General features: G+C 44.2%; 82 protein-coding genes, 1 other RNA gene and 4 pseudogenes. 28 read left to right on the top strand and 59 right to left on the bottom strand.

Annotation, left to right across the window (positions count from 1 at the left end):
• A partial coding sequence (locus IQ209_RS10480) for a type VI secretion system baseplate subunit TssF (protein WP_228005825.1) occupies positions 1-1359 on the bottom strand: 1359 nt, incomplete at its 3' end.
• Positions 1360-1577: 218 nt separating this feature from the next.
• The gene (gene yjgA, locus IQ209_RS10485) at positions 1578-2114 is read right to left on the bottom strand and encodes a ribosome biogenesis factor YjgA (protein ID WP_193851259.1); all 537 of its coding nucleotides are present in this window, start codon (positions 2112-2114) and stop codon (positions 1578-1580) included.
• A 197-nt stretch (positions 2115-2311) separates the two neighbouring features.
• Between yjgA and pmbA the strand changes: the two genes are divergently transcribed.
• Complete coding sequence (gene pmbA, locus IQ209_RS10490) at positions 2312-3655, top strand: metalloprotease PmbA (RefSeq protein ID WP_193851260.1); 1344 nt, start codon at positions 2312-2314, stop codon at positions 3653-3655.
• Positions 3656-3705: 50 nt separating this feature from the next.
• Here the strand turns inward: pmbA and rnk are convergent, their stop codons facing one another.
• The 14 genes from rnk to IQ209_RS10560 form a co-directional block, all read right to left on the bottom strand.
• Complete coding sequence (rnk, locus tag IQ209_RS10495) at positions 3706-4116, bottom strand: nucleoside diphosphate kinase regulator (RefSeq protein ID WP_193851261.1); 411 nt, start codon at positions 4114-4116, stop codon at positions 3706-3708.
• 205 nt (positions 4117-4321) lie between these two features.
• Positions 4322-5554, bottom strand: coding sequence for an alanine racemase (gene alr / locus IQ209_RS10500; protein WP_193851262.1), 1233 nt, complete (start codon positions 5552-5554; stop codon positions 4322-4324).
• Positions 5555-5801: 247 nt separating this feature from the next.
• On the bottom strand, positions 5802-5963 hold the full coding sequence (locus tag IQ209_RS10505) for a hypothetical protein (RefSeq protein WP_193851263.1): 162 nt from the start codon (positions 5961-5963) through the stop codon (positions 5802-5804).
• Positions 5964-6059: 96 nt separating this feature from the next.
• The gene (gene npr / locus IQ209_RS10510; protein WP_047768742.1) at positions 6060-6332 is read right to left on the bottom strand and encodes a PTS phosphocarrier protein NPr; all 273 of its coding nucleotides are present in this window, start codon (positions 6330-6332) and stop codon (positions 6060-6062) included.
• 17 nt (positions 6333-6349) lie between these two features.
• Positions 6350-7201, bottom strand: a complete 852-nt coding sequence (rapZ, locus tag IQ209_RS10515; RefSeq protein WP_047768744.1) for an RNase adapter RapZ — start codon at positions 7199-7201, stop codon at positions 6350-6352.
• Positions 7202-7241: 40 nt separating this feature from the next.
• Positions 7242-7709, bottom strand: coding sequence for a PTS IIA-like nitrogen regulatory protein PtsN (gene ptsN / locus IQ209_RS10520; RefSeq protein WP_193851264.1), 468 nt, complete (start codon positions 7707-7709; stop codon positions 7242-7244).
• 168 nt (positions 7710-7877) lie between these two features.
• Positions 7878-8165 (bottom strand): ribosome hibernation promoting factor, encoded by a 288-nt coding sequence (gene hpf / locus IQ209_RS10525; RefSeq protein WP_099130964.1) that lies wholly within the window; start codon positions 8163-8165, stop codon positions 7878-7880.
• A 38-nt stretch (positions 8166-8203) separates the two neighbouring features.
• Positions 8204-9643 (bottom strand): RNA polymerase factor sigma-54, encoded by a 1440-nt coding sequence (gene rpoN, locus IQ209_RS10530; protein WP_193851265.1) that lies wholly within the window; start codon positions 9641-9643, stop codon positions 8204-8206.
• A gap of 69 nt (positions 9644-9712) precedes the next feature.
• On the bottom strand, positions 9713-10438 hold the full coding sequence (gene lptB / locus IQ209_RS10535) for an LPS export ABC transporter ATP-binding protein (protein WP_193851266.1): 726 nt from the start codon (positions 10436-10438) through the stop codon (positions 9713-9715).
• Positions 10439-10444: 6 nt separating this feature from the next.
• Entirely contained in the window at positions 10445-10993 is a 549-nt protein-coding gene (lptA, locus tag IQ209_RS10540; protein WP_193851267.1) for a lipopolysaccharide ABC transporter substrate-binding protein LptA, read from the bottom strand.
• A complete protein-coding gene (gene lptC, locus IQ209_RS10545) occupies positions 10974-11567 on the bottom strand; it encodes an LPS export ABC transporter periplasmic protein LptC (RefSeq protein WP_193851268.1) in 594 nt (197 codons plus the stop codon). Before lptC ends, lptA begins: the two co-directional genes overlap by 20 nt.
• 18 nt (positions 11568-11585) lie before the next feature.
• Positions 11586-12149, bottom strand: coding sequence for a 3-deoxy-manno-octulosonate-8-phosphatase KdsC (gene kdsC / locus IQ209_RS10550; protein ID WP_193851269.1), 564 nt, complete (start codon positions 12147-12149; stop codon positions 11586-11588).
• Between the two features lie 66 nt (positions 12150-12215).
• Positions 12216-13184, bottom strand: a complete 969-nt coding sequence (kdsD, locus tag IQ209_RS10555) for an arabinose-5-phosphate isomerase KdsD (protein WP_193851270.1) — start codon at positions 13182-13184, stop codon at positions 12216-12218.
• Positions 13185-13219: 35 nt separating this feature from the next.
• A complete protein-coding gene (locus tag IQ209_RS10560) occupies positions 13220-14197 on the bottom strand; it encodes a calcium/sodium antiporter (RefSeq protein ID WP_193851271.1) in 978 nt (325 codons plus the stop codon).
• A gap of 231 nt (positions 14198-14428) precedes the next feature.
• Between IQ209_RS10560 and mlaF the strand changes: the two genes are divergently transcribed.
• The 7 genes from mlaF to murA all read left to right on the top strand — a co-directional run bounded on the left by mlaF (position 14429) and on the right by murA (position 19281).
• Complete coding sequence (gene mlaF / locus IQ209_RS10565; RefSeq protein WP_099130829.1) at positions 14429-15232, top strand: phospholipid ABC transporter ATP-binding protein MlaF; 804 nt, start codon at positions 14429-14431, stop codon at positions 15230-15232.
• Positions 15233-15242: 10 nt separating this feature from the next.
• Positions 15243-16025 (top strand): lipid asymmetry maintenance ABC transporter permease subunit MlaE, encoded by a 783-nt coding sequence (gene mlaE, locus IQ209_RS10570; RefSeq protein ID WP_193851325.1) that lies wholly within the window; start codon positions 15243-15245, stop codon positions 16023-16025.
• A 4-nt stretch (positions 16026-16029) separates the two neighbouring features.
• Positions 16030-16542, top strand: coding sequence for an outer membrane lipid asymmetry maintenance protein MlaD (gene mlaD, locus IQ209_RS10575; protein ID WP_193851272.1), 513 nt, complete (start codon positions 16030-16032; stop codon positions 16540-16542).
• A gap of 34 nt (positions 16543-16576) precedes the next feature.
• Positions 16577-17206 carry a phospholipid-binding protein MlaC gene (mlaC, locus tag IQ209_RS10580; RefSeq protein ID WP_193851273.1) on the top strand — a complete coding sequence of 210 codons (630 nt, stop codon included), beginning with the start codon at positions 16577-16579 and terminating at the stop codon, positions 17204-17206.
• A gap of 1 nt (position 17207) precedes the next feature.
• Positions 17208-17561, top strand: coding sequence for a lipid asymmetry maintenance protein MlaB (gene mlaB, locus IQ209_RS10585; RefSeq protein WP_228005826.1), 354 nt, complete (start codon positions 17208-17210; stop codon positions 17559-17561).
• Between the two features lie 145 nt (positions 17562-17706).
• Entirely contained in the window at positions 17707-17961 is a 255-nt protein-coding gene (gene ibaG / locus IQ209_RS10590) for a BolA family iron metabolism protein IbaG (RefSeq protein WP_193851274.1), read from the top strand.
• A gap of 57 nt (positions 17962-18018) precedes the next feature.
• The gene (gene murA / locus IQ209_RS10595; RefSeq protein ID WP_193851275.1) at positions 18019-19281 is read left to right on the top strand and encodes a UDP-N-acetylglucosamine 1-carboxyvinyltransferase; all 1263 of its coding nucleotides are present in this window, start codon (positions 18019-18021) and stop codon (positions 19279-19281) included.
• Positions 19282-19357: 76 nt separating this feature from the next.
• On the opposite strand, the gene degS is transcribed toward murA, so the two are convergent.
• From degS to zapG, 3 genes are all read right to left on the bottom strand, one after another.
• Positions 19358-20422 carry an outer membrane-stress sensor serine endopeptidase DegS gene (degS, locus tag IQ209_RS10600; protein ID WP_193851327.1) on the bottom strand — a complete coding sequence of 355 codons (1065 nt, stop codon included), beginning with the start codon at positions 20420-20422 and terminating at the stop codon, positions 19358-19360.
• A gap of 89 nt (positions 20423-20511) precedes the next feature.
• Positions 20512-21888, bottom strand: a complete 1377-nt coding sequence (locus IQ209_RS10605; RefSeq protein ID WP_193851276.1) for a Do family serine endopeptidase — start codon at positions 21886-21888, stop codon at positions 20512-20514.
• 301 nt (positions 21889-22189) lie between these two features.
• A complete protein-coding gene (zapG, locus tag IQ209_RS10610; RefSeq protein ID WP_193851277.1) occupies positions 22190-22588 on the bottom strand; it encodes a Z-ring associated protein ZapG in 399 nt (132 codons plus the stop codon).
• Between the two features lie 438 nt (positions 22589-23026).
• Between zapG and zapE the strand changes: the two genes are divergently transcribed.
• The 5 genes from zapE to sspB all read left to right on the top strand — a co-directional run bounded on the left by zapE (position 23027) and on the right by sspB (position 26798).
• The gene (gene zapE, locus IQ209_RS10615) at positions 23027-24154 is read left to right on the top strand and encodes a cell division protein ZapE (protein ID WP_193851278.1); all 1128 of its coding nucleotides are present in this window, start codon (positions 23027-23029) and stop codon (positions 24152-24154) included.
• Between the two features lie 238 nt (positions 24155-24392).
• Entirely contained in the window at positions 24393-24821 is a 429-nt protein-coding gene (rplM, locus tag IQ209_RS10620) for a 50S ribosomal protein L13 (protein WP_189758737.1), read from the top strand.
• Between the two features lie 15 nt (positions 24822-24836).
• Positions 24837-25229 (top strand): 30S ribosomal protein S9, encoded by a 393-nt coding sequence (rpsI, locus tag IQ209_RS10625; protein WP_045959780.1) that lies wholly within the window; start codon positions 24837-24839, stop codon positions 25227-25229.
• Between the two features lie 426 nt (positions 25230-25655).
• A complete protein-coding gene (gene sspA, locus IQ209_RS10630; RefSeq protein ID WP_193851279.1) occupies positions 25656-26297 on the top strand; it encodes a stringent starvation protein SspA in 642 nt (213 codons plus the stop codon).
• A gap of 3 nt (positions 26298-26300) precedes the next feature.
• Positions 26301-26798, top strand: a complete 498-nt coding sequence (gene sspB / locus IQ209_RS10635; protein ID WP_193851280.1) for a ClpXP protease specificity-enhancing factor — start codon at positions 26301-26303, stop codon at positions 26796-26798.
• A 123-nt stretch (positions 26799-26921) separates the two neighbouring features.
• Here the strand turns inward: sspB and IQ209_RS10640 are convergent, their stop codons facing one another.
• The 3 genes from IQ209_RS10640 to gltB all read right to left on the bottom strand — a co-directional run bounded on the left by IQ209_RS10640 (position 26922) and on the right by gltB (position 33626).
• A complete protein-coding gene (locus IQ209_RS10640; protein WP_228005827.1) occupies positions 26922-27338 on the bottom strand; it encodes a hypothetical protein in 417 nt (138 codons plus the stop codon).
• Between the two features lie 401 nt (positions 27339-27739).
• Positions 27740-29158 (bottom strand): FAD-dependent oxidoreductase, encoded by a 1419-nt coding sequence (locus tag IQ209_RS10645; protein ID WP_193851282.1) that lies wholly within the window; start codon positions 29156-29158, stop codon positions 27740-27742.
• A 10-nt stretch (positions 29159-29168) separates the two neighbouring features.
• Positions 29169-33626, bottom strand: coding sequence for a glutamate synthase large subunit (gene gltB / locus IQ209_RS10650; RefSeq protein ID WP_193851283.1), 4458 nt, complete (start codon positions 33624-33626; stop codon positions 29169-29171).
• 669 nt (positions 33627-34295) lie between these two features.
• On the opposite strand from gltB, the pseudogene arcB reads away from it, so the two are divergent.
• The 3 genes and pseudogenes from arcB (at position 34296) to mtgA (ending at position 38285) form a co-directional block, all read left to right on the top strand.
• Positions 34296-36729 (top strand): annotated as a pseudogene (arcB, locus tag IQ209_RS10655) (aerobic respiration two-component sensor histidine kinase ArcB).
• A 145-nt stretch (positions 36730-36874) separates the two neighbouring features.
• Positions 36875-37528: an isoprenoid biosynthesis glyoxalase ElbB gene (gene elbB, locus IQ209_RS10660; RefSeq protein WP_193851285.1), complete on the top strand. Its 654-nt coding sequence runs from the start codon at positions 36875-36877 to the stop codon at positions 37526-37528.
• Between the two features lie 4 nt (positions 37529-37532).
• Positions 37533-38285, top strand: a complete 753-nt coding sequence (gene mtgA, locus IQ209_RS10665; RefSeq protein WP_193851286.1) for a monofunctional biosynthetic peptidoglycan transglycosylase — start codon at positions 37533-37535, stop codon at positions 38283-38285.
• A 19-nt stretch (positions 38286-38304) separates the two neighbouring features.
• On the opposite strand, the gene dolP is transcribed toward mtgA, so the two are convergent.
• From dolP to IQ209_RS10685, 4 genes are read right to left on the bottom strand one after another with little or no spacing between them, the layout of a single operon-like run.
• Positions 38305-38880, bottom strand: a complete 576-nt coding sequence (dolP, locus tag IQ209_RS10670) for a division/outer membrane stress-associated lipid-binding lipoprotein (protein WP_193851287.1) — start codon at positions 38878-38880, stop codon at positions 38305-38307.
• Positions 38881-38891: 11 nt separating this feature from the next.
• Positions 38892-39482: a DnaA initiator-associating protein DiaA gene (gene diaA / locus IQ209_RS10675; protein WP_074023390.1), complete on the bottom strand. Its 591-nt coding sequence runs from the start codon at positions 39480-39482 to the stop codon at positions 38892-38894.
• 51 nt (positions 39483-39533) lie between these two features.
• Entirely contained in the window at positions 39534-39917 is a 384-nt protein-coding gene (locus IQ209_RS10680) for a YraN family protein (RefSeq protein ID WP_193851288.1), read from the bottom strand.
• 35 nt (positions 39918-39952) lie between these two features.
• The gene (locus IQ209_RS10685; protein WP_193851289.1) at positions 39953-41710 is read right to left on the bottom strand and encodes a penicillin-binding protein activator; all 1758 of its coding nucleotides are present in this window, start codon (positions 41708-41710) and stop codon (positions 39953-39955) included.
• Between the two features lie 63 nt (positions 41711-41773).
• On the opposite strand from IQ209_RS10685, the gene rsmI reads away from it, so the two are divergent.
• Positions 41774-42664 (top strand): 16S rRNA (cytidine(1402)-2'-O)-methyltransferase, encoded by an 891-nt coding sequence (rsmI, locus tag IQ209_RS10690; RefSeq protein ID WP_193851290.1) that lies wholly within the window; start codon positions 41774-41776, stop codon positions 42662-42664.
• 42 nt (positions 42665-42706) lie between these two features.
• Positions 42707-43079, top strand: an RNA gene (gene rnpB / locus IQ209_RS10695) — RNase P RNA component class A.
• 57 nt (positions 43080-43136) lie between these two features.
• On the opposite strand, the gene IQ209_RS10700 is transcribed toward rnpB, so the two are convergent.
• The gene (locus IQ209_RS10700) at positions 43137-43838 is read right to left on the bottom strand and encodes a pirin family protein (protein ID WP_193851291.1); all 702 of its coding nucleotides are present in this window, start codon (positions 43836-43838) and stop codon (positions 43137-43139) included.
• A 112-nt stretch (positions 43839-43950) separates the two neighbouring features.
• Between IQ209_RS10700 and IQ209_RS10705 the strand changes: the two genes are divergently transcribed.
• On the top strand, positions 43951-44856 hold the full coding sequence (locus tag IQ209_RS10705) for a LysR family transcriptional regulator (RefSeq protein WP_193851292.1): 906 nt from the start codon (positions 43951-43953) through the stop codon (positions 44854-44856).
• 122 nt (positions 44857-44978) lie between these two features.
• Here IQ209_RS10705 and IQ209_RS10710 read toward each other — a convergent pair whose 3' ends face one another.
• From IQ209_RS10710 to IQ209_RS10730, 5 genes are all read right to left on the bottom strand, one after another.
• The gene (locus IQ209_RS10710; protein ID WP_193851293.1) at positions 44979-45374 is read right to left on the bottom strand and encodes a DoxX family protein; all 396 of its coding nucleotides are present in this window, start codon (positions 45372-45374) and stop codon (positions 44979-44981) included.
• Between the two features lie 199 nt (positions 45375-45573).
• Positions 45574-45873 carry a YqjK-like family protein gene (locus IQ209_RS10715; protein WP_193851294.1) on the bottom strand — a complete coding sequence of 100 codons (300 nt, stop codon included), beginning with the start codon at positions 45871-45873 and terminating at the stop codon, positions 45574-45576.
• Positions 45866-46267 (bottom strand): phage holin family protein, encoded by a 402-nt coding sequence (locus tag IQ209_RS10720; protein ID WP_193851295.1) that lies wholly within the window; start codon positions 46265-46267, stop codon positions 45866-45868. Before IQ209_RS10720 ends, IQ209_RS10715 begins: the two co-directional genes overlap by 8 nt.
• Before the next feature lies 1 nt (position 46268).
• Positions 46269-46574 (bottom strand): YqjD family protein, encoded by a 306-nt coding sequence (locus IQ209_RS10725; protein ID WP_099130803.1) that lies wholly within the window; start codon positions 46572-46574, stop codon positions 46269-46271.
• A gap of 180 nt (positions 46575-46754) precedes the next feature.
• Entirely contained in the window at positions 46755-47423 is a 669-nt protein-coding gene (locus IQ209_RS10730) for a DedA family protein (protein WP_193851296.1), read from the bottom strand.
• Between the two features lie 628 nt (positions 47424-48051).
• Between IQ209_RS10730 and sstT the strand changes: the two genes are divergently transcribed.
• A complete protein-coding gene (sstT, locus tag IQ209_RS10735) occupies positions 48052-49296 on the top strand; it encodes a serine/threonine transporter SstT (RefSeq protein WP_193851297.1) in 1245 nt (414 codons plus the stop codon).
• Between the two features lie 77 nt (positions 49297-49373).
• Here the strand turns inward: sstT and IQ209_RS10740 are convergent, their stop codons facing one another.
• Positions 49374-51395, bottom strand: coding sequence for an NADPH-dependent 2,4-dienoyl-CoA reductase (locus IQ209_RS10740; protein ID WP_193851298.1), 2022 nt, complete (start codon positions 51393-51395; stop codon positions 49374-49376).
• 330 nt (positions 51396-51725) lie between these two features.
• Here IQ209_RS10740 and IQ209_RS10745 point away from each other — a divergent pair, with 330 nt between their 5' ends.
• Entirely contained in the window at positions 51726-52322 is a 597-nt protein-coding gene (locus IQ209_RS10745; RefSeq protein ID WP_193851299.1) for a GNAT family N-acetyltransferase, read from the top strand.
• Positions 52323-52354: 32 nt separating this feature from the next.
• Here the strand turns inward: IQ209_RS10745 and IQ209_RS10750 are convergent, their stop codons facing one another.
• From IQ209_RS10750 to IQ209_RS10765, 4 genes are all read right to left on the bottom strand, one after another.
• On the bottom strand, positions 52355-53293 hold the full coding sequence (locus IQ209_RS10750) for a VirK/YbjX family protein (protein WP_193851300.1): 939 nt from the start codon (positions 53291-53293) through the stop codon (positions 52355-52357).
• A 402-nt stretch (positions 53294-53695) separates the two neighbouring features.
• Positions 53696-54130 carry an acetyltransferase gene (locus IQ209_RS10755; protein ID WP_193851301.1) on the bottom strand — a complete coding sequence of 145 codons (435 nt, stop codon included), beginning with the start codon at positions 54128-54130 and terminating at the stop codon, positions 53696-53698.
• A 417-nt stretch (positions 54131-54547) separates the two neighbouring features.
• Complete coding sequence (locus tag IQ209_RS10760) at positions 54548-55228, bottom strand: DJ-1/PfpI family protein (RefSeq protein ID WP_193851302.1); 681 nt, start codon at positions 55226-55228, stop codon at positions 54548-54550.
• Between the two features lie 399 nt (positions 55229-55627).
• Positions 55628-56797, bottom strand: a complete 1170-nt coding sequence (locus IQ209_RS10765; protein WP_193851303.1) for an MFS transporter — start codon at positions 56795-56797, stop codon at positions 55628-55630.
• Positions 56798-57445: 648 nt separating this feature from the next.
• Here IQ209_RS10765 and IQ209_RS10770 point away from each other — a divergent pair.
• Entirely contained in the window at positions 57446-57916 is a 471-nt protein-coding gene (locus tag IQ209_RS10770; RefSeq protein WP_193851304.1) for a VapA/VapB family virulence-associated protein, read from the top strand.
• Positions 57917-58399: 483 nt separating this feature from the next.
• On the opposite strand, the gene IQ209_RS10775 is transcribed toward IQ209_RS10770, so the two are convergent.
• From IQ209_RS10775 to IQ209_RS10865, 19 genes and pseudogenes are all read right to left on the bottom strand, one after another.
• Positions 58400-59650, bottom strand: a complete 1251-nt coding sequence (locus IQ209_RS10775; RefSeq protein WP_193851305.1) for a beta-ketoacyl-ACP synthase — start codon at positions 59648-59650, stop codon at positions 58400-58402.
• Positions 59647-60378, bottom strand: coding sequence for a 3-ketoacyl-ACP reductase FabG2 (locus IQ209_RS10780; RefSeq protein WP_193851328.1), 732 nt, complete (start codon positions 60376-60378; stop codon positions 59647-59649). The genes IQ209_RS10775 and IQ209_RS10780 overlap by 4 nt, the downstream gene beginning before the upstream one ends.
• Positions 60375-60854, bottom strand: coding sequence for a hotdog family protein (locus IQ209_RS10785; protein ID WP_193851306.1), 480 nt, complete (start codon positions 60852-60854; stop codon positions 60375-60377). The genes IQ209_RS10780 and IQ209_RS10785 overlap by 4 nt, the downstream gene beginning before the upstream one ends.
• The gene (locus IQ209_RS10790) at positions 60854-62035 is read right to left on the bottom strand and encodes a beta-ketoacyl-[acyl-carrier-protein] synthase family protein (RefSeq protein WP_193851307.1); all 1182 of its coding nucleotides are present in this window, start codon (positions 62033-62035) and stop codon (positions 60854-60856) included. The genes IQ209_RS10785 and IQ209_RS10790 overlap by 1 nt, the downstream gene beginning before the upstream one ends.
• Positions 62036-62038: 3 nt before the next feature.
• On the bottom strand, positions 62039-62602 hold the full coding sequence (locus tag IQ209_RS10795) for a DUF3261 domain-containing protein (protein ID WP_193851308.1): 564 nt from the start codon (positions 62600-62602) through the stop codon (positions 62039-62041).
• Positions 62599-64923: an MMPL family transporter gene (locus IQ209_RS10800; protein ID WP_193851309.1), complete on the bottom strand. Its 2325-nt coding sequence runs from the start codon at positions 64921-64923 to the stop codon at positions 62599-62601. Before IQ209_RS10800 ends, IQ209_RS10795 begins: the two co-directional genes overlap by 4 nt.
• Positions 64895-65473 carry an outer membrane lipoprotein carrier protein LolA gene (locus IQ209_RS10805; RefSeq protein ID WP_193851329.1) on the bottom strand — a complete coding sequence of 193 codons (579 nt, stop codon included), beginning with the start codon at positions 65471-65473 and terminating at the stop codon, positions 64895-64897. The genes IQ209_RS10800 and IQ209_RS10805 overlap by 29 nt, the downstream gene beginning before the upstream one ends.
• Positions 65474-65514: 41 nt before the next feature.
• Positions 65515-65937, bottom strand: a complete 423-nt coding sequence (locus IQ209_RS10810; RefSeq protein WP_193851310.1) for a thioesterase family protein — start codon at positions 65935-65937, stop codon at positions 65515-65517.
• Between the two features lie 3 nt (positions 65938-65940).
• Entirely contained in the window at positions 65941-67656 is a 1716-nt protein-coding gene (locus IQ209_RS10815; protein ID WP_193851311.1) for a glycosyltransferase, read from the bottom strand.
• Positions 67647-68006 (bottom strand): hydroxymyristoyl-ACP dehydratase, encoded by a 360-nt coding sequence (locus tag IQ209_RS10820; RefSeq protein WP_193851312.1) that lies wholly within the window; start codon positions 68004-68006, stop codon positions 67647-67649. The genes IQ209_RS10815 and IQ209_RS10820 overlap by 10 nt, the downstream gene beginning before the upstream one ends.
• Complete coding sequence (locus IQ209_RS10825; RefSeq protein ID WP_193851313.1) at positions 67993-69384, bottom strand: AMP-binding protein; 1392 nt, start codon at positions 69382-69384, stop codon at positions 67993-67995. The genes IQ209_RS10820 and IQ209_RS10825 overlap by 14 nt, the downstream gene beginning before the upstream one ends.
• Entirely contained in the window at positions 69381-69944 is a 564-nt protein-coding gene (locus tag IQ209_RS10830) for a hypothetical protein (RefSeq protein WP_228005829.1), read from the bottom strand. Before IQ209_RS10830 ends, IQ209_RS10825 begins: the two co-directional genes overlap by 4 nt.
• A 23-nt stretch (positions 69945-69967) precedes the next feature.
• Entirely contained in the window at positions 69968-70216 is a 249-nt protein-coding gene (locus IQ209_RS10835; RefSeq protein WP_228005830.1) for an acyl carrier protein, read from the bottom strand.
• Between the two features lie 14 nt (positions 70217-70230).
• On the bottom strand, positions 70231-70488 hold the full coding sequence (locus IQ209_RS10840; protein ID WP_193851314.1) for a phosphopantetheine-binding protein: 258 nt from the start codon (positions 70486-70488) through the stop codon (positions 70231-70233).
• A gap of 18 nt (positions 70489-70506) precedes the next feature.
• On the bottom strand, positions 70507-71295 hold the full coding sequence (locus IQ209_RS10845) for a 1-acyl-sn-glycerol-3-phosphate acyltransferase (RefSeq protein WP_193851331.1): 789 nt from the start codon (positions 71293-71295) through the stop codon (positions 70507-70509).
• 4 nt (positions 71296-71299) lie between these two features.
• Positions 71300-72019, bottom strand: a complete 720-nt coding sequence (locus IQ209_RS10850; protein WP_193851315.1) for a beta-ketoacyl synthase chain length factor — start codon at positions 72017-72019, stop codon at positions 71300-71302.
• Between the two features lie 13 nt (positions 72020-72032).
• Positions 72033-72555: pseudogene (locus IQ209_RS10855) on the bottom strand (SAM-dependent methyltransferase); the annotation flags it as partial.
• A 109-nt stretch (positions 72556-72664) separates the two neighbouring features.
• A complete protein-coding gene (locus IQ209_RS10860) occupies positions 72665-73054 on the bottom strand; it encodes a hypothetical protein (RefSeq protein ID WP_193851316.1) in 390 nt (129 codons plus the stop codon).
• A gap of 637 nt (positions 73055-73691) precedes the next feature.
• Positions 73692-74177, bottom strand: a complete 486-nt coding sequence (locus IQ209_RS10865; RefSeq protein ID WP_193851317.1) for a cupin domain-containing protein — start codon at positions 74175-74177, stop codon at positions 73692-73694.
• Positions 74178-74689: 512 nt separating this feature from the next.
• Between IQ209_RS10865 and IQ209_RS10870 the strand changes: the two are divergent.
• A pseudogene (locus IQ209_RS10870) lies at positions 74690-76098 on the top strand (tyrosine-type recombinase/integrase).
• Positions 76099-76277: 179 nt separating this feature from the next.
• A complete protein-coding gene (locus IQ209_RS10875; RefSeq protein WP_193851318.1) occupies positions 76278-76487 on the top strand; it encodes a helix-turn-helix domain-containing protein in 210 nt (69 codons plus the stop codon).
• 103 nt (positions 76488-76590) lie between these two features.
• Here the strand turns inward: IQ209_RS10875 and IQ209_RS10880 are convergent, their stop codons facing one another.
• A complete protein-coding gene (locus IQ209_RS10880; RefSeq protein ID WP_193851319.1) occupies positions 76591-76782 on the bottom strand; it encodes a hypothetical protein in 192 nt (63 codons plus the stop codon).
• A gap of 49 nt (positions 76783-76831) precedes the next feature.
• Here IQ209_RS10880 and IQ209_RS10885 point away from each other — a divergent pair, with 49 nt between their 5' ends.
• The 4 genes and pseudogenes from IQ209_RS10885 to IQ209_RS10900 all read left to right on the top strand — a co-directional run bounded on the left by IQ209_RS10885 (position 76832) and on the right by IQ209_RS10900 (position 80249).
• Positions 76832-77023 carry a hypothetical protein gene (locus IQ209_RS10885; RefSeq protein ID WP_193851320.1) on the top strand — a complete coding sequence of 64 codons (192 nt, stop codon included), beginning with the start codon at positions 76832-76834 and terminating at the stop codon, positions 77021-77023.
• On the top strand, positions 77016-77198 hold the full coding sequence (locus IQ209_RS10890; protein WP_193851321.1) for a hypothetical protein: 183 nt from the start codon (positions 77016-77018) through the stop codon (positions 77196-77198). The genes IQ209_RS10885 and IQ209_RS10890 overlap by 8 nt, the downstream gene beginning before the upstream one ends.
• A gap of 5 nt (positions 77199-77203) precedes the next feature.
• Positions 77204-79228 (top strand): annotated as a pseudogene (locus IQ209_RS10895) (primase-like DNA-binding domain-containing protein); the annotation flags it as partial.
• Between the two features lie 541 nt (positions 79229-79769).
• Entirely contained in the window at positions 79770-80249 is a 480-nt protein-coding gene (locus IQ209_RS10900) for an Hcp family type VI secretion system effector (RefSeq protein WP_193851322.1), read from the top strand.
• Here the strand turns inward: IQ209_RS10900 and IQ209_RS10905 are convergent.
• Both IQ209_RS10905 and IQ209_RS10910 read right to left on the bottom strand, forming a co-directional pair.
• Positions 80246-80668 (bottom strand): hypothetical protein, encoded by a 423-nt coding sequence (locus tag IQ209_RS10905; RefSeq protein ID WP_193851323.1) that lies wholly within the window; start codon positions 80666-80668, stop codon positions 80246-80248. The two genes, IQ209_RS10900 and IQ209_RS10905, sit on opposite strands and share 4 nt — an antisense overlap.
• A gap of 140 nt (positions 80669-80808) precedes the next feature.
• Positions 80809-81333, bottom strand: coding sequence for a hypothetical protein (locus IQ209_RS10910; protein ID WP_228005831.1), 525 nt, complete (start codon positions 81331-81333; stop codon positions 80809-80811).
• Positions 81334-81668 lie beyond the last annotated feature (335 nt).

Below are 81668 nucleotides of genomic sequence, written 5' to 3' on the forward strand. Positions count from 1 at the left end.
TGCGCCTTGTTCCAGCGTCAGGGCCTGCTCATGGTAGCCGATGAAAGAGCACGAGACAGCAATCTCCGGCAGATTGTTTGCCGGGTTGCCGGTCAAATCAAAAAAGCACAGCCAGTGCCGGGTTCTGCCCAGAAAATCAGACGCAGTCTGGATCTGGTAGTAAAACGTGTCGGGCGGCTCATCGTCATCGGAAAAACGCCCGGCGGGCACAAACTGCGCAATCGGCAGCCAGTGATAAGGCGTGCCACGCTGCTCGCTGTCTTCGGGCTGTTGCACCACCTGAACCTCCCGCAGCCGGAATAACCGTACCGACTCCCCCAATGGCAGGGGATAAGCGTGATTACCGGCTTCCAACCGGACAGGCGGGCTGGTCTGGTTTTCCAAATGAATCGCCGGAACACAACCCAACAAAAATGCCCCCCCGACATCATCCAGCGGCAATTCACCCTCGAACCGCAAAATCAGTTCAAACGTGCCATCGTCATTGAGCGGCACTTGCGCACAGCGACGACTGATATCCAGCGTGACGAAGTTATAAAGCGCCGGCAACGCATAGTATTCCACCAGGGGTTGCAGGCCGGAATAGGGACTTTTGGCGGTGGGCAGCAACGGTTCGTCAAGCAGGCCATGCCAGCCAGAAGGAAAACTTTTCATGGTTCGCCGCTCGTCCTGTGTGTTCAGGCTGATATCACAGATATGGTGATCCAGCCACAGGCTGAGCTGAGCGGCGCGCGCTGTGTCAGTGCCAAGGAAGAACGTCAGCGGGCCACTTTGCCAGAAAGAAGACGCCGAACCGGTCTGGCATAGTGTCAGGACAATTTCACTGTGAGTGCCCGTTTTCCTGACGGCGCGCTCCTGCACAATCAAGGGTTCAATATGCAAAGGACGGCAGGTTTTAAAGTCGAGCAATTGCCCGTTAAGGCTGGCAGTCACTGACGTTCCCTGTGGGATATCAGCCGTGCCCTGATGTTCATCATCCGTGGGCGTAAACTGCACTAGCGTTGTCGGTGGGATTGGAGACAGGGCTAACGGCCAGATACGGGAGAGAAGACCGTGAACAATTTCGGGAAAATCATCCGCCAGCTTATCCCGCAGATTGGCAATTAAGAAGGCAAAGGCTTCGAAAACCCGTTGAATATCGGGATCATGAGAGGAAACCAGAAATTCAGCCAGATGCGGCGACTCTTTCGCAATGTACCCAGCCAGCTCTCGCAGGTAAGCGCGCTCTTTTAGGTAGAGCGATTCCTTGTCGTTTTTCATTGAATTTAACTTATGTTTTATCAATAGGGTTTCGGTGTCATGCTGAATATCAGTGAGATAAAATGCGAGATCGATCAGCAAAGCACGTTTATTGTACATGCTTATAGGTCAAATTAATTAACCAATTAGATTCAATTTTCGTCTGATTTTGGCGGGATATGGGGATGTCGGCCGTTTTTGATAAGACATTCAGATAAAAATAGGGGCAACATTCCAGCGCTGTGCTGTATTGAATTTCGATTCCGATCTTTCCCATTTGGGACTGAAAAAAGCAGGAAATGACCGCCAGTTCTTAATGAAATGGCGGTGAAGATGGACTAAGCGGATTCCGATAACTCTTTCAAATATTGGAAAATTTGACGGTAGGATTTAGGTGGCTTGTTAGCTGCCTTTTCCTTTTTCGCATTACGAACCAATGTGCGAAGTTGCTGGCGATCAGTATGTGGATACAGTGTGATGACTTCTTCAAAAGCATCATCATCTTCAAGCAATTTGTCACGCAGTTCTTCCAGCTTATGTAAAACAACGACTTGCTGGTTGTGACGGTTTTTCAGTTTATCCAGCGCAGTGGTGATTGGCTCAGGATCGCGGGCACGCAACAGTTTGCCAATGAGCTGCAATTGACGGCGACGTCCTTCACGTTTTATTTTCTGTGCCAACTCAATCGCTGCCCGCAAATCTTCATCCAGTGGAATTCGCTCCAGTTGGTTTTTACTCAGTTCAACCAGTTCCGTTCCCAACTTTTTCAGGATCTCAGCATCCCGCTTGATTTCACTTTTACTGACCCAGATTATCTCTTCTTCTTCCTCTTCAGCAGGATAATTGTCGAGCCAATCTTCAGGCTGCTTTGCCATAATTGTTTTCCTTCTAAAAAGGCCGGATAAGGCACGTTTTGGAGCATGACCTATCGTCCGGTGGGTGTTAACATCCTAATATTGTGTATTGTAACTGGGAAAAATGCCTGATTACCACTCGACATTCGTGTCATGAACCGGAAGCAGGCATTTTTTCTGACGAATTCTCTCTTTAATTCATTGGATTATGTTAATTAATGATAGTCACCAATCAACAAATCGCAGAGCAGCGTAAGCTGCTGGAAGAGGCGGTTACCCATGCGCTAGAGTTGGCTAAATCCGGTTGTGATGCTGCGGAAGTCGCGGTCAATAAAACAACGGGGATTAGCGTTAGTACCCGTTTTAGTGAAGTCGAAAATGTTGAGTTTAACAGTGACGGCGCATTGGGGATCACGGTTTATCACCAGCAGCGCAAAGGTAGCGCTTCCTCAACAGATCTCAGTCCAGAAGCGATTGCCCGTACTGTGCAGGCCGCCATTGATATTGCGCGTTATACCTCGCCTGATCCTTATGCTGGCCCGGCCGATAAAGCGTTATTGGCATTTGAAGCGCCTGAGTTGGATCTTTTCCATCCCGCTGATTTGGATGCAGATAAAGCTATTGAGTTGGCAGCCCGAGCTGAACAAGCGTCATTGCAGGCAGATGGGCGCATTACTAATACGGAAGGCGGAAGTTTCAACAGCCATTATGGTATCCGGGTATTTGGTAATAGCCACGGTATGCTGCAAAGCTACTGCTCAAGTCGTCATTCTATGTCAAGCTGTGTGATTGCCGAGCAAGATGGCAAGATGGAACGCGATTATGCTTATACCGTGAGTCGTCATTTTGACGAGTTGAAATCGCCTGAGTGGGTGGGGCAGGAATGTGCTCGCCGGACACTTTCCCGTCTGGGAGCGCGTAAGTTACCAACCATGAAAGCGCCAGTTCTCTTTGTTGCGGAGGTGGCGACGGGGTTGTTCGGTCATTTGGTTGGCGCAATCAGCGGTAGCAGCATTTATCGTAAATCTTCTTTCTTGTTGGATAGCCTGGGCAAACCGATCTTACCTTCATGGCTGACGATTGAAGAACAGCCGCATTTATTGCGTGGGTTAGCTTCAACGCCATTTGACAGTGAAGGCGTGCGTACAATACCACGTGATATTGTTAAAGAGGGTGTTTTACAGACTTGGTTGCTGACTTCCTATTCTGCCCGTAAGTTGGGAATGGTGAACACGGGCCATGCAGGTGGAATTCATAACTGGCGTATTGCAGGTCAAGGTCTGGACTTTGCTGGTTTGTTGCGTGAAATGGGCACTGGCCTGATCGTCACTGAGCTGATGGGACAGGGCGTTAGCGCGGTGACAGGTGATTATTCTCGCGGCGCCTCCGGTTTTTGGGTTGAGAATGGCGAGATTCAGTATCCTGTCAGTGAGATCACCATTGCAGGTAATTTGAAAGATATGTGGGCAAATATGGTGACAATGGGTAATGATATCGAAACACGTAGCAATATTCAGTGTGGTTCGGTGTTGTTGCCGGAAATGAGTATCGCCGGTCAGTAGGGATACTCAATTAACAGCAGCCAGTTCGATGTCACTGAGCTGGCTGGAAATTAGCGGTGATATTCGCCTGCGGCTTCTGGCTGATAAAGTATTTCTAATACTTTTATGCGGGTTGTTTCACCGTTTGGCAACTTCCATGTTATTTCATCATTCACCCGCAATCCCAGAAGAGCTGCACCTAAAGGCGCCATGACGGACAGATGTTTGGTGCTGTCTTGCAGGGAAGCAGGGTAGACCAGTGTACGAATACGCTCTTCATCGCTGCCCTGATCAATAAAGCGAACTTCACTGTTCATGGTGACAACATCGGCTGGGATATCTACTGGTGCCACTATTTCCGCTCTATCCAACTCTTCATTCAAGGCTTCTGCGATGCGGGTATTGGCAAAAGCAGGTTGTTCCAACAGGGAATCTAAACGTTCGGCATCCAATTCATTGATAATGATTTTAGGTTTTTTCATACCACACTCCAAATTAGGCTCAATACAAAATAACACCCCACATCGCAAGGAGGGGGGTGTTATTTTCAAAGTAATTTAAATGATATTAGGCTGTTCTGCCGCGAAAATAAAGAGATCATGATCACGAACTGTTTTGCATTGTTAATGAAACAAGGCTTATCCGTAATGGAAAAAAGAACAGTCTGCCACCATTTTGATCTACAGATTATGATCCTGTGGTTACGATACGTGGGTTGGTTTCTCCCCAAATGGAAGAAAACTCAACGACATGCATTCCGCCCCATTTCTGGATATCAGACTGAGTGATTTCGTCGTTACCTTGTTTACCGAAAATGACTACTTCATCGCCACTCTTCACTTCTGGTAAGTCAGTTACATCGACCATCACGGTGTTCATGGAAACGCTACCGACAACAGGGGCACGGTGACCGTTGATCAGAACGTAAGCTTTGTTTGACATGGCAGAACTAAAGCCATCAGAGAACCCAATCGGCAAGTTAGCGAGCTTGGAATCGCGTTTTAGGATGTAAGTGTTGTCGTAACCGACACCATTACCTTTAGGATATGTTTTAACAGAAGCAATACGGGTTTTCATTTGAATCAATGGCTTGAATTCTGGGTGGCTGGTGGTCAGAATGCCGTATAGCGCACTGCCAACGCGAGCCATGTCGAACTGCGCTTCAGGAATACTAAGTGATGCAAAAGAGCTTGATGCGTGCAGCGTGATTTCGTTTCTGTTCAGATTTGCTGTTTTAATCAGCCAGGAAGTTTGTTCTTTGAAGTTTTTAATGCTGTCACGGATTGCAGCCAGATCGGTGAATGCATGGTGGCTCATCATGCCAACCAGTTTCAGGTTAGATAACTGAGCGATTTTTAAAGCTTCTTGCTTGCCCTGCTCAGTTTTCATTTCCAAACCGTTGCGGCTCATAAGGCCTGTATTCAGCATCAGGTGAACGCGAATGGCTTTACCGTGTTTTTGTGCCAGAGCATCAATAGCTTGAGCATGATCCAGATCGCCGATCATCTCTTCCATGTCATAGCCCAATGTGCTTTCGATTTCAGCGATGTCAGCCGTACGGACACGTATCAGTTGTCCTTTAAAGCCGCTTTCACGCACGATGCGGGCTTCTTCATTACTGGTGATCCCTACACAAGGCACGCCAGTTTTGATGATAGAGGGCATCAGCAGGTCAATACCATGACCGTAAGCATCACCTTTCAAAACCGCACACATTTTGGTGCCTTTATTCAGTTTCTTTTGCAGTGTGTGAATATTATTTTCGAAAGTCGTAGTATTGATTTCAACCCAAGCGTTATTGGTTGCTGCGATGCTTTCTGCATGGGTGTTATCTAAAGAGAGTACAGGCGCTGCTTGGGCAATACCTTGAGACAGACTCAAACCAAGAAGAATTGCCAGTGTGGTTTTATTAAAACGCATGAAGTAAATCTCCATTTTAGGAACTGTATGCATAATGTTCTTCGTGTAATTGCGTTTTAATAATAAGTTTTTTCTAATTTAATTTCACATACTTAACTTATTGAAAGATAACATTTATTATCTATATTACACTATTTATAAATAATTAGATTAATTAACTAAATTAATAATGAAAACGTCTTATTTTTACTCTTTGTGAGAATTTAACAAATGGTTTATATTAATGATTTTTTACCTTTGGTCAGTTTTAATAACTGATTGCGCGTTTACCTTGGCAATCGACCACACCGAAGCGCTCTCTAATGGTTTGCTCTGTATAGTCAGCCCGAAAGAGGTTTCTTTTTTGCAATAGAGGGATAACCTGATCGACCATAACTTGGAGTGCGTCAGGGAATGAATCAAAATTCAAGTTAAATCCGTCTGTCGTACCGTTAGATTTTTGGGAGGGTGGGAGTATTGTCTTGAATAAGAAGCCATTAGAGACAATATATATAGAAGGGACGTGTTACTCTTCGTCAAACCCGGCGTTGAAGAGTTCGATAATGGCCGCCAGTGCTTGTTGTTCATCCGGCCCATTGACTTCAACGTCAATATGGCTGCCTTGTTCAGAATCCAGCATCAGCATGGCAATGACGCTGCGGGCCTCGGCCTGTAAGTTACTGCTGTTACGCAGAATCACTTCTGATTGAAACTGTTGTACCAGATCATGCAGTTTCATCGCAGGCCGAGCATGCATTCCGAGCCGATTTTTAATTTCAAGTCTTTGTTTGACTGTCATGGCTTGTGTTATTTATATTATTTGCGTTTTTCCAGTGTGCGGTGGCGTGATTGCACGTTTTTGCCACGGGAACGAAAATAATCAGCCAACTGTTCTGCCACATAGACTGAGCGGTGTTTACCGCCTGTGCAACCAATAGCGACCGTCAGATAGCTGCGATTATTGGTTTCCAGCATGGGTAGCCAAAGCTCAAGATAGCTACGGGTCTGATAAATAAAATTATGAACTTCCGTATGGCGATCCAAAAATGCAGCCACAGGACGATCCAAACCCGTCATTGGGCGCAGTTTCGGGTCCCAGTGAGGGTTTGGCAGGAAACGCACATCGAAAACATAGTCTGCGTCGATAGGAATACCGTGTTTGAATCCAAAGGATTCAAACACCATCGTTAATTCTCGTTCCCGTTTGCCTAATAGACGTGTCCTGAGCATTTCCGCCAGTTCATGAACGGACATTTCAGAGGTATCAATGATCAAGTCAGCGCGTGAGCGCAGGGGTTCAAGTAAATCGCTTTCTTGGTCAATGGCACTTTCCAGTGACAGGTTCTTGCTGGAGAGTGGGTGCAAACGGCGTGTGTCACTGTAGCGGCGGATCAGAGTATTACGATCCGCATCAAGAAACAGTAACTGTGGTGAAAAACTGTCAGGCAATTGCGTCAGGGCTTCTTCAAAAATTTCTGGCGACTCCGGCATGTTTCTGACATCAATGCTAACCGCAGCCGAGATATCACGTTCGGCCAGTGTGTTTGCCAATTCTGGCAGCAACACAACGGGCAGGTTATCCACGCAATAGAAGCCCATATCTTCCAATGCACGCAAAGCAACGGATTTCCCAGAACCTGAACGACCACTGACTATCATCAGCACCATGAGGTGACTCCCCCTAAATGTTTATAATTATAATCGCTATTTATTCAGTAATAATTTTATACAGTTCTTCATCACTCTGCGCTGAGCGCAGGCGACGGCAGAGATTTTTATCTGCAAGGCGCTTTGCAATCAATGATAGTGAGTGTAAATGGGTTTGACACTGGTCTGATGGCACCAATAAAGCAAACAGCAAGTCAACAGGTTGATTATCGATGGCGTCGAAGGTAATGGGTTGTTCCAGGTGCAAGAATACCCCAACGGCATTATCCGAACACTCTTTATCCAATTTGCCGTGAGGGATCGCAATCCCGTTGCCAATTCCTGTTGTGCCTACTTTTTCGCGCGAAAGAATAGCCTCGAATACGGCATTTTCCGGCACTTCAAGCTGTTTTGATGCCAGCTCACTGATAATCTCTAAGGCGCGCTTTTTACTCGAACAAGGTACGTTGTTGCGTGTACATGCGGGTGAAAGCACAGAGCTTAGTGGTAAATCTGTTTCGTTGTTCATTTCTTTATTCACTTAGGGCTTTGTTATACCAGATGCCTAATGAGGCATCCGGTATTAATGCACTGCGTCTAAAACCGAACTACAGATCGCACTAAGTACAGGGCGTTATAGACGGTGTTATAGATAGAACAGTGATAATTTTATGACAGCCCCGTTGCCTAAAAGCGATTAATGTTGTCTCAATTTACTTTTGTGTTTGGTCAATTGACGCGCTAGCTTATCTACCAGTACATCAATTGCCGCATACATGTCTTCATGTTCTGAGGTTGCGTGCAACTCACCTCCATTAACATACACCGTAGCTTCGGCGATCCGTTGCACCTTTTCTACTCGAAGGATGACCTGAATGAGGTTAATTTTATCGAAATATTGATTCAATTTGCCGCATTTGGTGTTCACAACGTTGCGGAGCGCATCGGTAATTTCAATATTGTGGCCTGTAACATTGAGTTGCATGGATTTGAGTTGCATAGTGTTTTCCTTCTCTGTGTTGTTCAAACCAATTTTTTACGTTGGTTTGAAGGCGGGATGGATAACGACTCTCTATATTTTGCGACAGTTCGGCGAGCCACTTGAATACCTTGTTCAGCGAGTATGCTGGTCAATTTACTGTCACTCAGTGGCTTGACCGGGTTTTCTGCCGCGACCAGTTTTTTCACCAGAGCACGTATCGCGGTAGAAGAGGCTTCACCACCACTGTCAGTGTTGACGTGACTGGAGAAAAAATATTTAAGTTCAAAGATCCCTCGTGGACTATACAGGTATTTCTGGGTGGTCACGCGGGAAATGGTGGACTCATGCATGTCAATCTGATAGGCGATATCAGCCAAAACCAGTGGTTTCATGTGTTCCTCACCATATTCAAAAAAATCTTGTTGCCGTTCAACAATACAGCAGGCGACTTTTAGTAATGTTTCATTACGGCTTTCGAGACTCTTGAGCAGCCATTTAGCCTCTTGCAAGTTGTTGCGTATAAACAGGCTGTCATTCTCATTATTGGCCCGTTGTCCCAGTGCTGCGTAGTGTTGGTTGATGCGCAGACGGGGGATGCTATCGGTATTTAGCCTGACTTGCCAGCTTCCATTTTCTCTCTGTACCAATACATCTGGAATAACATACTCGGATTCACCAGTATTGATTACCAGGCCAGGTTTTGGTTCCAGTGATTGGATGATATCAATTGCCCCCTTCAGGGTACTCTCTTTTAATTTGCTCTGACGTAATAAATTACGGAAGTCTCGGTTACCCAGTAGTGCCAGATAGTTGCTGGCAATAAGTTTGGCGTCATTCAGATAAGGTGTCTTGGGCGGGCGCATTGCAAGCTGGATAAGCAAGCATTCGCGTAAGTCACGGGCAGCAACGCCGATTGGATCAAAATGTTGTATACGTTTGAGAACGGTTTCGACTTCTGACAAAGTCAGCTCATCATCACCAATGCTGGCAAGGATCTCTTCGATAGAAATGGTCAGATATCCGGTGTCATCAATGGCGTCAATGATTGAAGTGGCAATGGCTGCGTCCGTTTCGGTAAATGGCGTTAATCCTGCTTGCCACATGAGATAATCTTGCAGGGTTTGGGTGGTTTCTCCCTGGTATACGGGGAAGTCATCAGCGCTATAGTCACTGTGAGTTCCTGAAGGCGTGCCAGCGGTGTAAATTTCATCCCAACTGGCATCCAACGGTAGTTCTTCAGGCATATCCTTCTGTTCAAGTGCTTCACGGGTATCCATGACTTCAGTGTCAGCATCAGAAAGGGCCTGATTCTCCACTTCCTGATGCAGGTCATCCTGTTCAAGCAGCGGGTTGGTTTCCAACGCTTGCTGAATCTCTTGCTGAAGCTCAAGCGTAGAGAGTTGCAACAAACGGATGGCTTGCTGGAGTTGTGGCGTCATCGTCAATTGCTGACTGAGCCTGAGTTGCAAACTTTGCTTCATAGGGTTACCACTTTCTCCTTAACCTAGCTTGAATAGTTCCTTGAATCGCGCCTGACAGAAGGATAAAAGTTAAAGGCGGAAACCTTCCCCCAAATAGACGCGTTTGACCTGTTCGTTATTCAGGATGTCATTCGGCGTACCGTGGGCAATCAAATGACCCTGGCTGACGATATAGGCACGTTCACAGACATCCAGCGTTTCACGCACATTGTGGTCAGTAATCAGCACTCCCAACCCGTAATCCCGCAGATGTTGAATGATCTTTTTAATATCCAGTACGGAAATGGGATCAACACCGGCAAAAGGTTCATCCAACAGAATGAATTTTGGATTGGCTGCCAGTGCACGGGCAATCTCCACTCTACGGCGTTCACCACCGGAAAGTGATTGGCCAAGGTTATCACGCAGGTGAGAGATGTGGAATTCTTCCATCAATTCTTCTGCACGCGCTTTTCTTTGCTCCTGAGTCAGGTCGTTGTGGATCTCCAGTACTGCCATCAAATTGTCGAATACACTCAAACGACGGAAGATGGACGCTTCCTGAGGTAAGTAACCTATCCCACGGCGTGCACGTTCATGCAGGGGCAGCAGGCTAATATCTTCTTCATCAATGGTGATAGAGCCAGCATCACGTGGAACAATGCCGACTACCATATAGAAAGTCGTGGTTTTGCCTGCCCCATTAGGTCCAAGCAAGCCAACAATCTCCCCCGATTTCACGTTTAGGCTGACGTTCTCAACGACCTTACGGCCTTTATAGGCTTTCGCCAGATTTTCTGCGTTTAATATTGCCATCAGTCGTTATTTACCCTTTTTCTGAGCGTCAGCGCCGTTAGCACCAGGGCCTTTTTCTTGTAGCTGGGCAGGTAACAGGACAGTGGTGACATGTTTACCTTTATCACTAAACGCTTCCATTTGTTGTGTCGGTACCAGATAAGTGATTTTATCGCCTTTGATATTGCTGTCTAGCTGTTCAAGATAGGCGTTCCCTGTCAAGGTGACCAGCTCTTTATCCATCTCATAGCGCATCTTTGATGCATGACCTTTGATGGGCTTACCATCATCTTGCAATTGGTAAAAAGTGGCAGGATTACCGAACGCTTCAATCACTGTCTTGTCGGAATTTCCTTCCGGGCGGGTAACAACGACCTTATCTGCATGAATGTCGATCGAGCCTTGTTTTACGATAACATTATCCGTAAATGTGGCAATGTTTCCCGTTAAATCCAGCGATTGTCTTGCTGAATCGATGGTAATGGGCTTTTTTGTATCATCTTTTAAGGCCAGTACGGGCAGGCTGACGGCAAAAAGTGTACTGGCAATAACGGAATTACGGATTAGGTTGTTCATGTGGAATCTCATATTGAGTGGTCACCTTTTCAATCAGTTCAGCAGTTTTGTTTCGTAGATTGCCACGCATTTTCATGCCAACAGATTTCAGACCGACACCAATAAGCGTGACGCGGTCATCGGATGCGACATCTTGGGTTGTCAGATTGACGATCGCATTGTCTGTTGTGATCCGCTGCAATTGTGACGCATCGTTCAGGCTATCCACTTGGACATCCCCGTACAGATAGAGCATCTTATCTTGGGTCAGTTTGGCCTTGTTGGCGCGTACTGTCCATGTCGCTATCGGGGTGCCAGGGGTGCCATTGGGGTCAAATGTTGTCAATACGGGGTTGGTAAACCAGGTCAACTTGGTTTCCGTATAGTTTTTAACATCGTCAGCGACCAGTTTGTAAGTCAGCTTACCTTCCGGATCATAGACAAAAGTAATGGCCTCTTGTGTTTGATAAGTCGGATAACCATCATCCACAATGGCTGATGAGGCATCATCATTTACATTCGAAAAATTCCAGCCAATCAGCGCAAGCGCGATCAGTGCCAGTATTGCGATCAGCCAGGATTGAATTTTGCTCATTCTTTTTTCAATTTTAATTTATATGGATAACCCTTTGGCATCTTCGAGCTTATTCTGAGCGAAGAGCACCAAATCACAAAGTTCCCTGACTGCACCGCGACCGCCGGCAATCTGAGTCACATAATCTGCTTTTGGCAACAGTAAAGGATGGGCATCAGCAACTGCAACAGATAATCCAACTTGTGCCATGACAGGCCAGTCAATAAGGTCATCACCAATATAGGCGACTTGCTCTGGCTGGAGCGCTAGTTTATCTAACAGTTCCTTATACGCCAAAACCTTATCGTTTTGTCCTTGGTAAAGATGTGTAATACCGAGTGTTTCTGCCCGATTTTCCAGCAGCTTTGCTTTGCGGCCAGTGATAATGGCAACTTCAATACCAGAGGTAATTAAACAACGGATGCCATAACCATCACGAACGTTAAAGGCTTTCAGCTCTTCGCCTTCATTGCCCATGTAGATAAGCCCGTCAGACATCACGCCATCAACATCACAAATCAGCAAACGGATTTGACGGGCTTTTTCGATAATGACTTTATTAACTGGGCCATAACAGGTGTCCAGGTACGCTTTTTGACTCATTAAGAAATTCTCTTAAGATTTATATCATGCTTATTTGTATCAGTTTACGTGCTTTATAGAACCGGCCTACACAACCCCGGCCTGCAAAAGATCGTGCATGTGCAGTACACCCAATAATTTGTCACCTTCTGTGACCAATAGTGAGGTGATATGGCGTGATTGCATCAGGTTTAAAGCATCAACCGCCAGTGCATTGGGTTTAATACGGATGCCGCCGACCGTCATGACATCAGAGATTTTTGCATTGTTTAAATCAATGCCCATATCGAAAACACGGCGTAAATCGCCATCGGTAAAAATACCACTGATCTGCATGTCATTATCACAAATAACCGTCATGCCCAATTTTTTGCGGGTAATTTCCACCAAAGCCTCACGCAGAGTTGCTGTACGGGGAACACGGGGAATGTCATTACCCGTAGTCATTAAGTCACTGGCCAGCAGCAGAAGTTTGCGTCCGAGTGCTCCACCTGGATGGGAAAGCGCGAAATCTTCGGCGGTAAAGCCACGGGCCTGCAAGAGTGCAAGGGCTAATGCATCGCCCATGACGAGAGTGGCGGTGGTGCTGGTGGTGGGGGCCAAGCCCAATGGACAGGCTTCTTGGGGAACTTTGATACACAAGTGGATGTCTGCGGCTTTGCCCATGTTACTGTTGCGATTATTTGTCATACAAATGAGCGGGACTTTTTGTCGCTTGAGTACGGGAATTAACGCCAGAATTTCATTTGATTCACCGGAATTGGAAATCGCCAGCACGATGTCTTTTGTTGTTACCATGCCGAGATCGCCGTGGCTGGCTTCACCAGGATGGACAAAGAACGAAGGTGTCCCGGTGCTGGCAAATGTCGCAGCGATTTTTCGTCCAATATGACCGGATTTGCCCATCCCCATTACAATGACCTTTCCTTCACAACTAAACATGAGTTCACAGGCTTGGCTGAAATCGTCATTAATGTATTGTTCCAGGCCAACCAGCCCTTCAAGTTCAATATGTAATACTTGCTTACCTGCTTGCTGAAAATCGATTTTAGGCATTTTTACTTCCCACTCTTTTCCCATTCAATCGGCAATTACTCAGTACCGTAATAATTAGAAACAAAAAGTACGACAAAATAAGCGATAAAACAGCCCAGTAGCAAGATGCCGTTCAATCGGTTCAATCGATGCTTTCTTCCCAGACAAAATACCGTGAATAGTATACTCGCTGCCATCATGACCCAAAAATCACGGGAAAATGCGTGGGGTGAAAAGGCACTAGGGGAAAGTATGGCAGGGACACCCAGAACAAGGGTGGCATTGAATACGTTTGAGCCAACAATATTGCCCATTGCCATGTCACTCTCACCTTTTATGGCAGCAGCAATAGCGGTGGCAAGCTCAGGCAAACTGGTTCCCACGGCAAGGATTGTCAGGCCAATCACCAGTTCGCTAACACCATAAATACGTGCAATAACGGTGGCATTATCAATCACCATGCGGGTAGAAATGGGAAGAATCATTAACCCCAGAACCACCCAAAGCAGTGCAATTCCTTTGTTGCCTTCGACCGGCAATTCGGCATTTCGTTCCTGGGTATAGCTATCAACCCCATTGTGTTGGGAGAAAGCGGTCATCTTTATCATCAGAGAGATAAAGAAGAGGGCTGAAAGCACTAAAAGAATACCATCCAGCCGACTCAGATATCCATTGGATAGCAAATACCCTGCAAATGCGGTGATCGCCAACATGAGGGGCACTTCTTGTCGCAAGATTTCTGATTTTACCCTGATTGGCCGAATGAAAGCGGCTGCTCCCGTAATGAGCAACAGGTTAGTAATATTGGAACCAATGGCATTGCCTATGGCCATGTCTGGCTGTCCATCTAAAATTGCTGTGACAGAGACCATCAGTTCTGGCAGCGAGGTTCCTATTCCCATAATAACCAGGCCGACAATAAAAGGGGATATTTTCATGGCGCGGGCAAAAACGGCCGCACCATAAACTAATCTATCGGAACCATACACCAGTAAAATCAACCCGGTAATGAGCAGTACAATTGTCAGAAACATGGCGTGTCCCTTAAATAAGTTTTATTCCGAGCATAATGCTAATAATGGTTGATTTTTAAACATGGAATGTTTATTCAGCTAGACTTATACATTCTGACGATCAAGCGATAAAAAGTAAAATTTGTCACAACTTTGCTAACGCAAAATTGGGCAATTTTTTGTAGTATGCATGATTAATTATTTAAATACAGTCATGAAGACAGTTCTATTAACGGTTAGGGGCTATCAACAATGAGTCAACAAACAGCAAATCTTATTGAGATCTGCGGAATGCATTTCACCCGAGGCCAACGCCCGATTTTTGCTGATATTAATCTGACCGTTCCGAAAGGAAAAATTACCGCCATTATGGGGCCTTCTGGTATAGGAAAAACCACGTTGCTGCGTCTGATCGGGGGGCAAATTCGCCCTGAGCGCGGTGAAATTTGGTTTGATGGTGATAATATTCCGGCGTTGTCCCGCCCCCGCTTGTATGCTGCCCGCAAGAAAATGAGCATGTTATTTCAGTCAGGTGCCTTGTTCACCGATCTGAATGTTTTTGACAATGTGGCTTTTCCCTTGCGTGAGCATACCCAACTGCCTGAAGCGTTGATTCACACAACCGTGATGATGAAGCTGGAAGCGGTAGGGTTGCGTGGCGCTGCGCACTTGATGCCATCGGAACTCTCTGGCGGTATGGCAAGGCGAGCGGCATTAGCAAGGGCGATTGCACTCGATCCCGACTTAATCATGTTTGATGAACCTTTTGTCGGTCAAGACCCCATCACGATGGGCGTTTTAGTGAAGCTGATCGATGAGCTGAATCATGCGCTGGGTGTTACGTGTGTCGTGGTTTCCCACGATGTGCCTGAAGTACTGAGTATTGCCGATTATGCTTATATTGTGGCTGAGAAGAAAGTGATCGCAGAAGGTACTCCAGATCAATTGAGAATGAATCAGGATCAACGGGTACGGCAGTTTCTTGATGGTATTGCTGATGGGCCTGTACCTTTCCGTTTCCCGGCCGGGGATTACAAAACTGAGTTATTAGGATGATGGAATGTTAATGTTAACACGGGCATTAGCCGCAATGGGCCGACGTACGATTGAGGTCACGGCTTCATTCGGCCGTGCGGGCTTTATGCTGTTCAATGCAATCATTGGTAAGCCAGAAACTGCCAAACAATGGACACTATTGCGTCAGCAACTGTATAGCGTAGGTGTTCAATCTCTTCTGATCATAGTGGTTTCAGGGCTGTTTATTGGCATGGTGTTGGCCTTGCAGGGCTATTTAGTTTTAACCACATTTAGTGCGGAAGGCAGCCTTGGTATGATGGTAGCGTTGTCACTGTTGCGTGAATTGGGGCCTGTGGTGACGGCATTACTGTTTGCAGGGCGAGCGGGTTCAGCGTTGACCGCAGAAATTGGTTTGATGAAAGCCACTGAACAGATTTCCAGTCTGGAAATGATGGCGGTTGATCCGCTGCGCCGCGTTATTGCGCCGCGTTTTTGGGCTGGTTTTATCAGTATGCCCTTGCTCTCCTTGATCTTTGTCGCTGTGGGGATCTTGGGCGGTGCAATAGTGGGTGTGGATTGGAAAGGCATTGATGGTGGTTTCTTCTGGTCATCAATGCAATCTGCGGTGGAATGGCAAAAAGATTTGCTCAACTGTTTTCTCAAGAGTGTTGTTTTTGCTATTACGGTAACCTGGATTGCACTGTTCAATGGTTATGATGCTATCCCAACATCGGAAGGGATCAGCAGGGCGACGACGCGCACGGTAGTTCATGCGTCGTTGGCGGTATTGGGTTTGGATTTTGTGCTGACAGCACTGATGTTTGGGAACTAAGTCGATGCAAAGCAAGAAAAATGAAATTTGGGTGGGGGCTTTTGTCTTGATTGCGTTGGCTGCAATCATTTTTTTATGCCTCAAAGTTGCAGATATTCGATCTTTCGGCAGCCAGCCAACTTATCGTGTATATGCTGCGTTTGATAATATCGGTGGCCTGAAAGTACGTTCACCGATAAAAGTTGGCGGAGTCGTTGTTGGCCGCGTGGAGAAAATCTGGCTGGATCACAAAACTTATACGCCACAAGTTGAATTGGATATTTTCACGCAATACGACAATATTCCAAATACTAGTTCGCTTTCTATCCGAACTTCAGGATTACTGGGAGAGCAATATATTGCTCTCAATATTGGGTTTGATGACCCTGATTTAGGTACTGCCATGTTGAAAGATGGCGATCGTATTGAAGATACCAAGCCTGCAATGGTACTTGAAGATTTGATTGGTCAGTTCCTGTATAAGAGTAGTAGCGGAAGTCAGGAAAAATCCGCTTCGGCACCGGAACAAGCACACTAAGTTAGCAGCCCACTGCTCAGGAGAAATAACACTTATGTTTAAGCGATTACTTATGATTGCGTTGCTGGTGGTTGCACCCTTGGCCAGCGCTACAGATCAAACCAACCCCTACGCATTGATGAAAGATGCCGCGGCAAAAACGTTTAGCCGTTTGAAGAACGATCAACCGCAAGTTCAGGCTAATCCAGACGTTTTGCGCCAGATTGTGCGTCAAGAATTGCTGCCTTATGTGCAGATAAAATATGCAGGGGCACTGGTTCTGGGGCCTTATTACAAACAAGCGACACCGGAGCAGCGTGATGCTTATTTCAAGGCGTTTGAATCCTATCTGGAGCAGGCATATGGTCAGGCCTTGGCGATGTATCACGGACAAGAGTATCAGATTGCGCCAGAACAGCCGTTGGGTGATAAGACGATAGTAGCCATTCGTGTCACAATCACCGATCCTAATGGACAACCGCCAGTTCGTTTAGATTTCCAATGGCGTAAAAACAGTAAGACCGGTTATTGGCAGGCTTACGACATGATCGCAGAAGGCGTGAGCATGATCACGACCAAGCAGAACGAATGGGTGGATATCCTGCGTCAGAAAGGTATTGATGGCCTGACTGAACAATTAGCCATCAGCGCGAAAGCCCCAATCACTTTAGAAAAGAAAAAGTGATATGGAAAAAGCGACGGTTGATAACGGCATGATGAGTAACGAAAACGTCAATCAGAGAACTGTTAGCTGGGAAAAAGCCGGTAACACTTTGTTTCTGCAAGGCACGTTGGATCGTGATAGTTTGCTACCCCTTTGGCAACAAAAAGAACAAGCTTTGGAGGGCATTGACAATATTGATGTCTCCCAACTAAGTCGTGTGGATTCTACGGGGTTGGCCCTGTTTGTCCAATTAAAGGGTGAATACCAGAAACGTGGCAAGACACTGACTTTTTCAGGTGTAGGGGAACGCCTGAGCACGTTGGTAACGTTATATGGCCTGCAAGCTCTTCTTGATGATAGTCAGCCCAAGGCGTAATTCCTTTTTTTGATCATCAGCGCCCTTGTAAGCCATCAACTTACAGGGGCGTTTTTCTTGGTTTAAGAGTTGCCTGTATTCCATTAGGATAGGCATCTACTACTACTATTATTATTATTTTCTAACGACGAGTGTGAGCAGATCTATGGATACGAATGAAATTAAAAAAGTGCTGATGGAAAAATTGGCACTTGATGAAGTTATCGTCAGCGGTGACGGCAGCCACTTTCAGGTTATTGCCGTTGGCGCACTTTTTGATGGCCTGAGCCGGGTTAAACAACAGCAGGCTGTTTATGCGCCTTTGATGGAATATATCGCTGATAACCGTATTCACGCGTTGTCAATCAAAGCCTATACACCTGCACAGTGGCAGCGTGATCGTAAGCTTCAGGGACTTTAAGGCTGTTTGCCTCGCCGCGAACAGCACACTTTGAATTAAATAAGAGAATCATGATAGATGGATAAATTTCGTGTGAAAGGGCCTACCTGCCTGTCGGGAGAGGTAACCATTTCCGGGGCAAAAAATGCCGCCTTACCAATTATGTTCGCAGCGTTACTGGCAGAAGAGCCGGTTGAATTACAGAATGTTCCTGAATTGAGAGATATTGATACCACGATCAAATTGCTTAATCGTTTAGGAACAAAAGTGGAACGTAATGGTTCTGTTTTTATTGATGCGAGTGGAGTCAATGAATATTGTGCCCCTTATGAACTGGTTAAAACCATGCGAGCGTCCATCTGGGCATTGGGGCCGTTGGTGGCGCGTTTCGGTCAGGGGCAAGTCTCTTTGCCAGGCGGCTGCGCCATTGGGGCGCGTCCTGTTGATCTCCATATTTCTGGCCTGGAGCAACTTGGTGCGAAAATTGTGCTGGATGAAGGGTATGTCAGAGCCACCGTGGATGGCCGTTTGAAAGGTGCCAGCATTGTGATGGATAAAGTCAGTGTTGGGGCAACGGTTACGATCATGACCGCGGCAACCTTGGCAGAAGGCACCACTGTCATTGAAAACGCAGCACGTGAACCTGAAATTGAAGATACGGCTAATTTTCTCAATATGCTGGGAGCCAAAATCAAAGGTGCAGGCACCGATCGCATTGTGATTGAAGGCGTTGAGCGTTTGGGGGGAGGTGTTCACCGTATACTGCCTGATCGTATCGAAACTGGCACCTTCCTGGTCGCTGCGGCAGTTTCGCGTGGTAAGGTAGTGTGTCGTCATGCGAAACCGGATACCTTGGATGCTGTTTTAGCCAAACTGCGTGAAGCAGGGGCGGATATCAACGTGGGAGAGGACTGGGTTAGCCTTGATATGCATGGTCAACGGCCGAAAGCAGTGACATTCCGCACAGCACCGCATCCAGGCTTTCCAACCGATATGCAGGCACAATTCAGCCTGTTGAATATGGTTGCGGATGGTGCAGGCATGATCACCGAAACCATTTTTGAAAATCGCTTCATGCATATCCCAGAGTTGATTCGTATGGGCGCACGGGCTGAAATTGAGAGCAATACGGTGCTGTGTCATGGTGTTGAAAAATTATCTGGTGCTCAGGTAATGGCGACTGATTTGCGTGCTTCTGCGAGCTTAGTATTAGCGGGTTGTATTGCCGAAGGAACGACAGTTGTAGACCGTATTTATCATATTGACCGTGGTTACGAACATATTGAAGATAAGCTGCGTGGCCTTGGGGCAAATATTGAGCGTATAAAGGCTGCTGGCTAAACGGAATCAGGTATTCTTTCTCGCCCACATTGTGGGTGAGAAAATAATGGGTGAGAAAATAATGGACGAGGAAAGATTAGTAGCCATTAAATTCATCGATTGTGACGTTAAGTGTGAGGGAAGTTCCATCGCGTAGCACAGTGACAGGAACAATACTGCCGGGACGAATCTCCGCGACCTTATCCATCGTTTCCATCGGTGAGATAGCTGGCTGGTGATTAACGCTGGTAATGATATCTCCCACCTTGATCCCCGCTTTTTCAGCAGGACCATTGGGTGCAACCTGGAAAATGCGCAACCCCTGAATTTGATTGATATTACTGCCTGATGAGCGAATATAGGGCAATTCTCTGGCGGTGATGCCTATATATCCCCTGATAACCCGGCCATCACGGATCAATTTTTGCATAATGGTCGTAGCCAGTTTTGTTGGAATAGCAAATCCCAGCCCTTCCGGTGTTGAACCAAACTCAGACTTATCGAACGTCAACGTATTAATACCCACTAATTCTCCTAGCGTATTGACCAAAGCGCCACCGGAGTTGCCTTGGTTAATTGACGCATCTGTTTGCAGGAAATTCTGGCGACGCGTTGGACTAAGGCCGACGCGCCCGGTTGCACTGATAATGCCTTGTGTGATGGTTTGTCCCAAATTGTACGGATTGCCGATCGCCAACACGATATCCCCTACGTGGGCCATACGCTTAGGATTAATTGGGATCACAGGCAAGTTTGTGGCGTTGATTTTTAAAACTGCCAGATCGGTTGGGCCATCTGAGCCGACTAACAGTGCTTCATAAAAGTGCCCATCTTGCAAGGCGACAATAATGGAAGCTGCCTTATTGATAACATGCCGATTAGTGAGGATATAGCCTTGTTCACTCATAATGACACCGGAACCTAAAGGAAGAAGTTCCCGGCTTTCATGGGAAAAACTACCCATGCTGCTGCTGTAAATATTGACTACCGCAGGAGCAGCCCGGCGGACTGCTTTGCTGAAACTGGATACGGTATCGCTGCTGTTGTTGTTATCGCTCAGGAAATTTTTTAAGCCGCTGGGACGCAGGGAAGGGATAACGCCCAGCAAAATAGCGGCAATCAATAAGCCTATGAGTATAGAGCGTAATAACTTGATCAGCATGACATTATTCAGAATAGTAAGTGATTGAAAGAAGAATAGCATAGAAGTAGACAGACGCAGCATCATACTGCGTCTGTCGTGGATATAGATTAATTACGCAGTAAGAGATAAACATTATCGTCACCACGTAAGACGTTCAGTGCGATAATGGCTGGCTTCTCCTCAGTAATCTTGCGTAATTCGCTGATATTTCGTACACGCACATTGTTGGCACCAACAATCAAGTCATCCTTTTGCAAACCCGATATTGCAGCAGGTGAGTTCGGAATAATTGAATCCACTTTGATGCCTTGGGTATTTTTTATGGCGGCATTACTCAGGGTTGCGCCTTGCAGGGCAATACTCAAGTTTTCTGCTTTTGTTGGCTCTCCATCACTATTATCCAGTGTAACGGTGACTTCAAGAGGTTTCCCTTTGCGCAGCAGACCAATTGTGACTTCTTTGCCTGGAACTGTTGTACCAACCTTCGCGCGTAGCTCAGCAAAGCTATTAATTTTCTTGCCATCAAAGGAGATTAGGACATCCCCTGGTTTGATACCCGCTTTAGCCGCGGCCGATTTAGGCAGAACTTCGCTGACAAATGTTCCTTGCTGTGCTTCAACATTGAGTGCCTTGGCGATGTCAGCTGTCATCTCGGTTCCTTTGATACCGAGTACGCCGCGTTTGATTTCTCCATGAGAAATAAGCTGAGCGGAAAGGACCTTAGCCATATTACTTGGGATAGCAAAACCGATACCGACGTTACCACCACTTGGTGCGAGGATGGCGGTGTTAATGCCGATCAGTTCTCCTTTCAGGTTAATTAATGCACCACCAGAGTTACCGCGGTTAATAGGGGCATCGGTCTGGATAAAGTTTTCCAAACCTTCCAGATTCAGGCCGCTACGGCCAAGAGCAGAAATGATCCCAGATGTGACAGTTTGCCCCAAGCCAAATGGGTTACCGATGGCAATAGCATAATCTCCGACGCGCAGTTGGTCGGAGTCAGCGAACTTGATGGCAGTCAGATTTTTAGCATCGTTCAATTGTAAAAGAGCAATGTCGGTTTGTGGATCACGTCCAAGAAGTTTTGCTGAGTATTCACGGCCATCATTTAATTGAACGCGTATTTTATTTGCATTATTAATGACATGACTATTGGTCAATACATAACCTTTATTGGCATCAATAATTACCCCAGAACCTAACCCTGTGAATGGACGTTTTCTTGGTTCTTGCGGGGGAAATGCTGGCCCAAAGAAGAATTGGAAATCGTCAGGTAACTGGAGCTGTTGGCTTTGTACTTCTGTACCTGAAACATGAACAGTGACAACAGAAGGCAGCACTTTTTCCAGCATGGGAGCGAGGCTGGGTAATTCTTGAGCGGTCGCAGCAGGTAGGGCTGCATTACTTACCATTGGAACTGAAGCTAAAGATAGTCCGATACTAATAGCGAGTGTGCTGAGCAATGTATTTTTTCTTTTCATGAATACGTTCTCTTAATACCTAAGCTAGAAAAGGAAATTGTGCTTAAGAGACCTGTCCTGTCAAGGCGTTGCTACCTTGGAAATCACTTATTCCAGGGGATTAGATAGGCCTTAAGCATCATTGTTTCAATGCTGTTATGACTCTCAATTATTCAGCAAAGTTCACTAATAAAGTCGTTTCAATGCGTTTCTTTACAGGTATTTACGTGAATCAAAAATAAAAAACAAAAATATTTCCATTGGATGAAGGGCACGAAAGGGGGGCCGTGGTAGCTATTATTACCACGGCAAAGTGTATTAATTATTTATCTTGGATCGGACGGAACAGACCAGATGCACCTTCAGAATAATCCCGTGGAGGCGTGTTAGTCGTCACTTTATTTGTCTCAGTTTCGGATTCGCTTAGACGATAATTGAAAGGATTATCCTGTACTGGCATGTTGGGCATCAGTTCATTGGAACTTTTCGCCATGTGCTGATACAACTGACGGTAATCGTGTGCCATATTGTCAAGTAATTCAGCGCTACGGGCGAAATGGCTGACCAGCTCTTTGCGGTACTCTTCCAATTCAGCCCGATTTTTCTCCAATTCCGTCTGTAGGGCATTTTGTTGGCGTAGCTTTGAGCTGCCAAAGCGGACAGCCAGCGCGCCGACGATAAAACCGATGATTAATCCGATCAGGGCATATTCCCAAGTCATGGCAACTCCTTTAGTAACATCGTTATTCTGCAATATTGTTTCTGCAATGTTCTAGAGCGTTATCCCATTAGGCAGTTCTGTTTACAAGGATATACAACTATTGGGATAGGCTCTTGGTTCATGATGACCACTATAACCGTTAATTTAGTCAGAGTGGAATATTGATTATTAATTAATTCATTTATCTGTAATCTAATAGATTAATTTTATACAGATTTACCAAAGTAGGTAGGCAAAATCATATCCCTCAATTCACAGTAGTGGGCATTGGTATAGTTCTTATTGGTAAATTATTATACTAATCTAACTTCAAGAGGCGTGTGATTTCTCCCCGCAAAGCGGAAAAAATCAGGTTTCATATCGTGTTGTAAATTGCAACTTGAAGTTTAATGCGTATATACGTACTGAGGATAAAAAACTTTAAGGATTGTTATTTTGATGGCACCGATTACACCTTCATCTCTCTATCAATCAGCACTGTCTGATGGTCAGTATCAACCTGACGAAGTACAGCGCAAGACGGTTGAACGCCTTGATCTTATTCATAGCGACCTCATCAATGCTCAACCGCGTCCTACTCCGCAAGCTAATGGACTGAAAGACATATTGGGTAAATTGTTTGGTCGGCAAACGTCTGTGCCATTCCGCCCTGTTCAGGGGCTTTATATGTGGGGCGGGGTCGGGCGTGGCAAAACGTGGCTGATGGATATGTTTTACCAAAGTTTACCCACTGAGCGAAAACTGCGTCTCCATTTCCACCGTTTCATGCTACGAGTACATGAAGAGTTAACAACGTTACAAGGCCATGAAGATCCTTTGGAGATAATCGCTGATGGGTTCAAGGCACAGACGGATATACTCTGTTTTGATGAGTTTTTTGTGTCCGATATTACGGATGCTATGCTCCTCGGCACCTTGCTGGAAGCCTTATTTGCCCGAGGAATTGCCCTGGTGGCGACATCCAATATCCCGCCTGATGAGTTATACCGAAATGGATTGCAGCGCGCACGATTTCTGCCAGCCATTGAACTGATCAAAAAATATTGTGACGTGATGAATGTCGATGCCGGTATCGATTATCGCCTACGGACATTAACACAGGCCCATCTCTATTTGACGCCATTGTCAGAGGAGAATCGACAGGAGATGCGTCATATGTTTCTGCGTTTGGCCGGGCGAGAAGGGGAGCCGAATCCAATATTGGAGATCAATCATCGCAATATGCCTGCAATCAGTAGTGTTGATGGGGTATTGGCAATCCATTTCAAAACATTGTGTGAAGATCCGCGTAGTCAACTCGACTATATTGCTTTGTCAAAACTTTATCATTCGGTTTTGTTGCACGATATGCCGATCATGACGGCATTAAATGAAAATGCCGCCCGGCGTTTCATTGCCTTGGTGGATGAATTCTATGAGCGCCAGGTAAAACTTATCATTAATGCCGACGCGCCGATGGAACTGATTTATCAGGGTGAGTTGTTGACGTTTGAATATCAACGTTGCCTGTCTCGCTTGCAAGAAATGCAAAGTGAGGAATACCTGAAACTTCCACATTTACCCTGATTCTTTCGTCCTTTGGGATAATTATTGAATTTGGGGTCGATTTTTTACGATGAGTTCTCTATAATCTTGCGACCCCACGTTACAGCAGGATTTTTTATTTCCCAAAAAACTTGCATTAGTGCCGGCATAGGCTATTCGAAGGGGTAGGTTTGCTGGACATGAGTCGTGTGAACCTCAAAAAACAGTTTCTGAACATCGAGTGTTCACCAACGTGTAACTTATAATTGGGTAAGCTTTAATGAAAACTTTTACAGCTAAACCAGAAACCGTAAAACGCGACTGGTATGTTGTTGACGCAGATGGCAAAACTTTGGGCCGTCTTGCAACTGAAATAGCTCGTCGCCTGCGCGGCAAGCACAAAGCGGAATACACTCCGCACGTTGATACTGGTGATTACATCATTATTGTTAACGCAGAAAAAGTTGCTGTAACCGGCAACAAACGTTCTGACAAAATTTATTATCACCACACTGGCCACATCGGTGGTATCAAGCAAGCGACCTTTGAAGAGATGATTGCCCGCCGTCCTGAGCGTGTCATTGAAATCGCGGTTAAAGGCATGCTGCCAAAAGGGCCACTGGGTCGTGCAATGTACCGTAAACTGAAAGTTTACGCGGGCAGCGAGCACAACCACGCGGCACAGCAACCACAAGTTCTGGACATTTAATCGGGATTATAGGCAATGGCTGAAAATCAATACTACGGCACTGGTCGCCGCAAAAGCTCTTCCGCTCGTGTCTTCATTAAGCCAGGTAGCGGTAACATCGTAATCAACCAACGCAGCCTCGAAGTTTACTTCGGTCGTGAAACTGCACGCATGGTTGTTCGTCAGCCACTTGAGCTGGTTGATATGCTGAACAAACTGGATCTGTACATCACTGTTAAAGGTGGTGGTATTTCTGGTCAGGCAGGCGCAATCCGTCACGGTATCACCCGTGCACTGATGGCTTATGACGAGACTCTGCGTTCTGAACTTCGCAAAGCTGGCTTCGTTACCCGCGATGCTCGTGAAGTTGAACGTAAAAAAGTGGGTCTGCGCAAAGCACGTCGTCGTCCACAGTTCTCCAAACGTTAATTTATTGCCACAACTGTGGCAGTGGGTTAAAGTTAAAAACCCGTCATTTTTATGGCGGGTTTTTTATTCCTTCAAATTTTCACTCTTCGATAATTCTCTGTTTTTGGCAAAAAAATAGCATTTTTGAGAAATAAATTCCCAGACTCTAATATTTCATCATTAATTCTCAATGTACTTCCCCACAAAATGTGCAAAATCTGGTAGACTAGTAACAATTTTTTGCCTTATCCATGAGTTTGCCCGATTTGGCAGAGGTAAAATATGCCCTAAGATATTTTCTTGTTACAGCCAATAAAGCAGTCACCGGAAGATAAAGGGGGATACCTCGGATAATAAGTGCGGAACAGGATGAGAATATGAGCGAGAATAGCCGCTATTCATTGAAGGGCTGTTCGTTCCTTTTTTTAGATAAACTTGGAGGTTTTCATGGCTGTCGCTGCCAACAAACGTTCGGTAATGACTCTGTTTTCCGGCCCGACCGACATTTTTAGCCATCAAGTGAGAATTGTACTGGCGGAAAAAGGGGTCAGCGTAGAGATTGAACACGTTGAAGCGGGTAATTTGCCTCAGGATTTGATTGATTTGAATCCTTATCAATCTGTTCCTACTCTCGTTGATCGTGAGCTGACCCTGTATGATTCTCGCATCATTATGGAATATCTGGATGAACGTTTTCCGCATCCACCACTCATGCCTGTGTATCCTGTCGCACGAGGCTCCAGCCGTCTGATGATGCATAGAATTGAAAAAGATTGGTATTCCCTGATGTACAAAATTCAGGATGGAAGTGTTCAGGAAGCGAATGCTGCACGTAAACAGCTTGCTGAAGAATTACTGGCGATTGGGCCAATTTTCAGAGAAATGCCGTTCTTCATGAGTGAAGAGTTCAGCTTGGTGGATTGTTATTTATCTCCACTACTGTGGCGTTTGCCTGTCTTGGGTGTTGAGTTGTCAGGACCAGGTGCTAAAGATCTTCAAGTCTATATGCAGCGTGTATTTGAACGTGACGCATTCTTGGCCTCGTTGACGGAAGTCGAACGTGAAATGCGTTTACAATCACGGAGTTAATATATGGAGATGACTCAAATGTCTCCACGCCGCCCCTATCTACTACGGGCACATTATGAATGGCTGTTGGATAATGATATGACCCCGCATATTGTTGTGGATGTTAACTTTTATGGCGTTAACGTTCCGATGGAATATGCACAAAATGGGCAAATTATCTTGAATATCTCACCGCGAGCGGTTGGTAATTTGCAATTGACGAACGATGAAGTGAGATTTAATGCCCGATTTGGTGGTGTTGGACGTCAAGTGACTGTTCCAATGGCGGCTGTGATTGCGGTTTATGCCCGTGAAAATGGCGCAGGAATGATGTTTGAGCCAGAACTTGCCTATGACGCGGATAGTATTGAGTCAGAAAAAACGGATATGCCAGTAGCGGATAATCTGGTGCATATCCACAATAGTAAGCATAGTAGAAAAGCATCTCATGATGATGATTCTCCAGATGACGAACCACCTCAACCGCCAAAAGGCCGCCCAACTTTGCGCGTCGTAAAATAATTGTTCAAAGCTCATATCCAATAGATTTCAAGTTGTAATCAGCAAGACCGCAGCTTGGAGGCCGAAGGGGATTCGTGAAAAATAAAGGAGACATTGATCTCCTTTATTCTTAGCAAATTAGTGCTACATGTAACTAAATACTCTCTCAAATTCCCATATACAGGCTTCAATATTATATTGGTTTTTTCCTCTATTAGACTGTTCCGCTGCTCTTAGGCTATTGATTATTTTCTTAGCAAATGATCTCTGTTGGCTCAGTCCTTTGATCGTTGGCGGCATATTGCAGATATCAGTGAATGAGAGAGTGCGGTGTGCTTTTGTCAGTGATAATACCTCTACAGGATTTTCAATTAAAGCAACTGATAAAGCATTAATAATTTGCCGGGAAAATTCTGGATGGATATTAGGGGATAGCTTAAAGGCAACTTGCAGCCATTGTTTATCACCAGTTGCAATATTCTGGATAATTTTGTCTTTTTTATATTCTGCGTTTATCTCTGCCACAACAGAATTTACTCCTCTTTCTTGTACTTGTTGCATAATTTCGGCGGGAGTAGAGAATCTGGCAAGTGAGGGCAAGCTTGCTAAGGATATAAAAGAGAAGAAGAGTATCCGGGGAAGTAAGCGCATATATTTCTACCTATTATTATCACTTTAATAATTTTTTATTTCATATCTATTTAATCAGTTCTGCTAAGCAATTTTCTCTTCGAAAAAAACAGATCTTATTGCCGTATTACGGTATTGCACTATTGCTGTATTGCTATAATGAGCAGGAGATTAAATCGATATATTTAACTTTAGGATATAAGAGTAGTCGCATAAATCCCAAAAATACAACTAATCTGGAAGTAAAAGAAAATAAAAAAATGGTGAGATTTTTATTTTGTGAGAGCTTCTCCGACTAAAAGGTCGGAGAATTCATTAAAAAAGAATTGAGTTTAGATTTCAAGGTAGTCGAGGATACCGAAAGCGGCTCTTCTGCCTTCATCAATGGCGGTTACTACCAGGTCAGAACCACGTACAGCATCCCCGCCTGCGAATATTTGAGGATTACTGGTCTGGAAAGGCAGGGTACTGGATTCAGGCGCGATAATACGGCCTTTTTGATCGATCTTGACTTGATGTTCATCCAGCCAGCTCATAGTGTGAGGCTTGAAACCAAATGCCATAAGCACGGCATCGGCTTCTATCAAAGATTCGTAACCTTGAATAATCTCAGCCTGACGACGGCCTTTTTCATCTAGGGCACTCAGCTGTGTTTTCACCACGTTGACCCCACAAACCCGTCCTGCACCATTAATCTCAATGCTAATGGGTTGCAGGTTAAAACGAAACTCTGCACCTTCTTCTTTCGCATTTTTTACTTCACGACGGGAGCCGGGCATATTTTCCTCATCTCGCCGATAGGCGCAAATAACACGGGTCGCACCCTGGCGAATCGAAGTACGGACGCAGTCCATTGCTGTATCACCGCCGCCCAGCACCAGCACACATTTACCCTTCATATCAACATAAGGCATCTCAGGCAGAGACGGGTAACCCATCAAATGACGGGTGTTGGCGATTAAAAAGGGTAAGGCGTCATAGACTCCGTCAGCGTTTTCGTTCTCCAGTCCACCGTGGATGGATTGATAGGTACCCACCCCAAGAAATACGGCATCAAATTCTTTGGTGAGTTCAGCCAGAGTGATGTCCTGGCCTATTTCTGTGTTGAGACGGAATTCAATCCCCATTTCGGAAAATATTTCACGGCGGCGAATGAGTACCTCTTTTTCTAGTTTAAAGGCGGGAATGCCAAATGTGAGCAAGCCACCAATTTCAGGATGGCGATCATAAACCACCACTTGTACGCCATTACGTGTCAGGACATCTGCACAGGCTAATCCTGCCGGTCCTGCCCCAACCACGGCGACACGTTTACCTGTTGGGATGACATGCGACATATCCGGTTTCCAGCCCATCGCAATAGCTGTGTCATTAATATAGCGTTCAATGTTGCCGATAGTGACAGCACCGAAGTCGTCGTTCAGGGTACAGGCGCCTTCACACAGGCGATCTTGCGGACAGACCCGGCCACAGACTTCTGGCAAGCTGTTGGTCTGGTGTGATAATTCCGCTGCTTCGATGATGCGTCCTTCATTGGCGAGTTTCAGCCAATTTGGAATGTAGTTATGTACGGGACATTTCCATTCACAATAGGGGTTACCACAAGAGAGACAGCGATCTGCTTGCGCCTGTGCCTGAATTTCAGAAAAGGGTTCATAAATCTCAACAAATTCTATTTTTCTGATTTTCAATAATTTCTTAGGTGGATCGACACGTTGTAAGTCGATAAATTGATAAACATTCTGACTCATTATTCACTCCTTACTGTGCCTGAACCCGCAATTCGGCGGAAGAACGGCTACGGTGCCCCAACAACGCACTGACATCACTGGATTTAGGTTTAACCAAAGCAAACTTATTGACCCATTGGGACCAATTTTCCAATAAACTTTCACCGTGTTGAGAGTTTGTCAGACGGACATGTTCGGTGATTAATCCCCGCAGATGTTCTTTATGAATGGCAAAGGCATCCATTGAGAGAACTTCTACCAATTCTGGATTGACGCGTTTGCGGAAGTCATCAAATTCATCAAGGACGTAAGCAAATCCACCCGTCATACCTGCACCAAAATTTACGCCAGTGCTGCCCAGGACGCAGACGATCCCGCCAGTCATGTATTCACAGCCATTGTCGCCGATCCCCTCAATAACGGTGATGGCACCTGAATTACGTACCGCGAAGCGTTCACCGGCGCGTCCGGCAGCAAAGAGTTTCCCGCCTGTTGCACCATAAAGGCAGGTATTGCCGATAATAGTGGTTTCGTGACTTTTAAATGCTGAGCCAGCAGGAGGAAGGATGGTAATACAGCCGCCAGCCATACCCTTACCGACATAGTCATTGGCATCGCCAATTAACGTCAGTTCGACACCGGCAGCATTCCAGACGCCAAAACTTTGTCCGGCCGTCCCATTGAAATGCAGTTTGACTGGATCGGCAGCTCGCCCTTGATCGCCATACCGAGCCGCAATCTCACCGGAGAGAGAAGCGCCAACAGAGCGATCGGTATTTTGGATATCAAAATAGAACGTCTTGCTTTGCGCGTTTTCTACATAAGGCATAGCCTGGGTGACGATCACTTTATTCAGCGTACCTTGGTCAAAAGGCGGATTTCCCTCTGTGCAATGCCGCGCTTTGCCGGTATGAGGTTCCACCGTTTCCAATAAGGGTTCGAGATTGAGCTTGCTTTGCTTGGCAGAAATTCCCTCAAGTATTTCCAGCAAGTCTGTGCGTCCAATCAAATCGGTCAGTCTTTTCACCCCTAATTGCGCCATCAGTTCACGTGTTTCCTGGGCAATAAAGCGGAAATAGTTAATAACTCTTTCTGGCAAGCCGTGATAATGAGATTGGCGTAGTTTTTCATCTTGTGTAGCGACACCCGTAGCACAGTTATTTAAGTGACAGATACGCAAATATTTACAGCCGAGAGCAACCATTGGGCCAGTGCCAAAACCGAAACTTTCTGCGCCTAAAATAGCCGCTTTGATGATATCCATCCCCGTTTTCAAACCACCATCAACCTGAAGGCGGATTTTATGGCGTAGTCCATTGGCAACCAGCGCTTGTTGGGTTTCCACCAGTCCCAATTCCCACGGGCAACCCGCGTATTTGACCGAAGAGAGCGGGCTGGCACCTGTTCCACCGTCATAACCGGCAATGGTGATCAGGTCGGCATAGGCCTTGGCGACACCGGTGGCAATGGTCCCTACGCCAGGTTCTGAAACCAGTTTGACAGAGATCAGCGCCTGTGGATTCACCTGCTTAAGATCGAAAATCAATTGAGCCAGATCTTCGATTGAATAAATATCGTGATGTGGTGGTGGAGAAATCAGGGTAACGCCCGGAACGGAATAGCGTAATTTGGCAATATAAGGCGTGACCTTATCTCCCGGCAATTGACCGCCTTCCCCTGGTTTTGCGCCTTGGGCGACTTTTATCTGGATCACATCGGCACTGGCTAAATACGCTGGTGTAACGCCAAATCTGCCGGAAGCAACTTGCTTGATGCGGGAAACTTTCTTGGTACGATAACGAGCGGGATCTTCGCCACCTTCTCCAGAATTGGAAAAACCCCCTAACGTATTCATCGCTTCTGCCAGCGCTTCATGGGCCTCCGGGCTGAGTGCACCAATTGACATGGCGGCAGTATCAAATCGTTTGAACAGTGCTTCTGCGGGTTCGACATCTGCAATATCAATGGGATCATCTTTAGGCGCAAGGGCAAGCAGATCCCGCAAGGTGGTGATGGGACGCCCATTGACCAGTTCGGAATATTTCAGGTAATCACTGTAGTTGCCACTGTGAACAGCGGTCTGCAATGTTTTGACAACATCAGGATTATAAGCGTGATACTCCCCATTATGGACATATTTCAGCAGTCCCCCTTGATCGATGGCGTGGCGATGCAACCATGCCCGTTTGGCAAGATTACGCAGATCTTGCTCAAAATCGCTGAAATCGGCTCCCCCAATACGGCTAACAACACCATTGAAGCAGATATCTGTCACATCCTGGTGCAAACCAACGGCTTCGAACAGTTTAGAGCAGCGATAAGAGGAAATGGTGGAGATGCCCATTTTGGACATAATCTTATACAGCCCTTTATTGATGCCATTACGATAATTAAGCATCACACGGGCATATGGCGCATTGATTGTGCCATCATCCACCATTTTCCCCAGTGATTCATAGGCCAGATAAGGGTAAACAGCCGTAGCACCAAAACCCATCAATACCGCAAAATGATGCGGATCACGCGCACCGGCGGTTTCTACAATCAAGTTGGTATCACAGCGCAGGTTTTTCTCAACCAGGCAGTGCTGGATAGCGCCGACGGCCATTGGTGCAGGGATGGGGATTCTTTCTGGTGCAATATTACGATCGGATAGCACCAACAATACTGCGCCATTGCGGGCGAGTTCCTCTGCCCTTTTACATAAAGTTAAGACCGCTTGTTTCAGGGAGATTTCTTGTGGATTGAAGGTCAAATCCAATGTATCAGCGCGATAATAGGGTTCCTGCCGTGTTGTTAGTTGTACGAAATCAGAATAGAGCAAGACGGGCGATTGAAAGCACAACCGATGAGCCTGCCCTTCTGCTTCACAAAAGACATTCATTTCTCGCCCAATGCGGGTAGCCAGAGACATCACATGAGCTTCACGTAATGGATCGATGGGAGGATTGGTAACCTGGGCGAACTGCTGACGAAAATAGTCATAGATAATGCGCGGGCGGCTGGAAAGTACAGCAAATGGTGTATCATCGCCCATTGAACCGGTCGCTTCTTGAGCATTTTCACCGAGGGTACGGATAACTTGATCCAGTTCCTCATTACTGTAGGCAAACTGCTTGTGATAAGTTGCCAACAGGCAGTCATCTAACCCGCGCTGCCCGACCTGTGTTTCTGGCAACTCTTCAAACGGAATCAAAGGCTTGACGTTCTTTTCCAGCCATTCTTTATAAGGGTGGCGGCTTTTTAGATCATTGTCAGTTTCCGCTGAGTGGAGAATACGCCCTTCATAGGTATCGATAACCATTAATTCACCTGGCCCGACACGGCCTTTCTCGATGACTTCATCGGGTTGGTAATCCCAAATACCCACTTCAGAAGCGCAGGTAATCAGCTTATCTTTGGTAATTACATAACGGGCAGGGCGTAAGCCATTGCGATCCAAATTACAGGCGGCATAACGTCCATCAGAAATCACAATGCCGGCTGGTCCATCCCAAGGTTCCATGTGCATGGAGTTAAAATCGAAGAATGCACGCAGATCATCATCCATATCAGGGTTATTCTGCCATGCCGGTGGAACGAGCAAACGCATTGCGCGGATTAAATCCATACCACCATTGAGAAACAGTTCCAGCATGTTGTCCAGTGAACTGGAATCGGAACCCGTTTCATTAACAAAAGGTGCAGCAGTATATAAGTCTGGGATCAGTGGCGTGCGGAACTTATAGGCTCGTGCTTTAGCCCATTCACGGTTTCCCGTAATGGTATTGATTTCCCCATTGTGAGCCAGATAGCGAAAGGGTTGTGCCAGCGGCCAACGGGGAATGGTATTGGTTGAAAAGCGCTGATGGAATAAACAGATGGCAGATTCCATGCGCAGGTCAGCTAAATCGGGATAGAAACGCGGTAGATCCGCAGCCATGCACAATCCTTTATAAATTGTGACTAGATTGGACAGGCTGCAAATATAAAAGTCATTGTCGGTAATCTGTTTTTCTATACGGCGTCGGGAAACGAACAGGCGGCGTTCCAGATCTTGCGCCCGCCATCCGGCGGGTGCGTTGATAAAAACTTGCTCAATACGAGGAAGGCTTGATAAGGCAATATCACCTAAGATATCGCGATTGATAGGAACTTTCCGCCAACCCACAATGGATAGGGTTTCGTGTTGTAATTCCTGTTCAATAATATCACGGCATGATTGGGCAATTTTGGCATCCTGGCTTAGAAACAACATGCCGACAGCATAATTTTTGGCGAGCCGCCATGATTGCTCGCCGGCGATCATTTGAAAGAAACGGTTTGGTTTTTGCATTAACAAACCACAGCCATCACCTGTTTTTCCATCCGCCAGAATTGCCCCCCTGTGCTGCATCCGAGCCAGTGCGTGTATGGCCGTGCGCACCACCTTGTGGCTTGGTTCTCCTTCAATATGCGCGATTAATCCAAAGCCACAGTTATCTTTTTCCTGCAATCTGTCATACAACATGGTAAAGCTCCCCAAGTTCTGTCCGACTCTCACATCACTCGCGAGAGGGTATCGATATCTATTTTTTCTATAGGCGTCTAATTTGCGCCCTCAGTAAAACGCCACTTGTTTTATTGGCATTAACAAGCGGTGAATCAAAATGATGTTATGTTATCTATCACTGCATAAATATGAGCCAGAGGATCATCTGACAGGTGATTTTCAGCGAATTCCCAACTTAACGGTAAAAACAGAGTTGGTCAAATCGCGTTAGATCGCGTTTTTTATTGACGTTTTTTATTTATTTTGTTGATTTTTATGAGTAAATGAAGATTTTTTGTATTTTGTGACTAAGATCATTGCGCTTAAATGATGTGAGTTATATCACTAAAATCACCCCATTATCTATTTTAGATGTGCTTTAAAATGCATCTATCCTGATATTTTTATCTTATTTTTTGGCTTAAGTTGGACTTATATTGCGTATTTTTTAATTTGTAAGAGGAAGTGATGGGTTGTTTTTTTCGCCTAAAGGGGGGCGGGGAAATTTGTTTGCATAATTATTCTCATGATTTTCATTTTTATTCCTTGTGAGAGGTTGAGGGTGATATCCCGTAACGAAGTTGGGACTTTTTTACGTTATGATTCAATCTAGTAACTTTACTGGAAAAGATTTCACTGGGAGTTGTTATGAAGCTGATTCGAGGGCTTGCCCAATATTATGTAGATTTGATGATGAAGCTGGGGCTGGTGCGTTTTTCTATATTACTTGCATCAGCTCTAGTTATTCTTGCGATGGCGATGCAGATGGCGGTGACATTTGTATTGCATGGAGAAGTGCAAGGTATTGATTTAATTCGCTCCATCTTTTTTGGTTTGTTAATTACCCCTTGGGCGGTTTATTTTCTCTCCATCGTAGTAGAACAACTTGAAGAATCCCGCCAGCGCTTATCGAGTCTGGTCGCAAAACTTGAAGAAATGCGTCAGCGTGATGCGAAATTAAACCTGCAACTCAAAGAAAACATCGACCAATTGAACCAGGAGATCAGTGACAGAGAGAAGGCGGAAAAAGCTCATTTGGTTCTATTGGATAAACTTAAATTGGAAATGGAGCAGCGTGAAAAAACCCAGATTGAGCTTGAACAGCAATCGGTACTATTGCGTTCATTTCTGGATGCCTCCCCGGACCTGGTTTATTACCGCAATGAAGATAATGAATTTTCCGGTTGTAATAGGGCGATGGAATTATTGACTGGCAAAAGCGAAAAACAGCTCATCGGCCTGACGCCGACAGATGTTTACGATAAAGAAATTGCCAGCAAGGTGATGGAAACCGATGAAAAAGTATTTCGCCATAATGTATCTCTGACCTATGAGCAATGGTTAGTTTATCCCGATGGACGCAAAGCCTGTTTTGAACTCAGAAAAGTCCCTTTTTATGATCGCGTTGGCAAGCGACATGGATTAATGGGATTTGGACGCGATATAACGGAGCGCAAACGCTATCAGGACGCATTGGAGAACGCCAGCAGGGATAAGACGACTTTTATCTCTACGATTAGCCATGAGCTTCGTACGCCTTTAAATGGCATTGTGGGCTTGAGCCGAATTCTGATGGATACCGACTTAACACCAGAACAATGTAAATACCTGGAAACAATCCATGTCAGCGCCATTACTTTGGGTAATATTTTTAATGATATTATTGAGTTAGATAAAATTGAGCGCCGCAAAGTCCAACTTGATAACCAACCGATTGATTTCACCGGTTTCATGACAGATTTAGAAAATATTTCAGCTTTATTGGCGCAGCCGAAGGGAATTAAATTTGTTCTGGAGCCTGAGCTGCCACTACCCACAAAAGTGCTGACTGATGGAACTCGTTTGCGACAAATTTTGTGGAACCTGATTAGTAATGCCGTGAAATTTACGCCTGAAGGCGAAATTAAGGTTCGTATCTGGCGTGAAGAAGAAGAGGAACGCCTATTCTTTGAAGTGACAGATTCCGGCATTGGTATTCCTCCTGACGAATTGGAAAAAATCTTTGCCATGTATTATCAGGTTAAAGACAGCGCTGGTGGGCGTCCTGCAACCGGGACAGGGATTGGCCTTGCTGTTTCGAAGCGTCTTGCCCTAAGCATGGGCGGGGACATTGTGGTGAAAAGTACGTTGGGCAAAGGTTCTTGCTTTACCTTGTCTGTCGTTGCGCCAGCCATTGATGAACACCCGGAAGGGAAGGTTGAGCAAGATACTCTGCCATTGCCAGCACTTAATATCTTACTGGTAGAAGATATTGAATTGAACGTCATTGTAGCCCGTTCTGTTCTGGAGAAATTGGGGAACAGTGTGGATGTTGCCATGAATGGCCATGATGCACTGGCAATGTTTGATCCTGATGAATATGACTTAGTGTTACTGGATATCCAATTACCAGATATGACGGGGCTGGATATCGCCCGTCAATTACATCAGCGTTACTCCTCCCAATCCTTGCCTCCTTTGATCGCGCTGACGGCTAATGTATTGAAGGATAAAAAAGAATACCTTGATGCGGGCATGGATGATGTGCTCAATAAGCCGTTATCTGTCAAAGCGTTGACTGCCGTGATAGAAAAATATTGGGGCAAGGGATCTGAATCTGACACTGCCTTAGTGGACGTTGATCTTGTGAATCAGGATGAAGAACGGCTGGATACAGAGATGCTTAATCAATATATCGAATTGGTTGGGCCAAAAATGATCACAGACAATCTGGTTATTTTTGAAACCATGATGCCAAATTATCTTGCTTTGCTGGACTCCAATATGACCGCCAGAGATCAAAAAGGCATTACGGAAGAGGCGCATAAAATCAAAGGTGCGGCTGGTTCAGTAGGATTACGCCATTTGCAGCAATTGGCTCAGCAGATTCAGTCACCGGATTTACCTGCGTGGTGGGATAATGTTCAGGAATGGGTGGATGAGTTAAAGTTGGAATGGAAGCAAGATATAGAAATATTAAGAAATTGGTTATCAAGCGTTACAAAAAAATAACCCCAACCGAAGTTGGGGTGCGCTAATACTGCGCCAACACCAGGGAAATCTGTTTACCCGCTTATCTAAGATTTATTTTCGATGCGAGTAATTAAAGAATTCTTTTACACCGAACTCAAGTACCAACATAGCAAAGATAAGATTTTTTGTTACAAGATTCATTAAAATCTGTGATGAAGATTGGTGTTTAACCCTCTAAGGGGTTAAGCATTAATCTACTACAAATGGAGAGAAATATGAAATCTGTTGCCATTATATTAAGTGGATGTGGAGTGTACGATGGAAGTGAAATTCACGAATCAGTTCTTACTATGCTCTCTTTAAGCCGTCTTGGCGCTGAAGTGTCTTTTTTTTCGCCTGATGAGGTACAACGCCATGTTATTAATCATCTTAACGGAGAAGAGAAACAAGAGAGTCGCGACATAATGGAAGAATCCGCCCGTATAACACGGGGAAATATACAACCTTTATCCAAAGTTAATATTGATGAGTTGGATGCGCTAATTATTCCTGGTGGTTTTGGCGCGGCCAAGAATTTATGTAATTTCGCATTCAAAGGATCAGATTGTGAAATAAATAAAGAATTATTAAGTGTAGTACAAAATATGCACCGTCAAGGTAAACCGATGGGGTTCATATGCATCGCTCCTGTCATGGTACCTAAAATATTAGGCAAACCGATAAAAGTAACCATTGGCAATGATCCAGAAACTGCGGCTCAAATCGTGAGAATGGGAGGGGTGCATGTTGAGTGTCCGGTTGATGGAATTGTCGTTGATTTTGAAAACAAAATTGTAACAACACCGGCTTATATGCTCGCAGAATCTTTGGCGCAGGCAGAAAAAGGAATTGATAAATTGGTTAGAAAAATATTGGAAATGATTGAGTAATCGGATGAGAAATCCTTTTTCAATATTGTGGCGCTGGCTGAAAATAATTGTCGTGTCGATCACGGTTTTGTGGTTCATTGCTGTAATTGCCTTTTCATTTTTGCCAGTGCCGTTTTCTATGATGATGATAGAGAGGCAAGTCTCTACCTTAATGTCAATTAATTTGTCTTATGTTTCTCGCTCTTCATGGAGGGATCAGAATCACATTTCACCCTATATGGCGTTAGCCGTCATTGCAGCAGAAGATCAAAAATTCCCAAAACATTGGGGATTTGATTTTGAGGCTATCGAAACTGCTATGGCGTATAACAAAAAATATGAGAAGCGAATTCGGGGGGCATCGACAATTTCCCAGCAAACAACCAAAAATTTATTTCTATGGGAAGGGCGTAGTTGGCTAAGAAAAGGATTAGAAGCGGGAATGACTGCCGTACTGGAATTACTCTGGTCAAAGAAACGTATTTTAACGGTTTATCTCAATATTGCTGAGTTTGGCAATGGTATTTTTGGTGTCGAGGAAGCGGCCCAACATTACTTTGGCAAGCCTGCCTGCCGATTGACAGCGACTGAATCTGCATTGCTTGCTGCTGTATTACCAAACCCTCATCGCTATAAAGTGAATGCTCCTTCCCGGTATGTATTACAACGCCAGCAATGGATTTTGCGACAAATGCAATTAATGGGGGGCGTGAATTACTTAAAGCAAAATAAGTTGGGATGGGCGCTGAATACAGGGTGTGAGGTTGGGCGGCATTGATTAATGCCGCCTTGATGGGTTAGTTGAGGTAGGTAAATGCTGTTGTTACACGTTTTACGCCGCTAGTTTCGCTGGCGATTTTCGCAGCCGCAGCTCCCTCTTGTCGCGTGACAATGCCAAACAAAAAGACTTCACTATCCTCTGTCACCACTTTGATGCTGGATGATCTCACCGCATCACTGGTTAAAATTTGGGAGCGCACTTTGGTTGTCAACCAGGCATCCGCGGAGGCCGTCGCCAATGTCACGGGATTGGCTTGACGGATCTCATTATATACCACGTCAGTGTCTTCAACCTTTGCCGCAATTTGTTTTGCCCGCTCAGCCAGAGCCATATTGGGACTTTGTCCGGTTAAAAGAACCTTGCCTTGATACACAGTCACTGACACACGGGCTTGTGCCTTAATTTGTGGGTCCTTACTGATGGCATTGCTGACACGGGCTTCCAGCGTGGTATCGTCAACTTGTTGCCCAATGGTTCGTGGATCTGACCCCGCTTTTGTGGCAATTGCAGCGGAACCTACGACGGCGGCACCGATACATCCTTGTAATAGCATTGTACTGAAACAGACCAATAATAGAGAAAATAACCGCATGAGTTGGCTCCTTATTCATCCTGATGAGGGAATAACGTGTTGTCGATTAAGTCGCACAGGCAGTTGATTGTCAACATATGTACTTCTTGGATCCTGACGCTGTGATGTGAGGGAATACGTATCTCAACATCCTGAGGACCAAGTAAGCCCGCCAGTTCGCCGCCATCGTAACCTGTCAGCGCAACGATCGTCATATCACGTGTAACAGCAGCTTCCACCGCTTTGATAATATCTCGACTGTTTCCATGTGTAGAAATGGCAAGCAGGACGTCCCCTGCTTGCCCCAGTGCCCTGACTTGTTTGGCATAAATTTCGTCAGGCTGTTTACTGTTGGCGATAGCGGTGATCACCACATTATCAGTATTCAACGACAGGGCTGGCAGACTTGGCCGATCCGTTTCAAAACGATTGATCATGCTGGCAGTAAAACGCTGTGCCGTTGCGGCCGATCCACCATTACCACAGCAAAGGATTTTGTTGCCACTCAGCAGTGATTGAACCATCATCATCGCGGCGCGTGATATTGCGTCGGGTAATGCTTCTGCTGCTGCGATCTGAGTTTGAATACTTTCTGTAAAACAGACTTTAATTCTATCCAGCACGTTATGACCTATGTATATTGGAATTATTTATTTAGCGAGAAAATTGAGACTCTATTGAAATAGAGTCTCATTCAGGGTGAAGGCATTTTTCAGCCATTCAAATTTCTGTCCTGTTATTGCACAAACGTCGAAGCGGCATGATGCCGTTTCCAGACATTCATTGCGTTGGGACAGCCAGACAGCAGCCGTATACAAGAGCTTTCTGCGCTTACTTTGGGTAATTGTAGCAATGGCGCCACCATATTGTGCATTTCGGCGGAAACGAACTTCAACGAATACCCAGGCATGCCCGTCACGCATGATGAGATCGATTTCACCGCCGCGAATTTTTACATTCTCAGCAACAAAGACAAGCCCTTGTTTTTGCAAAAACAGTTTGGCCTGATGTTCATAATGGCGCCCCAGCGCGTAGTGATTGCCTGTTGGTTTTTTCATCCTGAAATGACCACGATACCTTTCATCACAGAAAATTATTCAATTCCGGGATGATCTCCCTGATCAGTACTATCGGTGTTTTCTATGTTATGGGTATTTCCTGCGTTATCGATACCTTCCGTGTTATTGGTATTTTCAAGGATTATGCGACCATTATTGAATTGCATCCAAGGTAATTGACGCAAGATAGTGCAGTTATCCATCACGGAGAGTTCCCCCGAAACACCGCTCAGATGAAATCCCATTTCTTGCTGCATTTGCGTAAATTGATTGGCCAATGACCATGCATCAATGCCCATTGCATAGAGGCGCATCAGGGAATAATCATTGGTGAATTTTTTGGCTGCTTGCTGCATTAACGGCACATTTATGCCTGTCAGTAGTGGGATGTCACTAAATTGCATGCCATCCATTTCCAGGCGGAAATCAGGGCCTGAGCCTGCTTTATTACTGCGCGAGCTGGCATAAAGTGCTGGCTTTTTACGGGAACTGATTGCCATATCGATCATGGGTTTGATCATTGTCAATTCGTTTGCTGTCGCGACAATATAAACGGCATCGACAGGCTCTGTGGTTGAATTTGTGGAAATAACCGGCGTACCCGACAAACGAATACCAATTCCACGATTCATGGATTGCCTCATTTCATCCAGCGTGCCAAAAGATTGTTGTAATACCGTCTGCCCTCCCAGCTTTTGCCACTCTTGCGCAAAGGCTTTTGCAACACGGGTGCCTAAGTCAGAACGAGGTATCAACACCAAAGGGCTGTGCTTTTGCTGTTGCCAGATATGTATGGCGGCATTTTTCGCCTCATCTTCAGGAGAGAGTGAGAAATAACAGATATTCGGCTGTCTTTGTGGCACATCAAGCTCATTGAGCGCCAGAATATTCAATGGAGTTTCAATTTGAGTCAATTGTTCCACATTGAGTTTCAGTAATGGCCCAACCACCAGAGTGACTCCATCTTGTTTAGCTTGTTCCAGCAGTTCGGCAAGAGGCTGGCTGTTGGTGTCATAGACTTTTATAGTCTGATCATTGACAGGAGCATCATTCATCGCACCCATGTCTGGTTCAGTTGTGGCAACATCAGTATTCCCTGAATTTGCAGCGCTGGCAGAGGGCTCAGCGTTAACAGCCCCGTTTGGATCGGGGGTATTTGTTGGCAATGGTGATTCTGGCAACGATGGTTTTGGCAAGCCTTTTTGAGCATCAAGGAAACCCTGACGGATGGCGTCACCAAATATTTTGGCCTGGCCGCTCAAAGGCAGAAATAACCCAATTGTGGCATAGCTGTTTTCAGTTTCTTGCAACATTTGTTGCAGGGCTGTGGGTAAACTGTGGGCAGCGGGGTTGTTGGGATAACGGATTTGCCAATCGTGAATAGCGAGCCGCAGTTTATCGAGATCCTGTTTATTGGTCTGATAAGTATTGAGTAAATCAAGCCAGCCCCGCAACGTATACTCGTTGGCATTAATGACCAATTCACTCATTTGCTGTGGGGAAAGTTGCGTCAATAATTGCCAGGTCTCATCAAGGTTTTTCTGGCGGGCAGCTTCATCTGTTGCGTAGGAGTTCAATGCGATATAAGCACGGATCACATCCAACGATGGTTGATTGTGTGCTGCGTCAATAATGGCCTGGTAGCGGTTAATCTCTGCGCTTATCTTATCCTGAGGCTTAGAAGTTGGTTGCCCTTGCTGTTCGGGCATGGTACACCCTGCAATAATCATAGTTGACAGCAATGCTGTATAGATTAAACCAGTTTTTAAACGCACAAAAATTGAGGGAAGCATACTGTATCCAGTGATGTTTTTTTCAAAGATGCTCAATTTTAAATCGGTCATTCGGATGAAACAATGAATCAAACCAATCGAGCAGTGGTTACGACATCCACGCTATATGTTGTGCCAACCCCTATTGGAAATCTGGGGGATATTACTCAGCGTGCTCTTGAAGTTCTTAAACATGTCGATTTGATTGCAGCCGAAGATACGCGACACACTGGCTTGTTGCTTCAACATTTTGCCATTAATGCGCGCATGTTCGCACTTCACGATCATAATGAACAGCAAAAAGCAGATCAATTGCTTACGAAACTTGAACAAGGCGCGAGCATCGCATTGGTATCTGATGCCGGTACGCCATTGATTAACGATCCGGGTTATCATCTGGTTCGCCGTTGCCGTGAAGCCGGTATCAATGTGGTTCCATTACCTGGCCCTTGTGCGGCCATTACCGCATTGTCTGCTGCTGGTTTGCCTTCAGATCGTTTTTGTTATGAAGGCTTTTTGCCCGCTAAAAGTAAGGGACGTCAGGATACCTTGCGTGAATTAGCGCAAGAGCCGCGTACGCTGATTTTCTACGAATCGACACATCGTCTGTTGGACAGTTTAGAAGATATTGTAAAAGTATGGGGTGCCGATCGCTATATCGTGTTGGCACGAGAATTAACCAAAACGTGGGAATCGATTCAAGGAATGCCCGCGGGTGAGCTTCTGGCATGGGTCAAGGAAGATGAAACTCGTCGCCGCGGAGAAATGGTGCTGATTGTAGAGGGGTATCGTAAGCCCGCTGAGGATAGCTTGCCACCCGAAGCATTGCGAACACTGGCATTGTTGCAAAAAGAGCTGCCATTGAAAAAGGCAGCGGCATTGGCGGCAGAGATCCACGGCGTGAAGAAAAATGCCTTGTATCGTTATTCACTCGATCAAAACCAGGCGTTGGAGCAAATTGAAGAAGACGCGTGAAAACCCTATACATTGGATATTAAACCTCTTATAATCCGCGCCGGAGTTGACCAGACAGTCGCTGCTTTACTGCTCTTCCGGGAGAAGTAAAGGGGAGGAAAGTCCGGGCTCCACAGGGCAGGGTGCCAGATAACGTCTGGGAGGCGAAAGCCTACGACTAGTGCAACAGAGAGCAAACCGCCGATGGCCCAGCTTTGTTTGGGATCAGGTAAGGGTGAAAGGGTGCGGTAAGAGCGCACCGCGCGACTGGCAACAGTTCGTGGCACGGTAAACTCCACCCGGAGCAAGACCAAATAGGGGTTCGCATGGTACGGCCCGTACCGAACCCGGGTAGGTTGCTTGAGCCAGTGCGCAAGTGCTGGCCTAGATGAATGGCTGTCCAAGACAGAACCCGGCTTATCGGTCAACTTCACAGATTTTGCCCTATAAAGCAGATGCTTTATAGGGCTTTTTCTTTATAAATAAGAAATTATCAGTCAGCCAAATCAATCAGCAAGCCCCGAAACGGCGTCTCCGCTAGTAACATCACTTTCTGCTCTTCCTGAATAAAGACACCATCCCCACAGTTAATCTTTACCTCCCTGCTTTGGTTGCCATTAATTATTGCATTACCACTGATGGATTGCAGGTAAGCATGTTTGCTACGTAAAGCCAAAATTTGGCTGTCATGGGGTTTAAGCACAAGATAGCTTATCCATACTTGTTGGCGCAGATGCATACTGTGATTTTCCGACGTAGGAGAGGCCAATAAGGTAAGCGGTTTGTTTGGCAGAGTGACATGCTGTAATGGCCGTGCTTCTTGCTGAGGACAGGCATTGAGCCAGAGTTGCAGCCGTGTCAATGGAAGCGTGTCACTGGTATTGTGCTCACTGTAACGGATCCCTTGACGCGCAGAAAATAGCAAACAGTCTCCCTGGTGTGCATGAAAGTTATTGCCTTCACTGTCTCGATATTGGGCTTCTCCTTGCAGGATAATATTCAGGACATCAACATGTGGGTAAGATTTGGGTTGGAACTCGGCTTTCGGTGCCAAAACTTCCTGATTAAGAACACGCAACGTCTTATAGTTCAAAAATTTTGGGTCAAAATAGTGACCAAATGAAAAAGTATAGCGAGCCTGTAACCAGCCATAATCGGCTTTTCCGCATTGATTTGCTGTTCTCATTATTATCATGCTGTTATCTCTTCAACTATAGATCTATGACTGTCGATCTTAATTATCTGGACGTTGAAATGTTAGCCAGTTAATCTGGTGGCTATATTCAAAATTCCTGATTGAGAAAAATATGGGTAAAGAACGTGCGCTTACTTTGGAATCCCTGCGGGTAATGGATGCGATAGACCGACGGGGAAGTTTTGCTGCGGCAGCGGATGAGTTGGGGCGAGTTCCTTCTGCACTGAGCTATACCATGCAGAAATTGGAAGAGGAATTGGACGTTGTGCTGTTTGATCGCTCTGGTCATCGCACGAAATTTACCAATGTTGGCCGGATGCTATTGGAGCGAGGGCGGTTACTGCTTGAAGCTGCGGATAAATTGACAGCAGATGCAGAAGCACTTGCGCGTGGTTGGGAAACACATCTGACTATTGTGTGTGAAGCGTTGTTTCCAATGGCATCACTGTTTCCTCTTGTGGATAAATTGGCGGCTAAATCGAATACGCAGCTTTCGTTAATGACGGAAGTATTAGCCGGTGCGTGGGAACGCCTGGAAACAGGATATGCTGATATTGTGATTGCACCTGATCTGCATTTCAGGGCTTCAGCCGAAGTGAATTCGCGGGCACTTTATTCTATTAACAATGTCTATGTTGCCAGTGCGGATCACCCTATCCATCATGAACCCGAACCCCTGTCTGATGCCACACGAGTGAAATATCGTGGAATAGCTGTCGCTGATACGGCAAGAGAACGTCCGGTGTTGACGGTTAAATTATTGGATAAACAACCGCGCTTGACCGTAAGTTCACTGGAAGATAAACGTCGGGCACTGTTGGCAGGATTAGGCGTGGCAACCATGCCATACCCTATGGTGGAACAAGATATTGCCGAAGGTCGTTTGCGGGTTATTGGTTCGGAATACAGCCATGAAACCAACATTATCATGGCATGGCGGCGCGATAGTATGGGAGAAGCCAAGTCTTGGTGCTTGCGTGAAATCCCTAAATTATTTGCGAAGCAAAAACATGCGTGAAAAAACAATTAAGGTTCATGCCAAGATAATAAAAAGAATGTAGCGAATATCATAACGCCCCTTGCTGCGAATACACAGGAAGGGGCTATAAAAAGAAAGGGAAATGATCTGTTTTTCTTCGATTACCAATTTTTCTTCATTACATGGTCAATACTGAATCTTCCTGGTCCCATCATAGCCAGTAACAGGTAGCCTGCGCTGATGGAGACGTTTTTCAGGAACATAGTCAGGTTCAGGTCATTTGAAAAATCGCTATGGAACAGAAGCGCGGTCAGAATACAGAAAATAAATGTAAATACCGCCGTGGTGCGGGTCAACAGGCCGAGCATCATAGCAAGCCCGCCCCCTAGTTCAAGTAAGATAGTCAGTGGTAATAGAATGCCTGGCACCTTCATGGCTTCCATAAATTCTTGCGTTCCTGCATAGGCATTACCTAGTTTTCCATATCCTGCGATAATGAAAAGAACGGATATTAAAATACGGGCAACCAACAGGCCACTATCTTCAAATTTTTTCATGATTGTCTCCACAAATACCGCAGGCCGCGATAAATAAACTGTCTGTTTAGCTTTTATTGTCCAAAAAACGGGCTGAACAGCACGATTTGTTAATCATTATCTGATGGGAAGTATTCTACGGAGAGGTATTATTGGTTGATAGTAAGGAATATTAACTATTTCATGCAGTTTTTTTGAAAGATGGGTTGGTATTTAAAAATTAATACCAACAATTTTTATATAGTGTGTTTCGTACAATTTTTATGATACCGAAGATGTTGATTATACGACGTGACCAGCGATAAAACGGCCTGGGGTGACGGAGTCCGTAAAGCAGGGCAAGGCCAGAACCGATAGCAACATAAGGCTTAAAAGCAATAAGGGTTTGCCAGCCTTTATCATAGGGTTGTGTCACTTCAAGCCAGTTCTGGCCATAAGTAGCAAGTAACTGTCGTTGTTGCTGGATCTCTTTTAATAGCTGCTGCTTTCGCAAATTCCGCTGACGATCCGACTTATTCATGCGAATCATCCTCCAGCATTTTGCGGTCAACATGCAATTGTGTTCGAGTGGTGTTAAGAAAGGCCAGCTTTCGCGCCTTTTTTATCGTCCATATTGCACTAAATACGGCGAGGAGGAGCAACATTCCGGCAGTGATAGCGATTGCCATTATTCGATAGGCGGGATCGGTGGCCCAGAATATCAGTGCCAGTAGGCACATCAGGCTAAAGCCCGCAAATAGTAATGTTAATCCTGCCAGTAGTAGCAGTTGTACCAGTGTTGCCGCTCCCTCTTCCAACTCAACAGCAACGAGTTGGATGCGAGTTTCAACCATGTGAACAGCAATTGCCGCGACTCGCCGTACAGTATCAAAGAGTCCTTTTCCTGGGCCTTTCGCGTGAGGAGATTGAGTCATGTCAGCGCCTTGAAAGCAGAACGCCCAATACAACGCCAATAGCCGCACCTATACCGACACCGGCCCACGGATTTTCACGAACGTAACTATCCGCATGACCGGCAATTTCTTTGGTTTGACCAACCAGTTTATCGCTAGCTTCACTGAGCGTAGTTCGTGCATTTTTCAACGTTCTTTCTGCCTTGCTGCGTAGTTTTTCCAGTTCCGCTTTTGAGTTATCACCGGAGCTATTGAGAACTTCTTCTAGCGTATCCGCAAGAGATTGTAATTCAGCACGTAGATCTTCAGAGCTTTTCTTTTGTGGCATTGCCTGTCTCCTTAAATATACGATGGATGAATTTCAAACATAGACGTTTTTATCAAGAGATGAAAGTGAAGTGGGTGAAAAATTGTCACAATATATTGCAGATTAACCTTAAAGGAACGAAAAGGGCGATATCCTGTGGTATTTTCGCGACCATACCACAGGGTCACTAGAGGAAAAAAGTTATGATAGAGATTTATTAGCACGCTTTTTGCGCCAAATGACCGTCAGGCTGCCAATTAAGCCAATGAGCAATAGGCCTACAGGTAACAGTACCAAAAAATTCATCAGATATTCTTCATACTGGCGGAACAGAGGGCTTTTACCAAGGGCATAACCCAAAGTTGTTAGAATAACTACCCACATGAACCCACTAAGCCAATTGAATATTTGAAAACGTCCATTTTTTAGCCCTGCAAGGCCTGCCAGTGTTGGCAATAATGTTCTGATAAAGGCGATAAAACGGCCTATCAGTAAGGCAGATAAGCCATGACGATGGAATAAGTTATGTGCGCGTTGATGATAATGTGCAGGAAGATGTGACAGCCAGCCCTGAACTAATTTTGTATTGCCAAGCCATCTTCCCTGAAGATATCCGATCCAGCAGCCGAGGCTGGCGCCGGTGGTGAGAATGACTAATGTTACAGGAAAACTCATGGTTTCTTTTGCAATTAAAACACCGACTAATATGAGCAGGCTATCGCCCGGTAAAAAGGCCGCAGGTAATATCCCGTTTTCCAGAAACAAGATGGTAAATAGCAGTATGTAGATTGCCCATACCAACGACGGATTAGCCAATGTTTCGTAATCTTGGTGCCAGAGTGCATAAATAAGGTCTGTTACAATTTCCATCAAATGTTCCTAAAACACGGATTAAGGATTACATCTTACTTTTATGGTGCATTTATGGTTAATTTCTATTAAATACTTTGCAGTCAAAAGTAATTAATATCAGTTGTCATAAAATGATCTCGAAATCCCTTCAAAGTGGCATAAAGATCGACTGGCACACTTTAACAAAATCAGCTGTATCGAGACAGAAGATTTTGTTGATCAATTGAACATTTACCTAAATGTAAAAATTAATTCATTTAGATATCTCAATTAATTAATCGATAGATGAAATTTTACAAAATATCATTAATGAGTAATTTGGCGTGTGAAATGGCTAAATTTATATCTCTTGCCAGTTAAATTCATGCTTGCTATTTGATTAATAGTGGAAAGTAATTTCTCAATGCTATTCATTTTCGATAAATAATCTGCGCCTATTGTTGAAAGGGTTTTTTAGTAATTGATTGAATTAATAGATTAATTTTTTGCTTCTTGTGGTGACACCTATTACATCATGAATACCTAAGAATGTATTGGATGAAAAAAGTGCAGTTTTGATCACATAAATGTAAATAAATTGTTATCAATTGTTGGGTTATCTGTATATTGCAATGAATTATTGTTTGTCGCCATTGATGGATAAGCTATGAAAAAACAACAAACAAACTTTGTGCAGTCTATCGCACAAGGAAGCTTGGTAAAACAAATCCTTGTCGGATTAATACTGGGGATACTACTGGCATGGTTGGCTCCTTCTGTGGCTAAATCAGCTGAATTGTTAGGGACACTTTTTATTGGAGCATTAAAAGCGGCAGCACCTGTTTTAGTATGGGTATTGGTTATGTCTTCGATTGCAAATTATAAAGCAGGCCAGAAAAGTAGCATTCGTCCCATACTGTTCCTATATCTGTTAGGAACTTTCCTAGCAGCGATTGTAGCTGTAGTTGGTAGTATGCTATTTCCATCGACGTTGACGTTAGTAACGAATGATATTCAGGTATTACCACCAGAAAACATTATTGAAGTTCTGAAAGGAATATTGCTCAATATAGTAGCTAATCCTATTGATGCGCTTATAAATGCCAACTATATCAGTATATTAGCATGGTCAACAGGAATGGGTATTGCTTTACGTCACGGAAAAGAGTCAACTAAATTTATACTTCATGATATAGCAGAAGCAGTAATGCAAGTTTTGCGTGTGATTATTCGTTTTGCACCTATTGGGATTTTTGGATTGGTATCTGCAACGATTGCAACAACAGGATTTAACGTTTTATTAGATTATGTGCAATTATTGTCTGTATTGCTAGGGTGTATGGTTTTCATGGCCTTAATAATTAATCCATTAATTGTTTTTTGGAAAATTCGTCGTAATCCTTACCCGTTAGTTTTCGCTTGCTTGCGTGAAAGTGGAATAACTGCGTTCTTTACTCGCAGTTCTGCGGCAAATATTCCTGTTAATATGGCAATGTGCCGTCGCATGAATTTAAATGAAGATACTTATTCAATTTCTATTCCTTTGGGGGCCATTATCAATATGGGCGGTGCAGCAGTTACTATAACCGTATTGACATTAGCTGCTGTAAATACGTTGGGTATCAGTGTTGATATACCAACCGCCATTTTGTTGAGCGTAGTGTCTGCTGTGGCTGCATGTGGCACCTCGGGAGTTGTTGGCGGTTCTTTATTGTTAATTCCGTTAGGATGCAGTATGTTTGGGATTTCTAATGAAGTCGCTATGCAGGTTGTTGCAGTAGGTATGATTATAGGTGTAGTGCAAGACTCCGTTGAAACTGCGCTGAATTCCTCCACTGATGTGCTGTTTACTGCCGCCGCTTGTCAGGCCGAAGAGTCTCGTATTGCGGCGGATCGACTGGCGCAGCGTTAATCAGCATAAAAGCGGTGATAATCAGATGAGTACAAATTATCACCGTTTTTGTTTTTAAGCTTTAGCGCTATTGATCATTACATGTTAAGTGCTAATCGGGCCCCTTGAGCGATTGCCCTGCGCGCATCTAACTCGGCGGCAATATCTGCTCCACCAATGATATGCACATTTTTTCCCATTGCTTGTAACGGTTGGTAGAGTGTTTTCAAGGGTTCCTGTCCTGCGCAAATAATCACATTATCTACTTCAAGGCATTGTTGATCGTCGCCACGGCGGATATGTAATCCTTGATCATCAATCTTCAAGTATTGAACACTGTTTAACATCGTTACGCCCCGCATTAACAGGCTAGTTTTATGCACCCAACCTGTAGTTTTTCCTAAGCCATCCCCGACTTTGGTATCCTTGCGTTGCAGCAGATAGATTTTACGAGGGGAACGTTCGACCTGGGCACCTTCTGGTCGTAATCCTCCCCTGTGCATCATTGTCCGATCAATTCCCCACTCATGGCTAAAAGCATGGCTGCTTAAGCTGGTGCTTTGTCCACTTTGACTCAAATACTCAGCAGTATCAAAACCAATGCCTCCCGCACCGATAATGGCGACCCGTTTTCCGACTTGCCGTTTATGTTTCAATACATCAAGGTAAGTCAGCACCTTTCCATGTTCAATACCATCTATATTGGGGATGCGTGGCATGATCCCTGTCGCGATGACAACTTCATCAAACGATAAAAGTTGGTCGGCAGTTGCCGTATGGTTGAGGCATACTTCGACGCCGTTCAATGCTAATTGACGTTCAAAATAGCGTAAAGTTTCATGAAATTCTTCTTTGCCAGGGATCTGTTTGGCGATATTAAACTGCCCGCCGATTTGGTTTTCTCGTTCAAACAGCGTGACATGGTGTCCTCGGCTGGCCGCTGTGACAGCAAAGGATAATCCCGCTGGTCCGGCACCGATGACAGCAATGGTTTTGGGGGGGATGGCAGGAGCGGCAATAAATTCCGTTTCATGGCAGGCTCGTGGATTGACCAGACAAGAGGTCAGCTTGCCGACAAATATTCTGTCCAGACAGGCTTGGTTACAGCCTATGCAGGTATTGATTTCATCAACACGGTCCTGTTCAGTTTTCAATACAAATTCGGCATCAGCAAGAAAAGGGCGTGCCATAGAAACCATATCAGCGCAGCCCTCACTGAGAACTTGTTCGGCAACCAGGGGACTGTTGATGCGGTTGGTTGTAATTAAAGGGATGCTGACTTTCCCCATCAACTTTTGCGTAACCCAGCTAAATCCGGCTCTGGGTACCATCGTGGCAATCGTTGGAATATGGGCTTCATGCCAGCCGATGCCGGTATTGATAATGGATGCCCCTGCTTTTTCAATCTCCCGTGCCAGCTGTTCGATCTCTTGCCAATTGGAGCCATCTTCCACTAAATCCAGCATAGAAAGGCGGTAGATGATGATAAAACGTTCCCCCGTGATAGCACGGACCGCTTTGACAATTTCTAGTGCAAAGCGCATGCGATTTTCGAAAGTTCTCCCCCATTGATCCTGTCGATGATTGGTGCGTGTGACCAGAAACTGATTGATGAGATAACCTTCTGAGCCCATGATTTCCACGCCATCATAGCCAGCTTGTTGTGCCAGTTGGGCACAGTGGGCAAAATCCTTGATTGTCTGCCGGATGTCGTTCTCAGACATTTCTCTCGGCATAAAGGGGGTAATCGGGGCTTGAATGGCTGAAGGTGCAACAGAATTTTTCTGATAGCTGTAGCGTCCGGCGTGCAGGATTTGTAAAGCAATTTTTCCCCCTGCCTGATGTACCGCTTCTGTAATAAACTTGTGGTGAGGCAGGTGAGCTTCACTATTCAGGATGCTTGCTCCTGCCGCAACAACGCCCTGCGGGTTTGGTGCGATACCGCCGGTCACAATCAGTGCGACGCCTCCCGCTGCCCGTTCTGCATAAAATTGGGCTAAACGTTGGGCACCGTCGGGATGTTCTTCAAGCCCCGTGTGCATTGAACCCATCAATACACGGTTTTTTAGTGTGGTAAAGCCCAAATCCAGCGGTGCAAGCAGGTGAGGGTAATTGCTCATTGCATTCTCCATCAAATATTTGGTAGCTCAAGAAATATTATTGTTTTCCATATGAAGCTAAACAGCCTAAGTGGTCGGATGAGATGATGATTAAATTTAGACAGTTCCGGCATTATTGGAACCACTTTGTTAATTGATTGTGACAAATATCATGAAATAGAGTTTCAATCGTCCCTTAATGAAAATCTATTGAGGCGAGAAATTCCTCTTATTGATGATTGCCGCATGTTTTTAACGGTGCATACTGTGAGTATATTCTTACGGAATGATGAATAATTAAGCCTTGGCAGGAAACAGGTGTCAGAGAAATAAGTGGGGAGAGATGTAATTATGGGAAAAATAACAGATTGGGTGACGTTAACCGGAAAAAGTGTGACTTTAATACCTTTGTCACATGATAGACATGATGAATTTGTTCGTGCTATTGAGGATGGGCAGTTACATAAGCTGTGGTATGCCAGTGTGCCTGATCCTGCCAATGTCCAGACGGAAATTGAACGTCGTTTAACCCTGCATAGCAAGGGCAGCATGTTACCTTTTGCTGTCATCAATAATGCAACGGGGATAGCGGTTGGCATGACAACTTATATGAATATTGATGCGAATATTCCCAGATTGGAAATTGGTTCTACATGGTATGCGCATTCTGTCCAACGCACAGCGATTAATACTGAAGCCAAGTTTTTACTGTTGCAGTATGCATTTGAGGAGCTGGAATGCGTTGCCGTGGAACTCCGTACCCATTTTTTAAACCATCAAAGCCGCAAGGCGATTGAACGATTGGGAGCAAAACTGGATGGGATTTTGCGTCATCACCAGCGAGCCAAAGATGGTTCAGTAAGGGATACTTGTGTTTATAGCATTCTGTTCAATGAATGGCCCGCCATTAAAACGCATCTTACATGGTTAATGACGAAGCCACGTTGAGTGTCTAATTGGTATTTCTTTCTGGCAGGAAATCAGGCGGCTTTCAGGGATGCCTTGATACCGTTTTCCAGATCATCCAGTAATTGATAGCGACGGCGATATTCGGCGCGTTTTTTACTGGGGATCTCATCCAAAGATTTTCTTTCTATGCATGATGGTAAATGGAAATCATTATTTTCCTTTCTGACGCCACTTAGCGATTCCCAGAAAGAATTGTAATCGGCCACCATCTTATTTTTCTTTTTATGCCAATAACGGATGCTACGGTAAATATGAGTTTCGTTACTGGCTGCCAGGATTTGTTCACAATTCATATGATCGGCAAAACGACAAATAGCCTCAATCAACAGGCGCTTGGGGAATAATCCATAACACTCTTTAGTTGCATGGCGGATAATCTCCAGAGAATTATCCCCTTTAGTTGGCCCTTGTAGTGCACCAATAAAGAGTGTCTGTTTGCCATCAATGGTTAATAAAGTGAAAGCACACTTGGCCAGAATAACATTCTCCGCAGTAGTAATATAAAGAGAAAGTTCACCTTCTTTATTCAGGTTGTCCAGTGCATCAATATATATCAGAAATGTTTCATTTTTCCCTTGAATAGTAGCCAGTAAATAAGCCTGAACCGCAAAAATTCGATTAATAACCGTAGATTCTAACTGTTTGAATAATATTTGATAATGATCATTCAGCGCGCCAACAATCTGGTTACGCTTAAAATTAATGCTTAAGTATGGACGATGTAATTTACAAGGCCAACTGGGTTGTTTTTTCAAAATATCCAGATAATGAGGCGTTCTGGTGATACCATTCAACAGTTTTAATGTCGAAATGGGGGTCAGAAGGCTGCGTAGGGCAAATTTAGTACGGGTACCGGAAGAATACCAGAGCTCCCCTGGGATAATTCGTTTTCCGACAAGATCAGCAAATAGCTTCATTCCTGAAGACGTAGGTTGTTGTAAATAACTCATTAACTCAAGCTCAACAAAAGTAAAAGATATTTATACCCACTAGGTTTCAAGTTGTAGCACAGTGGCAAAAGGGTAACCCCCAAGAGCAGAGCGAACTCTGTGTTGATAACTACGTGACTAAGGGATGTGGACGTAGCCAGCAAAGCTGTAACTTGAAAGGTGATGGGAATAGACAAGGTGGCATTATATCATTGATTTATCAAATTCTACCTATATGTTTGCAAAATATGCATTTACTTTAATTTTATTTATTTTTTATAGTAAAGAGTATTATTTTATTATCATTTTTTATAAAAAATAATGCCTATTTTATTTAATAAATTATTCCTTAAATGATATTTATGCTTTATATGTTACTTTTATCTTATTTATGTATTGTTTTTCTTTAATATTTCTAAATTTTCAAGCCAGTTTCATGTGTAATAAAGGAAATGGATTCCCTTGTCCATCAAGCTCTGAACGAGAAAATACCTGAAATCCCATATATTGGTAGAAGCCGACGCCTTGTGTATTTTGCTCGTTGACATCCAATTCGTTGATCTGTAATTCATTAATAGCAAATTGCAGTAACATCTTACCGATCCCTGCTCCTCGCGCTTGTGGCGCAATAAACAACATTTCTACTCGATGTTGATCGGTACTAATAAATCCTACGATATTATCTTGTACATCTACCGCCTTATAAACAGTGAGAGTGGGTAAATAATCGTTAAGGATTTGTGGGCGTAAAACCTCTATCATAGACTTGGGTAAGAAATCATGAGTAGCAAGTACAGATGCCTCCCAAATTTGAATTAGTGTCGAAAAATCGGCTTTGGTGGCTTGTTGTATTTGCATTTCATACCCCTAAATTTTTCTGTTGATTTCGGTTTCAGTATGGATGTTTTTTCGGCTATCTTAAAGTTAAAAATGTGTAATACAAACGCTGGCGCTTGGTCCCTAAGCACGGATTGTGTGTACTCATAACCAGCAATCAATACCAACTTCAACGAAACCAACACTGGCATAATAATTGTTCTTGTTTACGTCAGTTAAGATAATCAATATATACTGCATCTTAAATGATGCATAACATAGGGTTTGAAAACCGTCGTTGATATCAAATCGGACGGTTTTCGATGATAATTTGGCAGAATTAAGCCATTAATGCGACCAGAACAACAAATGTTTGACGCAGACATACTGAACTCAGGATGTTCACTGAGAAGTCGCACCATTGCATCATCATGTAAACTGGTTGTTGGCATAAAACTATTACTGAAATCCAAAGCGTTCAGCGATCTTGACAATGCGTTCACGGTGGTTTGGTAGCATATATTCTAAGTTGTTGTTAGCTTGAGCCAAAATATGCGCATCGGCAGTTTCAGGTGTACCTCCAGCTAAAGGCATTGCGGGGTCATATTCATATTCAAGTTGTATCAGCTTGGCGTGATCTTCCCCTTGAATGGTGGCAGAAAGCGCAAAACCAAAATCAATACCTGCAGTGACGCCACCCCCCGTTACACGATTGCGATCAAAAACAACACGTTCCTGTGTTGGAATTGCTCCAAAAAATGCTAGATCATCACGTACCACCCAATGTGATGTTGCACGATATCCTTTTAAAAGTCCGGCAGCAGCTAAAATCATAGAACCTGTGCAAACACTTGTAATCCATTGACTTTGCTCACCAATTTTAGCAACCCAAGATAGGGTTTCTTCATCTTCCATTGCTTCAGTACTGCCCAAACCACCGGGAACACATAAAATATCGGCAGAGTGTATATCGCCAAAACAATCTGTTGGTATGACTGAAAATCCAGCATCTGTGGCAACAGGGTCTTTTGTTTTGGCAACAAAATGTACTGAAGCATCTTTAAGGCGAGTGAGAATTTGCGCGGGGCCAGCAAAATCAAGCTGAGTGACTGCGGGATATAAAAGGAAGGCAATTTTCATATTATTCTCCAAATAGCTCATGAAAAAACTTAATGTAGAATTGTCTTACGTAAATATCAGATTGATTCAATTTTACTCCATATCAAAAAAATCTAATGCTTCGCACTTCGCGAAAAACAATCTTTTTAGTCTTTAAAATTAGAAAATAATGCGCTTAATTTGTATAAAGATGGCTGCTGAAGTGATCTGTTGTGTAAGATCTTGATGACGTTGACTCATATAAAAATCGACCTATTTATTGCGAAACGCCATAACGTTCTCCTCAGGAAGAAAATGCCTGCCACTGAGATTGGAAATAGACCAAAATAATTGTTGTTTGATCAGTGTAAATTAAGAGATGAAAAATAAAAAAGCGCCGCAAGTTGCGACGCTTTCATATAAATCCAGCTTATTTTGTAACTAGCTTACCAGTACACGATCTTTACGGTACAAGCTCGCCAGCAGCATATAAATCGCGGTAGCCAATAACACAATGAAAAAGAAACTCATCAATCCATTGTGTTGAACCTTAAAGTAGTGTTGTAGCATAAAATGCCCTGCTACCAGTGGCCCAACGGCGGAACCGACACTGTAACTTAACAACATGACCTGGCTTGCCGCGACAATATAGGATGCATCCAGTTTGTCACAAGCAAGGGTAATCGCAATGGGATACAACGCAAAAGATGACATGCCCAAAAGAGCCAGTGACACTATCATGACAATATAATGTTCAAAGAGATAGGTCATTCCTACGGCAAATACACCTAATAATGAGACCATTGCCAGTAAAAAAGTTTTGCTCATGATAATGGACAGTTTACTGATAATGGGTTGTATGACCATTCCGCCTAGAATAATGGCTGCCATCAATACACCGACTTGATCAGCACTGAAATGACTTTGGCTGAGTGATAAAGGCATCAAACCATAGATAGTGCCCATAATAATACCCGATGTCATGCAACCAACGATCGCGGGTTTACTGAATTCAGTCATTTTTCTCAGCGATAGACTTTGGTGGTGGAGCGCAGGAGGCTGACCATGACGCATGAATAATGGAGGCAAAATCGCAACAAACAGCAGTGCCGAAATTACCATAAAGGGAATCGTTCCCTGCGTGCCAATAGGCCCAATTAATAACTGGCCTAAAGTGGTCCCACCGTAAAGGGAAGTCATATAAAAGCTCAGGCGCTTGGCACGTTCTTTGGGATTGTCGCCGATCAATAGCCAGGATTCGACCACGACAAAGATACCGGCAACGGCCACGCCGGCAATACACCGCACAACTAACCAAATTTCTTTATTTGGGAAAAAAGGCAATACAATGACGGTCGCTGACAAAAGCAACAAAAAAACAATGAATGAAAGACGGTGGCCTATCTTGGCGATAACAGGTTCAATCATCATTGAACCGATTAATAAACCGGCATAATAAGCACTGGCTAACCAACTGGCGTAAACCGTATCAATGCTGAAACTTGCCATCGACAACGGAATTAAGCTCATTAGGTAACCAGAAGCAATGGCAAAAACAGTCAAGCCAGCGACAGGTGCAAATGCACTGTCATTCTTGCGCAGCAGTTTCACTACTGTCGTCTCCACATAAAAAATTAGCCAGAAATGCGCTGCTTCTCATCAAGATTTTGCCGAATGGCGCCACGATATATGCCAAGGACTGGAATATATCTTGGTGATTTAAGCAGTAGGTAGGTCACTCAATAACCTTGAGTGGTGCGGACTATAGCCCTTTCTCACAAAGAGATACAACGAGAAAAACTGATACTTATGAATGAAAAGATTTATGGAAAAAGGAGATTGTGGTTGGAGCCGAAAGAAGCCTGATCTATCAGTGACATGACGTCCCATATTTAAGAATGACCATGTAAATTCTAAGATCATTTAACTAATATTAATTTCTTGTTGAAAATATTCAGGACTTGTACTATACCTTTATTATAGACCAAACTTAATTATATTTTTTTCTTGCTTGAAGGTTATTGAGTGTTTGGGGCTATTATTTTCTAAAATAAGGATCTGTAAAAAATAGATTAATAAATTATTCTAACTTATTAATTGACAGGGATCTACGAGAGCTATTAAATTCCGTAATGAAGGGTAACAATGTTTATTTTTATATTAAATCTGACTTAATTGCTATTCTTTTTTACATATTCTTAATCAGAAAAAATTAAGTTTTCAATGAATTTTTCTCGATTTATAAATCCGGGGGATATTATGAATAAACCATTATCTACTGAATCAGAATTTTCTTTGCTTGTTAGCAAGGAACTGAAAATTATCGAATCTTTATCTGAAGAAACAGCAAATATGTTAAAGCACAAAACGACAGATGATTCGATCATAAAGTCATCGGAACCCAAGACGCGCATATATAAAGCTACTTTGGATTTAACTAGTTACATCTTTTATGCTACATTTACTCTAGAAGTTGAGGGTTTGAAAACTTTTTACGGAAAAGCTGGAGCATATGGATTTCCGGGAAAAGGAAGTTTTTCCGGCGATTTTGTGTCCTATACGGATGATGTTGATGTACTTTATCGGGAAGCAACATCCTTTCTTGCAGTTGTAACACCTCTAACTATTACTGTAGGTTTTATTGCGTCTTTTCAGAAAGTGGCTCAGTTTAACGGTACCGGATTAGGAACGATAACTTCCTCACTTGGAGGTGGTGGTTATTGGGAGTAATATACAGGCTATTAAGTGATAACGCTTTATTTTAAATATAAAAAAGGCTTCATTTGTGAATTGATCATCGTTGCCAACACATAAATCAAAACCACGTAATGAAGCCTATTTTGATCAGGGCAACAGAATGATTGCATATTATATTGGATTATATTCGAATTCATTATAACTAGACTATTATCAACCTCTTTTCGAATCCGCAATAATATGTTTGTTGTGAAAGGAACATAGCCCATCAATCGAATGGATTGAAACAGATACGCCCATAAATATTTAGATAAAAGGCCATCTTATAGTCTGTCTTTTAGTCACATCTCAAATTACGAGCAAATGACCGCAATTTGATAAATATACCCAACTGATTTTAAAGGAAATATTTTCCAATGCTGCCTCGAGAAGTTTAAAATAATTAATATAAAAAACAGCAGGATACAAAGTTGTGTATAAGAGACAGATCTTATAGTGGCCTTAAGTTCCCAATTATTAATCCCAACGTCGGATCACCATCGAGGTATTAATACCACCAAAGGCAAAGTTATTGCTTTGGATAAACTCGGTTTGGATTTTACAGGGCTGGTGCATAATGTAATCCAACTCACCACAGGCGGGATCAATCTCGTTGAGATTGATTGTTGGGGCAAACCAACCTTCATTCATCATTTCCAGGCTTAACCATGCTTCAAGTGCACCACACGCGCCCAGCGTATGGCCGAAATAGCTTTTCAGTGAGGAGATCGGTGTTTGATTGCCAAAAATATTGGCAGTCGCTTGGCTCTCTGCCACATCTCCCCGATCGGTTGCAGTACCGTGAGCGCTGATGTAACCGATATCGGATGGCTGTAAGCCCGCTGATTTCAGTGCCATTTCAATGCATATTTGCATGGTTTCCGATTTTGGTTGGGTGATATGGGAAGCATCACAGTTAGTGGCAAATCCGATAATTTCGCCATAAATCTTGGCACCACGTGCTTTGGCGTGCTCCAATTCTTCAAGGATTAATGTCCCCGCACCTTCACCAATCACTAGCCCGTCGCGGTTAACATCAAAGGGGGAAGGTGTGGTCTTCGGTGCCTCGTTTTTCTGGCTGGTGGCGAACAGCGTATCAAATACTGCCGCTTCGGATGGGCACAACTCTTCAGCGCCCCCTGCGACCATTACAGTTTGGTAACCGTGGCGGATAGCCTCCCACGCGTAGCCAATCGCCTGACTGCCGGATGTACAGGCACTTGAGGTTGGGATCACTCGGCCGCGCAAGCCAAAGAACAGACCTGTGTTAACCGCCGTCGTATGGGGCATCATTTGCACATAGGTTGTGCCTGTGATGTTATTGGTGTGTTTTTCCGTCAGCATGGTGGCAAATTCGCTGACCGGTTTGGTACTGCCCGTAGAAGAACCATAGGCAATACCCGTTTCCCCATTGGTTAGTATTGGATCATTAAGCAAGCCTGCCATCTCTAAGGCTAGCTCTGTGGCGCGCGTTGACATCAGGGAAACACGTCCCATAGAACGAATGCGTTTACGGGTATAATGTTCGGGTAAAATAAAATCTGTAACCGGCGCTCCAAGGTGGGTATTAAGCCCATCATATTCTGCCCACGCAGGCATCTGTTGTACGGCATTCATGCCCGCTTGCAATCCCGCGGAAACAGAGTGCCAATTGTGCCCCAATGCGGTGATGCCACCCATTCCTGTAATCACTACCCTGCGAGGCTGGAATAGCGCATTGTGGTTCATAGCATCCCTCCGTTGATTGAGATGACTTGACGGGTGACATATCCCGCAATATCAGACATCAGGTAGCTGGCAAGACCCGCCACTTCTTCCGCTTGTCCCATGCGTTTCATTGGGATCATATTCATCGCTTCTTTTAAAGCCACTTCTTCCATTTGAATCATATCTGTCCCAATCAGGCCGGGTGCAATACAGTTCACGGTGATTTTTCTTTTCGCCAATTCGATTGCCAGCGCTTTTGTTGCGCCGATAATCCCTGCTTTAGCTGCGCTATAATTGACTTGTCCGCGATTACCCATCAAACCAGACACGGACGATAAGGTGATGATACGTCCTCCCTGTCGTAATCCGATCATCGGCATGACGCAAGGATGGATAACATTATAGAAGCCATCTAAATTGGTATGAATGACACTGTCCCAGTCATTGCCTTCTAAGGCTGGGAAAGCGCTATCTTTGGTGATCCCGGCATTACAGACGATGCCATAGTAAGCGCCGTGGGTTTCGATATCTTTTTCCAGCTTTTCACGGCAGGTCGTTCGATCTGAAACATCAAAATTCAGAATACGACCCCTGCCCCCGTTTGCCTGAATGTGTTCCAGTGTCTCTTCCGCACCTTTAGCATCGCGGTGATAATGTACGATGACAGTAAAACCTTCAGCTGCCAGTCGGCAGGCAATTGCCCTGCCTATCCCTTTGCTGGCACCGGTCACTAGAACTGAACGCATTATGCTACTCCATCCTGTTTATTTATGAATTGTGTGAGTTCTGTTTTGTTAGGCTGGTAGGTGTTCAGGCGGCCTGTCACCAGTACAGTGCCATTACAACTGATTTCACCTTCAAAACTGCCAAATTTTTCATCTTGCAGTAATAAATTCATCTGAATATCCAATACACTACCTGGTGTGAAAGTGGGGACTTGGCACCGTACTGCTCGTCCCCCCAATAACATGCCGAGTGTGGAATCTTCCTCTTTTCTTTCCTTGCGATGCCAACCAGACCAGACCCCAATGGTCTGAGCCATGATTTCAATAGCAAACCAACCCGGCAGATGGCCTTCTGCATTGAGAAAAGGGGATAAAACCCCATCCTGGTTGACCGTGACCTGACAATGGACATGATTGTTTGATACGTTGATCACTTTTTCCAGTAACACCATGGGGGCTTCATGCGGGAGATAACGATCTACCGATAAGTAGTCAGACATTATGCTACTCCCAATATCAGGCTGGTATTGTTGCCACCAAAGGCAAAAGAATTTGACATGACAATCGATTTTTTTAGTGGTTGTGATTGGGTTAGCAAGCCACAAGCAGGTAGTGAGGTATCTATGCTGGAGCGTGAAAAATCTTGTGCGGGTAGTGGTAAGTTACGTGTTAACAGTAACCAGCAAAGTCCCGCTTCACAGGCACCTGCGGCGCCAAGGGTATGACCGGTTAAAAACTTCGTAGAGCTGCATGGTGTGTTTTCACCAAAAATCTGATTGATAACAATGGATTCCATCTGATCATTCAATTTCGTGCCCGTTCCATGCAGGTTAATGTAACCGACATCAGCTGGAGAGAGTCCGGCATTTCCCAGTGCCATAGTGATCGCTTCAATGGCACCTTTTCCTTCAGGATGAGGGGCTGACATATGCCATGCGTCGCTTGATTCTCCTACGCCGAGTAAGGCTATCGGCTGGGGTTCCCGTGTTAGCAGCAGCAAAGTTGAGGCTTCTCCGATGGTAATGCCCTGGCGATCCTTACAAAAGGGTTCACACAAAGTTGGGGAAATGGATTCCAGGCTATTGAATCCATTGATTGGCATACGGCTCAATGTATCCGCTCCACCCACAATGGCGACATCCACCAGCCCCATTTCAATCAGGCGTTGACCACTGATCATTGCCCGTGAACTGGAAGAACAGGCGGTAGAGAGGGTAAATGCAGGCCCATCAATATTCAGGTAACTAGCAAGAAAGCGGGAAGGATCGCCCAATTCTTGTTGGTAATAATGGTAATGCTCATCGGATTGTTGATGAATTGATTGTTGATGAATCGTGCGGCTGACATGCTGATCACCTTCATCGAGGCCGGATGTGCTGGTTCCCATAATTACCGCGATGCGTTCCCGGCCATAGCGAACGATGGCTTCGTCCACTTGTGGTTTTATTTGTATCAAAGCAGCCAGTAACAAACGATTATTACGGCTATTATGTTGCAACAGGCTGTCAGGGATGACGGGGAGTTCACCGTCAACGCCGCCCAGACAGCAGGTTTTATCAGGTTGTAACCAGCCTGAGCGCTCATACATGCCAGGTGATTGATTGAGCACGAGATTCTGCGCAATCTCATCCACATTATTGCCTAAGGCATTGAGCATACCCACGGCAGAAATATAAATCATGTTTTACTCTTCCAGATGCTGAATGGCGATGTCGTAACCGAAAACGAATTGCTGGACGCGGATCGGGCGTCGTTTGCCATTTGGGGTATCATAATGAATTGCTGTGATTAATTTCCCTTTTTTATCACGCAGTTGACGGAGGTTGCCGCTATCCTTGAGCCTCCAGCCATCGGGCAGTCTGCTCTGCCAGGCGGAAGCCGGCCAGTAACTGAGCATAATATCAGCCAGGACTTGGTTGGCAGGGGGAAGTTCCGGCAAGATAATGGATTGTTCGGTATGAACGCCATTTTTGTCGTAATCTAATTTGAACAACCGGATACCCAGAGAAGACAACCCTGCCAGTGACAGATGCTGTTCATTGGCGTTAAGCAGCACAATCAATGATTGCTGTTTGCCTTTTACCGTGGCTGTTAACAGTTGCTGTTCATTAATGGCAGGTGTTATGGTCGGCTTTGGCAATAAAACACGTACACCGGGTTTCAGCCACGCACTGGGTGTACCGTTTTGCGGAGCGTTTGTACAAGCTACCAGCAGGCAGATCAAAGACAGGATGAATAACCGTATCATGATTGTTTTTTCCTTTTTTGGCGTTTCGCTATTGCCAGCGGTGACAGCAGGAAAGCCGTTAAGATCCCACTGCATAACACGATACCAAAGCTACTAATTGCCTGGGTGCTACTGAACATCAACATGCCTAGTGTAAGCAAGGAAGTACACATTGCTACGCTGATCGCCAATAGAGAGGTCAGCGGAGTACCACGAGGATTGCTGAAAAACAGGGTGTAGTTGATGCCAATGCCAAGCACGAGAACCAGCGCTAATATTGAAAATAAGTTAAGGCTATGACCACTAAAACCGAGAACGGCCAGTCCACAGCCAAGGGACAGTAGTGATGGCAATATGCTGATGACACCACGACGCGGGCCAAGCCGTGCTATGTAACTGATAGCGATCAGCATGACTGAACCTGTCAGCAACCAGCCAAGTAGGGTTCGATAAAACTGAAACATCTCATCGAAAGCCAGTTTGCGATCAACCCAATTCACACCTTCCTGGTTTTCTGCTAATTGGCGCATCAATACACTGTTTTTAACGCCATTGACGGGAAGCAGAACGCCACTGTGTCCATTTGGCAGGGTTATCCACATCAATCGCCAACCTTCGCTGACGACACTATTGAGCCAGTCATTCGGCGTGACGGTCATAGCGTGAATATCGGGCTGTTTCACTAATAAACCGGCTTCTGTCAGGCGAGTAACGATATTGGGTATAGCCGCCTTGAGCAGAGCCAGATCCTTATGTTGCTGAGCAAGAGAGGAGAGAGGGAATCGTTGGTAATGGCTGATATTCCCTTGCTGTTTTTCTGCATCTAATTTGGGAATAAAGGATTCCAGCCGTTGTAATGTTTGTTCTGCATTATCACCGTAAATAACGAACCATTTCTGATCATTTTGCTGTCCGGTTAGGTCGGCAATGCTTTTTTCCTGTTGATGGATCTCCTGTGGCAGAGCCTGTAATTGGGCAATGTCATCATTGATTTGCAAACGGGAAATTCCCAGTACGGCAAAAATCGCCAATATTGTAGGAATTCCCATATAAAATAGCCTATTGTGTCTCCATATTGCTAGCCAACGCATGAGCATGAACATCGCCGGAATCGGGCGCACGGGCAGGTTTTTCGCAAGTCGCGGATACCAACAGACGACAGTCAAACAGGAAGTGGTTAAACCCGCAGCCGCAAATACAGCCAATTGGCGCAGGCCAGGAAAAGGCGCAAACATCATGATGAGATAGGCAATGACGGTTGTTGCCAATGCCATTAATAAGGCAGGTAAGACCTTCCGCATACTTTGCCACGACGTCACTTCCTGACCATGTACCATGCGCTCTGTGAGGTAGTAAATGGTGTAATCAGCAGAAATGCCGATGATACTGATGCTCATTACCAGCGTCATGAAATGCAGTTCGCCAAAGATCCCTAAAGTCACGACAGTGCCTGCCAGGGCGCCGATACTGATGGATAGCACACACAGCAATAAAGGTTTCAGGGAGCGAAAAACACCATAGATGAGTAGCAATACACCGAGCACTGTGGCGCTGCCCAATGTTGAAATATCGTGTTTTGCCTGCTGGGTGGCGTAATCGCTGTAAAACAGGGTACCCCGTGAAATCACTTCGCTACCAGGAAATCGGGCTTCCAGAGACTGCTGTAACTGACTCAACTCAGTGACAGCATGATGGCTTTGCTGCATATCAAAGGAAGCGCTTTTTAGCTCCCCGTGAAGTAAATACCAGCTTCTGCCAGCATTATCTTTGGCAACTAACCAACCATTCTGGAGTCGCAACTGGCTGGATGTCTGCTGGAGTGCCAGTTGTGATCCTCTGACCAGCATCAAGGGATCATTCTTGAGTTCTTGCCCGCTGACACCGGAGAATGCGGAGTAAACCTGAGACAGAATCCAGTTTGCCTGTTGATTGCCACTCTCTTTCAGTCTGTCACGGGTGGCAGGATCGAGCATCGCATTACGGTGTTCATAGTAAAAACGACCCCATGCTTGTTGCTGCTCTGCGGTCATTGGCCCTTTGACATGGGTTAAAAATGGTGTTTTTTGCAACTGCTCCAGCCAGTATTCAGCGGGGACGGTATCCTCGTTTTTTGCGGGGCTGACCATCCACACCAATTGGCGATCAAGACGTTGCATGAACTCTTCTTGCAAGGCGGATGGCATGTTTCCGGCACTTTGTGCAGGTAATAAGGCTAATACGCTGGTAGACAGGCGAGATTGAGGTAACAAGATTACCAGCAATATCAGCAGGATAGTGCATGTTAACAGCCAGAGTAGTGCCAGCGGACGTGGCTCAGAATTTGAAGTATTGCTCTTCTTCATGACTCAGCGTCTCTGGTGTTAATCGGTGGTGGGTAAAAGAGAGCTCTGTACGATCACCCTGGCGATCGGTCAATAAAATAGCATCAAGGTAAGTTTGGCCGTTTAGCGTAATTGCCGTGAACAGTTTATCCAAAGGCGACGTTTTCGGCGTCAGTATTAAGCGCCATTTTTCTTGCCCAAGATCGCTAAATTCGATGTTGAAATTTTCTTCCAGTACAGCCCGATCAGCTTGAAAAAGAGCCCGCATCAAGTGGTTGAACTGAAACAGTTGTGGATTGGAATCAGCGGTGATCACCTGGGGTGTTTGCCCAGACATGATTTGCACCATATGGTTGTCATCCAGTAACAGCGTCAGTGGAAACGGTTTTTGTTGATGCCACCATAGCCCTTTATGCTGTGAAACCAGCATTTGGCCACTGGAAGACAGGGGATGAGGTATACCCTGGATTTGCCGCACTTGTGTGAAGTTCGCTCGCACAACGGGCTGGTGAGCAAATCGCTGTTGTAATTCCTCAAGGGTAACGGCATATGCCATGTTATTGATTGTCATAAAACTTGTTATCAGGAACAGCAATATCCAGCGCCACTTTTTCACGGCTTGACCCCCATACGTTCGAATAGAATGTCTGGGCAGACAAAGCTCATTTCTTGTGTTTCTTTAGAAACGGCGACCTGAATGGTGTAGCCTGCGGTTGTTTTTTCACCACTGGCTGCATCAAAAACTTGATAGGCAATTTTCAGGCGATTTTCAAACTCTTCGATGGTAGCTCTGATGCGTATTTTTTGTTCAAACAGCACGGGGGCACGGTATTTGATTTTGGCATCAACAACAGGCCAAACATAGCCGGATTCACGCATTTCTCGATAACCATAATTGAGTTGGTTCATCAGTGCTTCACGGGCAATTTCAAAATAGCGGAAGTAATTTCCATGCCAAACAACGCCCATGGGATCAGCATCATGAAATGGCACCGTGAGTTCAACCTCGGCAGTAAGACGGGGATCAGTCAGCATTTTTTATTCCTTATTGGTTCGGGCAGACGGTAATTGCCAAAAATCGAAAAAATTAAACCAATCGAGCGGGGATTGCAGGGCATAATGTTCCAGTCGGGAAGCGTAAAGATCCACAGCATGCTGTAACGCCTGTTCTCTTTGTTGACGTGGCAGTTCCAGAGGATTGGCAAAGTGTTCACAATAAATTTTGAATTGGTTATTTTGCCAAAGCGCAAACATCAACAGCACTGGACAGCGTAGCACGGAAGCGAGGATAAACGGCCCTTGTGGAAAGGGGGCAGGATGACCAAGAAATTGACTCCAGACAACGCGTTGAGTGTTGCCTCTGGAGGGATTAACGGCAATCCGATCACCGACAATGGCGACCCATTCGCCAGCGTCAATTTTTTCTTTCAGCATGATAGCGGTATCAGCCCCTACATCCGTGACGGGCAATAAATTGATCCCCGCTTGGGGTGAGATTTCTTCAATGATCTGTTTGAAACGTTGAGCGTGTTCGGTAAAAACCAGTGCATTGATCGTCTGTTTACCCGCGTGTTGTGCCAGTGCCCGGCAGACTTCAATATCGCCTAAATGCGAAACCAGCAGCAGTTTCCCGCCTGAGTCGCCATTCAAAAGCGTTTGTTCTGCACTCTGCGTAAACTCAATATCTTTTCCCCATTTCAGATCACCACGCCAGCTTGCGATTTTATCCAACATGGCTCTGCCAAAACGCAGATAGTGGCGGTAACTATCAAGGCCTTGTGGAATAGCCATGCCTTTGTGCTGCAAGGTTTGTTTCAATCGCTCAAGGTATTGGCTGGATGCCTGACGCTGTGGACCACCCGTTACCCAGAAATAACCCACAACAGGGTAGAGCAACCACTCAAAAGGCTTGCGTCCGAACCATCGATAAACCGCCAGCATGAACTTCATGCCGAGTAATCCTTTGCGTTCTTGAATATCTGACCAATGACGGTGATTGCGCCATAATCGCTTACGCCATAATAGTGCAGGAATGCGTGGTAGCATGCCGAAGAACAGGCGGGTGTGCATCCATGAGATGCTGAGGTTATCTTTCAAGGTATCGAAATGGGATAAGCCATTTTCAGGATAAATAACTTTTGTTGGTACAAATACACTTTCTGTTCCTTGCCAATAAAGTCGCACCATGATTTCGATATCAAAATCCATGCGACGACCGACCTCTTTGTTAGCCAACAGTTGTAGCGTCGGTGCCAGTGGATAGACACGAAAGCCACACATACTGTCTTTAATGGACAAAGAAAGTGTTTCCACCCAAACCCAGAAATGGGTGATATAGCGTCCATAAAGGCGGGATTTTGGTACGGAAACATCATACTTCGGGTTGCCGGAAATTAAGCGATCGGGATACTGCTGTGCCTTTGCCAAAAACAGGGGAATATCTTCAAGGCAATGTTGTCCATCGGCATCAATTTGTAAAGCATGGCTATACCCTGAATCAGCGGCTGCCCGCATGCCTGCTATGACGGCACCCCCTTTGCCCTGATTATGTGCAAGGCGGATAAGTGTCACATTAGGAACGGACTGAGCTAAATATTCAAGGCGATGTTGAGTATCAGCTTCACTGCCATCATCTACGATAAAACAGTGGAGATGATAAGGGGATAATCTTTCCAATACCGCAGGCATGGTTATGCCGTGGTTATAACAAGGAATAATCACACAGGGCGTAATCGTATTCACACTCAACGACATAGCTTTATTTTTCCCTGGCTTGCCGTCTGGCTTTCGCTTCTGTTCTGGGCGGCTACGTCATAATGGAAGGTCAGCAGGTGTTTTTTTTCGTCCCATTTGATTTTCAATAGCAGTTTATCGCCTGGTTGCAGGGGAAACTGGAATTTCACCATTTCAATTGAAGAGAAAGACCAGCCCGGTGCCAGCAGGGTTTGGGCATAATGCATGACCCAATCGATTTGAGCCACTCCCGGCAGAAGTGGCTGAATGGGAAAATGTCCCCGAAACCAATCCAAATCGGGATCTAAAGACAGTTGTACAATGACCTCATTTGGAGCAGGTTGCTCGCGGTGAATTTCAATGGGTTTCATTAAATAGTTCCTGTAATGCAGGCCATGAGCGCTTGCTTTGAGCATTCAAGGGAATGGCTTCGACGACTCGCCAATAACGTGGCAATGCGACAGGCTCCAGCCAGGGCTTTAATTGGTGACGCCAATCTTGTGACAGTTTGCGAATTCCTTGTTGCTGATAACGTTTGTCGGTTTCATGATCTAAAACGACTACCGCACCAATGTTATTGCGTTTACCTCGATTAACAGGCAATACAGCAGCATCAGTGATCCCAGATATTTCACACAGACGGCGTTCGATTTCTGACAGGGAAATGCGTTTCTCTTCAATTTTTACCAGACGATCGCGGCGCCTTAATAAAGCAAAATTACCCCGGTCATCAAAGGCAAACTGATCGTCCAGAACCAGACCAAAAGGCTCAGAAAGAAGGGGAGAATAGACGCGCACATGCTTTTCTTCATCTTCCTGAAATGACACGCCTTCAAATGTCGTCCAGACTTCATTGTCCGTTTTACGGCTTCGCCAGGCCATGATGCCTGTTTCGGTGCAGCCATAAATTTCATAAGAAGGCGTATTGAGCCACTGCATTGCTCGTTTCGCATCGGAAAAATGCAGAGGTCCACCCGCAGAAACAACAAATGTGCAATCAGGCGCGGAGAGTTTTTCATCTAGCCGTTGCAGAAAGGCAGGGCTACTGATCAGTGCACAATGTGGGCTATTGGTCAATTGCTCAGGAAATTCCACCATTTTGCGATCGAATGGTAAACCCAATGACATGGGAAGCCAGATGCGGAACGTCAAACCATATAAATGCTGGTGGCTGACTGAAGCTCTGACCACGCAGGATTGCAACTTATCTCCCCATAGCGAAGCCAGCCACTGGGATTCAAGATCCATGACGGCAATGGGTTTGGACACTTGTTGGGGAATACCGGTAGAACCAGAAGTGAACATCACCAAAATGGCATCCGGTGAAATGGCTGGCAATGTGATGTTACATGGAGCTTGTTCGCTAGCATCAATTTCTAGGTTAGATGATGTAACCTGCCAGCAAGGACAGGACAAGGTCAGGGATAAGTCCGTCAACACACCATCAAACAGAGGTTGCTGCTCCTGTAATTGCGCTTCGCGGCAATGACCGGGAATAATGGGGGTTTTGCCAGCATGAAGTGTTGCCAGCAGTGCGACACAGAAGTTATAGCTATCATCAAAACAGAGAGCCCAGCGGAAAGCGGTGTGTTTGAGATCTTCGGGGTGCTGGTTTTTCAGGCGTAAATATAACGCGGTCACATCCTGGCGAAGTTTATTCAAACTGATAGCGTGATGGCCCCAACTGACTGTTCGGTTGGGGCAATTATCCTCTGATAGCCATTGGGATAAGGGTTGTGCTTTCATCATTTTTTTACCCGTTGCCGTACCAGCCATTCAATGGAAATGAGCAATCCAATTAATAGATAACTCACCATTCCGTTCCACAATGTCCATAAGGTCATATCGTTATACAGGCAAGTTCCCAGTGACACTGCGCCATTGAACATAAAGAACAGGCACCAGATGTACGTAACTTTACGGGTATAGATAATGCCCTTTGGGGATAAATCAGGTTCTTTGATACGGGCTATCCTTTCAATGATAGGTGGCCCGTAACGCAATGGGCTGCTAAACAGAATCAGTAAAACGGCATTAACGACCACGGGGTAGTACATAAGAAGTTGGTGGTTGTGTAGAAATAAGCTGGCTAGCCCTAACGTTATTCCTGCTATGGATAATATCCAGCCGGTTTTTTGTTGATTGTGAGTCTGCTGTTTGCTTGCTAATAATCGCAAAACAAAAAACAGAATAATGACAATCAATATGGCATGAAATTGCCCATAGTTAACCATCGCCCAGACCAAAAAAGGCCAGGCGATTAACATGACGGTATTAGCAATACGGAGCGATAAAAGCAACGGATTCAATTAACTACCCAAATGTTTGCTGATCATTGTTCTTTCAATAATTGTTCCACGGCATCCACGACATCCTGTACGGTGCGAACAGACTTGAATGCTTCGGGTTTGATTTTCCGCCCCGTTTTCTTTTGTAAATGTACAACCATATCAACCGCATCGATGCTATCGAGTTCCAGATCTTCATAGAGTCGTGATTCAGGCGTAATGTCTTCGGGAGACAGCTCAAACAACTGAACCAATAATTGGGAGACTTCCTGAAAAATTGCTTGTTTTTCCATGATGACACCTGTTCTTATGCTTGCTGTGACTGGATGTAAGCTGCCAGCGTGGCGACAGAAGCGAAGTGTTGACGCATCTCTTCACTTTCAGAGGATAATACGATGCCATAACGATTTTTTACTGCCAGCCCCAGCTCCAGAGCATCGATTGAATCTAAGCCTAAGCCGTCGCCAAACAGGGGGGCATCGGTTTCAATATCCACAGGTGTAAGATCTTCCAGATTCAGGGTGTCTATAATTAATTGTTTTATTTCAATATGTAACTCTTGCATCATCGTATCCGACATCTATTAGTTTGATGGTGTTAGTAATTGAGTCAGCTGGCGATTAAGTTGTCGGGCAGCGATGGCATGCCCGTTTTCTATATCAACAGCAAAATTTTCATTGGTGAGTTGTTCACCAATCGTGATCGTATAAATAGGTTTTTTCGGTGGAATTTGATACCACTTACTTTTTTTATCCAGCATTTTTTGGCTGCAAGTAATATGTATGATCCGTAAATCGCACTCACACCGCACGGCGATATTGGCGGCGCCACGTTGCAGTGAAATAGGCTGGCCGGGCGTTGTGCGGGTTCCTTCTGGGAAAATCAGGATATTGTGACCAGACGCCAGTCGTTCTCGACAAACAGGAAGCAAAGTTTCTGCATCACTGTTAATGGGGTAACGTGCAGAACGGATTGCGCCGCTGATAAAGGGATTGCGCAGTAATGCCGATTTTACGATACAATCCACGTCTGGCAATTTCGATGCCAGAATAACGTAATCCAGCAAAGTAGGGTGATTAGCAACAATCAAGCAGCCTTTATCCGCCCTGATTTTATCCAGTCCATCGAAATGGTAATCCAGTATCCCCAATTTTCTGGTTAAAAAAAGGAACAAACGAAAACTAAATGAAATGCTATGGCGTGCAAGACGGCAGCGTTTATTGTCATTATGTTGGATAACCAGCAATAAATTAAACCAAATAAGAGAGAGCAGTAAACCACCGACGCCAAACAGGATAAAACAAAATCCGGTCATGAGCAGACGCCAGAGCCAATTAATGCGTTCCGTGATATTGACGTAAATCCTCTTCATCATCTTATCGGCTCCAATGCCACTGGCAATGATCCCCTGAAACAGTGAAGTTCTGTTCACCCCGTAACCAGCCATGAAGAAACTGGAGGCTTTGAGGAAGACTTGGTTCTGTTTCCGCTGAAGACTGCTTTGTACAACGCAAGCAATTGCCTTGTTCCAGCAGCAGAGCGACCGCAAATGGATAGGTTGGGGTATTGGCATCGATGACATTGTGATAAAAGCTGGGGATCTCCCCCTCAAAATCGACAAGCAGGATTTTACGATGACCTGCATGAAGCAGTGTCAACGCTTCAAATAGCCCTTGCTGGAAACTGTCAATACCAGCCGAAATGGAAGAAGAAACCAGAGGCGCCTTCGCGACAATGGTTAAATTGCCTACAGAGGAGTTATGAACTGACATGGCAAAATTGGTGGGAGAAACATTCTCTTTTTGCGCCAGATTCTGCAATATTTGGTAATTGCGCTCCAACTCGCCATGACGGCTGGTATAGACAATGGCATCGACTTGATTGCGACGCAGGATACTCAAGCCACAATCCACGCCAAGACGACTGCCGGAGCTTAAGCGGCGAGCTGTCATCATCGGTAATTGGGCACATTTTTGTAATGGATGCGATTTATCAACAGTGGCCGGTAATGTCGCAGACCATTCCAACCACTCTTCAGTAAGAGAAAGGCCAGGAGCGATGGCTTGCCAGTCTGTAATATCCAAGGTCAATTTCATGAAATACCGTTTGTCACTGTTTTTTGCAGATCAATAATGTGTGGCCCAAACCCAACTGATCGATTTGGTTTTCTATAACCAACCCAGCCTTATTGAGAAATTGGGTGAAATCATTAATGCTGTAAAAACGACTATTACCGTTTGCCATACAAGTAAAATAAAGCGAGGTAGCATTAAGGTTCTGTGGGTAAGTTGCTATCCGATAACATGTCAATGGGATAGCTGAAAATACGATCAGCCATTCCCTGGCTGCGTATATTTTCTTCAGCCAATTTTATTTGCTGGGGTAAATCCAGAATAGTGACACTGACTTTACTGTCATATTGGCAACAGCGCAATGCCCATTTTCCTGTATTGCCACCAACATCATAAATCACTTTAGGCTTCATGGAGAAAACCGTTTTCAATGCTGCATTAAAGGCGGTATCAGAATAAAAATGGTCAAATGAGAACCAACGGGTTTTCGCCGGCTCGGGTAATTGGCTGAGGGCAGGATAAATAGTTGACCATTCACCGAACACTTTTAATCCAGCAGGTATATATCCAGATATCCGGCTTGTCTATAGTTCAGAAAGCAGATTAACAAATTAAAACCTATCGCATCAGATGATTACATCAATTGGGATAGGCTTTAAAGAGGGGGTTTTATTGATTAGCCAGCAAAGCTAAGTTTAACTGAATGTCTCTATCCAGGTCATCGACCCAACGATTATAGTTGCGGTGAATTTTTCCATCACTCTCTCTTAATTTATGACTATCGACATAATTGATGACGTAGTTTTTGGCGGTATAGTTGATGCGTATTTGCACGTCATACTTACGATTTTTCCGGAAACCCTCAATAAGCCCAGGAGAAATTTCGGTCATTACCCATTTGTGTTCCTTACCTGCTTCAAAAATGGCTTTTCTTACGTGAGTCAGTGAATTCTCCTTTATCATGGTGGTTTGTGGCGTTAATATGGGTGCGGTACGAGTGCAACCTGCAAGGGCGACGACGCAAGCCAGACAGATTAGTAGCTTATGTGAAGTTTTCATTATTTCTCTCGTGTTAAATTAAGACAAAATAGATTGTGAAATAGTTACGTTGTGCAGAATAGTTTAAATAAATTCCCACAATACTGCTACACTTATCACTTCATTGTGTTACTAAATGTTGTTCGGTTTTATCTCTGCTTTTTATTTGTCTTTAAGATTCATTAATTGCAGTTGTATAAATAGCGTTTCAAAATGATAGGAGTATTCCTTACCCCGCGCGTCGCGGGGGTAAAGAACGCCAACATCTGATACTCTCAGTATTATGAAAACCTATTTATATAGGTATTTATCCTGTTAATTAAAAATTGAATGGTTAAATATTGAACTGTAGTTTTTATATTGGTTTTACAGATGATTATATTAAGGATAGTGAATTTTGTGAATGCGTTTTTTAGTAATGTAAATGATAAAAAGTTAATAATAATTACCATGGCTATTTATTAAATTAATATTTCAATATGAGTATTGATGTTTTTTTCATAAATAATCAATGAAATAAATTTATTCATATCATGAAAGAAAATATGTCCTCAAGAAATTTCAAGTGACAACGCCAGATTAATGCTGCGCACCCAGAATTATCGGCAAGGATGCACTTATCTAATATTTATCGTATCTTCCAGACTATTCCAAGTTGTTACGCTCCAGGTTCTCCGTCCCAATAGTCAACTTCGTCGCTGACCCGCCCGACAAAATGAAACAACTTTCCGTCTTGCTGCTTTAACACAGACTGAAACTTGCCTGAGTCCGGATATTCAATTACATCTGCTAAAACATTTGTTGAAATAGCAAGATAGCGCAATGGAACTGAACCAGTGTTGATTATTTGATGGGCGGTCTCTTGACCTCCCGCCGGAGCACTTACAACATCACCTTTCCCGATCGCAAACTCATTGGAGCCAAAACGGTAAGTGCCGTTACCTTCAAGAACAAAAAAAAGTTCGTCCACGCTGTGATGGTTGTGAAACGGGCAGCTACTTTTACCTTTCGGCACTTCGTTGTAGGTGATACCTAAATGCTTAAGGCCAAGCTGTTGTCCAAAGGAAATATCTGATCCTCCATAGAGTTCGCCCTGTTTCCAAGAGTTGAGGGTAAGATTTTTTAGATTGATGATAGGGTTCATTAATTCTCCGGGTATCGTTAGATTATCTTGCTATAATTGCACATTTTTCATGTTTTTTTGCATTTTAAGTGGTGATTAGGGAAATAAGTTAGGTGTCGTAATGTTCAGAGAATGGGGTAAATATTACAGGGAGGAATACGACAACGATTTATTACCGCAGGAGTGTTAATCAGTTATACCTCATGCTACTGCCTGACGGTATCCTAGATAAAACTAAGGGGTCACACTTTTGATGCAACCCCTTGATAAATCTGGTGGCCCCTGCTGGACTTGAACCAGCGACCAAGCGATTATGAGGCGGGAATTAACGTTCTACTCATTTATACTTATTCTTAATTTTCAATTAATTATGAACAATTAAACAACTGTATAAATAACCAGAGATAACCTAAAATACTTGTCTACGGCATCCTATAGGTATCCTAGAACCTGAAAACGATTCACAGGATACTCTAATCGCTTGGTAAACATAGAAAAGTGGAATCTCACTTTTTAGTATAAAGAGGGAATACGTGGAAACTTTCAAATTTACGAAAGCTAAATTAGAGAGCTTACCACCCGCAGAACGTGGCAAGTTGAATATGGGGACACACTGGTAAACGGATTACGCATTCGTATCGGTACTAGCGGTGTTAAGAGTTTTTGTATTTCCAGAAAGAGAAATGGAAAATTTATCCGTGCCACATTAGGGCGCTTTCCTGATCTTACAATTGATAATGCAAGAGCAAAAGCACTAGAAGTTCTTGGTGAGGTCGCTACTACAGGCCAGAATCCAAATGTGATTAAACGTGTCAGTGAAAAAACCACAGTGACATTATCGGATGCAATAGAAACTTATATTTCGAACCGAGGGCATAGGTTAAAACCCTCTACAGCTAATCAATATCGTTCCATACTTACAAACTTTTCTGGTGATTGGATGCAACAATCACTCGTATCAATAAATAGGGAACGTGTCGAACTTAGGCACAAAGCTATCACCGATGGTACGGTTTGGTTTGGAGCTGACAAAGCAACCTTGCGTAAGGGAGTAGGAAGTGGTAGCAAAGCACAAGCTGACTTATGGGCGAGAGCATTAAGGGCTGTTTATCGTTTCGCATATGATCATTATCGAGATGAGGAAGAAAAAGTTTTGCTACCTGATCCGCCTACAGCAGTTTTGAGCACAAAACGTAAATGGCATGGCACAGTTAGAAAAATAGAGCGTATTCGTACACATGAACTTGAGCGCTGGTTCAGTGCTATAACAGTTGTGCGGGTAAAAGCGGAAAATGAAAGAGATGATATCGCAGCGGCTGTATGTGATGCGGTTGAAATGGCTATGTTTACTGGATTACGTCAAGCAGAGATTTTTAATCTTACTTGGGAACGTGTAAACATGGGCGGTCGTTATTTCTGGATAGAAACAACCAAAAATGGTGATCCGCTTGAGCTTCCTATTACTGACACTTTAAGGAATTTATTTCGTCGCCGTTTAACGATGAAACAAGGAGAACAAAAACTTGTTTTCCCCGGTCGGAAAGGTGTTATCAAAGAATGTCGCCACATTATTGCTCGTATCAGTGCTGCTACCGTTCCTGAGACAAATTTGGATATGCTCAAGCCGATACCATTCAAATGGCATGATGCCCGCCGAACATTTGATACAATCGCTGAACTAAATGGAGTCGGTAGTTATATTTTGAAACGGTTATTGAATCACCGAACATTTCGCAGCACTGATGTTACTCAAGGCTATTTGCATTTCGGCGCTGATGAATTACAAGAACCAGCTAAAAAAATCGAACAAGCTATACTGGAACATGCTGGCTTGATAGAGAATACAAGAACATTAGATCAAAAAATTATTTCTATGCTGTCTGGAATGAGCGAAGAGGATAAAAGAAGAATTCTCTCTCAATTATCAGAGCAAAAAAACTGACACCATCAAATTAATTAATAGCCGAATAATTGCAATGATGTTTATTTGGTTATCAATCTAATTTAGAATGATTCTTATTCTTCCCTGTGTGTTGTGTTATACAAAGTGAATAACTATTTCAGTGTGAAATTTACAAGTAATCTATCACTACTGATAATCAATAATACATAGTGATAAAAATGAAAACATACTCTACCTTAACTATTTTAGATAGACTCACTAGAGCAGAAGCGGCGGCTTATCTGGGTGTCACTTCTCAAACGCTGGCTAATTGGGCATCTACCGGAAAAGAAAAAATCCCCTACCATAAAATAGGGCGTAAGGTTATTTATTTTAAATCAGATCTTGATAATTATTTAATTTCAAATCGTCGCTTTCAGACAGATTAATAAATAATAGAAAAACAAAAAGGCAATATTATAAACATCGCCTTAGAGATTATTAATTTTAGAATAAAAAACCTATGAACCGAATTAATAATATTTATTCAATTCAGCTTTTAGGCGTAATTCCTAATCGCTCTAATTCTTTACGGCCTAATGTTTTAAGCCAATTACCTAAAGTCATTCCAGCATCAGATGCAACCGCTTCGAACTGTGCTTTTAGCTCAGGTGTTATTCTGATCTGGAAAGTAGGTGATAAGCCTTTTCCTTTTTCAGTTTTATCTCTTTTTAAGATTGACATGTACGTACGTAACCTTATAGCATGTGATTTATTATGTACGTACTTTATCATGATGAGCGTACAAAAAGAAACGCCCCCGAATAGTATTACCAGTACCAAACGAGGGCTAACAACCAACGATATCAACACTATCGAGGTCGCTATGTATCAATATACCTTTCTGCCCGGAAAGGGCAAAGCCCGTTTGCCTAAAATCTTCCCTATCTGCTTTACCGCCGTTCAGGGAGTAAATCATGAGTAAGAAACCTATCTCATTAAAACAGGCGTTGCACCGTACAGATCTGGGAATTTCACTTTTCACGTTTATTACCAAAAAAGCTAAAGATGAACGTTGCGAAACTAACTTAAATAACCTGATTGCACTGGCTTACAGCATTCATCAGGAGAACGACCACAAGAAACAAAGCCGATCGTAGAACGCATCAAAGCACTGGTTGACACTACGGTTACGGGTGAATCTCAATATCTGATTAAAAAGGGGCTGAAATGCCCCAATCAGCGACTATTGAAAGATGGTTCGCTGTTGCTGGTGACTCAAACGTTTGACGGCACAATCACAGGCGCTCAGACCATCAAGCCGAACGGCGAAAAACGCCTTGTTTCCGGTACACAGAAAAAAGGCAGTTTTATTCCCTTATCCAAAATTACCGAAACGCCGGATATTTTCATCATTACCGAAGGTTACGCTACTGCTTTAACCGTCAGCCAGTTACATGAAGGCGTGGTACTAGCGGCCATTGATGAAAGCAATTTATTGACGGTTACTGAGCGGGTTAGAACGCAGTGGCCAGATGCGAAAATCATCCTTGCCGCCGATAATGACTGGCACGAACCGGAAGAACGGGACAAAAACGGCAGACTAAAAAAGAACGTTGGCAAAGTGGCGGCAGAAAAAACCGCTATAGCGATTAGCGGTTGGGTAACGCTACCGCCAACGGCATTAAAAGCCGATTGGGACGATTATCGCCAGCATAACGGCATTGAGGCAGCAAAGCAGGCATTCAGCAACGGGTTATATCAGGTCGGGGAGAAAAGATTAATGGAAACAGAAGCGGTGGTGATCCACCCAGAGAAGCCAAAAAAGACCAATAACAATCTGGCGCAAATGGCAGCCAGTCAGCGCGGGGCATTGTTGGTTGAACGCTATGGCAACGTGGCGGTAAACCCTGATAGCGAAATGGCTTACCACTATAACGGTACAACATGGAAGACTGTATCGGATAATGAACTGCGCCGTGCAATGGTCGCCATCTTTGACCAGCACGAAACGCCTTACAGCCCGAACGGGATCAATAACGCTATCTGTGCCATGAAATTACAAGTGCCGATTATCGGCGAACAACGACAGGATTTAATCGGCTTTCGTAATGGTGTGTATGATTTATCGACACAACAATTTACCCCACATCAGCCAGAACACTGGCTCATCAATCATAATGGCATTGCCTTTACGCCGCCTGTGGTGGGTGAAAATCTGCCGGATCACGCCCCTGATTTTTATCGCTGGCTATCCCATGCGGCGGGAAGCAATGAGCACAAAATGAATCGCATTAAAGCGGCCTTGTTTATGATTCTGGCAAACCGCTATGACTGGCAGCTATTTATTGAGGTCATAGGTGAAGGGGGCAGCGGTAAAAGTATCTTCACTTATATAGCCACATTATTAGCGGGCGAACACAATACCGCCAGTGGCAATATGCGAGCACTGGACGAAGCCAGAGGCCGCTATCAGTTTGTCGGCAAAAGCCTGATTACGCTGCCCGATCAGGTTAAATATGTCGGCGAAGGGGCAGGAATTAAGGCCGTGACAGGCGGCGACCTGATTGAAGTAGACGGGAAATATGAAAAACAGTTCTCTACCGTGATTAAAGCTGTCGTACTGGCAACCAATAACGAACCGATGAGCTTTACTGAACGCAACGGCGGCATTGCACGGCGGCGGGTGATATTCCCTTTTAACATTCCGGTCAAAGAGTCAGAGAAAGATCCATATTTGGCGGAGAAAATCAGCAGGGAACTGCCTGTCATTATCCGCCATCTATTAACGGAATTTGCCGACCAGAACAAGGCTAAAAAGCTGTTACAGGCGCAACGCGATTCTAACGAAGCATTAACGGTGAAAAGCAATTCAGATCCGTTATATCGTTTTTGTGATTATCTAATACCTGTAGCTGATACTGCCGGGATGAAAATGGGTAATAAGAACATCAGCCCACGCGCACCGAGGCTGTATTTGTATCACGCTTACCTCTCTTTTATGGAAGCACACGGCTTTGAACGCCCGCTTACACTGACCAAGTTCGGCGAATCACTGCCTAAAATTATGATGGAATACAAAAAGGAGTATCGGAAGATGCGAACCAATAAAGGTTACTCTTATGACGTTGAGTTATCAGAAGAAGCCGAAGAGTGGCTGCTGTCCGTGCCTGAATGCCGGGGGCTTTAAATCCCTGCTATAAATCTTTTAGGTTTAAGTCTACATCCCATACACTTTTTAATATATCTATATGTATTTAAAAGAAAATAATAGATGTATAGTTATTTCTTAGCTATACATCAACTATACATTCTCTTCATTAGGATAAAAAAGGGGTGAACAGGAGATACAGTCAATGAATATCATATTAATTGCGATAAACCCAGATGTAGCAAGGCTTTCAGGGGATTGTGCAGAGGGTGCATAACTGAGAGGGCGAAAAAGATTTATAGGGGGTATCTCTGGTAGGTAAATCAAAACATAATTAAAATTAGTGAATTAAATATTCGTTTTTAGAGATTGTTTAAGGCAATGTTCTTTCATATGATAGTTATCAAAATCACTCAATATAACGCATATTAGTATCATTGGGTGATAATATTTTAGAGTTCTATATTATATTTTTATTATTGTTATTTTGTTTTATGGTAAGTTATTAATATAGCTCTTGACAGGCAGATAAATAGTTATATATTTTATGACCATAAAATGACAAACAAAAGGAAAGGAAATGGCTAACATTATTTACATGACCTTAAAAGGCAAAAAGCAAGGGTTGATATCAGCAGGTTGTTCAACCTATGATTCTATAGGTAATAAATATCAAGAAGAAAATAAAGATAAGATATTGGTTTATTCTGTAGACCACGACATTAGTAGGGAACACAATGTAAATCATCAGCCTATAATAATAACAAAACCAATCGATAAATCATCTCCATTATTAGGCGTTTCAATATCGAATAATGAGCATTTAGATTGTTTGCTTGACATATATAGGAATAGCTCAGCGGGAGGATTAGAAAAGTTTTACTCTATCAAATTAACAAATGCCACTATAAAAAATATCTCCAGCCACTATCCCAACTCACTAAGCCACAATGATATGCAACCATATGAAAGTATAACAATTTCATATGATAGCATAACATGGACACATCACATTGCTGGCACATCAGGTTATAGTATAAGAGAAGATAATGTCTTTTAGTTCTTCTCAACTACAAACAAAATGGTACGTTCAGTGTCATTTTGTTTTATATTTATAATGGTATTATCTTTACGCCAGCGTTCATCTTTCCAATACTTATCATAGTATTTTATAAATCCCATGTTTTCAGTGTATTTTATTAATTCTGTCAGACGACTCAATTTTACATTTGAAAATATAATTTCGTTAGTCATGGTGTTGTTACCATCAGGGGAGTCATAGTATATAATATAATCATTTGAAATTAAAGGTACATTCTTAATCTCATCAAAGGTAAATGCGTAATAATAAATAAAATTTCTTTTTGTATATGATAAGTTAACATTCGCTAATGATGCAAAAAAAAGAATAACACCAATAGCTAAAGTAAATATAACTATACATATACGTATGAAACTATTCAACCGCAATCCCAGCATATTCTTTACCTATATTAATCCAGCTTGCATCTTCAATAAGCATTACGTCTTGACCAGTTTTTATATCGCTCATGGGCGTTATTGTATTTAAAAAACCAGGTAAGGGAATATTATAAGGAATTGTATTATTTGGATACTTTTCAGGGTCGGGAAATAATAATTGGTTTAAAAGATTTATTTTTATATTTTCCTATAGCTCCGTAGTAGTCCCATCGTTTATATGCTTTTTCTTTACTTACTATCCCTACTTGAGGTAAATAATTAATACCATTGATAGCCTGATAAAAACCGAATAAGTTAGAAATTAAATCTTCACCACTATAGCCGCTATCTGAAATTAAAGTAAAAGGAAAGGAATCTTGATATGATTCAAATGAATGAGTTGTATACATCATAATAGTAAGAGCAACTCTTTTTTTATCATGTAAAGATAAGCCTCTTCTAACTCTCCATCTTGTTTTTATAGATGTTCCTAGGCTACGCCCCCTGCCCATATATTGGACATATCTAACGATAAAATGCGATTTATTAGTAGTTTCATCTCCCATGGCAAGAGAGAGCATCAACTTTCTTGCATCATCACCATTAGCATGCCCTAAATCTAACCATCCTAATTTTTCTGTATAGACCAATCGTCCATTTTCTATATCAGATCTTTTAGTCATTATAACTCCTGTTATTTAGTTAAGTGCGCTATAAAATTTTAAAAGAAACCAGACACAGCTATTCTACTCTCATTCTAAACAAAAAATTCATGTAGATATAATTACTTAATAAACCAGTAAATATCAACCTGTCTTCTTTATAAACACAATTATAATCTTAGATCAAAAATATTTAAATAGCAGCATCGTACATTTTCTTTACAATAAAATAATATTTTCATTTTTAAATAACTTTTCAAAATGGTAGGAGTGTCGAAGAAACTCAGTCCAATTTTTGCGAATTTTGATTTTCCACAAACAAAAAAGCAAAAGAGAGGACTGAGTCATGCTTATCT

It is taken from the genome of Xenorhabdus sp. BG5 (assembly GCF_015163665.1).
Lineage (GTDB): Bacteria > Pseudomonadota > Gammaproteobacteria > Enterobacterales > Enterobacteriaceae > Xenorhabdus.

Coding starts and splice junctions, on each gene's coding strand:
- yjgA (WP_193851259.1), bottom strand. CDS start 2,114: ATGGCAAAGCAGCCTGAAGATTGGCTCGACAATTATCCTGCTGAAGAG.
- pmbA (WP_193851260.1), top strand. CDS start 2,312: ATGATAGTCACCAATCAACAAATCGCAGAGCAGCGTAAGCTGCTGGAA.
- rnk (WP_193851261.1), bottom strand. CDS start 4,116: ATGAAAAAACCTAAAATCATTATCAATGAATTGGATGCCGAACGTTTA.
- alr (WP_193851262.1), bottom strand. CDS start 5,554: ATGCGTTTTAATAAAACCACACTGGCAATTCTTCTTGGTTTGAGTCTG.
- npr (WP_047768742.1), bottom strand. CDS start 6,332: ATGACAGTCAAACAAAGACTTGAAATTAAAAATCGGCTCGGAATGCAT.
- rapZ (WP_047768744.1), bottom strand. CDS start 7,201: ATGGTGCTGATGATAGTCAGTGGTCGTTCAGGTTCTGGGAAATCCGTT.
- ptsN (WP_193851264.1), bottom strand. CDS start 7,709: ATGAACAACGAAACAGATTTACCACTAAGCTCTGTGCTTTCACCCGCA.
- hpf (WP_099130964.1), bottom strand. CDS start 8,165: ATGCAACTCAATGTTACAGGCCACAATATTGAAATTACCGATGCGCTC.
- rpoN (WP_193851265.1), bottom strand. CDS start 9,643: ATGAAGCAAAGTTTGCAACTCAGGCTCAGTCAGCAATTGACGATGACG.
- lptB (WP_193851266.1), bottom strand. CDS start 10,438: ATGGCAATATTAAACGCAGAAAATCTGGCGAAAGCCTATAAAGGCCGT.
- lptA (WP_193851267.1), bottom strand. CDS start 10,993: ATGAACAACCTAATCCGTAATTCCGTTATTGCCAGTACACTTTTTGCC.
- lptC (WP_193851268.1), bottom strand. CDS start 11,567: ATGAGCAAAATTCAATCCTGGCTGATCGCAATACTGGCACTGATCGCG.
- kdsC (WP_193851269.1), bottom strand. CDS start 12,149: ATGAGTCAAAAAGCGTACCTGGACACCTGTTATGGCCCAGTTAATAAA.
- kdsD (WP_193851270.1), bottom strand. CDS start 13,184: ATGCCTAAAATCGATTTTCAGCAAGCAGGTAAGCAAGTATTACATATT.
- IQ209_RS10560 (WP_193851271.1), bottom strand. CDS start 14,197: ATGTTTCTGACAATTGTACTGCTCATTACCGGGTTGATTTTACTGGTG.
- mlaF (WP_099130829.1), top strand. CDS start 14,429: ATGAGTCAACAAACAGCAAATCTTATTGAGATCTGCGGAATGCATTTC.
- mlaE (WP_193851325.1), top strand. CDS start 15,243: ATGTTAACACGGGCATTAGCCGCAATGGGCCGACGTACGATTGAGGTC.
- mlaD (WP_193851272.1), top strand. CDS start 16,030: ATGCAAAGCAAGAAAAATGAAATTTGGGTGGGGGCTTTTGTCTTGATT.
- mlaC (WP_193851273.1), top strand. CDS start 16,577: ATGTTTAAGCGATTACTTATGATTGCGTTGCTGGTGGTTGCACCCTTG.
- mlaB (WP_228005826.1), top strand. CDS start 17,208: ATGGAAAAAGCGACGGTTGATAACGGCATGATGAGTAACGAAAACGTC.
- ibaG (WP_193851274.1), top strand. CDS start 17,707: ATGGATACGAATGAAATTAAAAAAGTGCTGATGGAAAAATTGGCACTT.
- murA (WP_193851275.1), top strand. CDS start 18,019: ATGGATAAATTTCGTGTGAAAGGGCCTACCTGCCTGTCGGGAGAGGTA.
- degS (WP_193851327.1), bottom strand. CDS start 20,422: ATGCTGATCAAGTTATTACGCTCTATACTCATAGGCTTATTGATTGCC.
- IQ209_RS10605 (WP_193851276.1), bottom strand. CDS start 21,888: ATGAAAAGAAAAAATACATTGCTCAGCACACTCGCTATTAGTATCGGA.
- zapG (WP_193851277.1), bottom strand. CDS start 22,588: ATGACTTGGGAATATGCCCTGATCGGATTAATCATCGGTTTTATCGTC.
- zapE (WP_193851278.1), top strand. CDS start 23,027: ATGGCACCGATTACACCTTCATCTCTCTATCAATCAGCACTGTCTGAT.
- rplM (WP_189758737.1), top strand. CDS start 24,393: ATGAAAACTTTTACAGCTAAACCAGAAACCGTAAAACGCGACTGGTAT.
- rpsI (WP_045959780.1), top strand. CDS start 24,837: ATGGCTGAAAATCAATACTACGGCACTGGTCGCCGCAAAAGCTCTTCC.
- sspA (WP_193851279.1), top strand. CDS start 25,656: ATGGCTGTCGCTGCCAACAAACGTTCGGTAATGACTCTGTTTTCCGGC.
- sspB (WP_193851280.1), top strand. CDS start 26,301: ATGGAGATGACTCAAATGTCTCCACGCCGCCCCTATCTACTACGGGCA.
- IQ209_RS10640 (WP_228005827.1), bottom strand. CDS start 27,338: ATGCAACAAGTACAAGAAAGAGGAGTAAATTCTGTTGTGGCAGAGATA.
- IQ209_RS10645 (WP_193851282.1), bottom strand. CDS start 29,158: ATGAGTCAGAATGTTTATCAATTTATCGACTTACAACGTGTCGATCCA.
- gltB (WP_193851283.1), bottom strand. CDS start 33,626: ATGTTGTATGACAGATTGCAGGAAAAAGATAACTGTGGCTTTGGATTA.
- elbB (WP_193851285.1), top strand. CDS start 36,875: ATGAAATCTGTTGCCATTATATTAAGTGGATGTGGAGTGTACGATGGA.
- mtgA (WP_193851286.1), top strand. CDS start 37,533: ATGAGAAATCCTTTTTCAATATTGTGGCGCTGGCTGAAAATAATTGTC.
- dolP (WP_193851287.1), bottom strand. CDS start 38,880: ATGCGGTTATTTTCTCTATTATTGGTCTGTTTCAGTACAATGCTATTA.
- IQ209_RS10680 (WP_193851288.1), bottom strand. CDS start 39,917: ATGAAAAAACCAACAGGCAATCACTACGCGCTGGGGCGCCATTATGAA.
- IQ209_RS10685 (WP_193851289.1), bottom strand. CDS start 41,710: ATGCTTCCCTCAATTTTTGTGCGTTTAAAAACTGGTTTAATCTATACA.
- rsmI (WP_193851290.1), top strand. CDS start 41,774: ATGAATCAAACCAATCGAGCAGTGGTTACGACATCCACGCTATATGTT.
- IQ209_RS10700 (WP_193851291.1), bottom strand. CDS start 43,838: ATGATAATAATGAGAACAGCAAATCAATGCGGAAAAGCCGATTATGGC.
- IQ209_RS10705 (WP_193851292.1), top strand. CDS start 43,951: ATGGGTAAAGAACGTGCGCTTACTTTGGAATCCCTGCGGGTAATGGAT.
- IQ209_RS10710 (WP_193851293.1), bottom strand. CDS start 45,374: ATGAAAAAATTTGAAGATAGTGGCCTGTTGGTTGCCCGTATTTTAATA.
- IQ209_RS10715 (WP_193851294.1), bottom strand. CDS start 45,873: ATGAATAAGTCGGATCGTCAGCGGAATTTGCGAAAGCAGCAGCTATTA.
- IQ209_RS10720 (WP_193851295.1), bottom strand. CDS start 46,267: ATGACTCAATCTCCTCACGCGAAAGGCCCAGGAAAAGGACTCTTTGAT.
- IQ209_RS10725 (WP_099130803.1), bottom strand. CDS start 46,574: ATGCCACAAAAGAAAAGCTCTGAAGATCTACGTGCTGAATTACAATCT.
- IQ209_RS10730 (WP_193851296.1), bottom strand. CDS start 47,423: ATGGAAATTGTAACAGACCTTATTTATGCACTCTGGCACCAAGATTAC.
- sstT (WP_193851297.1), top strand. CDS start 48,052: ATGAAAAAACAACAAACAAACTTTGTGCAGTCTATCGCACAAGGAAGC.
- IQ209_RS10740 (WP_193851298.1), bottom strand. CDS start 51,395: ATGAGCAATTACCCTCACCTGCTTGCACCGCTGGATTTGGGCTTTACC.
- IQ209_RS10745 (WP_193851299.1), top strand. CDS start 51,726: ATGGGAAAAATAACAGATTGGGTGACGTTAACCGGAAAAAGTGTGACT.
- IQ209_RS10750 (WP_193851300.1), bottom strand. CDS start 53,293: ATGAGTTATTTACAACAACCTACGTCTTCAGGAATGAAGCTATTTGCT.
- IQ209_RS10755 (WP_193851301.1), bottom strand. CDS start 54,130: ATGCAAATACAACAAGCCACCAAAGCCGATTTTTCGACACTAATTCAA.
- IQ209_RS10760 (WP_193851302.1), bottom strand. CDS start 55,228: ATGAAAATTGCCTTCCTTTTATATCCCGCAGTCACTCAGCTTGATTTT.
- IQ209_RS10770 (WP_193851304.1), top strand. CDS start 57,446: ATGAATAAACCATTATCTACTGAATCAGAATTTTCTTTGCTTGTTAGC.
- IQ209_RS10775 (WP_193851305.1), bottom strand. CDS start 59,650: ATGAACCACAATGCGCTATTCCAGCCTCGCAGGGTAGTGATTACAGGA.
- IQ209_RS10785 (WP_193851306.1), bottom strand. CDS start 60,854: ATGTCTGACTACTTATCGGTAGATCGTTATCTCCCGCATGAAGCCCCC.
- IQ209_RS10790 (WP_193851307.1), bottom strand. CDS start 62,035: ATGATTTATATTTCTGCCGTGGGTATGCTCAATGCCTTAGGCAATAAT.
- IQ209_RS10795 (WP_193851308.1), bottom strand. CDS start 62,602: ATGATACGGTTATTCATCCTGTCTTTGATCTGCCTGCTGGTAGCTTGT.
- IQ209_RS10800 (WP_193851309.1), bottom strand. CDS start 64,923: ATGAAGAAGAGCAATACTTCAAATTCTGAGCCACGTCCGCTGGCACTA.
- IQ209_RS10805 (WP_193851329.1), bottom strand. CDS start 65,473: ATGACAATCAATAACATGGCATATGCCGTTACCCTTGAGGAATTACAA.
- IQ209_RS10810 (WP_193851310.1), bottom strand. CDS start 65,937: ATGCTGACTGATCCCCGTCTTACTGCCGAGGTTGAACTCACGGTGCCA.
- IQ209_RS10815 (WP_193851311.1), bottom strand. CDS start 67,656: ATGTCGTTGAGTGTGAATACGATTACGCCCTGTGTGATTATTCCTTGT.
- IQ209_RS10820 (WP_193851312.1), bottom strand. CDS start 68,006: ATGAAACCCATTGAAATTCACCGCGAGCAACCTGCTCCAAATGAGGTC.
- IQ209_RS10825 (WP_193851313.1), bottom strand. CDS start 69,384: ATGATGAAAGCACAACCCTTATCCCAATGGCTATCAGAGGATAATTGC.
- IQ209_RS10835 (WP_228005830.1), bottom strand. CDS start 70,216: ATGGAAAAACAAGCAATTTTTCAGGAAGTCTCCCAATTATTGGTTCAG.
- IQ209_RS10840 (WP_193851314.1), bottom strand. CDS start 70,488: ATGCAAGAGTTACATATTGAAATAAAACAATTAATTATAGACACCCTG.
- IQ209_RS10845 (WP_193851331.1), bottom strand. CDS start 71,295: ATGAAGAGGATTTACGTCAATATCACGGAACGCATTAATTGGCTCTGG.
- IQ209_RS10850 (WP_193851315.1), bottom strand. CDS start 72,019: ATGAAATTGACCTTGGATATTACAGACTGGCAAGCCATCGCTCCTGGC.
- IQ209_RS10860 (WP_193851316.1), bottom strand. CDS start 73,054: ATGAAAACTTCACATAAGCTACTAATCTGTCTGGCTTGCGTCGTCGCC.
- IQ209_RS10865 (WP_193851317.1), bottom strand. CDS start 74,177: ATGAACCCTATCATCAATCTAAAAAATCTTACCCTCAACTCTTGGAAA.
- IQ209_RS10875 (WP_193851318.1), top strand. CDS start 76,278: ATGAAAACATACTCTACCTTAACTATTTTAGATAGACTCACTAGAGCA.
- IQ209_RS10880 (WP_193851319.1), bottom strand. CDS start 76,782: ATGTCAATCTTAAAAAGAGATAAAACTGAAAAAGGAAAAGGCTTATCA.
- IQ209_RS10885 (WP_193851320.1), top strand. CDS start 76,832: ATGATGAGCGTACAAAAAGAAACGCCCCCGAATAGTATTACCAGTACC.
- IQ209_RS10890 (WP_193851321.1), top strand. CDS start 77,016: ATGAGTAAGAAACCTATCTCATTAAAACAGGCGTTGCACCGTACAGAT.
- IQ209_RS10900 (WP_193851322.1), top strand. CDS start 79,770: ATGGCTAACATTATTTACATGACCTTAAAAGGCAAAAAGCAAGGGTTG.
- IQ209_RS10905 (WP_193851323.1), bottom strand. CDS start 80,668: ATGCTGGGATTGCGGTTGAATAGTTTCATACGTATATGTATAGTTATA.
- IQ209_RS10910 (WP_228005831.1), bottom strand. CDS start 81,333: ATGACTAAAAGATCTGATATAGAAAATGGACGATTGGTCTATACAGAA.